We start from the raw sequence: 104,269 nt of genomic DNA on the forward strand, positions 1-104,269 counted from the left end.
CGTTGACATGGTATTGCTCATGACCGTCAACCCAGGGTTCGGGGGACAAGCGTTCATCGAATCGGTCGTACCGAAAATTTCAGCACTCAGTCAGCTCCGCCAAGACCGTCAGCTTGATTTTGAGATTGAAATCGATGGTGGTGTCAACGCGGAGACGGCAAAATATTGCATCGACGCAGGGGCTGATGTCCTTGTTGCGGGATCAGCCATCTACAATCAACCAGATTATAAAGCAGCCATCGATAGCATTCGTGGCGCATCTCGTGTATAATCGACGATAGAACAACAAGATAGAGTCGCAAGGGGTGTCACATGATGTGGCTGAGAGGCATACGCTAACCCTTTGAACCTGTTCCGTTCACACGGACGTAGGGATGTGGCGAAAATGCACGTTGCGAATCCAAGCAGCATGGCGTTTACGTCATGCTGCTTTTTGTCGTTCAACCAAATAAAGGAGGAAGAAAGATGAAATCACGTTTCAAATTACAAGCGCTCATTGAAATTTCATTGTTTGCAGCGCTCGGGCTCATTTTTGATTTGCTCATTCCATACCGTTTGCCACAAGGGGGATCCATCAGTTTAGCGATGCTCCCGATCTTTGTGATGGCATTCCGCCACGGATTAAAAGGGGGTCTCGCGACAGGTGCCCTCGTCGGGACACTTCAACTCTTGTTCGGTGCTTATATTTTCACGCCTGTACAATTCCTGCTCGACTATACGGTCGCTTATGGTCTCGTCGGAATGGCCGGAGTGTTCGCGGGGCGTGTGAAGCAAGCTGCGAGCAACGGGGCGACGAAGACGCTTGCCACTTATTTAGTACTCGGTGCGCTCCTTGGTTCGATGTTACGATACGCGGCGCACGTCATCTCGGGAATTGTCTTCTTTGCTGAATATGCTGAAGGTCCGGTCGTCGCCTATTCACTCGGCTATAATGCTACGTATATGGCACCATCCTTTGTCATCTCAGCCATCGTGTTAGTGCTCCTCTTCACGACAGCACCACGTTTCACGCGTGTGGCGACACGGGATCTCCGTCAATGAATATATTGATCGTCGCGGCGAGTCCGGAACCCATTCCGGACTTACCGCGTGATGCCGATTTTGTCATCGGTGTCGATGGTGGATATCAAAGATTATTAGATGAAGGGATCATGCCAGACGTCGTGGTCGGGGACTTTGATTCGTTCAAAGGATCACCGCCTGAGGAGGCGCTTCGCTATCCTTCGGAGAAAGACGTGACGGACTTAGAGATTGCACTAGCGTTCGCGAGAGAACGCGGGGCGACACGGATGGATGTATATGGTGGCTTAGGCGGACGCATCGATATGACCTTTGCGAACGTCGGCTTACTTGAAGCGTATCCGGAGATGATTCTTCACGGAGAAGGTCAAACGGTTTATCTCGTGAGAACAGGTAGCGAGGTCATTATGAAGCGAGACGGGCATTATCTTTCCTTCATGCCTTGGAAGACGGCCACGATCTCGATTGAAGGTGTCAAATATCCACTCGACCATCATGAGGTCAAGAGTGGGGAGGCATTGACGATTTCGAATGAATGGACCGAAGCGTCTGCCCGATTGACGGTCCATCAAGGAATGGTTCTCGTCATGATCATCAAAAAATAAGCAAAAAAAAATCCCATCGGCGAATGCCGCTGGGATTTATTCGTTCGTGTATAAGTATTATACGCGTTCAACGAGACCTGATTTAAGTGCGCGAGCTGAAACCCAAACGCGTTTCGGTTTACCGTCAACGAGAATACGAACTTTTTGTACGTTTACACCCCAAGTACGTTTTGTCTTGTTGAGTGCGTGCGAACGGTTGTTACCTGATTTAGGTGATTTACCTGTTACGTAGCATTTACGTGCCATGCGTTTCCCCTCCTTTTTTATGTGGGTTCGTCCTAATAGACACTCGTTTATATTAGCACGGCTTTTTTCCCGATGCAACTAGAAAATCATGCCATGACAAGAAAAAAACTTGACATTACTCTCAAGGATTTGAATAATGAATGAGGTTATCGCGTTAATTGACCGAGTTTCTGGAGCAGGTTCTTTTAATAACTAGGTACTTATTGTAGAATGTACATTAGGAATCATTCCGAATAAAGGAGGCTACTCCATATGGCAATTGAAATGAAGACAACATATGGCAATATTGACATCACAAGTGACGTCATCGCGACACTCGCAGGTGGTGCGGCGATGGAATGCTTCGGTGTGGTCGGCATGGCTTCACAAGCACAATTAAAAGACGGCATTGCTGAATTGTTAAAACGTGAAAATTACGCGCGTGGTGTCGTCGTACGTCAAGAAGACGAAGACGTACATATCGACATGCACATCATTGTAAGCTACGGAACGAAAGTATCTGAAGTTGCATACAACGTGCAGAGCCGAGTGAAGTATACGCTCGGAGAAACTTTAGGATTAAACGTTTCGTCGGTAAATATATTCGTTCAAGGCGTTCGTCTGACGAATGACTGACGAAAACGGAGGAGGATTTGGTGTGGGTTTAAAACGTTTAGATGGATTGGCGCTCTCAAACATGATCGCGAACGGAGCGGCCAACTTGAGCCAAAACGCAGATTATGTGGATTCGCTTAACGTCTTCCCGGTTCCAGACGGAGATACGGGAACGAACATGAACTTGACGATGACGTCGGGTGCGAAAGAAGTAGCAGCGATGAACTCATCAGATATCGCAGAGGTGTCATCGAAGTTTGCTCGTGGACTACTTATGGGAGCACGTGGAAACTCAGGCGTTATTTTAAGTCAGTTGTTCCGTGGATTCGGTAAAGCGGTTGAAGGCAAAGCGGAACTGACAACGGTTGATTTTGCAGAGGCTCTCAAGCGCGGTGTCGACACGGCATACAAGGCGGTTATGAAACCGGTTGAAGGAACGATTTTGACGGTTGCTCGTGAAGCGGCCGACGAAGCGCTTCTTGCGTCAGAGTCGACAAGTGATTTCACTGAATTTATGAAACGTGTCATCGTAGAAGCGAAAGCATCGTTAGACCGTACACCGGACTTGTTGCCGGTATTAAAAGAAGTCGGCGTTGTCGACTCAGGTGGTCAAGGTCTTCTCGTCATCTACGAAGGATTCCTTGCAAGCCTTGAAGGAAAAGAACTCGAAAAACCACATGCACCCGTCATGGATGCGTTGATTGAGGCAGAACATCATGCTCATGCAGCACAAGGGTTCATGTCAACAGAAGACATCGAATTCGGCTACTGCACGGAGATCATGGTTCGTTTCCAAGACGATAAGTTAAAGGATGCGCCGTTCAATGAAGACGCATTCCGTAACGAATTGTCAGAACTAGGAGATTCTCTCCTTGTCGTCGCGGACGAAGAACTCTTAAAAGTTCACGTTCACGTCGAGACTCCAGGTGAGGTCATCACGAAAGGTCAGCGTTTCGGTGAACTCGTTGCAGTCAAAATCGAGAACATGCGTCAACAGCACTCGACGATTCTCGAAGAAGAACACGGCGCAAATCAGCACGGTGTTCAACAGGCCGAGAAGCCAAAAGCACCATTTGCAATCGTAACGGTGGCAATGGGTGAAGGCGTCAGTGAATTGTTCCGTTCGCTCGGAGCGGCACATGTCATCGAAGGCGGTCAGACGATGAACCCATCGACAGAAGATATCGTCAAGGCGATTGAATCTGCACATGCGGAACATGTCTTTATCTTCCCGAACAATTCAAACATCATCATGGCTGCTGAGCAAGCAGCATCTGTCGCACCATGCGGCGTCTCTGTCATCCCAACGAAGACGGTCCCACAAGGTCTTGCGGCGGCAATCGCCTTCAACCCAGAGGCTGATGTCGAGATGAACGAACAAGCGATGAAAGCGGCTGCCGCGACTGTGAAGTCTGGTCAGGTCACTTACGCTGTTCGTGATACGAGCATCGATGGTGTGGAAATCAAGAAAGACGAGCATATGGCGATTGCAGAGAAGAAAATTGTTTCTTCATCGACGTCAAGCCTCGAAGCGGCTAAGAAGTTGGTCGATGCACTCGTCGAAGCAGATGACGAAATCATCACGATCTTAACTGGTGAAGGTTCATCTGAATCAGACGTGGAAGCATTGACGTCATATATCGAATCTGTAAATGATGAGATTGAGATTGAAGTACACGACGGCAAACAACCGCTTTACTCTTATATTTTTAGTGTGGAATAAGCTGTTTCAAGTCCCTACCTTCTGTATAATGAAGGTAGGGATTTTTGAAAGGGGGAAAATGAAGTGAAATATCGTAGTGTGTTTGACATTATTGGTCCTGTCATGGTCGGTCCATCAAGCTCACATACAGCCGGTGCCGCACGCATCGGGCTGATGGCAGGGAAGTTATTTGGGCGAACGCCCCGCACCGCGCGCATCACGTTTTACGGATCGTTTGCGGACACGTATCGGGGTCACGGTACGGATGTCGCGATCGTCGGTGGAATCATGGGATTCGATACGTTTGACTTGCGAATCCCACAGGCGTTAGACATCGCCCGTGAAAAAGGGATTGAGGTCATCTTTGAGACGAGTGACTTGTTGACGGATCATCCGAATACAGCACGTGTCTTACTCGAAGATGAGTTTGGCACATTTGAAATCGTCGGGATCTCAATCGGCGGGGGAACGATTGAGATTACGGAACTAAATGGGTTCCCGTTGAAATTGACAGGTGGGGGACCTGCGCTCGTCGTCTTGCATCATGACCGATTCGGCGCCATCGCTGCAGTGACCGGCGTCTTGGCGAATCATCAATTGAACATCGGGCATATGGAAGTGAGTCGTCACGAAAAAGGAATGCAAGCTTTGATGGCGATTGAGATTGATGAAACGATTCCTGCTGAAGTGATTGCAGAACTGGAACGGTTACCGCAAATCGAACGGATAGCTATTTTTGGGGAATAAGGAGAATGTGAGATGTTTAAATCAGTAGAAGAGTTAGTGACGATTGCCACAGAACGAGGCATCCCGATTTCTGAAGTCATGATCGAACAAGAGATGCACGTCAGACGCGCGAGCCGGGAGGACATCATCGGGATGATGGACCGAAACCTCGAGGTCATGGAAGAAGCGGTTGAACGCGCACTTCAAGGTGTTACATCAGTAACGGGATTGACGGGGAACGATGCCGTACTCATGCAAGAGTATATCCAATCAGGCAAATCACTTGCTGGAGACCTCATTTTAGATGCCGTGTCAAAAGCCATCGGGACGAACGAAGTGAATGCAGCGATGGGACGGATTTGTGCGACACCGACTGCGGGGAGTGCAGGTGTCGTACCTGGAACGTTATTCGCTGTGAAAGACCGTCTCGAGATGGACCGCGATGCGATGATTCGTTACTTGTTCACGTCAGGTGCTTTCGGTTTCGTGGTGGCGAACAACGCCTCGATCTCGGGAGCGGCAGGTGGTTGCCAGGCAGAAGTCGGTTCAGCGACCGGGATGGCTGCGGCCGCCATCGTCGAAGCGGCCGGCGGGACACCGGACCAGTCGGCGACGGCGTTTGCAATCGCCCTTAAGAACATGCTCGGTCTCGTCTGTGACCCCGTGGCAGGACTCGTTGAAGTCCCATGTGTAAAACGAAATGCCATGGGTGGTGCCAATGCCATTGTCGCAGCGGACATGGCCCTCGCGGGAATCACATCACGCATTCCTTGTGACGAAGTCATTTCAGCGATGCATGAAGTCGGTCAAATGATGCCGACCGCATTGAAAGAGACGGCGAAAGGTGGACTGGCGAATACGCCGACGGCTCGTCGCCTCGAACGAAATATATTTGGAGCGAAAGAAGATGCAAAACAATGAACGACTGACGACTCTGAAAGGAGTCGGGCCAGAGATGGCCAAAAAACTAGAAGTGATGGGACTTGTTCGAATCGAGGACGTGCTAGAGCACGTCCCGTTTCGTTATGAGAATTATAACAGTGGGACCGTAACGACTGCTGTTCACGGTGACCTGGTCAAGTGGAGTGGGACGGTTCAGGCAGAACCACTCGTTCGCTACTATAGTAAAGGCAAGAATCGACTTCAGTTCAGATTATTGTTAGAGGAACGTTATGCGGTCCAAGTGACGATGTTCAACCGTGCGTTTTATAAAGAGAAGTTAGCAATCGGCGAGACCGTCACGGTCAAAGGGAAATGGGACATGAATCGGATGACGATCAGCGCGACCGACCTCGAGTTCGGTGCTCCGTCAGGCGGACTTCAACCAATCTATTCATTACGAGCGGGACTGACGCAAAAGAACTTTAGTCGCATCGTCAAGTTAGCATTCGAACAAGTGAGTGAGCTTCCGGAGCGGGTGCCGCCGTCCATACGGGCCAGGTATCGACTTGAGGACCGAATGGACATGCTACGTGGCATGCATTTTCCAGATACTGTGGAAACGTATAAGCAGGCGAGACGGAGTTATGTCTATGAAGAATGTCTCATGTATCAATTGAAATTGCAGGCATTTCGTAAAATGGAGCGGTCAGGAAACGGTCGGGCCCTTCAACTCGATAAGCATCAATTGAACGAGTTCGTCAAACGACTCGCATTCCCGTTGACGGGAGCCCAAACACGGGTCATCCGTGAAATTGTATCCGATTTAGAGAAGCCAGAACGGATGAATCGATTGCTACAAGGGGATGTCGGGAGCGGGAAGACCGTCGTTGCCGCGATTGCCTTGTATGCGACCGTCATGGCTGGGTATCAAGGGGCATTGATGGTGCCGACCGAGATTTTAGCAGAACAACATGCGACATCTTTACAGGAATTGTTTGAACCGTACGGCATCACGATTGCCCTCTTGACGAGCTCAGTGAAAGGAAAGGCGCGAGAAGCACTTCTAACGGCAATCCAATCAGGGGACGTCGACATCATCGTGGGGACACATGCGCTCATTCAAGGACCCGTCGAGTTTTCGAACTTACATTTGGCAATCACGGACGAACAACATCGATTCGGTGTCGAACAACGGAAGAAACTTCGCGATAAAGCGGAATTTGCGGACGTCTTATATATGACCGCGACCCCGATTCCGAGGACACTTGCCATCAGCGCCTTCGGTGAGATGGACGTCTCGACAATCGATGAGATGCCAAAAGGTCGAAAACCGATTGAAACATATTGGGCGAAGCAAGACCAAATCGACCGTGTCCATTCGATGGTCGACCGTGAGCTGTCGCTCGGTCGTCAAGCATATGTGATCGCACCACTCATCGAGGAGTCGGATACGCTCGAGGTCGAAAGTGCGACAGCTTTATATGAACTGTTGAAAGAGCGGTTTCCGAACTATTCGGTAGGGCTGATGCACGGAAAGCTGTCGAGCGCAGAAAAGGACGACGTGATGAAATCATTTGCTGACAACGCGACGCAAATTCTCGTCTCGACAACGGTCGTCGAAGTCGGGGTGAACGTTCCGAACGCTTCACTCATTATCATCCATGACGCCGAGCGTTTTGGGCTCGCGCAACTCCATCAGTTACGTGGCCGTGTCGGTCGTGGTGCCCATCAATCGTTCTGTATCCTCGTCGGGGACCCGAAGTCAGATGTCGGGAAAGTTCGGCTGAAAACGATGACGGAAACGAATGATGGGTTCGTATTGGCGGAGAAAGATTTAGAGTTACGGGGTGCCGGTGATTTCTTTGGTACCGCGCAAAGCGGTCTTCCGAGCTTCCGGGTCGCAGATCCCGTTCTCGACTTGAAAGTGATGGAAGTGGCGATGCAAGATGCCGTAAAACTTCTAGGAAGCGACGCATTTTGGCATGATGCCCAATATGAAGGGTTACGTGGTTATTTGAAACAACTCGACCTTCTCGTTGGGGAAAGGTTAGAATAATACTTGAAAATGACGACTAAAGAATATATACTGCTATTAGTACCAGGTATTAAGTTCTTTAGTGATTAGTTTAGGAGGGAACTGAATGCGGGTACCTAAGAAAGAGCGGCAACGCTTGTTACAAGAAACGATTGAGCGCAACCCGTTCATCAAAGACGAAGAACTATCAAAACAGTTTTCCGTCAGCATCCAGACGATTCGGCTCGACCGGATGGAATTAAAAATTCCGGAAGTGAGGGAACGAATCAAACATGTGGCTTCCGAGCACCTCGATGAAGTCAAATCGCTTTCAATGAGCGAGGTCATCGGTGATATGATTGACTTGAAACTCGATGACTCTGCGATTTCTGTCCTCGATATAGAAAAAGAACACGTCTTTAGCCGCAATGAGATTGCACGTGGGCACGTCCTGTTCGCGCAAGCCAACTCGTTAGCGGTGGCGCTCATCAATGATGAATTGGCGTTGACCACTAAAGCGGAAATCCGGTTTAGTCGCCAGGTCCATCTTGGAGAGCGAGTCGTTGCCAAGGCTCGTGTGATGAAGCTAAGAGGGGACGGGAGAACAGACGTCACGGTCGAAAGTTATGTCGGTGAGGAACGCGTCTTTGAAGGCGACTTCACGATTTACCGACGTGGTGAGGAGGAACAAGCATGAAATTAGCAATTGATGCAATGGGTGGCGATCACGCACCGAAAGCGATCGTAGAAGGTGTGAAACGGTTCGTCGAACAATATCCGAATGAACCGATGGAGCTTTTTCTAGTCGGTGACGAGGTTAAAATTGCCTCTTATGGACTTGACGATCCTCGTGTGACGGTCGTTCCAGCAAGTGAAATCATTACAGGTGAGGATGAGCCTGTTCGTGCGGTCCGCCGCAAAAAGGACAGCTCGCTCGTCGTAGCGGCAAACCTTGTTAAAGAGGGGAAAGCGGATGCTCTCGTGTCTGCCGGGAACACCGGCGCCTTGATGGCAGCGTCTCTCTTCGTCATCGGACGGATCCCAGGAATCGAGCGTCCGGCATTATCTCCGACGTTCCCTACATATACAGGTAGCGGTGTCGTCGTGCTGGATGTCGGAGCGAATCCGGATGCGAAAGCCGAACATCTTGTGGATTATGCGATCATGGGTTCACTGTATGCAGAACATGTCCGTGGCATCAAAACACCGCGTGTCGCCCTTCTCAATATCGGGACGGAAGCCGGAAAAGGAAATGCGCTCACGAAAGAAGCGTTCCCCCTCCTTGAACAGGCCCCTGTCCACTTTGTCGGGAATGTCGAAGCGCGAGAAGCGATGTCAGGAGACGTGGACGTCATCGTGACAGAAGGATTTGCAGGAAACATCTTGTTAAAAGGTGTAGAAGGATCCTCAGCGATGCTCATGAAGATGATGAAAGAACAATTTACGAGCAACCTTGTATCAAAACTTGCCGCTCTCATCTTAAAACCGAAATTAAGACGATTGAAAGAAACGCTTGATTATCGTGAACATGGGGGAGCCGGATTATTCGGGATCAATGCGCCTGTCATCAAGGCACATGGATCGAGCGACGCACTTGCGATTGCGAGTGCATTGAAACAGGCGAAAATCATGGTAGACCACGATGTCGTCGATAAAATCAAGCGTGCCAAAGCGATAGACTAAGCGAAAGCAGGTGAGGACATGGGGAAAGTAGCATGGGTGTTCCCAGGACAAGGCTCTCAAGCCGTTGGAATGGGACAGACCTTTTTAGACCAACCTGAAGCCCTTCAGGCAATCGGGCGTCGACTCGGATTTGACCTTCTTGAAGTCATGTCTGCCGGGTCGAAAGAAGACCTACAAGAAACAGAAATCGCACAACCAGCAATCGTGGCACATGCCTCGTTGCTTGCACAAGCCTATGCGGCAAACGGTGCGACACCAGATGTCGTCATCGGACATAGCGTAGGGGAGTATGCGGCGCTCGTCTCAGCGGGGGTCATCGATTTAGAAGAGGCGACCGTGCTCGTTCGAGAACGTGGTAATTTGATGTCTTCTGTGAAAGATGGAACGATGGCGGCAGTCGTCGGAATGACCGATCTTCAAGAAGCGCTTCATATCACTGAAAAAATTAGTGCGAGTGGGGACTTGGTTCAAATCGCTAACTTGAATTGCCCTGGTCAGTTTGTCATTTCCGGGCATATCGATGCGGTCGAACAGGCGAGTGTAGAACTGAAGGCAGCCGGCGCGAAACGGGTATTACCGTTAAATGTCTCCGGTGCGTTCCACAGTTCATATATGATGCCGGTGGCGACACGTTTCCAAGATGTCCTCGCCTCATCGCCGTTCCAAGAAGCGTCTGTCGATTTCGTCTCGAACGTGGATACGGCTGTACACCGTGATCCGGAACATCTGAAAGCGTTGTTGACGAAACAACTGTATTCGTCGGTTCGTTTTGAAGAATGTGTTCGAAAAGCGATTGCAGACGGGGTGGATACGTTCATCGAATTCGGTCCATCGTCACCACTTTCAGGGTTGATTAAACGAATCGATTCGAATGTATCGATTCAAAAGGCGACCACGTTGGAAGAAGTCGCCTCGTTAGGAGGAGAAGTTCGTGCATGATCAAGTAGCGATCGTGACTGGCGCGTCCCGTGGAATCGGTGCGGCCATCGCGAAACGTTTAGGGGAAGACGGCTTCCGTGTCGTCGTGAATTACTCGGGTAGTGAAGAAAAAGCAAACGCTGTCGTGGCGGCCATCGTCGAAGCAGGTGGCGAAGCTACGGCCGTGAAGGCGGACGTCTCAAACGCTGACGACGTTAAAGCGCTCGTCAAGACGACGGTCGATACGTATGGACGCGTCGATTGTCTTGTGAACAACGCGGGCATTACACGTGACGGGTTACTTATGCGCATGAAAGAAGCGGACTTCAATGACGTCTTATCGACGAACTTGAAGGGCGCGTTCCTCACATCGCAAGCGGTCACACGTTCGTTGCTCAAATCAAAATCGGGGCGTATCATCAATATCGCCTCGGTCGTCGGGATTACAGGAAATGCCGGACAAGCAAACTATGCGGCGGCGAAAGCAGGGCTGATCGGATTGACGAAATCAGTGGCACGCGAACTCGCAAGTCGTCATGTGACGGTCAATGCCGTTTGTCCTGGTTTTATTCAAACCGATATGACCGATGCCTTGACAGATGAACAGCGGAACGCTACACTCGAGCAAATTCCGTTCAATCGTTTCGGTCAAGTCGAAGATGTGGCCAACCTCGTCTCATTCTTAGCATCTGAACAAGCCGCTTACGTGACAGGTCAGACGATTGCCGTCGATGGCGGCATGACGATGGCGTAAAAGAGAACTTTACCAATAGACAGACATTTAATATACTTACCTTTGGAGGGATTTTATCATGACAAAAGAACAAATTTTAGTAGACGTACAAGAAGCAGTAGCAGAGAAGCTCGGGAAAGACGTTTCTGAGATCACTGCAGAGAAATCGTTCAAGGACGACCTTGGCGCTGACTCGCTTGAAGTAATGGAAATGGTGATGGACCTCGAAGACAAATTCGACATCACGATTGAAGACGAAGACGCTGAGAAGCTCGCGACTGTTGGCGACGTAGTAGCGTATATCGAAACAAAAGTGTAATCAAGCCATCCCACCGCTCGGTTCCGAGCGGTGGGCTTGTGCTTATTCATGGAGGGAACTATGACAAAAGACAAACGACGGTTTGACCGTCAAGGGTCGGCGCAACGGCGCCGGCGTCAGGAAATGGAACGGGCACGCATCTTAGAATTATTCAAGTCATTAGAAGAGCGTTTAGACGTTCAGTTTTCGAATCACGACTTGCTCATGCAGGCGTTCACACACTCTTCATACGTGAATGAACAACGTGGATTACGAAAAGACAATGAACGCTTAGAATTTTTAGGGGATGCCGTGTTAGAATTGACCGTATCCCGCTTCCTATATGAGACTTATCCGGAGCGCTCCGAGGGGGAATTAACGAAATTACGGGCGGCGATCGTTTGCGAACCGTCACTCGTGAATTTTGCGGAGGCCTATGCTTTCTCTGACTTCATCTTACTTGGAAAAGGTGAAGAGTTGACCGGTGGACGAAAACGTCCGGCACTACTTGCCGATGTCTTCGAATCCTATATCGGTGCTCTTTATTTAGACCAAGGGATTGAGGCAGTCGAACGATTCCTCGCCGAAGCGGTTTTTCCGAAAGTCTTAGCGGGTGTATTTGAAGAACAGACCGATTTCAAGAGCCAGTTGCAGGAGAGTGTGCAACGGGAAGGCTTAGGTCCGGTCACGTATGAAATCATCGAGGAGCGAGGACCGGCGCACAGCCGTGAATTCGTTGCCCATGCACGGCTCAGCGACGACATCGTCGGGGAGGGAGTCGGGCGCTCTAAAAAAGAAGCCGAGCAGTTGGCTGCTAAAGAAGCGCTCATCGCGTTCAATCGACGTTACGCTGATCTATAAACAAAAAGGAGTGGACCATTCAAAATGGTTCCACTCCTTTTTCATGTCAATTGACCGAGTTCTTCGACAATCCCGTCGACTTCCGATAAAGAGAGGGAAGAACGTGTCATTACGTACTCGTAAATCTCTTTCACCGCTGATGGGTCAGCTGCATTATATTCTTCCGCCTTGATCGCACCGCGGTTAATAATGTTCATTTTGTCCAAAATCGCTTCAATCATCTGTTCATTCGTCATCTGTATTCCCCTTTCTACAGTTCTTTTAAGAATAGCATGATTCTGTCATTTTGACGAACTGTTAACTGTGGTAAAATATACAGATGAATGCTTACTGCGGATAGGATGGTCACGATGCACTTAAAACGAATCGAACTCGCTGGCTTTAAATCATTTGCCAAGCGAATTGAATTAGATTTCCGTCCCGGCGTCACGGCTGTAGTAGGGCCGAACGGAAGCGGGAAATCCAATATATCGGACGCTGTTCGCTGGGTACTTGGAGAACAGTCGGCCAAATCACTTCGCGGTGCCAAGATGGAAGACGTCATCTTCGCCGGAAGTGAAGGTGAGAATCACCGAAACGTCGCGGAGGTCACGCTCGTCCTCGATAATCGCGACGAACAGTTACGTCTCCCTTATGAAGAAGTGAGTGTGACCCGTCGCGTGACCAGAAGTGGGGACAGCGACTATTTTATGAATAAAAAACCATGTCGTCTTAAAGACGTCATTGACCTCTTTTTAGACACAGGTCTTTCCCGTGATGCGTTCGCGATCATCGGGCAAGGTCGAGTCGAACAAGTCATTTCCGGGAAGCCGGAAGACCGCCGTGCCGTCATCGAAGAGGCGGCGGGTGTCCTCAAGTATCGCCAGCGTAAAAAACAGGCTGAGCGTAAATTGCAAGACACCGAATTGAACTTGTCACGTGTCGACGACATTTTATTTGAATTGGCTGACCGGGTGGAACCACTTCGTGAGCAGGCGGCGCTCGCTCGGGAATATACAGTGGCAAAAGCCCGTCATGACGAGCTCGAGACGGGGATCATGGGTGCCGAAATTCAGTTGCTCCAACAAGAAATTGAACAAGTGACGGTACGTCATACAGAATCGATCAAGCAGTTATCGGATTGTGATCGTTCGGTACAACACCTCACGGAGGAACGTACTCAACTTGAGGCTACGCTATCGACCCTTCGTGAAGAGTTATCCGAGATGAACCAAAAAGAGCGCGAACAGTCGACGTATGTCGAACGCTTGACGGGTGACATCAAGCTCGCGAAAGCACAAGAAGAGCATGGAGCCGAGATGAAAGAGCGTCTCGTCCATCAACGTGAAGAAGTGAGCGCCGAGATGGCAGAGCTAGAGACTCGACTGACGGTCGTTCGTGACGAGTTGTCTAAAAAAGTAGATACGTTGCGACAAACGACCGAGGCGAGAGACGCGCTTCAACAACAATTGACTGCTGCCTCCCGTGATTTTAATGCAGAGATTGAAGCGTTACAAAGTGAGGCGTTCGAACTCGCGACAACGCGAGCGACAATCAGTAACCAACAAAAGCGGGAGCAACGGGATATCGATGTCGCCATCGAGTCGAAAGAACGTCTCCTTCGTGAGAACAAACATCGTCTTGATGATCGGTCTTCACAAGAAGCAACACTCGAAGCGACACGGGAACGATATGAAGAAGTGCAAGGTCGCTTCGAACTACTGAGTAAAAAAGAAGTGGAACTTCGCGACCAAGAGACGGCGATCCGTGAAAAGTTGACACGGGCAGAAACGTCTTACTATGACCTCGAACGTCGTCGTCAAAAGACGGAAGATCGGATTGAGATGCTCGAACGGATGAAGCAATCGTATGAAGGATATTTCCATGCGGTTAAGTTTGTATTGAAAGACCGTTCATCAGGTGTGCTTGGTGCCGTCGCTGAACTGATTCGTGTTCGTCCTTCGTATGAAGCCGCCATCGAGACGGCTCTCGGACAGACGCAACAACATGTCGTCGTCAAAGACGAGACAGTCGGACGTCATGAAATCGATCGATTGCGCAAAGCGAACGCAGGTCGCGCAACGTTCTTACCGATGACGACGATCAAACCAAGATTTGTACCGACTGAGGTGTTACATCGCCTCGAATCGATGACTGGATTTGTCGGGGTGGCATCTGATTTAGTCGAGACCGACGAGTCGTTCGAAACGTTGAAAAAATCACTTCTCGGTTCGGTGCTCGTCGCCGAGACGTTAGAAGTCGCGAACCGGATTGCGCAAATGACCGGATACCGTTTCCGCGTCGTCACGCTCGAAGGAGACATCGTGAACGTCGGTGGTTCGATGACCGGCGGGAGTCGTAAGCAAGGGGTGGCCTTGTTCACTCAATCGCGTGAGTTAGACGATTTGAAACAAGGATTGACACAAGGGCTCGCGATGCTTCATGAGCAAAAACAACGTCTTCAAGAATACACGGAAGCGTTGAAGACAATCACTGAAGCATTATCAACGCTACGAGACGAGAAACGTACCGTCGAAGGATCGCTTCGAGAGGTCGAGGCTACTTACCGTACCGCCGAACGCGCCTCGCTTGATGCCAAGTCACAACTTGAACTGTTCGATCATGAGATGCTGCGTTACGAGAAAACGATTGAGACGTCGACAGCCGAACTCGAACGTTTGACGAAAACGTTGGCAGATACGGATAAAGAGCAAGCGGACATTCGTGTTCGTCTAGAGTCGCTTCGTGCCGAACAGGCAAAAAGTGCCGAAAGTACGGGGCAACTTGAAGCGATGCTTCGTCAAAACGAGCTCGACCTACAACGGCATACGCTCGAAGAAGAACGGGTTCGCTATGAAGTGGAGCGCTTGACGACTGAACGGAAACGTCTACAGGACCGGACCGATCAGATGAATCGTGAACTTACGCGACTTGACAGTGGGGAAGTCGTCTCATCTGCCGAGTTAGAAGAGACGCTCGCTACGGCCAAGCTTGAATTCACCAACATTCAAGAGCGACTTCAAGACATGACGGCAACGCTCAAGTCAAATGAAGAGGCGTACCGCATCATGCGTCAACGTGTCGATCAAGCGACGGAAGCGCGGCGTCAAGCTGAAGCAGTCGTTCGAAAACTAGAGACGGCGAAACAAGAGTTCGAATTAAAACGACAGTGGAAGCTCGATGCGTTAGAGGAACACGGGCTCGTTGCAGAACTCTTACCGGCGCTTGAGATTCCTCTTGATGAGGCGAAAGAAGAGTTCAAATTACTCGTTCGTCAAATTGAGGAAATCGGACCGGTTAACTTGAATGCGATCGAGGAGTTCGATAGCGTTCATGAGCGCTTTACGTTCTTGTCTGAACAGCGGGATGACTTGGTCAGTGCGAAAGAAGATTTGTATGAGATCATCGCCGAGATGGACCGTGAAGTGACACGTCTTTTCAAAGAGACGTATACGAACGTGCGGGCACACTTCAAACAGACGTTCACCGAGTTATTCGGTGGGGGCGAAGCCGATTTGAAATTGGTTGATGAGTCCGACTTGTTGAATACAGGGATTGAAATCGTCGCCAAACCGCCTGGTAAAAAGCTACAGACGCTCAGTCTGTTGTCTGGAGGAGAGCGTGCACTCACGGCAATCGCTTTACTGTTTGCGATCTTGAAAACGCGTCCGGTACCATTCTGTGTCCTCGATGAAGTCGAAGCGGCGCTTGATGAGGCGAACGTACACCGGTTCGGGGAATATATTCGCACGCTCTCAATCGACACGCAATTTGTCATCATCACGCACCGAAAAGGTACAATGGAAGCGGCAGATACGCTTTATGGCGTCACGATGCAACAGAACGGGGTGTCCGAAGTATTATCGGTCGAACTATCTGAAGCAAAACGTGTCGTAGAAATGGATGAAGAGATGGAGGAATCACGTTGAGTTTTTTCAAGAAATTAAAAGAAAAATTAACGACATCTACCCAAGAGGTGTCACAGAAGTTTACAGACGGATTGACGAAAACGCGTGACGGATTTGCGAGTGCCGTCAACGACCTCGTTTATCGTTTTCGCGAGGTGGATGAGGACTTCTTCGATGAACTCGAAGATTTGCTCATCCAAGCGGATGTCGGCGTCACGACGACGATGGACCTTGTCGAAGACTTGAAAGAAGAAGTGAAACGACGCAACTTGAAAGACCCGGTCGCTGTTCGGGATGCTCTCGTTGAAGTGGTGGCGAAACGCCTTCAGGAAGACGAATCTGACCGTGAACTGAACATGCAAGACGGACTCACAGTCATCTTGTTTGTCGGTGTGAACGGTGTCGGAAAGACGACGACGATCGGAAAATTGGCGCATCAATTGAAGTCGGAAGGTCGTAACGTCATGCTCGCGGCAGGAGATACATTCCGTGCAGGAGCGATCGAGCAACTTCAAGTATGGGGCGAACGCGTCGGAGTACCGGTCATTCGTCAAACGGAAGGGTCTGACCCGGCTGCCGTCGTATACGATGCTGTTCAATCTGCGAAATCACGTAACATGGACGTTCTCATTTGTGACACGGCTGGACGCCTTCAAAATAAAGTGAACTTAATGAAAGAACTCGAAAAAGTGAAACGGGTCATCGAACGAGAAGTCCCGAACGGACCACATGAGGTCTTACTTGCATTAGATGCAACGACCGGACAAAACGCTATGATTCAAGCGAAAGCGTTCAAAGAAGCGACGAACGTGAGCGGAATCGTCTTGACGAAACTCGACGGTACAGCAAAAGGTGGGATTGTTCTCGCGATTCGAAATGAACTCGATATTCCGGTCAAATATGTCGGTCTCGGGGAGAAGATGGACGATTTGCAAGAGTTTGACCCAGAGCAGTTCGTCCTCGGGTTGTTTGGAGACGTTTTTGAGGATAAATCAGAAGAGGACTCGACTGAAAATGAGGACACAAACAAAGACCTCGCCTAAGTTTTACTGTTAAGAAAAAAACTTGACAAGTACTAGGCACGGCTGTACTATTGGTAGTTGTAAAGGGATTTCACTTAACATGTGGAGGTGAAAGGTTTGACGCTCGAAAAAACGAATCGCATGAACTATCTCATCGATTTCTATCAAGCGCTCCTCACACCGAAACAGCGCAACTATATGTCTCTTTATTACCTAGATGACTACTCGCTCGGAGAGATAGCGGAAGAGTTTGAAGTCAGCCGTCAAGCGGTCTACGATAACATAAAGCGTACAGAAACGATGCTTGAACAGTACGAGGAAAAGCTCGCTCTATTCGAAAAATTCGAACAGCGTCAGCAACTTCTTCAGACCCTCAAACGTCAAATCGAGCTCACGGATGACGTGCAGGCTACGATTTCTGCGCTTGAGAATTTAGAGTAGGGGGCTGGAGCATGGCATTTGAAGGATTATCAGAACGGTTGCAATCGACGCTTTCAAAGATGCGCGGTAAAGGGAAAATCTCTGAGGCTGATGTCAAAGAGATGATGCGTGAGGTTCGCCTCGCCTTACTAGAAGCCGACGTCAACTTTAAAGTGGTCAAGCAATTCGTCAATGACGTGAAAGAACGTGCGGTTGGTCAGGATGTCATGAAATCATTGACGCCAGGTCAACAAGTCGTCAAAATCGTTCACGAAGAGTTGACGAATTTGATGGGAAGCGATGTCGTCCCGATCTCATTCAGTCAGAAACCACCGACAGTCGTCATGATGGTCGGTCTGCAAGGGGCAGGTAAGACGACAACGACCGGGAAGCTAGCGAACTTGATTCGCAAAAAGCATAACCGCAGTCCACTTCTCGTCGCGGCGGATATTTATCGTCCGGCGGCAATCAAGCAGCTCGAGACACTCGGGAAACAACTCGATTTACCGGTCTTCTCACTTGGCGATCAAGTGAAACCGGAAGAGATTGTGACGAAAGCACTCGAGTACGCAAAAACAAATCATCACGATTTCGTGTTGATCGATACGGCGGGTCGCCTTCATATCGACGAGACGCTCATGGGTGAGCTCGAAAATGTGAAGACGATTGCCAAACCAAATGAAATCTTCCTTGTCGTCGACTCGATGACAGGTCAAGATGCGGTCAATGTGGCCGACAGTTTCAATGAGAAACTCGGAATCACCGGGGTCGTGCTCACAAAGCTCGACGGAGATACACGAGGCGGGGCAGCCCTTTCGATTAAGGCAGTCACGGGAGCGCCGATTAAATTCGTCGGTCTCGGCGAAAAGTTGGATGCCCTCGAACCATTCCATCCAGAACGCATGGCGTCACGGATCCTTGGAATGGGGGACGTGCTCTCGCTCATTGAAAAAGCCGAGACACAGATGGACCAAGACGCAGCGAGAGAGCTAGAAAGCAAAATTCGTGACGCGTCATTCACGTTCGATGATTTCATTGAACAGTTGGGTCAAGTGAAAAACATGGGCCCGATTGATGAATTACTTTCGATGTTACCTGGTGCAGGTAAGATGAAAGGGTTGAAAAACGTCCAAATCGACGAGAAACAACTCGATCACGTCGAAGCGATCATTCGCTCGATGACAAAACATGAGCGCGCCAACCCGGAAGTGCTCAATGCGAGTCGTCGGAAGCGGATCGCAAAAGGGAGCGGTCGCTCGATTCAAGAAGTGAACCGTCTCATCAAACAGTTCGATGACATGAAGAAGCTGATGAAGCAAATGTCAGGACAAATGAAAGGGAAGAAAAAGGGCTTAGGTCTTCCGTTCTTCTAACAAAAACTTTTGTCAGTCGGACAAAAAAGCTGTATACTATAAAAGTTGTCAATTCTTAAACACATGATGGAGGTATATTACCATGGCAGTTAAAATTCGTCTTAAGCGCATGGGCGCAAAAAAATCACCTTTCTACCGTATCGTTGTAGCAGACTCACGTTCACCACGTGACGGTCGCTTCATCGAGCAAGTTGGTCACTACAACCCGGTTGCAAAACCAGAAGCTGAAGTTCGCATCAACGAAGAACTCGCTCTCAAATGGTTGGCAGACGGCGCGAAGCCATCTGACACAGTACGTAACTTGTTCTCTAAAGCAGGGATCATGGAGAAATTCCACAACGCGAAAAACGCGAAGTAATGATGTGGCCGACCTTTTCTGAGGTCGGCCTATTTTGTTGAGGAGGGAACGCGAAATGGATTGGTTATACGTTGGGAAAATCGCCAACACGCACGGCCTTAAAGGGGAAGTAAAAATTTTGGCGGCGACAGATTTTCCGGAAGAACGATTTAAAAAAGGGAACACGTTGTTCCTTGACGTGGACGGAACGAAACAAGAGATGACGATCACGACGTATCGTCCGCATAAGCAGTTCCATCTCGTCACGTTCAAAGGGTTTGAGAATATCAACCTCATTGAGAAATATAAAGGCTTGAAGTTATATGTTCATGCCGAACACGTGCATGATCTCTCGGAGAACGAATATTACTATCATGAGATTATCGGTTGTGAGGCAATCGTTGATGGTGAGTCGATCGGTGTGATCGATGATATCTTTGAGACGGGTGCGAACGACGTATGGGTCATCAAACGCCCGAGTAAATCGGACGCCCTCATCCCTTATATCGAATCGGTCGTCAAAGAGATCGATGTCGAAGCGAAACGTGTCGTCATCACCCCGATTCCCGGAATGATTGACGATGAAGATTGATGTGTTGACGTTATTTCCGGACATGTTCAAGACGCTCGACCATTCCATCGTCGGCCGCGCGAAAGCGCTCGGGCAAGTAGATATGTCGTTCATCAATTTCCGGGATTTTTCAACGAACAAGCATCATAAAGTCGATGACTATCCGTACGGGGGAGGGGCGGGCATGTTGCTCACCCCACAACCGATCTTCGATGCATTTGACTCGATCGAGGCGAAGTCACCACGAGTCATCCTGACGACACCGACCGGAAAGCCGTTCAATCAGCAGATGGCGGAAGAGTGGGCACGGGAAGAACATCTGATCTTTTTGTGTGGGCATTATGAAGGGTTCGACCAGCGTATCCACGATGAACTGGCGACAGACGAAGTGTCCATCGGCGACTTCGTCTTGACGGGTGGCGAGCTCGCGACGATGGTGATGATCGATGCGACGGTGAGACTGCTCCCTGACGTCCTCGGCGATCAGGCGAGCCACGAGGATGATTCGTTCTCGACCGGTCTACTCGAATATCCGCACTATACACGACCTGCCGATTTTCGTGGGTTGAAGGTACCGGACGTCCTCCTCTCTGGCAATCACGCCCGCATCGAGACGTGGCGACGCGAACAATCACTCGAGCGAACGTATCGACGTCGACCAGATCTACTCGAACAACTCGAGCTGACAGAAGACGATAAAAAGTTTCTCCAATCGTTGCGCGATTGAGAAATATATGCTATGTTTGAGCATGTGGGTTAAACCCATCGATTACCGATGTTCCGCTATTGGATGCTTGGGCATATGAAGATATGAACATTGAAGAAAAAGGAGATATGATTCATGAACACACAAAAACTGTTCCGTGAAATCACAGAAGAACAATTCAAATCGGACGTACCTGCTTTCCGTCCTGGTGACACAGTACGTGTCCACGTTAAAGTTGTAGAGGGAACGCGTGAGCGTATCCAGATCTTCGAAGGTGTTGTAATCAAGCGTAAAGGTGGCGGCATCAGCGAAACATTCACAGTCCGTAAGATTTCTTACGGCGTAGGTGTTGAGCGTGCATTCCCGCTTCACTCACCACGCGTTGCACAAATCGAAGTCGTACGCTACGGTAAAGTTCGCCGTGCGAAACTTTACTACCTCCGTAACCTTCGCGGTAAAGCAGCACGTATTAAAGAAATCCGTCGTTAAGATGGGAATTAAGCTTGTCGCTTGCGACAAGCTTCTTTTTTTCTAGTACAATAAGTTCAAATGGATAGAGGAGTGAGTGAAGTTGAAAGAAGTGTTTAGTTGGCTCAAAGCCATCGTTGTCGCTCTTGTCATCGCGTTCGTCATCCGGACGTTCATCTTCGTTCCTGTCATCGTTGAAGGGGAGTCGATGATGCCGACACTCCACAATGCGGATCGAATGATCGTCAGTAAAATTTCGAACTATGTTGGTGAGCTAGACCGAGGTGATATCGTCGTATTCCATGCGACAGAATCAAAAGATTATATTAAACGTGTCATCGCCATTCCAGGCGACACGCTCGAATATCGAGATGACGTGCTCTATATTAACGGTGAAGCGGTAGAAGAACCGTATTTAGACGAGTTCCGCGCACAGATGAACGGGTTCCCGCTGACGGAGAACTTCACGCTTGAACAAGTGACAGGCGAGTCAGTCGTCCCTGAAGACTCATACTTCGTCATGGGAGACAACCGTCAAAACTCGAAGGACAGTCGTGAAATCGGATTTGTGTCGAAAGAGGAGATTGTCGGTAAGACGAACTTCATCTTCTGGCCGCTCGACGATGTTGGCACGGTAGAAGATTAAGGTGGTGCTTTTTTGGCAATTCAATGGTTTCCTGGCCACATGGCCAAAGCAAGAAGACAAGTAACTGAAAAATTAAAATTGATTGATGTCGTCATCGAGCTCGTGGATGCACGTGTGCCACAATCGAGCCGTAACCCGATGGTCGATGAGATCACGGCAGGCAAGCCGCGACTCATCGTCCTCAACAAAGCGGACATGGCCGACCCTGTCGTGACGGACGCGTGGTTACGTGCCCTGAAGCGAGAAGAGGTCGAAGTCGTCGCAGTTGATGCGAAGCATAGCAAAGGCTTGAAACAGCTCATCACAGGCGCGCAAAAGTTGATGCAAGAAAAACATGACCGCATGCGTGAAAAGGGACGTAACCCTGGTCCGATTCGTGCGCTCATCATCGGAATCCCGAACGTTGGGAAGTCGACGCTCATCAACCGTCTCGCAGGTCGTAACATTGCCATCACAGGCGATCGACCGGGTGTGACGAAGCGTCAACAGTGGATCAAGATGAAGGGTGGCGAGATGGAGCTCTTAGATACGCCGGGTATTCTCTGGCCGAAGTTTGAGGACCAACTCGTCGGATATCGTCTCGCCGCGACCGGCGCCATCAAAGACGAGATTCTCAATTTAGATGATATCGCCTTGTATACGGTTCGTGAGTTGCATGCTCGTTATCCGGAACAATTAAAGGAACGCTTCAAACTCGAAACGTTACCGGAGGACGGCGTGGAACTCCTTGAGATGATTGGGAAAAAACGTGGTCTCATCAGTGGCGGTTACGTCGATTTTGAGAAGGCGAGCGAACTACTTTTGAATGAACTACGGCATGAAAAAATCGGACGGATCTCGCTTGAGACACCGGCTGACCATGAAATGGCGTAAAGTCCTGTGTAAACAGGGCTTTTTTTGAATAGGAGGAAGAACGTGACGATTCAACAGATTAAACAACAACTAGCGGACATCCGATATGAAGAATGGGTACAAATCTACCCAACCTTGTCACAAGACCCCCGAGCAGGTGTGCAAACGTTGCTTCGGCAAAAAGAGCGCCAATTCGAGCGAGAACAAGCATTACAGGACGATTTTGAGCGTCGAATGTCATATGAACGTGAATGGAAGTCACAAGGATTCACTCGAATTGTCGGAGTCGATGAGGTCGGGCGTGGACCGCTCGCGGGACCGGTTGTGGCGGCTGGTTTTATATCGCGGGGTTGGACGATTCGAAGAAAATGTCGAAAACGGCGAGAGACACGGCATACGAACACATCATGGAAGTCGCGGAAGTCGGTGTCGGAATCGTCGATCCTGCGGTAATCGATGAGGTCAACATCTATGAGGCGACGAAACTTGCGATGATGGAGGCGATTCGTCAAGTCGGGGAGGTCGATGCTTTATTGATTGACGCCATGAAACTGGACCTCGACATTCCTCAGCAGTCCTTGATTAAAGGGGACACGCTCAGCGTCTCAATCGCTGCGGCGAGTGTTGTCGCTAAGGTCGTCCGGGACCGGATGATGGAAGAATACGACCGGACGTATCCCGGTTACGGGTTTGCCAATAACGCCGGGTATGGGACAGAGGCTCATTTAGAAGGATTGAGACGTTACGGGGTGACACCGATCCATCGTCGTACATTCGCCCCGATCAAGCATATGTGAAAGGAGTGATGGCGTTGCGCATCGATCATCAAGGAGTTTTACCATTCAAAGTGACCGAACAGACGTCGCGACCGCTTTTGCTCGGGAATACAATTGTCGGGAAGGTGCTACAACTTCTGCCCGGCAATGAGGCAGTCATGCAGTTGCCGCAAGGAATCTTTCGGGTAGGTATCAATGCGAACGTGAAAGAGAACGTGACGTATAAGATGGTCGTCACGGACGTCGAGCCGAAGCTCGTCTTGAAAGTCGTCCCACAAGCGACAGAAGCGCTCACGGCTTCAAAATCACCTCTCCAGACATTAGGGGAACAACTTGCCCGTTTCATTCGCGAACCGATTCCGACACCAGAATCGGTCAAGACAGCCGGGAAAACGATGTTAGAGAGCGGAGCGGGGTCTGATGTAAAGGCGCTCGTCAGCGAGCTGTTCAAAGCGAAAGGCGAGCCGAAGTTCGAGCAGTTCGTGCGAGCCCAGGAAGCGTTCAATGCGACCCAGAGCCCCCCGTTCGTCGCTCAAGCATTTCACATACCGCATTTAGGTCCGTTTGAACACGTTCAATTTCGTTTAGAAGCACCAAAACGAGAGGCGATTGATTCTGATCATGCTCGAATCGTCTTGTTGGCGAAACAGGAATCGATGTGTTGATTCAAAAACGGTATGTATCCGTTCGGGTATTTAATGAGACTCACGATTTAAGTCCATACGTTCGTACATACGAACCGCTTCTAAAAGAAGGGTTGAAACGTGTCGATTTCGATTTGTCTTCTTTTTCATACGAAGCAAAGCGTGAGCGTGTGCCAGAGACATTTGCGCCTCTCGGAAAGGTGGATCTCCAAATATGAACGATCCAAAGAAAGCAATCGCTCTGTCATATGAGCAATCAATGGATGCCCCGCACGTCGTGGCAAAAGGGACGGGGATTGTCGCTGAGAGGATGCTTGAGATTGCCCAAGCGAACGGAATTCCTGTTCATGAGGACCCGGCACTCCTCTCCTTACTCTCGGCATTAAACATCGAAGAGCAGATTCCGGAGGACGTTTATCAAGTCATTGCCGAACTTTTTGTCTTTCTTTATCAGATGGAACAAGATAAAATTTGATTTGTCTAGGGTTATATGTGAAAAAAAGATGAAAACTTAAAGCAAGAACGATAGACAGCGCTTTCAGTTTTTCGTTACAATAGACGTGCCGATATTAAAGGGGACTAAGGGGGAAAACATATGAATATCCATGAGTATCAGGCGAAAGAATTGCTAAGAGAGTTTGGGGTAGCCGTTCCGACGGGTTATCCAGCCTTTACTGTTGAAGAAGCTGTAGCAGCAGCTGCTAAGCTTGACGGTGAGTTGAAAGTTGTAAAAGCTCAAATCCACGCAGGTGGACGCGGTAAAGCAGGTGGCGTTAAACTTGCGAAGACAGATGAAGAAGTGAAGCAATACGCGACAGAGATTCTCGGAAAAACGCTCGTGACACACCAAACAGGTCCGGAAGGAAAAGTTGTCCAGCGCCTCTATATCGAAGAAGGTTCTGCGATTGACCAAGAATTTTACTTAGGACTCGTGCTTGACCGTTCGATCGGCCGAATTGTCATCATGGGTTCATCAGAAGGTGGTATGGACATCGAGGAAGTCGCTGAACATACACCTGAGAAGATTCATAAAGAGATCGTCGATCCGGTTGTGGGCTTGCGTCCATTCCAAGCACGTCGTCTCGCGTTCAAAATGGAAGTCCCGACGAAACTTGTGAACAAGTTCAGTGACATGGTCATGAAGTTGTACAAAGTATATGTCGAGACAGATTGCACAATCGCGGAAATCAACCCGCTCGTCACGACGAAAGACGGAAACGTCATCGCGCTCGATGCGAAGTTGAACTTCGATAGCAACGCACTTTATCGTCACTCCGATATCCTTTCGCTTCGTGATACGACGGAAGAAGATCCACGTGAAGTCGAGGCATCAAAACATGACCTCAGCTATATCGCACTTGATGGAAACATCGGTTGCCTTGTCAACGGTGCAGGCCTTGCGATGGCAACGATGGATATCATCAAACATTACGGCGCTGAACCCGCTAACTTCCTCGATGTAGGTGGCGGTGCGACGAAAGAAAAAGTTACAGAAGCGTTCAAATTGATTTTGTCTGATGACCAAGTCAAAGGAATCTTCGTTAACATTTTCGGTGGAATCATGAAGTGTGACATCATCGCAGAGGGGATTGTCGCAGCTACGAAAGAAATCGGACTCGACTTGCCACTCGTCGTTCGCTTAGAAGGAACGAACGTTGATGCCGGGAAGCGCATTCTCGATGAATCTGGACTTGCGATCACGACAGCTAGCTCGATGGCTGACGGTGCGGAAAAAATCGCAGCACTTGTTCGATAAGGGGGAAACGACATGAGTATTTGGGCGAATAAAGATACGAAAGTCATCATTCAAGGGATTACAGGGAAACAAGGTTTGTTCCACGGTGAACAGATGCTTGCTTATAACACGAAATTAGTCGGTGGGGTCACGCCAGGTAAAGGTGGTACGACCGTTCTCGATAACGTTCCGGTCTTCAACACAGTCTCTGAGGCGGTCGAAGCGACTGGTGCAAACGCATCAATCATCTACGTACCACCAGCTTTCGCAGCTGACTCGATCATGGAAGCAGCGGACAGTGGCATCGAACTCATCATCTGTATCACTGAAGGCATTCCTGTAGTAGATATGATCCAAGTGAAACGTTATCTCGAAGACAAGCCGGCTCGCTTGATCGGACCGAACTGTCCTGGAATCATCACGCCAGGAGAAGCAAAACTTGGAATCATGCCTGGCTATATTCATACGAAAGGGCATGTCGGAATCGTGTCACGTTCTGGAACGCTCACGTATGAGGCGGTTCATCAGTTGACGACGGCAGGGATCGGTCAATCGACAGCTGTCGGAATCGGGGGAGACCCAGTCAACGGAACAAACTTCATCGATACGCTCAAAGCGTTCAACGAAGATGAGGACACGAAAGCTGTCATCATGATCGGGGAAATCGGTGGAACAGCTGAAGAAGAGGCGGCTGAATGGGTGAAAGCGAACATGACGAAACCAGTCATCGGCTTCATCGGCGGACAGACGGCTCCTGAAGGCAAACGTATGGGACATGCCGGCGCAATCATCTCAGGTGGTAAAGGGACGGCTGCTGAAAAGATTAAGACGTTGAACGCGAATGGAATCGAAGTAGCTGAAACACCAGCTGTCATCGGTGAAACGTTGATTCGTGTCTTGAAAAATGAAGGTCTATACGAAGCGTGTGTCACGGGTCAACCGACGACATAAGAATCATGAGGGATGCTTGCATCCCTCATTTTTTTAAAGGAGAGATTGTGATGAATCAAACAATAGCTCGGTTTGCCGCTGCACGAATTCCGGTTGAGTTTGTGCATCATTATTTGAACGGAACGCTAGAAACACATCGCACTCATTTTTCTTCATATGTCTGGAAGCGAGCTCATTCTGCGCTCCGCTCGTCCGAATCGTATTCCCGCTTCGTCACTTGGGAAGATGAAACGTTCCCGAAACGGTTGCTCGAGATTCCTAACCCTCCGTACTGTTTGTTTTACGATGGAGATTTAGAGGTACTACAAGAAAGAACGACCGCGATGGTCGGAAGTCGTGAATTGAATCGAATTAGTCAATCGTTAGTGCAACACTATCACTCTTTAATAGAAGAAACTGTTTCCGTTTCAGGTGGAGCGCTTGGCATTGATGGTCTTGTCCACGCACACGCGTTAAATAAACATCGTCCGACCGTGGCGGTGCTCGGAGCCGGACTGAACAACCTCTATCCAGCAGCGAATCGACAGTTGCTCTTACGGATTCCGAAGCAAGGGATTCTCTTAAGTGAGTATGCCCCAAATACACCTGTTCAAAAATTTCAATTTTTGGAAAGAAATCGATTGGTGAGCGGTCTCGGTGACACGCTCGTTGTCTTACAAGCGAGACGAAAGAGCGGAACGATGAATACGGTCGGACACGCGCTAGAGCAGGGAAAGACGGTGTTCGCCGTACCCGGTTCACCGCTTGATCCATTAGCGGAAGGACCGAATCGATTGATTGAAGAAGGCGCGATTCCATTGACGAATTCCGATCAAATTATTCGAGATCTCAGGATTGTACGTTGACAAACCGGTGAGAACATGAATATTATGGTAGGGATTTAAATGACCTCTAAAAGGGGAGCAGATGTATGGCAAAATATTTGGTGATCGTTGAGTCACCTGCGAAAGCAAAAACAATTAAACGTTATTTAGGTCCGAATTATATGGTCAAAGCTTCGATGGGACACGTCATCGATTTACCGAAGAGTCAACTCGGTGTAGACGTCGAACACGACTTTGAACCGAAGTATATTACCATCCGTGGTAAAGGACCCGTATTGAAAGAATTGAAGACAGCGGCGAAAAAAGCCACAAAAATCTTTCTCGCAGCCGACCCCGACAGAGAAGGGGAAGCGATTGCCTGGCATTTGGCTCGCGCACTCGGCGTAGATGAAACGACTGAATGTCGTGTCGTCTTTAACGAAATCACAAAAGATGCAATCAAAGAATCATTTAAACATCCACGTAAAATCAATCACGACCTCGTCGATGCGCAACAAGCTCGACGGATTTTAGACCGTCTCGTCGGATACGGGATGAGTCCATTATTATGGAAGAAAGTCAAAAAAGGACTATCTGCCGGACGAGTTCAGTCGGTTGCCGTGAAGATGATCATCGACCGTGAACGCGAGATCAATGCGTTCGACCCAGAAGAATATTGGACGATCAAGCTCGACTTGAATCATGATGGGGAAACGTTCGAGACTTCATTTTACGGAAAAGATGGGAAAAAGATGGAATTGAAGTCGGAAGAAGACGCTCAAGCCGTCCTTGATGCCATCAACGACGAATTCAAAGTCATCGATGTGACGAAGAAAGAACGTAAACGCAACGCTTCGTTGCCGTTCACGACCAGTTCGTTGCAACAAGATGCGGCACGTAAATTGAATTTCCGTGCGAAGAAGACGATGATGCTCGCCCAACAATTATATGAAGGAATCGACCTCGGTAAGAAAGAGGGAACGGTCGGTTTGATTACGTATATGCGTACAGACTCGACACGAATCTCGGACTTGGCGAAGGGAGAGGCGAAAGAATACATCGAATCGACGTTCGGTGAAGAATACGTCGCCTCACAGAAGCAAAAGGAAAAGAAAGCGGCCAACGCACAAGATGCGCACGAAGCGATTCGACCGACTTCGGCACTCCGCGACCCCGCTTCTTTAAAACCTTATTTGTCTCGTGACCAGTTACGCCTTTATAAATTGATTTGGGAACGTTTGATTGCGAGTCAAATGGCACCTGCTGTACTCGATACCGTCAAGATCGATGTAGAGTCGAACGGGATGATCTTCCGTGCGAATGGCTCGACCGTCAAATTCCCAGGTTTCATGAAAGTATATATCGAATCGAAAGATGATGATATCGAGGACACGAACCAAGAGAAAGAAGGCTTGTTACCACCTCTTGAAGTCGAGGATACGGTCAGCTTTGAAGCGATTGAGCCGAAGCAACACTTCACGCAACCACCGCCGCGTTACACGGAAGCACGACTCGTCCGCGCGATGGAAGAGCTCGGTATCGGTCGCCCGTCAACGTATGCGCCGACACTTGATACGATTCAGCGTCGTGGTTATGTCGTCTTAGAAGAGAAGAAGTTCCTTCCGACAGAGCTCGGAGAACTCGTCATTGAAATGATTGATGAATATTTCAATGACTTCATCACCGTCCAGTTCACGGCCGATATGGAAACGCTCCTTGACTCGATTGAGCATAAAGAAGTGGAGTGGACAGAAGTCGTCGCCCCAATCTATCGTTCATTTGAGAAGCGTTTGAAGCGTGCCGAAGAAGAAATCGAAAAGATTGAAGTGAAAGATGAGCCTGCGGGAATCGATTGTGAAGTTTGTGGTTCACCGATGGTCATCAAGATGGGTCGATACGGTAAGTTTATGGCTTGCTCGAACTTCCCGAACTGTACGAACACGAAACCAGTTCAAGTTGAGATTGGTGTCCCTTGCCCAGACTGTAAGGACGGACAAATCGTGGAACGTCGTAGTAAAAAAGGTCGCCTCTTCTATGGCTGCTCGAACTATCCAGAATGTGAGTTCGTCTCATGGGATAAACCGGTTGCGAAACCGTGCCCAGTATGCGACAGTTTGATGGTCGAGAAGAAAATTAAAGACGGCGTGAAATATCAATGTACGAAATGTACCCATACCGAGGTACATCAGCAAGAGGAGGATTAATGTTGCAACAACGTGTAACTGTAATCGGAGCCGGTTTGGCCGGTTCCGAAGCGGCTTGGCAACTTGCTAAGCGCGGCATCCAAGTAGATTTGTATGAAATGAGACCGGTCCGTCAAACACCGGCGCACCACACGGATCAATTCGCGGAACTCGTTTGTTCGAACTCGCTTCGGGCGAACGGTCTTCAAAACGCGGTCGGCGTCTTGAAAGAAGAGATGCGTACACTTGACTCACTCATCTTGAAAGCGGCAGACACGGCAAGCGTCCCAGCTGGTGGCGCCCTTGCTGTCGATCGTCATGAGTTTGCTGGATTCATCACGGAGAAGTTGAAGAACCATGAAAACGTCACGGTTCATACCGAGGAATTAAAAGAAATTCCTGAAGGGATTGTCATCGTAGCGACAGGGCCATTGACGTCTCCGGATTTATCGGCATCGCTCAAAGCGTTCACAGGGGAAGATTATCTTTACTTCTACGATGCGGCCGCTCCGATTCTAGATGGCGATACGATCGATCGCGATAAAGTATACTTGAAGTCGCGCTACGATAAAGGTGAAGCCGCTTACTTGAACTGCCCGATGACAGAAGAAGAGTTTGACGTCTTTTACGAGGAATTGATCAAGGCGGAAGTCGTTCCGTTAAAAGAGTTCGAAAAAGAGATTTACTTCGAAGGTTGTATGCCGTTTGAAGTCATGGCTGAGCGTGGGAAGAAGACGCTTCTCTTCGGACCGATGAAGCCGGTCGGTCTAGAAGATCCGAAGACGGGTAAACGTCCGTATGCGGTCGTTCAACTTCGTCAGGACAACTCAGCAGGAACGCTTTATAACTTGGTCGGCTTCCAGACGCATTTGAAGTGGGGCGAACAGAAGCGTATCATCCGTCTCATCCCTGGACTCGAAAATGCAGATATCGTTCGTTACGGTGTCATGCACCGCAACACGTTCATCAATTCACCGAGCTTGTTGAAACCGACGTATCAGGCGCGCACGCGTGACACATTATTCTTTGCTGGTCAGATGACGGGTGTAGAAGGATACGTGGAGTCAGCAGCGTCAGGATTGTTGGCGGGAATCAATGCAGCGAAGATGATCGCAGGAGAAGAGCTCGTCGTCTTACCACGTGAAACGATGCTCGGTTCGATGGCGCACTACATCACGACGGCAGATGGGAAGCACTTCCAGCCGATGAATGCGAACTTTGGATTGGTCCCATCTTTAGAGGACGCTCCGAAGAAAATGAAAAAACAAGAACGGTACGAGCGTTACGCCAACCGTGCTTTAGAAACGATTCAACAATTTAAGGACCTTTGAACAGGAGAGCCAGTTTTTGGCTCTTTTGTTTTGAAATAAAGTTTCAATTGTGTATTTTGTTTCATACTTTGAAAATTTTCAGATTATTGAACGACTATCTATTGTCACCATACATTCTGTATGCTATGCTAATTTCGATTTGACGAGAACATGCGTTTTTACGTGTCATCGAGGAGGCGATAAAATGGGATTCTTAGAGGATCGACAATCATTTTTACGCTACTGCCAAATTGAACGTCGACTGTCTCCTCATACGAAACGCTCCTACGAGCAAACGCTCGACCAGTACGCCGCATATTGCCAATCGACGCATCAAGATCCCTATGATGCACAGACGGCGCGGCGTTATTTATATGTCCTTTATGAGAAACAATTGGCCGCGTCTACGGTGTCCCAGAAAGTATCTTGCCTCAAACAGTTCGGGAAATATATGGCGAGAGAGCATGGGGGAGAGCCCTTGTTCCACGACCTGACTTCACCGAAAAAGCGACAGTCCTTGCCGACGTTCGCCGTCCCATCCGAAGTCGAACGGTTGTTAGAGGCGGCTTCTATGCAAGACGACCCTTATTTACAGGCGAGAGACGTCGCCATCGTTGAGGTGTTGTACGGAACGGGCATTCGCGTCGCAGAGCTTTGTGGGATGAACCTGTCTTCCTTTGACGATGTCTTATCTTTCGTCCATGTGATGGGGAAAGGAAAGAAAGAACGGTACGTTCCAATCGGTCAATATGCCGTACAAGCATTGAAGCGCTATGTAGAAATACGGAAAGACGTCGGACTCCCGACGGAAAGCGCATTATTTTTGAGTCAAAAAGGGAATCGGATGACAACAGACCAAATTCGGTATGTCATGAAGCGTTTGAGAAAAGACAGTGGGGTACATAAGCCGTTGACCCCGCACTCGTTGCGACATAGCTTTGCAACGGACCTATTGGAGCGGGGAGCGGATTTGCGCGCTGTCCAAGAGTTGCTCGGTCACGAGTCCTTGTCGACGACCGGACGCTATACCCACGTATCGACTGAACGATTACGTTCGATTTATCAAGCGACACATCCAAGAAAGTAGGAGGTTACGATATGTTTCATGCAACAACGATTTTTGCAGTTCGACACAATGGCCAATGCGCGATGAGTGGAGATGGCCAAGTCACATTCGGGAATGCCGTCATCATGAAAAACAAAGCGAAGAAAGTCAGACGCTTATACGGCGGGAAAGTCGTTGCCGGTTTTGCAGGCAGTGTAGCCGATGCTTTCACATTGTTTGAAAAGTTTGAATCGAAACTTGAAATGTATAACGGTAACTTACCGCGTGCCGCGGTCGAGCTTGCCAAAGAGTGGCGCGGGGATAAAATCTTGCGGCAACTCGAGGCGCTATTGATTGTGATGGATGCTGACCATTTACTGCTCGTCTCTGGGAATGGAGAAGTGATTGAGCCGGATGACGGGATCCTTGCAATCGGTTCGGGTGGTAATTACGCACTCGCAGCAGGACGTGCACTCGTCCGCCATTCCGCTGAGAAGTCAGCGGAAGAAATCGCACGAGCCGCTCTCGAGATTGCCGGTGAGCTTTGCGTGTATACGAATGATCAAGTCATTGTAGAAACGATCGGAGGCGATGCTGAATGAATCGAGAGTTGACACCAAGACAAATCGTATCGGAACTGGACAAGTTCGTAATCGGTCAGAAGGACGCCAAACGGGCTGTCTCGATTGCATTGCGTAATCGTTATCGCCGTCAGAAATTAAGTGCAGACCTTCGTGATGAAGTCACACCGAAAAACATTTTGATGATCGGACCGACTGGGGTCGGGAAAACCGAAATCGCACGTCGTTTAGCGAAATTAGTCGGGGCACCGTTCGTCAAAGTGGAAGCGACGAAATTTACGGAAGTCGGTTACGTCGGTCGTGACGTCGAGTCGATGGTGCGAGATCTCGTCGAAGCATCTGTTCGTCTCGTGAAAGAAGAGAAGAAAGAAGACGTGAAAGAGCCGGCAGAGCGAGCAGCGACAGAACGATTGCTAGACGCCTTACAAGGAAAAGCGAAAGCCACACCGAGTGCGTCAAACCCGTTTGAGGCGTTGTTCGGTGGGCAGACACAACAGCCTGAATCCACAACGGATACGTCAAAGAATGACCGGGCACAGCTTCGCCGTCTTCTCGAGCTCGGAGAACTAGAAGACCGAGTCATCGAAGTTGAACTAGAAGAAAAGCAAACGATGGATTTGTTCCAAGGGCAAGGAATGGAAGGGTTATCGAACCTTCAAGATATGCTCGGACAAATCGTTCCGAAGAAACGGAAGCAACGGAAATTGACCGTCCGTGAAGCGAGACCGCTCCTCATAGCGGAAGAAGCTGAAAATCTTCTGGATTTGAACGAAGTACATGATGAAGCGGTGCAGCGTAGTGAACAGATGGGCATCATCTTCGTCGATGAAATCGATAAGATTGCAACGAAGTCGCAAGACCATGCTGGTGTCTCTCGTGAAGGCGTGCAGCGCGATATCCTTCCGATTGTCGAAGGGTCAACGGTCGTCACGAAGTACGGACCGGTCAAAACCGATCATGTTCTCTTCATCGCAGCTGGAGCGTTCCATATGGCCAAACCGTCTGATTTGATTCCAGAGTTGCAAGGACGCTTCCCGATTCGTGTCGAATTAAACAGCTTGACGGAAGAGGACTTCGTCAAAATCTTGACAGAACCATCTCAGGCGTTAATCAAACAATATACCGCATTATTGGAATCGGAAGAAATCACCGTCCGATTCACGCATGAAGCGATTGAAGAAATCGCAAAAATTGCGACACATGTCAATCGTGAGACCGATGACATCGGCGCGCGTCGCCTTTATACTATTATGGAGCGCGTGTTAGAAGATCTTTCATTTGAAGCGGCAGATATGCCGCAAACAAGCGTGGAGATCACTCCCGCTTATGTACAAGCTAAAGTTGGGTCGATCGCGGATGACCGAGACCTCAGCCAATATATTTTATAAGATTCTGTATGCACATACAGGGAGGAAATAGACATTATGAATTTACTAGACAAAACTCGCCAATTAAACACGATGCTTCAACAAGAAGCGAGTGCACATGTTGACTTTAAAGAAATGGCGGATAAAATGCGTGAAGTGCTTGAATCTAATACGTTTATCGTGAGCCGTCGTGGTCGCCTACTTGGCTTTGCGATTAAACAACAGATTGAGAACGACCGCATGAAGGCATTTCTCGTTGACCGACAGTTCCCAGAGCCATATGCATCAAACTTGTTCAATGTGAAAGAAACGACAGCGAACATTGATATTGATAGCGAATATACGGCGTTCCCTGTAGAGAACCACGATTTGTTCCTCAACTCGAAGACGACGATTGTCCCAATCATCGGTGGTGGTGAGCGTCTAGGGACGCTCGTGTTAGGTCGATTGGCTAACGAATTCACAGAAGATGACCTCGTCCTCGCAGAATATAGTGCGACGGTCGTAGGAATGGAGATTCTTCGTGAAAAAGCAGCAGAAGCTGAAACGTCAGCCCGTAAAAAAGCTGTCGTTCAAATGGCAATCAATTCACTGTCGTATTCAGAGCTAGAAGCGATCGAACACATTTTCGAAGAGCTTGGCGGAAACGAAGGGTTGTTAGTTGCTTCCAAAATTGCCGACCGTGTGGGAATCACACGTTCTGTCATCGTGAACGCGCTTCGGAAACTAGAAAGTGCGGGCGTCATTGAATCCCGTTCACTAGGAATGAAGGGAACGTATATCAAGATACTAAATGACAATTTCTTGTTTGAACTGCAAAAACTGAAATCAAACTGAAACACAACTTTAGATGTGCATTTACCATTGAAAACACTATAAAAAGGGACTTTGTTCCTAAAAAACCGCTTTCTTAATTGAGAAAGCGGTTTTTTTTAGTGCAAAAGTAATCATTTTCAGGATTTGTCGTTAATTCGACAAAAAGATGCGAAGCCATTTACCTATGTTTTAAAAAATATCTTTCAGAACTGTTACAGATTTGTTTCAATGAAATAGTAGAATTTCCAAATCAGGTATATATCAGTAATGAGTATATGAAAGCGAGTGAACGCCGTGAATTGGATTGGTAGTGACTATCAATTACTCAAGCAAGCCGTCAATCATGCAGTCCTCAATCAAAAAGTGATTAGTCATAATCTTTCGAATATCGATACGCCAAACTTCAAGGCAAAGCAAGCCGTGTTTGAACAGACGCTCCAAAGCGAGATGCGACTGAAACTCCAAGGTGGGCGCCCGAGTGATTCGACGCAGTCTACTGTCGTCGATCGTGCAGGAGGGGCGATGCGAAGTGATGGCAACAACGTCGACTTAGATTATGAGATGAGTGAACTGGCACGTAATCAACTCCAGTATGAGGCGATGATGGAGCAATTAAATCGCAGGCTAGGTGGGTTGAAATCTGTTATCCGAGGAGGTCGTTAATCGATGGGGATGTTTGATAGTTTTAATATTTCAGCTACTGCTTTAACGTCTCAACGTTTGCGGATGGATACCGTATCGGCGAACATTGCCAACGCTCAGACGACTCGAGGGAAACTTGTCGATGGGGAGTGGCAACCGTACACGAGAAAGATGACGGTATTACAGGAAGCACCTTTCCGTAAACAGTTAAATGCCGTCAATGGTGGGGTTCAGGTAGCTCAAATCATTGAGGACGATGCACCGTATAAGCTTGCTTACAATCCAAGTCATCCTGATGCAGACGAGCGGGGATATGTCCAAATGCCAAACGTTGATCTACTTAAAGAAATGGTCGACCTTATGGGTGCGACCCGCTCTTACGAAGCAAACATTGCCGCGATGAACGCATCAAAAGCGATGCTCGTCAAAGCGATGGAGATTGGAAAAGGATAAGGAGTGACGAAGGATGCAAATTAATCCAATTCAATTGATGAGCCCAGAAATCACGCCATCAATGAACAAAACGAACCCATCTCAATTTGGGTCATATTTAAATGAAGCGATGAATGCGTTGAACGAGACACAACAAGCAACGAGTCAAGCCCGTCAAGATTTAGCTGTCGGGAAAGCTGACCTTCATCAAGTCATGATCCAAAGTGAAGAGTCGTCGATTGCGATGCAACTTGCCATCGAGGTGAGGAACAAGGCTGTTGAAGCCTATCAAGAAATGATGCGAATGCAAGTTTAATTGTAGAGGATGACAAGTTGCGATGAATGAACAATTAAAAGAACGATTCAAATCGATGACCGATGGGCTGAAATCGATGCCAAAGAAGCGAAAACTCGTTTGGGGTATTTCCATCGCGGTCATTTTAATCGCGGCACTCTTACTCACTTTCTTCCTTGCACGACCAAATATGGCACCTTTGTACACGAACTTATCCGCACAAGAAGCGGGGGAAGTGACAGAGAAACTGACAGCGGACGGTGTGAAGTCGGAAATTAAAGCGACTTCGAACGGGGTCAGTGTATATGTGCCAAATGAAATGGTCGACCAATTGAAAGTGAGCCTTGCCGCGGCCGGGATTCCAAAATCCGGGTCGATTGACTATAGTTTCTTCAGTGAAAATGCTGGTTTCGGAACAACAGACCGAGAAATGGCGGTCATTGAACGAAGTGCGATGCAGACGGAACTCGAGCGGCTCATTACTCAAATCGAAGGAATCAATCAAGCGAAAGTCATCATCTCGCTTCCTGAGAAGTCAGTCTTTTTAGCGGAAGACCAAGGTGAGCCGACAGCCTCGATCGTGTTAAATATCGGAGCAGGAACGAATCTAGAACCAAACACGGTTAAAGGTCTTTACCATTTGATCAGTAAAAGTGTCCCGAACTTAAAACCTGAGAACATCTCAATCATGGACCAATACTTTACGTATTATGACCTTGATCAAACCGTTGTGGCTGGTGGCTCTTCCACTGATCCGTTGGCACTGAAACGTCAAGTTGAAAAAGACGTCCGTCAACAAATTCAGCAGATGTTATCTGTTCTTCTTGGTGAACGAAGCGTTCTTGTCTCTGTCACAGCAGATATTGATACGACCCAGACGGCCGAAGAACAAAATCTTGTCACGCCTGTCAACGAAGAAAACATGGAAGGCATCGTGACGTCGGCTGAACGGATTGCAGAGGCGTATACAGGCGGTACGGGAACGGCGACAGAAGCGACTGGGACCGGTGAGAATGACACGATCAATTTCCCTGCTGCTACAGGTGACAGCACAGAAGAAAGTGAAAAAAATCACGAAATCATCAACTATGAAGTGAATCGCATTACGAAACAGATTCAAAACGCACCGTACACCATCCGCGACCTTGGGGTGCAATTGATTGTGGAACCACCAGACGGTGCGACGAGTATTGACCCACAGCTTGAAGGTGACCTGGAGACGATGATGTACTCCATCATTCGAACATCACTAGCGAAAACGGATGAAGCCATTACAGATGCGGAGCTTGAACAAAAAGTAGTCGTTGTATCGAGACCGTTCGCTGAAGCAGAAGAGATGGCAACGACAGAGCAGCCTACACCATGGTGGATGTACGCGGCAGCAGCTGGAGCAGTCGTCCTACTTGCCCTGATCTTCTTCGCAATGCGTAGACGCAAACAAGAAGTAGTGGAAGAGACGAACGAGTGGGAAGTTCCTTATGAAGATGAAGTGCCTGACCTAGACCTCGAGGAACGAGGCGAAGGGGCTGTGAAGAAGAAACAGTTAGAAAAATTAGCTGAAAGTAATCCAGAAGAGTTTGCTAAACTGCTTCGTACTTGGATGTCTGAGGAGTGAGTAACGTGAACTACGCCAAACAATCGAATCGAGAAAAAGCAGCAATGCTCATGATCTCATTAGGTCCAGAAGTGGCAGCGAATGTTTATAAACATCTTTCGGAAGAAGAGATGGAACAGTTGACGCTTCAAATCTCAGCGCTCAAAAAGGTGTCTCCAGAAGAAAAAGAGAGCATTCTCGGTGAGTTCCACGAACTTGCGATGGCTCAGAGCTACATTACCCAGGGTGGGATTGGCTTTGCCAAAACAGTTCTTGAAAAAGCGGTCGGCGAAGAAAAAGCGATGGCATTGATTCATCGGTTGACGTCGACTTTACAAGTTCGGCCGTTCGAGTTTGCTCGAAAAGCCGACCCGAAACAGTTGCTGAACTTTATTCAAAACGAACATCCACAGACGATCGCTCTAATTTTAGCTCACTTGGAGCCGGTCAAATCAGGGCAGATCTTATCGGAACTTCCTCCTGAGATTCAATCGGAAGTTGCGAAACGGATTGCGACGATGGACCGACTCAATCCGGATGTTATTCATGAAGTCGAACAAATCCTTGAAAAGAACCTCTCACAGACGGATATGCAAGATTATGCCCAGTCGGGTGGAATCGAGGCGGTCGTCGAAGTGTTGAATGGTGTCGATCGCACGACCGAGCGTACCATTCTTGACGCTCTCGAGATTGAAGATCCTGAACTCGCAGAAGAAATCAAGAAGCGTATGTTTGTCTTCGAAGACATCGTCACACTCGATTCACGCGCGATTCAACGAATCATTCGCGAAGTGGCGAACGACGACCTGTTGCTAGCACTCAAAGTGTCGTCAGAAGAAGTGAAACAAATCATCTTCAAGAACATGTCTCAACGGATGGTCGAAACGTTCAAAGAAGATATGGAATTTATGGGACCTGTTCGATTGCGTGACGTCGAAGAAGCACAGAGCCGAATCGTCGGAATCATTCGTCGTCTAGAGGACGTCGGTGAGATCGTGATCAGTCGAGGTGGAGGAGATGACATCGTTGTCTAATGTAATCAAACGTCAACGCGCGACATCGCATATTCCACAGCGAATCGAATCAAAACGATTGGAAACATCCATTCCTGACCCGGCTGATGGCATCGACCATCATCAAGTCATCGAGTCGCGTTATGAGAAATTAAGACAGGATGAAGAAGCGTTCCAACAGTTTCAACAGACAGAAATCGAGCAACTCGAAAGATTCAAGCTAGAAGCGTATGAACAGGCTCGATTAGAAGGTTATGAAGCGGGTCTACTCCAAGGAAGACAAGATGGATATGCCGAGTTTGAAGACGTCACGACACGCCTGAACTCGGTCTCCACTGAACTCGAACAATTGTTCCAAGAAAAATGGAAACAGGCAGAAGTACAACTCATTGACCTCGCGATTGCAGTAAGTGCGCAAGTGACGACGGACCTTGTCCGAAAAGATGAGGCGTTGTTTGCGGCGATGATTCAAGAACAGATGGCGCAACTCATTGATGCGGAAGCGTTAACGATCTTCGTTCATCCCACTCGCCTTGCTTCGATTCAGCGATTTGAATCGATGTGGCGTGATGAAGAGACACCACCTTTGAAATATCGGGGAGACGGCGCTTTAGATGAAACGTCCGTGCGCATTGAGTCCCCACATCGAGGAAGTGAAATGGATTTATCCTACAGTTTCGAACGAATCCAAGCCAAAATCGAGGAGGTTTTAGCGGATGGCGCTTATTGAGCAGGTCATCAATACGATCAAACAGTCTACGGATGGCGAGTTCACTCGCAAAATCGGTCGAGTTTGTCGGGTCGTAGGATTGATGATCGAGTCAAATGGACCGAGTGCATTTGTCGGGGAGCGATGTTTCATCATGCTACCGTCAAATGAGTCGGTCGAAGCGGAAGTGGTGGGCTTTAATGAAGAGCGTGTCCTTCTTATGCCATACGGTGAAACGACACAGATTGCGCCGGGTTGTTTAGTTAAAGGGACCGGGAAGATGCTCCAAGTCCCCGTAGGTGAGGAACTGATTGGACAAGTACTCGATGGTCTAGGGCGTCCGCTCTCAGGAGAGCGACTGGTAACTGGAAAAAGATATGATGTCCAACGCAAACCTCCTAACCCGTTGAATCGTCCAAGAATTTTAGATGCCTTGTCGACTGGTGTTCGTATGATTGATGGGCTACTGACGGTAGGGAAAGGGCAACGTGTCGGATTGTTTGCCGGTTCTGGGGTCGGGAAGTCCACGTTACTCGGAATGATTGCCAAGCGCTCCTCTGCAGACATTAACGTGATTGCTTTAATTGGGGAACGTGGTCGGGAAGTGAAGGAATTCATCGAAAAAGAGCTCGGTCCAGAAGGAATGGCTCGGTCTGTCGTCATTGTGGCGACAAGCGACCAACCACCGCTCGTGCGATTGAAAGGGGCATACACGGCAACCGCAATCGCTGAATATTTTCGTGACCAAGGTAAAGAAGTGGTGCTTATGATGGACTCGGTGACACGTTTTGCAATGGCTCAACGAGAGATTGGACTTGCGACGGGGGAGCCACCGACATCAAAAGGATATACACCGTCTGTTTTTGCGATGCTCCCGCAATTGTTAGAGCGAAGCGGGACGGCAGCGACTGGATCGATCACAGCATTTTATACGGTCCTCGTCGATGGTGACGATATGAACGAACCGATTGCCGATGCGGTGCGTGGAATATTAGATGGACACTTTGTCATGGACCGCGCGCTTGCGAACCGTGGACAGTTTCCTGCCATCCATGTCTTGAAGTCAATCAGTCGGGTCATGAACCAAATCGCCTCGCCATCACATCGTGAAGCGGCACAAACGTTTCGGAGTTGGCTGGCGACATATATCGATGCCGAGGACTTGATTAACATCGGCGCATATAAAAAAGGGTCGAATCCGTCGATTGACACCGCAATCGAGAAGTATCCATACTTATTGACATTTTTGAAACAATCGATTGAAGAAGACGCCGCATTCCAACAAACGATGACTCATTTGTCACATATCGCGCGAGGTGAATCATGAACAGACTTATTCTAGAACGAATCATGCCAATTGCTGAACATGAGAAAGAAGATGCGGCTTCAGAAGTAAGAGTGCTGAAGACAAAACTCGAAACGGAAATGGAAGCGTTGTATGACCTTCTCCTCATGTATGAGTCATTGATTAAGCATCAAGATGAACAGCAAGGGCATATTGATTTACTCATGTCTCAGTATCGAGAAAAAACGCGTGAGCAAGTGAAGCGTCAAATCGAAACGCAACAGCTCGTCGTCCAACAAGCCCGCAATCGTTATCACGCATCGCAAGAAAGACTGCTTGGGAAAGTAGTGGAAGAAAAGAAATATGTGACGCTACATGAAAAGGTCAGTTTAGAAGAGATGACAGCGGCAAAACTCACAGAGCAACTAATGATGGACGAACTCGCTGTGATTCATCATGGGAAAGGGAAGTAGCATGGCAAAAGAGAACAATAAACGAGGCAAACAAATGATTGTTGCGTTGGTCCTCATTCCAGCAATCTTCATATTAGTAGGCGGAATGGTCGTCATGAATTATGCGATGGATCGTCCACTTCTATCTGTACCATTCCTACCAGTTAGCGAGGACGGAAAGACATCAGAAACGCCTGATTCGTCTGAGGCGAAAGTGAACGTGACGGGCATCGACAGTGACGCCACAAACCGGTTGAAAGCAGCAAACAGTGAGATTGAGAAACTTCGAAATGAAAATGTAGAACTGACAAATGAAGTGAAAGCAAGGCAAGAAGAGATCACCGACCTAATTCGAGAACGTGACCGACTCGTCTCCGAACTTGCAGCAGCCACAACGGAAGAGGAAAATACATCTGACATTTCGAGTGTGTATGAAGAGATGTCTGCCAAACAGGCGGCGGCCATCATGGGAGAACTAGAGAGTCCGCAAGTGGCCGAATTGCTAAAAGAATTATCACCAAAACAACAGGCGGATATTTTAGGGCGGATGAATGCACAACAGGCTGCGGTTGTGACGCAGCTTCTCCAATGAACATGAGAAGGGAGGACCCACATTGAATATTGCGTTACTAACTCAAGCCATTCAAGGTTCAACGACTCGTACCGGAGTAGCGGAAGGCGAATCACAGGGGGCAGGCGGGTTTTTAAGCCTCTTATCCGCCATGCTTGCCCCAATGCAAGGCTCCCGGGAGCAAGCAGGGCTTCCTCAATTTGAAGAAGGCGCATTATCTGAAGAACTGGTCGACCTCGAAAAAGTGGCGCAGGAACTTGAGACATGGTTTCAAAAACCTGAAACTTTGAAATGGCTCAAATCACTTCCGCAAGATGCATATCGGACGTTTATGGATGCATATGTAGGCGTACTCGGGCACTTGTCCATGCCGTCTAGCAATGCTGAGGATGCACCGCTTGTGCTTGCTCAGACAACTGGTTCAAGTAGTGGCATCGTTCAACAGGCAGATCCGTCTGCGAAAAGTCATATGACACATGCTGTCCCGAATCAAGAACTTGGGAAGCAGATCCAAACGATTCAACGGGTGATCGCACAGTTTGATGGACCAGCCGGCAATATGAAGGAAGTTCCCGTTCTACCACAAGTTGAAACCGTGAAAGTGGCGAAAACGCTCCCTCAACCAAGTAACGTGGATTGGTTACCGAAAGGCTTGAACTGGTCACGACCACAAATTGATGTTGAGACGGTCATGTATGCCTCAAAGGGCTCCTTACCTGAAAACTTACAGGCAAGGATTGAGGCGGCACTTCAAAAAGCACCATTTCAAAGTGGAGCGGATGGATCGAAAGTGTTTACGGTACGACTTTATCCAGAACAGCTAGGAGAACTCGTCGTCAAGCTAGAACGGCAGAACGGGGAACTTGTCGTGAAGTTGTTCGCAAGCAATCAAGAGGCGAAGCAACTGATTCAGTCACAAGTCCAGCAGTTGCAGCAAACGCTTATGCCTCATTCCCAAAACGTTCGTGTCGAGGTCAACTTGACACAACAAGCACTCGATGCGAAATCGACGATGCCAGACGGTTCCGAGCAACCGGAACAGGAGCAACCGCACGAACAACCAAAAGGAGGGTCTGAAGATGACGAGCATCCAACCGAAGACGAATGATTTTACATTGCCAGACCAGTCGCTTCCCAAAGCGACGAATCAATATGACAAGGACATGTTTATGAAGTTGCTGCTCGCTCAAATCGCGAACCAGGACCCGATGTCACCGATGGAAGACCGTGAGTTCATCGCTCAGATGGCGCAATTTTCTTCACTAGAACAAATGCAAACGATTTCGAAACAACTCGATTCGGTATTGGTTGACCGTCATATGGCCTCGATTTCTGAATTCAGTAGCATGATTGGTAAAACGATTGACTACAGTTCGGAATCGAGTGAAGAAACGACAAAAGGCTCAGGCCGTGTCGTCTCGATTTCACGATCTGATTTAACTGGATACATGGCCGACCTTGAAGACGGCACATCCGTTAGCGTGTACGATATCACTTCCATCAAATAAGCATAGGGGGAAATTATTATGTTAAGAGCAATGTACTCAGGGATCAGTGGACTGAAGAACTTTCAATCTAAGCTAGACGTCGTCGGGAACAACATCGCCAACGTCAACACGTTCGGTTACAAAAAGGGTCGTGTCACGTTTAAAGACCTCGTCAGTCAACAAGTCGGTAGTGCTTCAGGCGGGAACGGAGCGACGGCCGGAGGAATTAACCCGAAAGAGGTCGGTCTTGGTGGCACGATGGCAACGGTCGATAACGTTTACAACCAAGGAGCGATGCAAAATACGGGACGTGCGTTAGACGTCGGTATCTCCGGTGAGGGCTTCTTCGTCACAATCGTCAACGGACAAGCACAGTACACACGTGCTGGTAACTTTTATACGGACAATAACGGTGACTTGGTAACAGGTGAAGGAACGTACTTATTAGGAACGGGTGCAAAACCTGCTGCTAACCTACCTGCTCCTAACTTGACTGGGAATATTCCTGACGTCGTGGCAGGTTCGACGGCATACGGAAAAATTTCAATTCCGACAGATGCACGTTCATTGTCGATTGGAAAAGACGGTCAAGTCAGTTATGTCGATGCAGCCGGTGCACTTCAGACAGCAGGCTATATTGTGACGGCAAACTTTAGCAACAATGCTGGTTTATCGAAAGTCGGTGCCAACAACTTCTTACAATCTCAAAACTCAGGCGACCCACTCATCGGGGCAGCCGGTGATTTAGGACGAGGTAACCTCGTTTCAGGTGCTCTTGAAATGTCGAACGTCGACCTTTCAGAAGAGTTTACGGAAATGATTGTGGCACAACGTGGTTTCCAGGCGAACACACGAATTATTACAACGTCAGACGAGATCCTTCAAGAACTCGTCAACTTGAAACGCTGATGATTCGCGTCACGGCATTTCGGGGTGAGGAATTCGTGCTCAACGCTTTGCTCATCGAAACGGTGAAAGCAGAACCGGACACGATTATCCAATTGTTTAATGGCAAAACATATCTCGTGAAAGAAACGAAAGATCAAATCATTGAACGAACTGAAGCCTTTTACCGCTCAATCGGTTTAGTCGGAACGATGTTCACAAGAGGTGAAGAAGATGAGTGAAGAAGAGAAGAAAAAGGGTGGCGGCCTGAAGGTTGTCATCATCTTACTAGTCGTCCTACTCGTCATGGGCGGAGCCGGTTTCATGACATATAAATATGTGTTCGGAGATAACGTCACCGCTAAAACGAAACCGGTCACTGCCGAAGAATTGGCGGAACGAAGCTTCACGACCGATGACATGACGACGAACATTCAAGATGAGCGTTTCATCAACGTTCAATTCACAATTGTCACAGATTCTTTGGAAACAAGGGAGAATCTAGAGTTACGTAAATTCCAAGTACACAACGTCATTCTCGGGGACTTGGCTGGAATGACAAAAACACAGTTAGCGACAAAAGAAGATATGCAAAAGTTTGAACAGACACTACGAGAACAACTTAATGGACTGCTTGAAGAAGGTGAAGTCCAACGCGTCTATATGACGAAGAAAATTATTCAGTGAGGTGGCATCATGGGAGAAGTACTGTCTCAACAAGAAATTGATGCCTTACTATCTGCACTAAGCAGTGGGGATGTCGAAGCGGAATCCTTTCTTGCGCAAGAGGAAGAAAAGAAAGTTCGGCAATATGACTTCAAGCGAGCCGTCCGATTTTCAAAAGATCAGATTCGCAGTTTGACTCGAATTCACGAGCACTTCACTCGCATGTTAACGACGTTCTTCTCGGCCCAACTTCGCACATATGTTCAGTTTTCCGTCAACTCGGTCGAACAATTACCTTACGATGAATTCATTCATTCTATTCCGAGTATGACGATGATCAACTTGATTGAAGCGCCACCGTTAAACGGACGATTTATCATCGAGGTCAATCCGAACATTTCTTATGCGATGCTCGATCGTCTACTCGGCGGTCCGGGTGTCGAGATGGACAAAATTGAATCGTTCACAGAAATCGAGATGCGCATTCTGACGCAATTATATAAGCGTGCCTTCTCAACGTATGGAGACGCGTGGGAATCGATTGCGGAAATTAAGGCGGAAATGTCTGCAGTGGAAGTAAATCCGCAGTTTCTACAGCTTGTTTCACCAAACGAGACGGTCGTCCTCATCTCGATCGGGGTGACGATCGGCGAAGTGAGCGGAACGATCAACGTTTGTCTTCCATTCGTGACAATCGAACCGGTCTTGTCGAAGTTGTCGAGTCATTACTGGATGCAGGAGGCGAATCGTCGTAATGCGAGTGAGTCAAGCAAAGAACCACTCAAAGCCCAGTTGATGAACTCGACGGTCGAGGTCGTCTCGTTACTAGGCGAAACGACAATCACGTTTGGTGATCTGTTGCACCTTGAAGTTGGGGACTGTTTGGCACTTGATCAAGTGGCGAAAGAACCTCTATCTATCATGGTAGGGGAGAATAAAGTATTTAAAGGGCAAGTCGGTGTGAGCGGGAAGCGGATGGCGGTTCAGGTGCTTCACCGTGTGAAGGAGGAAGAGCAATGAGTGAAATGCTGTCACAAGATGAAATTGACGCGTTACTACGTGGGACAAGCGACAGTACGCCGACGCCAAAGGCGGAAAAAGAAGAGCACCTAGATTCGATGGAAAGCGATGCTCTTGGGGAAATCGGAAACATTTCGTTTGGAAACTCAGCAACGGCATTGTCGACGTTGCTACAACAAAAAGTAGAAATTACGACACCGGTTGTCAGTGAAGTGAGAATCGAAGAGTTGCGTGAGCGTTATCCGACGCCTCATGTGGCATTACGTGTCGGGTACACGGAAGGGATAAAGGGTGAAAATGTCCTCGTCTTGACTCGCGAAGATGCGGCTATCATCTCTGACCTCATGTTAGGTGGGACGGGAGAGAACGTCGATCCTGAAAGCCTTGATGAGATTCGTTTATCGGCCGTTCAAGAAGCGATGAACCAGATGATGGGTGCTGCCGCGACATCTTTATCGACAGTATTCTCGAAGAAGATTGACATTTCTCCACCACTTGTCGAAGTGTTTGATGCGACGAAAAATCAAACCATTATCGACCGCCTCGAACTTTGGGAGACGATGGTGCTCATTGAGTTCAATCTCAAAGTCGGTACATTGATTGACTCGACAATTGTTCAAATTGCACCAATTCAATTTGGAAAACAGTTGGTCGACGAATTGATGAAAGCGACCGGTGAGGCACAAACGGCAGTGGAGCCTGTAAAAGAACAGCCGAAAGCCGAGGCACCGAAACCTCAACCACAGGCGCAACCACAGGCACAACCACAACCGGAAAAGCAAAAATCGATGCCGGAGGTCGCGGTAAGCCAAGCAGAATTCATGCCGCTCCAATCACCGGCTCCGCAAGAGTCCGTGCCGGCGAACTTAGGATTACTGTATGACGTTCCGTTGAACGTGACCGTCGAACTAGGCAGAACGAAAAAATCTGTCCGGGAAGTACTCGAGCTATCACAAGGTTCAATCATCGAACTCGACAAGCTAGCAGGCGAACCTGTTGATATTTACGTCAACCAACAGCGGATTGCTAGAGGAGAAGTAGTCGTCATTGAAGAAAACTTTGGGGTACGTGTAACAGAAATTATTCAACCGCATGAGCGGATCGGAATCGTTTAAGGAGGAAATTAGAATGAGTGCAAAAGTATTAGTAGTAGACGACGCAGCGTTCATGCGTATGATGATCAAGGATATTTTGACAAAGAACGGATATGACGTAGTAGGTGAGGCAGAAAACGGAGCTGACGCGGTCGTAAAATATCGTGAGCTCACACCGGACCTCGTCACACTTGATATCACGATGCCAGAGATGGACGGACTTGCAGCATTAAAAGAGATTCGTAGTTTCGACTCGAACGCAAAAGTCATCATGTGTTCAGCGATGGGGCAACAAGCGATGGTCATCGATGCGATTCAAGCAGGTGCGAAAGACTTCATCGTCAAACCGTTCAACGCAGAGCGCGTCATCGAAGCGGTTTCTAAAACGGTCGCACAATGAAGAAATGGTGGTTGATTATTCTTCTCGTGGTCGGTCTTTATATTCCGACCACGGTTGAGGCCGCCACCGTAGACCAACAATTCGAGCAAAAACAGACAGAAGAATTGGAAAGTAACGTTCCAACGACAGCGTCAACGATTGGGAATGGCGTGAAAGTCGTGTTGAGTCTCGTAGTCGTGGTCGGCGGTTTCATCGTCTTGATGCGTTGGCTCGGTTCCAAAACACAAGGTGTGAAAGCGACTCAGCATATGAAACATCTCGGAGGAGTCCCACTCGGAAAAGACCGTTCCGTCCAACTCGTGAAGCTTGGAGATCAAGTCTATGTCCTCGGCGTCGGGGAATCGATTCAATTGATTGATCGACTCGATGCGGAAGCGGTGGACGAGGAGCAGTCGGAACCTTTATCACTCCGAACGGCGAATTCGAATGCATTTTTGGATACCTTTAAGAAACAACTTGCTCAACTAGAAGAAGTGAGGAAGAAGTCATGACAACGTTTGAGCAATTAATCAATTTAGAGACACCAGACAGTACATCCACATCGATCAAACTCTTGATTTTACTGACGTTATTGACACTTGCACCATCTTTTTTAATTTTGATGACGTGCTTCACACGTGTCGTCGTCGTCTTATCTTTCATTCGACCGGCGCTCGGTACACAGCAAACACCGCCAAACCAGTTGATTGTCGGATTAGCCTTGTTCATTACATTGTTCGTCATGTCTCCCGTTCTCTCTGATTTGAATGAGAACGCATTAAAACCTTATCTCGATGATCAAATCTCTCAAGATGAAGCGTTTGATGAAGCGAGCGGGACGATGAAAGAATTCATGTCGAAATATACAAGACAAGAAGATTTGCAACTCTTTTTGAAGTATGGGAACTACGAGCAGCCTGAATCACTTGACGACGTACCGCTTCTCGCGCTCGTTCCGGCATATGCGATTAGTGAGTTAAAAACGGCTTTCCAAATCGGATTCATGATTTTCTTGCCATTTTTAATTATCGATATGGTTGTTGCGAGTGTCCTCATGTCGATGGGGATGATGATGTTACCACCGGTCATGATTGCCTTACCGTTTAAATTATTGTTATTTGTATTGGTCGATGGCTGGCACTTGATTGTGGAATCATTGCTTAGAAGTATGTAGGGGGAACGGACATGACACAAGAAATGGTCATTTACTTGGCAACAGAGAGTGTGTGGACATTATTAAAAATTTCAATGCCATTGCTACTCATTTCACTGATTGTCGGTCTCGTGATCTCGATTTTACAGGCCACGACTCAAATTCAAGAACAGACGCTTTCGTTCGTCCCAAAAATCATCTCGGTCTTCATCGGTCTCGTCATCTTCGGACCCTGGATGCTCCAACAAATTGAAGGATTCACGCGACTGATTTTTGAGCTGATGGTCGAGGTTGCGTCGAAATGAATGCGGTCGACTTCATCAGTATGTACGGTCTTACGTTTGCGCGACTTTCTGGCTTCTTTGTCAGTGTCCCACTGTTCTCGACGAGGCAGTTACCGGTTATGCATCGCGTCGGATTCAGCGCGTTTTTAGCGTATTACGCAATGTTCACATTGACCGAGCCAATCGAGATGACGAATGCGTTCGTCCTGCAAGTCGTCTATGAGGTCATGATTGGACTGTTGCTTGGACTATTGATTAACATTCTCTTTTTTGCTCCGCAAATTGCCGGAGGGGTCATCGATCTTCAACTTGGATTGGCGATGGCTTCCGCATATGATCCGATGTTTGGCGGACAGTCTCCGCTCATTGGACGATTTTATTATATTTTTACCTTGTTCATCTTATTGACGAGTAATTTACATTTACTCCTGATTGACGGCATTTATTACAGTTTTCAAATCTATCCACCCGGTCAACCGATGATCAACTTCTCGGAAGCCTCACTCATGATGGCAGTGAAAGTTGTCACGATGACGATGATGGTCGCCTTGCAATTGGCTTTGCCGATGATGGCATCATTACTACTTGTCGATTTGGCACTTGGATTTTTAGCGAAATCGGCGCCACAGTTCAATATCTTTGCAATTGGTTTTTCGTTTAAACTCATTGCTGGATTTGCCGTCATGGTGTTGTTGATGGGATTGACATTGACGGGCATTAGTCAGTTCATTCCGCTATTACAAGAAGTCATGCACGACTTTATGCTCATACTAGGAGATGCCTCATGAAGAAGCCTCTATATCCTTTATCGGTCAATCTACAGTTTTTTGCAGGTGAAAAAACAGAAAAAGCGACACCGCGTAAACGAGAGGACTCACGAAAGAAAGGGCAAGTCGCGAAATCTGCTGATTTGACGGGAGCATTCGCGCTCTTTGCCATGTTTCTCATGCTGTCATTCTTCGGACCATTGATTGGGCAACAACTGCTTTCATTAGTCGGTGATTTACTTAGCCCACAATATTTACTGTTCAATATATCTGAGGGCATGTCAGGAATGGTCCTCGACTTGATGCTTCGAGTCGGACTGATTTTGGCTCCATTCTTCATCGTCGCTGTCGTGTTTGGGATTCTCATCAACTATTTACAAGTTGGAACGTTGTTTTCTTTGGAAGCAATCCAGCCAAAGCTCGAACGGATCGACCCGATCAAAGGGGTAAAACGGATCGTCAGCATGAAAGCGGTCGTCGAATTTTTAAAGTCCTTATTCAAATTTTTGATTATCCTGACAACCGCTGTTGCTGTCCTTTGGCAAAACCAAAAAGAATTGTCCCGGATGGCCGTCGAACAGATTCGAGAATCGATTGTCGCGCTCGCAGGGATCACGATTGAGCTTGGGCTCTGGGTGAGTGTCGCCTTGCTCGCACTCGCATTACTCGACTTTTTTTACCAACGATTTGATTTCGAAAAATCGATTCGAATGTCAAAGCAAGACATTAAGGACGAGTATAAAAACTCGGAGGGTGACCCACTCATCAAATCCAAGATTAAGCAGCAACAACGGGAAATGGCGATGCGACGGATGATGCAAGAAATTCCGAATGCCGACGTCGTCATCACAAACCCGACCCATTACGCGGTCGTCATCCGCTACGATGACACGAAAGATTTTGCGCCGCTCGTTGTCGCAAAAGGGGTCGACCGAGTCGCCTTTCATATTCGAGATGTCGCAAAAGAGCACGATGTGGCGATTGTCGAGAACAAGCCGCTCGCACGTGCGCTCTACGCACAAATCGATATTGGAGAAGTGGTGGACGAATCATTCTACCAAGCAATCGCGGAAGTGCTCGCGTTCGTCTATCAAATGAAGCAACCGTCTTGAGGAGGAGTATGTGTTGGCAGTAAAAGCAAAAGACTTTGCAGTTTTGATTGGTGTCTTGATGATTGTCATCATGCTGATCATCCCGTTACCGGGCTTTTTATTAGACTTTTTAATCATCGTAAATATTTTAATCGCCATCATGATCTTACTTGTGGCGATGAATGCCAGAGAAGCGCTTGACTTCTCCGTATTTCCTTCTCTCTTATTGATCGTGACGTTGTTTCGTCTCGGATTGAACGTATCGACGACCCGCTCGATTCTCTCGAACGGGTATGGAGGGGAAGTCATTGCGACGTTTGGTGACTTCGTCATCGGAGGAAATGTCCTTGTCGGATTCGTTGTTTTCCTGATCCTCGTCATCATTCAGTTCGTCGTCATCACAAAAGGTGCCGAGCGTGTATCTGAGGTATCCGCCCGCTTCACACTCGATGCGATGCCAGGGAAACAGATGGCCATCGATGCTGACTTGAACTCCGGATTGATTGATGACAAGGAAGCGCAGATGCGTCGCCGTAAAATTCAAAGCGAAGCCGACTTTTATGGTTCGATGGATGGGGCATCCAAGTTCGTCAAAGGAGATGCCATCGCCGGGATCATCATCGTGACGATTAACTTGATCTTCGGAATCATTATCGGCGTCGTTCAAATGGGACTACCGGTCGGGGAGGCATTCCAAACGTTCTCGCTTATGACGATCGGGGACGGACTCGTCAGTCAAATCCCGGCACTCTTGATTTCAACGGCGACCGGGATCATCGTGACCCGTGCCGTCTCAGACGGCAATTTAGGGGAGGATGTCATCGACCAGCTCGGTCAAAACCCATCGCTTCTCTATATCGCAGGAGGCATCGTCTTCTTGCTCGGTTTCGTGTCACCTCCACTTATTCCGGTGACGATGATCATCGCAGGTACAGCGTTCTTCGGAGCGTATACGATGCGACGAAACATCCGGCAGGCAACGGAGGAACCGATTATGGAAGAAGAACCTTCGATGGCTCCGACAGAATCTGTCGTCTCGCTCTTACAAATCGATTCGATTGAATTCGAGTTCGGTTACGGCTTGATTCCCCTTGCGGATGAGTCACAAGGCGGTGACTTGTTAGATCGTGTCGTCATGATTCGTCGTCAGCTTGCACTCGAACTCGGTTTTATCTTGCCGACGGTTCGTATTCGCGACCACCTACAACTCTCGCCGAACGCGTATCGCATCAAGGTGAAAGGAAACGTCGTCGCAGAAGGGGAGTTGTTACTCGACCATTACTTGGCGATGAGCCCAGGGATTGAAGACCCAGAAGTATATGGAATTGAAACGACGGAACCGGCATTCGGACTTCCTGCCCTTTGGATTGATGAGGAGACACGGACACGAGCTGAAATGAGTGGGTACACTGTCGTAGACCCACCATCCGTCGTCGCGACACATTTGACCGAAACGCTGAAAAAGCATGCCGCTGATTTACTCGGTCGTGAAGAAACGAAACAACTTGTCGAGCACTTGAAGGAAACTCATCCGGTTCTTGTAGACGATGTGACGCCTTCAGTCCTCTCGATCGGTGAAATTCAAAAAGTACTACGTCACTTATTACAAGAGAACGTATCGATTCGAAACTTGCCTCTCTTGTTCGAGACGATGGCAGACTACGGAAAGGTGACGAAAGATGCAGAAATCCTCGGGGAATATTGTCGCCAAGGATTGTCACGTCAGCTGACCGACCAAGTCAAGCCACCAGAAGGTCCATTGTATGTGGTCACGTTAGGTGGTCAGACGGAACAGACCGTTCAAGATGCCGTACAGAAGACCGAGTTTGGGAACTATTTGGCGCTCGACCCGGAGCAAGCACGTGAGATCATCGAACGTACGGGTGAACAATTGTCGATGTTCGAACGCTACGGTGCATCGGCGGTGATTTTATGTTCACCAACGATTCGATTGTTCGTCCGACAGTTGCTCGAACGATACTATCCAGATGTGCCTGTTTTGGCCTATAACGAGTTACTCAGTTCCGTCGAAGTGAAAAGTATTGGGGTGATTTAAATGCAAATTAAAAAATTTACAGCAAAAACGATGGCTGAGGCGATGACGAAAGTGAAGCAAGAGCTAGGTGATGAAGCGGTCATCCTCAATTCGCGGCAAGTGAAGACCGGATGGTTTGGTTTATTCGCTTCGAAACAAGTGGAAGTCATCGCCGCACTCGAAAAAGAGAAGGCGGTCACGAAGCCAAGGCGAACAGAATCGGTTCGACCAGAGCAGACAACAGCACCTGCACCAACGCCATCACCTCAAGTACCGTCAACACCTCGTATGGTAAGAGGGGCAGCACCAAGGCTGCACTCGTCACTACAGCACATCGACGCGTTACTTTCGACGGAGTCGTTCGCAGAAGAGTCATGGGAAGAGACGTTAAATGAGCTTTACTATACGACGAAGTCTGTGGAAGTAGCCGAACGATTCGTGTATGAGCAAGTTAAATCGACTTTCGTCGAGCCGCCTGAAGCGAAGCGCTATGTCATGCTCGTCGGACCGACGGGTGTCGGAAAAACGACGACGCTTGCCAAACTAGCTGCACATTTCAAATTGACAGAAGGCAAAACGGTCGGGCTGATTACGACAGATACGTATCGAATCGCGGCCATCGAACAGTTGAAGACGTACGCTGAAATTATGAGTATCCCCGTCGAAGTGGCATATGACTTTCATGACTTTAAGCGTGCGAAGCAATTATTTGCGCGAAAAGATATTGTATTGATTGATACGGCAGGTCGAAACTTCCGAGACCCAGCCTACGTGGAACAATTTCACGAACATCATGACTTCACGGAGACGAGTCTATCGCTTGTATTGAGTTTGACTTCCAAAATGAAAGATATGGATATGATTTATTCCCAGTTCGAATCCCTCCCCCTCAGTTCGCTCATCTTCACCAAAGCGGATGAGACGAGTGACATCCACGCGATGTATCGAATGGTAAAAAAGAGCGGCTTGCCTGTCGCATGGATGACAGACGGTCAAGAAGTGCCAGATGATTTGATTCGAGGAGATGCGGAGGCATTGACGAAACGACTGTTTGAGAAAGAAGGTTGGGCCAGATGGACCAAGCAAGGCGTTTAAGAGCAATCAATGATGTCCATCCGACGACCATCGCTTTTGCGAGCGGGAAAGGCGGCGTTGGAAAGACGAACGTTTGCGTCAACACGGCCATTGCCCTTTCGGAGCTCGGAAAACGGGTGTTGATCGTTGACTTTGATATTGGCATGGCCAACGTTCACATCTTGATGAACGCAATGAAGTCGAGAACGATGATCGAGTCCGTAAAAGCTCGTATTCCATTGGCTGCAGCTGTTCAGAAAAATGTGCATGGTGTCGATATATTACATGGAGGGAGTGGACAAGACCAACTCGTCCATCTCTCAGATGATGACATGCAATTTCTCATGCGAGAACTCGAAGTACTGACCGCATATGATTACGTCCTCTTCGATATGGGCGCCGGGGCGACGGACACCTCCCTGCAATTTATTGCGGGGTGTGACGAAATGTTTTTGATTTTAACACCGGAACCGACTTCGCTCATGGACGGGTACGCATATACAAAACTAGTGCATCATCAATATCCCGACTTACCACTCGGCGTCATCGTAAACCGAGCTCAGTCTGGAGAGGAAGCACTGCAATGTTTCGAACGGATGGAAGTCGCATGCAAGCAGTTCTTAAATAAGACGATTCGATTCCTCGGATTTTTACCGGATGACCCTTCAGTCAGAAAGGCAGTCATCGCACAAGTCCCGTTTTATCAATACAATCGAAAAAGTGATATTAGCTGGCGGCTCGAACGAATTTTGACAACGCTTACGGGAACGCCTCCAAAACCACGTCACTTGATGGACCGTTTGATGGGGAACTTACGGAAACAATGGAACCGAGTATAACGACAGGGAGGCAATAAAGATGGACGTGAACGAATACTTAGGGTTGTTTTTAGATGAATCCCAAGAACATATCCAATCGATCAACACACAGTTACTTAAGTTAGAGCAGTCGGGTGGGGCGGATGTCGTTCAAGAGATTTTCCGGTCTGCACATACGTTAAAAGGGATGTCTTCGACGATGGGGTACGAACGCGTCGCCAATTTAACGCATGAGATGGAAAGTGCACTCGACCTCGTTCGTGGTGGTAAAAAAGAAAGCAACCAACTCTTGTTGGACACGATGTTCATCGCTATGGAACAAATGGAAGACATGATCGCCGACATCGAGAACGGGGGACAAGGAGCAAACGTGGATGTTTCTGAAACGGTCGCTGCCTTCCAATCGTTTATCGGTGGAAAAGAGGTCGTGGTCACTGAAGCGAAAGAGTCGAGTACTTTCGAAGTCGACCTTTACACAAACTCGGTCATCGACCAGGCGAAACAAACTGGGTTTGAAGCGTATCAAATCACTGTGAAACTATCAGACGCTGTCGTCTTAAAAGCAGCTCGAGCGTACATGGTGTTTGATCGCCTTCAGGAACTCGGTGAAGTGGTACGGACACATCCGGAGACAGAAGAGATTGAACAAGAGCAATTCGACTTGTCGTTTGACGTCTTGTTCCTCTCACAAGAGACTGCGGAAGTCATCGAACACGCCATCGCCCAAGTATCGGAAGTGGAACGTGTCGAAGTCAATGTGTTCACAGGAGCGCCAGAAAGCGAACCAGAAGTCGCAGTGACAGCTGAAACGGTAGTTCCGGAACCAGTAGTGCAGACAGCTTCAGACCAAGAAGAAAAAGATACGAAAGAACAAGTTGCGGCCCAGGCTCAGGCGAAGACGATTCGCGTCAACTTGGAACGAATTGATCGTCTCATGAACTTGTTTGAAGAATTTATCATCGATCGTGGACGTTTGGAACGACTTGCTGACGAGGTAGGACAACCAGAATTGAATGAAACGGTTGAAAAAATCAAGCGAGGTACAAATGAACTACAATCTCTTGTTTTGACACTTCGCATGATGCCAATCGAGCAAGTGTTCAATCGTTTCCCACGTATGGTGCGTTCAGTCGCAAAAGATATTCATAAGAAAGTTCAATTGAATATTTCAGGTGCCGAGACAGAACTTGATCGGACAGTCATCGATGAGATTGGCGACCCACTTGTTCACTTGATTCGGAATGCAATCGACCATGGAATCGAACGTCCAGAAGTTCGCGTACAAGCTGGAAAGCCGGAACAAGGCATGCTCGCCCTTCGTGCTTATCACGGCGGGAACCGTGTCTTTATCGAAATTGAAGATGATGGCGCAGGGATCAATGTCGACAAAGTTCGTGCTAAAGCGTTGGAGCGTGGTGTCATTTCAGATGAAGAGGCGACCATGATGACTGAGAATGAGTTGGCGATGTTGATCTTTGCCCCAGGGTTCTCGACAGCAGATGTGGTGACGGACCTTTCAGGTCGTGGTGTCGGCCTCGATGTCGTCAAAAATAAAATTGAGTCGCTCGGTGGTGTCGTTTCGTTAGAGACGGTAGCGGGACAAGGGACGAAATTCCAAGTCAGCTTGCCACTCACCCTCTCCATCATCTCGGCCATGCTCGTACAAGTCGGCGAGGAATCGTATGCGATTCCGTTGTCATCGATTCTTGAGACGACCTTACTTGATGAGGCGGACATCTTGACGGCGCATCGTGAGCGTGTGTTTGATTTCCGTGGTCAATTGGTTCCACTCGTCTACTTAAAAGAAATGTTCGGAATCGAATCGGAAACGAAGTCCCAATTCCCGGTCGTCGTCGTTCGAAAAGGTAACAAACTCGTTGGTGTCGTCGTCAACGATTTGATTGGCCAACAAGAAATTGTCATGAAACCGCTCGGTACGTATCTTGAAGGGATTCCTGCTATCTCAGGTGCGACCATTCTCGGTGACGGTCGCGTCGCCCTTATCGTAGATAGTAACGATCTCTTTTAAGGAGGAATATAGATGGAACAGAAATGGGTAGTCTTTTCACTTGAAGAAAATACGTACGGAATCGATGTGCAATCGGTCCGCTCAATCGAGCGACTTCAGCCAATCACACGCGTCCCGAACGCCCCGTCACACGTGAAAGGGGTCATTAATCTTCGAGGTGTCGTCACACCGGTCATCGATCTTCGTTTACGCCTCGGTTATGAAGAAATCGAACCGACGGATGAGACACGTATTTTAATCGCATCATTGAATCAAGGGGACGCGGGCTTTATCGTTGACCGGGCAAATGAAGTTGTCGAGAGTGATGAAGTGCGGATTGAACCGATTCCGGAGTCGAGTCGCGACATGATTTCAGCACACTTGACAGCAATCGCTAAAGGGGAAGACAAGCTCTTCTCGCTTCTCGATGCGAATGCGTTGTTTGAGGAACAATATGCTGAGTGAGTTTGAGCAAGATCTGTTAAAGGAACTGGGAAATATAGGGTCTGGACATGCGGCAACTGCTTTATCCGCCATGTTAGCCAAACCGGTGAACATCACGGTCTCTTCGGCCGAGATGGAGCCAATCTCCTATTTACCAGATCGGGTTGGTGGTCCGGAGCGACATGTCGCTTCGGTGCTACTCGAGTTAGACGGTGAGATTCGTGGTATGATACTTATTTTATTTGCCGTTGAAGACGCCGAACAGATGGTCTCGACACTGATCGGCATGCCGTTTTCATTCCAATCTGGTGATGAACTCGGACAATCGGCCTGGGAAGAAGTCGGGAATATTATGAGCGGTGCGTATGCACGGGCACTTGGTGATTGGTTGCAGACTCCAATCATGATCCAAGTACCGGCAACCGCAATCGATATGGCGGGATCAATCGTCGAGTTTGTCGTCACATCGGTTCAACCTGAGGAAGACGCCGCACTGTATATCGATACGACCTTTATGATTGATCAAAAAGTAAGTGCAGGACATGTGTTGTTCCTACCAACACATGGTTCACTCAAACGCATTCAAGAACGGTTGATTGGTCATGGCTGACGTTTTAAAAATTGGCATCGCCGAATGGAAGCAAACGACGGCACCGAATCGGTTACGGACAGCCGGACTTGGTTCGTGTGTAGGTGTCATCTTATATGACACTCGCCTCCAATTGGCGGCAATGGCGCATGTCATGTTACCCGACTCGACCATTGCGAGGAAGAATCAAGCGATTGAAGTAGGAAAATATGCGGACACAGCCATCGATACGCTCGTCCGTTCTCTTAAACGAGAGGGAGCGACACGGTTACAAGCAAAAATGGCTGGTGGGGCACAAATGTTTCAATTCAAATATGAGAATGAAGCGATGCGAATCGGCGAACGGAACGCCGAGGCGATTCGTCAAGCATTAAAGGTTCATCGGATTCCGCTCGTGGCCGAAGATTGTGGCGGTCATAACGGACGGACGATTGAATTCGATGTTGCGACATCGGTCTTATCGATTCGGACGGTGAGCGTAGGTACGAAAGAACTATAAGGGGGGATCGACATGACGACTCATCTTACACAGTTGTGGGATCGCTGGAATACGGACCGTGATATGGATACAGCAAACGAATTACTAGCACATTACGAGTTTCTCATCCACTACCACGTACAACGGATGATCGTGACGCTTCCAAAGAGCGTCGAACGCGACGAATTGAAAAGTTTGGGTTACATGGGATTGTACGATGCCCTTATGAAATATGATCCAGAGCATAATAATAAATTTGATACGTACGCTGCATTTCGAATTCGAGGAGCCATCATCGATGGGTTGCGAAAAGTAGACTGGTTGCCTCGATCGGTTCGTGAGAAAGTGAAAAAAATCGATCAGGCGGCAGAACAACTTGAACAGTCACTTCATCGCGCTCCGACGAAGAATGAGTTGGCGCTTGCTTGTGATCTTCCTGTTTCAGAAATCGAACGAACGATGGCAGAAGGGTATTTTGCTAATATGTTATCGATCGACGAGACCGTGACGTTACAAGAGGAAGGCAAAGTCATGTCAGTCACGTACTTCGACCCGGACTCCGAAAAACCGGAAGACACACTCCTTCAACGAGAGTTGATTGATGTGCTCGCGACAGAAGTAGACCATCTATCGGAAAAAGAACGGCTCGTCGTATCGTTATTTTATTTTGATGAATTGACATTGACTGAGATTGGGGAAGTGCTCGAATTATCGACTTCCCGCATTTCTCAAATCCATTCAAAAGCGTTGAAGACGTTAAAGCAGGCACTCGGACGGTCGTATTTAGAAGAAAAGACGTCGTAAGGAGATGAACAAGTGTATATTGTATATGTGATCACGGCTTGTTTGGTTGCTTACGGTTTTTTATTCGGATACCGTCAAGTCCAGACGTTACGAGAACGGATCGAACGACTCGAACGGGAGAAGCATGAAACGGAGACGTTGCTTCTCTCGTTCATGGAGTCGATGAACGACCTTGTCACGAAGGAACCGGTAGAGCGTAAAGCGGACGTTCGTCAGGAAGACTCGATACTTGTTGAAGCAAACGTTGAGTCCTTGTCCGATGAGTTGAATGAAGAGAACTCAACAACGTCGGTTGACGTAGACGATGTGTTACTGCGCCACTCGGTTCGAGACGCGGCCCGCATCCTCGGAAAAGGGGAAGGTGAACTCGCGCTATATGCGAAACTTCGTAAAAAGTGAGAGTTGCCGGATTTCGTGACATATGCTATAGTAGTTCTCGGTGTTAAACACATCACACACGTCTCGGGATGATATTCCTCGGTGCCGAAAGGTCGGAATACAACAATGAACGAGGCGGAGGACTTTTTTAAACCACAAGGAGGAAATTTATCATGGCAGTAATTTCAATGAAGCAATTGCTTGAAGCTGGTGTACACTTCGGTCACCAAACACGCCGTTGGAACCCAAAAATGGCGAAATACATCTTCACAGAGCGTAACGGGATCTACATCATCGACCTTCAAAAAACGGTCAAAAAAGTAGACGAAGCTTACAACTTTGTTCGTGAACTCGCGGCAGAAGGCGGAAACGTCCTCTTCGTTGGTACGAAAAAACAAGCTCAAGATACAATCAAAGAAGAAGCAATCCGTTCTGGTATGTTCTTCATTAACGAGCGTTGGTTGGGTGGAACACTCACTAATTTCTCAACAATCAAAAAGCGTATTAACCGCTTGAAGCAACTCGAAAAAATGGAAGAAGACGGCACGTTCGAAGTACTTCCTAAGAAAGAAGTCATCATCTTGAAAAAAGAAATGACTCGTCTTGAGAAGTTCCTCGGCGGAATCAAGGATATGCCTGGTGTGCCTGACGCCCTCTTCATCGTTGACCCACGTAAAGAGCGTATCGCAATCGCGGAAGCTCACAAATTGAACATCCCAATCGTTGCGATTGTCGACACAAACTGTGACCCAGATGAAATCGACTACGTTATCCCAGCGAACGACGATGCAATTCGTGCAGTTAAATTGCTCACTTCGAAAATGGCAGATGCGATCATCGAAGCGAAGCAAGGTGAAGAAGAAGTTGCTGAAGAAGCTGTAGCGACAGAAGCTGAAGCTACAGAAGCTGAGTAATCAGTGAGACAATAGGTGATAAAGGGAAAGCCTTTTATCACCTTTTTTTAGGACAAGTATTCAAAAAGCCTCGTGCTTTTTCTTAAAATTCGTAAGTTTTACAAGGAGGAATTTCCGATGGCAGTTACAGCAGCAATGGTAAAAGAACTTCGTGAAAAAACAGGAGCAGGAATGCTCGATTGCAAAAAAGCACTCGTTGAAACAGACGGTGACATGCAAGCAGCAATTGACTTCCTTCGCGAAAAAGGAATCGCTAAAGCAGCAGCAAAAGGTGATCGTATCGCCGCTGAAGGTTTGACAGCAGTAGCAGTTGAAGGCAACAAAGCTGTGCTCGTCGAAATCAACTCAGAAACAGACTTCGTTGCGAAGAACGAGAAGTTCCAAACACTCGTCAACAACGTAGCAAAAGCAGTACTCGCTTCAGGCGCAACAACTGCAGAAGCAGCACTCGCAGCTGATTACGAAGCAGGCAAAACGCTTGAAACGTACATTCAAGAAGAAGCTTCTACAATCGGAGAGAAAATCTCACTCCGCCGTGTAGCTGTTCTTGAAAAAGCTGACGACGCTGTATTCGGTACGTACCTCCACATGGGTGGTCGCATCGGTTCTGTAGTCGTAATCGACGGCACGTCTGACGAAACAGTTGCAAAAGACGTTGCAATGCACGTTGCAGCAGCACGTCCACTTTACGCGACACGCGATGAAGTATCAGCTGAAGAAATCGACCGTGAGAAGAAAGTCTTGACTGAGCAAGCTCTTAACGAAGGCAAACCTGCTAACATCGTTGAGAAGATGATTGCTGGTCGCATGAACAAGTACTTCGAGGAAATCTGCCTCGTAGACCAAACGTTCGTAAAAGACGGCGACTTCAAAGTTGGTAAGTATGTAGAATCTAAAGGCGGGAAAGTCAACTCATTCGTACGCTTCGAAGTAGGAGAAGGTATGGAGAAACGTGAAGAGAACTTTGCTGAAGAAGTTATGAACCAACTTAAAAAATAATCTGCGTCATCGTATATGATGCATTCAAAATTGGGAACACGTCTTTATAACCTTGAGTTAGTTCGTTAAGGGAGCGTGTTCCCTTTTTTCAAGCAAGAGGAGGCAAAGTTATGGAACCGAAATATAAACGAATTGTGTTAAAATTGAGTGGAGAAGCGCTCGCTGGAGATCAAGGTTATGGGATTGACCCTAACATTGTAAACTCAATCTCAAATCAAATTAAAGAATTGATCGAGATGGGTGTAGAAGTGGCCGTGGTTGTTGGTGCCGGAAACATTTGGCGTGGAAAGACGGGTAGTGAACTTGGAATGGACCGGGCAAACGCAGACTACATGGGAATGCTCGCCACTGTCTTAAACTCACTTGCCCTTCAAGACAGCCTTGAAACGTACGGTGTCCAAACGCGTGTCCAAACATCAATTGAAATGCGACAAGTTGCTGAGCCATACATTCGTCGCCGGGCAATGCGTCACCTTGAAAAAGGTCGCGTCGTCATCTTTGCAGCGGGTACAGGAAACCCATATTTCTCAACGGATACGACAGCTGCGCTTCGCGCTGCTGAAATCGAAGCCGATGTCATTTTAATGGGTAAAAACAATGTGGACGGCGTCTACTCTGCTGATCCGAAATTGGATGCCACTGCAGTGAAATATGAGTCGTTGTCATACCTTGATGTCTTAAAAGACGGGCTTCAAGTCATGGACTCAACGGCAACATCACTTTGTATGGACAATCACATTCCATTGATTGTATTCTCATTGCTTGAAGAAGGTAATATTAAACGTGTCGTACTCGGGGAACATATCGGGACGGTAGTAGGAGGAGTCAATTCATGAGTGTCAAAGAAGTATTGCAAACAGCTGAAGAAAAAATGGAAAAAGCGCACACGTCACTGAAACGTGATTTTGGTACGCTTCGCACTGGCCGTGCCAGCGCATCGATTTTGGATCCTGTTCAAGTTGATTACTATGGTGTTCCGACACCACTCAATCAAGTAGCAAACATCAATACACCAGAAGCGCGCTTGCTCTTGATTCAACCATGGGATAAATCAATGGTTTCAGAAGTAGAAAAAGCGATTCAAAAGGCAGACCTCGGCTTGTCTCCATCTTCTGACGGAACAGTCATCCGTTTGGCGATTCCTGCCTTGACGGAAGAACGTCGTAAAGAATTGGTTAAAATCACGAAGAAATATGCGGAAGAGGCGAAAGTCGCTGTCCGTAACGTTCGCCGTGATGCCAACGAAAACTTGAAAAAACTCGAAAAAGATGGCGAGTTAACAGAAGACGATCTCCGCGGATATGCAGATGACGTTCAAACGTTGACGGATTCGTATATCAAGAAGATTGATGAATCTGCAGCAACGAAAGAAAAAGAAATCATGGAAGTGTAATCACGGAAGTGGTATACCAAAAAGCTGTGTGGGGACCCTTTTTCTGAGAGGGTCCTTCTTTCATACAATCAGGAGGATAACAGAATGTTTAAATGGGTGAATCCTAAAACAAAAATCGAGGCAGAATTAAGTGTTCCTGAGCACGTAGCCATCATCATGGATGGAAATGGACGTTGGGCCAAAAAACGTGGTCTCCCTCGCATCATGGGTCACCGAGAAGGGATGAAGTCAATCCGTGAAGCGGTTCGGACAGCGCAAGAACTCGGGATTCAATCACTGACGCTTTACGCGTTCTCTACGGAGAACTGGACTCGTCCGGAAGAGGAAGTCTCATTCTTGATGAAGTTGCCGAAACAGTTTTTAGAGACCGATTTGAAGGAACTTCATGAACAGAACGTCCAGGTGCTTGTCGCTGGGGACACGACGAAGCTTCCACGCGAGACGCGGGAGGCTGTCGATCAGGCGAGAGAACGGACTGCTACAAATACAGGCTTGAAACTCGTCTTCGCACTCAACTACGGTGGTCGGGATGAGCTCGTCCAAGCGATGCGTAGCATTGCCGAGGATGTACAGTCTGGTATGCTAATGTCAGACGCCGTGGATGATCAGTTAATCGGTGAACGTCTCATGACTCACGTTCAAGATGTGGACCTCATCATACGTACAAGCGGTGAACAACGACTCTCAAACTTTTTACTTTGGCAAAGCGCATATGCTGAACTCCACTTTACAGAGGTATTGTGGCCGGAATTTAAGCGTGAGCATTTTGTAGAAGCGATTGAATCTTACAACGCGCGCACGCGACGTTTTGGTGGGGTGTAACATGAAGACACGAATTATTACAGGACTTTGGGCGGGCGCAATTTTTATTACCGTCATTGCACTCGGTGGTAACGCCTTTGTTTCTTTAATGGGGATTCTCGCCCTCATTGGATTGAGCGAGTTTACGTTGATGCGAAAACATAAACTGTTGGCATTCCCATTTTTAGTGACATCGCTCCTCGTTGCTTTCCCGTTCGTCTTGTTGTTACTGGAAACGCGAATCGTCACGGATGAGATGCCGTTCACGATTGAACAGTGGCTCGTATTAGGGCTTGTGTTATTACTGTTTTGGACGGTTGTCACAAAAAATCGATTCACATATGAAGATGCAGGATTCTATTTTGTATCCGCTGTCTACTTGGTCGTCGGTTTCTCAAGTTTCGCGCTCGTACGTCTATCTGACGATGGGTTGTCAAAAGTGTTGCTCATTTTGTTCATGATTTGGGCGACGGATTCTGGAGCCTATTTCACTGGAAAAGCGTTCGGGAAGGCAAAATTATGGCCCTCAATCAGCCCGAATAAGACGATCGAAGGGGCAATCGGTGGAATTGTATCAGCCATTGTACTCGGTATCATCTTCGTCTGGATCGATCCAATCTTACCAGTATTAGAAGTGATTATTTTAGCCATTGTCGTTGCTGTCGTCGGACAGCTCGGTGATTTGGTACAATCCGCTTATAAACGTCAGTTCGGAGTAAAAGATTCGGGTCATCTCTTACCTGGGCATGGAGGAATCCTTGACCGGTTCGACAGTATGATTGCGGTCTTTACCGTCATTTGGGTGTTTAATCTGCTATAAGAAGGAGTGTCGAGATGAAGCGAATTAGCTTAATTGGGGCGACAGGTTCGATTGGCGTGCAGACATGTGACGTCATCGAACAGCACCCCGACCTGTTTGAATTAGAGGCGTATGCGTTCGGCACGAACGTCGATGTCGCCACGGAATGGATCAATCGACTTAGACCAAAATATGTGTCGGCGACAAGTATCGAAGTACTCGAACAATTGAAGCCGCGCCTTACATATGAACCTCTATATTTCATCGGTCCTGAAGGTCTCAAAGAGTGTGCGACGGCAGAACGCGCGGATATCGTCGTGACAGCAGTCGTGGGAGCGGTCGGTCTCGAGCCGACGCTTGCTGCGATTCAAGCAGGAAAAGATATTGCACTCGCCAACAAAGAAACACTCGTTACGGCAGGGCATCTCGTCAAGGCGGCCGTGAAAGAACATGGGGTTAAACTTTTACCGGTCGATAGCGAGCATTCTGCCATCTATCAATGTTTGAACGGGGAACGAAGAGAAGATGTTTCAAAAATTATTTTAACAGCGTCTGGTGGAAGTTTCCGTGACCGTTCACGGGAAGAACTAGCCGACGTGACGGTTGAAGATGCATTGAATCATCCGAACTGGTCGATGGGGGCGAAGATCACAATCGACTCTGCGACGATGTTTAATAAAGGGCTCGAGGTGATCGAGGCACACTGGCTGTTCGATATCGACTATAATGATATTGAAGTCATCTTGCATCGGGAATCGATTATTCACTCGATGGTCGAATTTAAAGATGCGGCCGTGATGGCACAACTCGGAAACCCGGATATGCGGGGACCGATTCTCTATGCGCTTTCGGAACCGAAGCGGCTTGAAATTGAGGGGAATAAGCGGTTAAACTTGAAAGAAATCGGTAAGCTACATTTTCAAGAGGCTGATTTCAACCGTTATCCGGCACTTCGGTTAGCGTTTGAAGCAGGAAGAATCGGCGGCTCGATGCCGACAGTCCTGAATGCGGCCAATGAAATGGCAGTGGACCTGTTCCTAAATGGTCAGATCACGTTCTTAGAAATTGAACGACTCGTTGAAGAGGCGATGGCTCAACATGAAGTGATTGCCGAACCGACGCTCGAACAAATTCTAGAAGTGGACCAAGCAGTACGTCAACAGATTCAGCAAGGAATTGAAGGTGGGGAATAAATCATGACGACTTTTATCGCCATCGTCCTGATGTTCGGGGTTCTCATTTCTGTACACGAGTGGGGACACCTCGTCATGGCGAAACGGGCAGGCATTCTCTGTCACGAGTTTGCAATCGGATTCGGTCCGAAAATTGTTTCATTCCGCAAAAATGAAACGCTCTATACCATCCGTCTCTTACCAATCGGTGGCTATGTCAAAATGGCTGGGGAAGATTTCGAACCGATTGAAGTACGTGCAGGGCAACACGTTGGACTTCGTTTAACCGAACAAGGCACAGTAGATCGGGTTTATTTTCAGCCGGACACCGCTACGGATGTTCAAGTCGTCGGGACCGTCGATAAATTTGATGCGACGCATGAATTAAAAGTACAGCTCCTCATCGACGAGGAAGTGCGTGTCTATTCGTTAGAACGGGATACACTTCTTGTCGACCAAGGGATGGAAATTCAAATCGCACCGTATGATCGCACGTTCGGTGCCCAATCGGTATGGAAACGGGTCTTGGCGATTGCAGCCGGTCCAGCGATGAATTTCGTGTTAGCGTTCATCTTGCTCATTATCGTGGGTCTCGTTCAAGGAACGCCGACGAACGATGGTCAAATCGGTACCGTTCAACCTGATTCAGCCGCTGATGAGGCAGGGTTGATGAGTGGAGATGAAATTGTTTCGATTGAAGGCGAACCAGTCACGGATTGGCTCGACTTGCGCACGGCTCTAGCTGACCGCGCCGATACGCCAACAGACGTCACGTACGTCCGCGATGGTGAAGAGGCGACCGTCACCGTCACACCACAAGCGGTTGAACAAAATGGCGAAACGGTCGGGATTCTAGGTGTCACGAACGCATTAGAGCGTTCACCGGTCAAAGCCGTGACGACAGGTGCTGAGACGACGTGGACGATGTCCACCCTCATCTTCTCAGCCGTCGGTGATTTGGTGACAGGACAAGTTGGTGTCGATCAATTGGCAGGACCTGTAGGAATCGTACGGATGACAGACGAAGTGGCAGCGAGCGGTTTGATTATGCTGTTGAACTGGACAGCGCTCCTTTCTGTCAACCTTGCGATCTTCAACTTGCTCCCACTTCCGGCTTTGGATGGAGGACGATTGATCTTCCTCTTATTCGAAGCGGTGCGAGGGCGTCCGATTGATCCGAAAAAGGAAGGATTCGTCCACTTTATCGGGTTTGCCTTATTGATGATCTTAATGTTGATTGTCACTTGGAACGACATTCAATCATTCTTTAAATAAGCTGTTTGTAGAGAAGGGAAACGTTGAACTGTATGAAACAATCTAGATTGCTCATGCCTACATTGAGAGAAGTACCGGCTGACGCGGAAGCGGTCAGCCACCAACTTCTCGTCCGTGGAGGATTCATCCGTCAAAATGCGGCAGGAATCTATTCTTATCTTCCACTCGGACATAAAGTGTTACACAACATCCAAACAATCATCCGTGAAGAGATGAATCGTGCGGGTGCACAAGAGTTATTGATGCCGGCCATCCAACCGGCAGAACTTTGGGAAGAGACAGGACGTTGGGGCATTTATGGTCCTGAGTTGATGCGCTTGACTGACCGCCATGACCGTCGCTTCGCACTCGGTGCGACACACGAAGAATTGATCACATCAATCGTCCGAGACGAGCTCAACTCGTATAAAAAACTTCCGATGAACTTGTATCAGATTCAAACGAAGTATCGCGATGAACGTCGTCCGCGCTTTGGATTGCTTCGAGGACGTGAGTTCTTGATGAAGGATGCATACTCATTCCACGCGACACAAGAAGACTTAGACGAAGAATATACAAACATGTATAACGCGTACTCACGCATCTTTGACCGCACAGGTCTTAAGTATCGTCCGGTCGTCGCAGACTCTGGAGCAATCGGCGGGAAAGATACGCACGAATTCCAAGCGCTCGCTGATATCGGTGAAGACACGATTGTTTATACCGATTCATCGAACTATGCGGCGAACATTGAAATGGCAGAAACACTCGACCGTTATGAGATGCAACAAGCTGACGTACGTCCTCTCGAAAAAGTGGACACGGAAGAAAATCGCACGATTGAAGATGTGGCAAAATTCTTGAACGTCGATCCAAAGACGACCATCAAATCTGTCCTATTCAATGTGGATGGAGAGACGGTGATGGCAATCGTCCGTGGCGACCACGAAGCGAACGAGGTCAAAGTGAAGAACGCACTCGGTGGACTCGATATTCAACTCGAAGATGAGGCAAGAATCGTCGAGTTGTTCAAGTGTGCACCAGGTACGCTCGGACCAATCCATGCGCCAGTTAAAGTCGTTGCCGACTATGCGGTCAAGTATCTCGTGGACGCTGTTTGTGGAGCGAACGAAGCAAACACGCACTACACAGGCGTAAATGCTGAGCGTGACTTAGGAGAATTGACTTATCATGATTTACGTTTCGTCGTCGAAGGCGATTTAGCACCTGACGAGTCGGGTCCTGTTCGTTTCGCTCGCGGAATCGAAGTCGGACAAGTCTTCAAACTTGGGACACGTTATTCAGAGGCGATGGGAGCGACATTCTTAAACGAAGAAGGTCGTGCTGAACCACTCATCATGGGTTGCTATGGAATCGGTGTGTCACGGACACTTTCTGCCATCGTCGAACAACATCATGACGATCGTGGAATCATCTGGCCACGAAACGTGGCGCCGTTCGATCTTCATTTGATTGCAATCAACACGAAAGATGAGGCGCAAGTTGAACTTGCAAATCGTCTTTATGAAGAGCTCGGCCAAACGTACGATGTCTTGTTCGATGATCGAAAAGAACGAGCGGGCGTCAAATTTGCCGATGCAGACTTGATCGGTCTTCCGATTCGCGTCAACGTCGGGAAAAAAGCCGGTGAAGGAATCGTTGAAGTAAAAGTACGTGCCACAGGCGAAGTGATTGAAACTTCAATCGACGAATTGAAACAAGTCATCACTTCAAAATTTAGCGAAGTTCATTAATTAATGGATGAAGGTGACAGCGTAAGCGGTCACCTTCATTTGTCGAATTGGCATAAAGGGGGAAAGACGGACCCGTGGAAGCAAATCAAAAGATGCAACTATTATTAAGTGATCTTGGGATCACGACTGAGACAGACTTGTTCGACGAAGCGGAACTCTCACGACTCGTCGTCAATAAAAAACGACGCACGTGGACGTTTTATTTTACATTTCCTACAGTCTTACCGTACGAGGTCCATCAATTGTTCATGAGTCGGTTAGAAAATCGGTACGCGACGTTCGCTGATGAAGTGTACGCGCGGTTCTCGACAGCAAAAGGTGGGAGCGAGCAGGACTATATCGACTACTGGCCACGAATCGTTAGTGAATTGAGTCAAGTGTCCGGAGCGATGCGAAGCTATTTCGGATCGGTCTCACCGCGATTTGAACAGAATAAATTGTTGATCCCGGTACGCTCTGGACCTGAGGCGAGCTATGTGGACAAAGAGCTCTGTCAAGAAGTCCAAGCGCTCTATAGCGCTTATGGGTTCACGAAAAAACCGTGTCAGGCACACTTTTCTGAAGACGCCGAAGCCAGTCAGGCTTTACGTGAACAAGTGGTACAAGAAGATATCGAGCAAGCGAAAATGGCGCTTGCGGCACAATTCGCTAAAGCGACGGAAACGAATGACGAGCCAATCACAGAGATTCGGATGGGTGCGCTCATTAAAGATGAGATTGTCCCAATCAAGACGATCATCGAAGAAGAGCGCCGCGTCGCGATTCGTGGTCTCGTCTTCTCTGCGGAGCGAAAAGAGCTGAAGAGTGGGAAAAAGCTATTCACTTTCAAAATGACCGACTACACCGATTCGCTCATCGTGAAAGTGTTTGCGCGCGATGACGATGACGATCGGATGCTCAGTGCCGTCAAGAAGGGCATGTGGATTCAAACGGCAGGACGAGTCGAGGATGATTCGTTCATGCGTGAACTATGCATGATGGCGTCGCAACTCCAAGAAGTGAAAGTCGAGCCACCCCGAGATGAGTGGGAAGGTGAGAAACGGGTCGAACTCCACGCACATACACAGATGAGTCAAATGGACGCAGTCACGAACGTGTCCGCTCTCGTCGCGCGTGCCGCTAAGTGGGGACATCGTGCGATTGCCATCACCGACCATGCTGGTGTCCAAGCGTTCCCGGAAGCGTATTATGCCGGGAAGAAAAACGACATCAAAGTGTTGTACGGAGTCGAGGCGAACGTCGTCAATGATGGCGTCCCGGTCGCATATCATCCAAGTGATGTGTCATTAGATGATGCAACATACGTCGTCTTTGACGTCGAGACGACGGGACTTTCTGCCGTCTACAATAAAATCATCGAGCTCGCAGGTGTCAAAATCAAGGACGGAGAGATTATCGACCGCTTTGAGGCGTTCGCTGACCCGAAACATGCGTTGTCGGCGACGACAATCGAGTTGACGGGAATCACGGATGACATGGTGCAAGGACAACCTGACCCAGAAGTCATCACGAAACAGTTCGTCGAATGGTGTGGTGACAGTATCCTCGTCGCCCATAACGCATCGTTCGACATGGGCTTCCTCGAGGCGACACTTCGGAGCGGAGGTCATGAACCGGATGATTATCCGGTCATCGATACACTCGAGCTGGCTCGTACGTTGATGCCGACCTTGAAGAATCACCGACTAAACACGCTTGCGAAGCGATTCGATATCGAATTGACTCAGCATCACCGTGCGATTTATGACGCGGAAGCGACAGCGTATTTATTGATGAAACTTCTCGACCTCGCCAAACAGATGTTTGAGATGACGACGCATCGCTCGTTGAACGCCAAAGTCGGGAGTGACGTGTCGAAGATTCGTCCGTTCCATGCGACGATTTATGCGAAAAATAAAAAGCCGGGACTTCGTCACCTATATGAACTCATTTCACTCTCTCATATCGATTATTTGTATCGGATGGCACGGATGCCGCGGTCAGAGCTCGTGAAGCGTCGTGAAGGACTATTGATTGGTTCGGCTTGTGACAATGGTGAGATTTTTGACGCTGCTTTGAACAAGTCGGATGATGAGCTCGAGAAGATGATGTCGTTTTCTATCACCATTTGATTGATAAAGAGATTGTCGCGAATGAGATGGAGCTCCGTGAGATCATCAAACGAATCATCCGTGTCGCGGAGAAAGCCGAGTTGCCGGTATGTGCGACAGGAAATGTGCACTATCTGGACCGGTCCGACCGTTCGTATCGTGAGATCTTGATTCGTACCCAAGGTGGGGCGAACTTCATCAATACACGTAAAGAGTTGCCACATGCCCACTTCCGGACGACAAAGGAAATGATGGAAGAATTCAAGTTTCTAGGTGACGACTTGGCACGTGAAATCGTCATCACGAACCCGAATGCGATTGCCGATCAAATCGAATCAATCCAAATCATCCCGGATGACTTATATACGCCCAAAATTGAAGGCGCGGATGACGAGGTTCGGAATATGAGCTACGATATGGCCCGTTCGATTTATGGAGATGAGCTTCCTGAGATCGTTGAGGCACGTCTAGAAAAAGAATTGAAATCGATCATCGGCCATGGATTCGCGGTCATCTACTTGATCTCACATAAACTCGTTAAGAAATCTCTAGACGATGGGTACTTGGTCGGGTCGCGTGGGTCGGTCGGGTCGAGTCTCGTCGCTACGATGACAGAGATCACCGAGGTCAACCCGCTACCGCCGCACTACGTCTGTCCAAACTGTCAACATTCGCACTTCTTCAACGACGGGTCTGTCGGTTCGGGATATGACTTACCGGACAAAGAGTGTCCGGAATGTGGCACATGGTATACAAAAGATGGACATGATATTCCGTTCGAAACGTTCCTTGGATTCAAAGGGGACAAAGTACCAGATATCGATTTGAACTTCTCGGGTGAATATCAACCACATGCCCACGCTTATACAAAGGTATTGTTCGGAGAAGAATATGTATATCGTGCCGGTACGATCGGAACGATTGCCGATAAGACGGCATATGGGTACGTGAAAGGATATGCGACCGAGAACGACAAGATTTATCGAAACGCGGAGGTCGATCGTCTCGTCTCCGGGGTCACCGGCGTGAAACGGACGACGGGGCAGCACCCGGGTGGAATCATCGTTGTCCCTGACTATATGGACATCGCGGACATCTCACCGATTCAATATCCCGCGGATGACAATTCGTCTGAATGGAAGACGACACACTTCGACTTCCATTCCATCCATGACAACTTATTGAAGCTCGATATTCTCGGGCACGATGACCCGACCGTCATTCGGATGCTCCAAGACTTATCCGGGATCGATCCGAAAACGATTCCGACAGATGATCCGACCGTCATGAAAATTTTCTCCTCGCCAGAAGTACTCGGAGTGACACCGGAACAGATTGAGTCGAAAACCGGCACACTCGGGATTCCTGAGTTTGGGACGAAGTTCGTCCGTCAGATGCTTGAAGAGACGAAACCGTCCACGTTCTCGGAGCTCGTTCAGATTTCAGGTCTGTCTCACGGGACGGATGTGTGGCTTGGAAACGCGAACGAACTGATTTATAACGGGACGTGTGAACTGAAAGACGTTATCGGTTGTCGTGATGACATCATGGTCTACTTGATTTACGCAGGGCTCGAACCATCGTTCGCCTTCAAAATCATGGAGTCCGTCCGTAAAGGAAAAGGTCTCACAGACGAGATGGAGTCAGAGATGCGAGAGAACGACGTGCCGGAATGGTATATTTCTTCTTGTAAGAAGATCAAATACATGTTCCCGAAAGCGCACGCGACGGCATACGTCTTGATGGCCGTCCGGATCGCGTATTTCAAAGTGCATCATCCTATCCTGTACTATGCGACCTACTTCACCGTGCGCGCCGGAGACTTTGACTTATCTGCAATGATCAAAGGCCCTCAAGCCGTCCGTAAAGCGATGTCGGATATTCGGGAAAAAGGCTTCGATGCGACAGCGAAAGATAAAGGACTGCATACGGTCCTCGAACTTGCCCTTGAGATGCTTGAGCGGGGCATGAAGTTCCAAAACATCGACTTGTATCGTTCAAGCGCGACAGAGTTCTTGATTGAGGACAATACGTTGATTCCTCCATTCAATGCGGTCGATGGGCTCGGGACGAATGCGGCAAAAGCGATTGTCGAAGCGAGGGAGGAAGGACAGTTCCTTTCGAAAGAAGATTTACGCAAACGAGCGAAGTTGTCGAAAACGGTCATCGAGACACTTGATACGATGAAATGTCTTGAAGGCTTGCCTGATGAGAACCAACTCTCATTCTTTGATTTTGGGGTGTAAGTTGCGATTTGTCGGGAAAATATGATATATTGGTATCGAACAAAGTTGGATACTACGACGGAAAGGAGTAGGGAACCCTACTCCTTTCTTGTATGTAAAAGCCAGAAGGAGGGATGAGAGTGTCCAAAATAACAGAAGTCGTTGAATCGATTGCGTTGCCAATCGTCGAACGAGAAAACATGGAATTGGTCGATGTGGAATTCGTAAAAGAAGGTCCAGACTGGTTCTTGCGCGTTTATATCGATAAACCAGGGGGCGTCGATTTAGACGATTGCGTCAATATCAATGAACAACTCTCGGAAAAACTGAACGAAACCGATCCGATTGAACAGGCTTATTATCTTGATGTCTCGAGTCCTGGTGCGGAGCGTCCGCTGAAAAAGCCGAGTGATTTCGAACGTGCTGTAGGCAAAAACGTCTACATGAAAACGTTCGCTCCGATCGATGGTGCCAAAGAGTTTGAAGGAATTTTGACGGCATATGATGGGGAAACGGTCGTGATCGAGACACGCATCAAGACGAGAAAAAAAGCGGTATCGCTACCGGTAGACAAAATTGCACAAGCCCGCTTAGCGGTCACGTTTAGTTAAGGAGAGGGAAGAAGATGGGTCCACAATTACTCACTACAATCGATCAGATTGCCAAAGAAAAAGGAATTGACAAAAATATTATTATCGACGCTCTCGAACAAGCGCTCATTTCTGCATATCGCCGAAACGTCGCGAACCCGAACGAGCATGTGAAAGTCGAATTCGACCAGGTGACAGGAGACATTCGTGTCTACGCACTTTTAGAAGTCGTCGAACGTCTCACACAACCAGACCAACAGCTCTCGCTTGAGGAAGCACATGAAATCGACCCGAACTATGAGCTCGGTGATTTCCATAAAGAAGAAGTCACACCAAGTGATTTCGGACGTGTCGCAGCGATGACGGCGAAACAAGTCGTGACGCAGAAGATGCGTGAAGCGGAGCGTGAACGCATCTACAACCACTTCGCAGATAAAGAAGACGAGATCATGACAGGGATTGTGGAGCGTTTTGACCCGCGCAACTTGTATATCGGTCTTGAGAACAATATCGAAGCAGTCCTCACTCCGAACGAACAAATGCCGAACGAGTCGTATCAGATTCACGACCGAATCAAGGTATACGTGACGAAAGTTGATTCGACGACAAAAGGTTCAGGTGCTGCGATTCAAGTGTCGCGTACGCATCCGGGACTTTTGCGCCGTTTGTTCGAGCTTGAAGTACCTGAGATTTCAAACGGAACAGTCGATGTCATGTCTGTATCGCGTGAAGCAGGTGACCGTTCGAAAATTGCTGTGCACTCGGATATCGTTGACCCGGTCGGCGCATGTGTTGGACCGAAAGGACAACGTGTCCAAACAATCGTCGACGAGTTAAACGGTGAGAAAATCGATATCGTTCGCTGGTCTGAAGACCCGAAAGAGTTCGTTCGAAACGCACTCAGCCCGGCGCAAGTCGTTGCCGTCTATGTCAATGAGCCTGCGAAGTCGACGACAGTCGTCGTACCGGACTACCAATTGTCACTCGCGATTGGAAAACGTGGTCAAAACGCTCGTCTCGCAGCGAAATTGACTGGTTGGAAAATCGACATTAAGAGCGAGACAGATGCGGAAGCACTCGATTTGTTCGATACGTTCGCTGAAAAAGTTGAATCAGAACCAGAAATTGTTCAAAATGAAGTTGAACAAGACTTATCAGATGCTTCAGTTGAAACAGCTGTGGTGAAAGAAGAGGAATGACCATGAAGCAAAAGAAACTTCCTTTGCGTAAGTGTGTGGTCACACAAGAAATGCTCCCAAAGAAAGAATTGATTCGTGTCGTTCGAACGCCTGAAGGTGACGTGGTCATCGATCAGACGGGTAAAGTGAACGGTCGCGGTGCCTACTTATCAAAAGATATCGATGTTGTTCGTCAAGCAGAGAAAAAACGGACGCTCGATCATCATTTGAAAGTGAAAACGAGCGATGACTTGTATGAGCAGTTGAAAGCTGCCGCAGGTGACGAATCATGAGTCAGTGGGAATCATTGTTAGGCCTTGCCGCTCGAGCAAGGAAAGTAACGATGGGAGAAGAGTTTGTATTAAAGGATGTGCGAGCGGGTCGTGCCAAGCTGGTTATTCTAGCCGGAGATGCAGGTGCCTCGACGAAAAAACGAGTCACCGACAAGTGTGCATCTTATCAAGTGCCGCTGATTGAAGTGAGCGATCGCTATACAATCGGTGCTGCACTCGGTAAAGATATGCGTGTCGTCGTATCGGTGACAGAATCCGGATTTGCGAACAAGCTTAAGCAACTTCTCTCTTAACTATTAACGGAGGTGGATGCTTTGGGAAAACGCGTCTATGAATTTGCAAAAGAACAGAATGTAACGAGTAAGCAAGTCATTACTCAACTAGAAAAATTGAACAAACCGGTGAAAAACCACATGGCCGTCCTCGATGATGAGACAGTCAAACAGTTGGACCGTGTGTTCAATCCAGAAAAATATCGTGCTGAGAAGCAAGCTGAAGCGAAAGCGACTTCAACTTCGAACGAGCCGAAACAAGAGAAAAAAGAACAGTCACGTCCGCAAACGACGCAACAAAACCGTGGCGGTCAAAACAACCGCGGTGGTCAAAATCGTAACGACAACCGCAACAACGATCCACGCAATAAAAAACGTGGAAAAGGGAAAGGTAAAGGCAAGCCGGTAAAAGCGGCTGTGCCACAAGAAGCCGATCCAAATTCGAAGACAAGTCAGCGTAAAGCGGCTCGTCTCGCTCAAGAAGCAGAGATGGGGAACGTCATCAAGTATGAGGATGTGCTCAGTGTCTCTGACCTCGCAGAGAAAATGAACAAAAAACCAAACGAAATCATCATGAAGTTGATGGGTCTTGGTGTGATGGCGACAATCAACCAGACACTCGATGACGAAACAATCGAGTTGCTCGCTTCAGAGTTTGGTTTTGAAGTAGAAAAGGAAGTCGTCGTCGATGAGACAGACTTCGAAACAGTTGAGATTGACTTCTCACAATATGATCTTGAAGAGCGCCCAGCGGTCGTTACAATCATGGGTCACGTCGACCACGGTAAAACGACACTCCTTGACTCGATTCGTAACACGAAAGTCGTTGCAGGAGAAGCGGGTGGGATCACGCAGCATATCGGTGCGTACCAAGTGTCTGTAAACGACAAGAAAATCACATTCCTCGATACGCCAGGTCACGCGGCGTTCACAACGATGCGTGCACGTGGTGCGGAAGTGACAGATATCGCCATCATCGTCGTTGCGGCTGACGATGGCGTCATGCCACAAACAGAGGAAGCGATCTCGCACGCGAAAGCAGCGAACGTTCCAATCATCGTTGCGGTCAACAAAATGGACAAAGAAGGGGCAAACCCTGACCGTGTCAAACAAGAGTTGACAGAGTTCGGTCTCATTCCGGAAGAGTGGGGCGGCGAAACGATTTTCGTTCCGATCTCTGCGATTAAAGGTGAAGGAATCGATGAGTTGCTCGAGATGATTCTTCTCGTATCTGAAGTCGAAGAATACAAGTCGACGCCAGACATGCCAGCTCGTGGATCAGTCATCGAAGCAAAACTCGACAAAGGTCGTGGACCTGTTGCAACGCTTCTCGTTCAACACGGTACGCTTCGTATCGGTGACCCAATCGTTGTCGGTAGCACGTTCGGTCGCGTCCGTGCAATGGTCAACGACATCGGTCGTCGTGTGAAACAAGTCGGTCCATCTACACCGATTGAAATCACAGGTTTGAACGATGTCCCACAAGCCGGTGATCAGTTCATCGTGTTTGAAGATGAGAAGAAAGCACGTGCAATCGGGGAAAAACGTTACCAACGTTATCTCGAGTCACAACGCCGTGAATCAGCGAAAGTCAGCCTTGACGATTTGTTCAGCCGTATTCAAGAAGGTGAAGTGAAAGACTTGAACGTCATCATTAAAGCAGACGTACAAGGTTCAGCTGAAGCATTGGCTGGTTCACTTCGCAAGATTGATGTCGAAGGCGTCAAAGTTAACATCGTTCACCAAGGTGTCGGTGCCATCACAGAAGGTGACGTCATTCTCGCATCAGCTGCGAACGCCGTCATCATCGGTTTCAACGTACGTCCTGACGGTAACGCCCGTTCGATGGCTGAACAGGAAAATGTTGAGATGCGTCTCCACCGCATCATCTACAACGCGATCGAAGAAATCGAGAGCGCGATGAAAGGGATGCTTGACCCTGAGTTCGTCGAAGAAATCACTGGTCAAGTCGAAGTCCGTGACGTCTTCAAAGTATCGAAAGTCGGTACGATTGCAGGTTGTTATGTGACTGAAGGTAAAATCACACGTGACGCTGGTGTCCGTGTCATTCGTAACGGAATCGTCGTATATGAAGGCAAGCTCGATACGCTTCGCCGCTTCAAAGATGACGTAAAAGAAGTTGCGACTGGTTATGAGTGTGGGATTAAAGTAGAGAAATTTGATGACATCAAAGTAGAAGATGTTATTGAAGCGTTCGTCATGAAAGAAGTCGAACGGAAATAATGTGAGGAGGGATCACGTATGAAAATTCGTGCCCAACGTGTTGCCGAGCAAATGCGTAAAGAGATTACAGATGTCTTGTTACGGGAAGTGAGTGACCCACGTACAAAGAACGCTACAATTACGAGCGTTGATGTGACAGGGGACTTACAACAAGCAACGGTCTACTATACGGTGCTCGGTGATGAGGAAGATGTGAAAGCAGAAACGCAAGCAGGTCTCGACAAAGCGAAAGGATTTATCCGTCGCGAAATCGGGAACCGCATCCGTCTTCGTAAAACACCAGAAATCTCGTTTGAATACGATTCTTCGGTCGCATATGGTAGCCATATCGATTCATTGATTCGTGATTTGAACAAAGACCAATAATTTGAAAGGGGAGACATCGTTCTCCCTTTTTTGTATGGAGGGATGAAGTTGGAACCGAACGGAGTGCTTGTACTCGATAAGGACCGAGGCATGACGAGTCATGACTGCGTGTTCAAGTTACGAAAGTTGTTTCAAACGAAAAAAGTGGGTCATACGGGCACGCTTGACCCGGAAGTGACAGGCGTATTACCAATCTGTTTAGGACGTGCCACAAAGTTATCTCGTTTTATCACGGATGAGGGCAAGCGTTACGTGGCCGAGGTGACAATCGGGACGGCCACTATGACCGAGGACGCTCATGGCGAGGTCGTAGAACAGAAGACAGTCACACCGAATGAGTTGGACGAGTCACAGATTGATGAAGCGATGCAGCAATTGATCGGAACGATTGAACAGATTCCACCTTATTATTCAGCGGTCAAGGTCAATGGGAAGAAACTGTATGAGTACGCCCGCAAAGGTCAAACCGTGGAACGCCCCCGTCGGATGGTCGAGATTCACCGTCTGGAGCGGACGAGCGAGTTAACGTTTGAAGAAGGAGTATGTCGTTTCCAAATGGAAATCGATTGCGGAAAAGGGACGTACATTCGTACGCTCGCCGTACAAATCGGGGAGAAACTCGGTTACCCTGCTCATATGAGCGAGCTGAGACGCACGAGTTCCGGCTCATTCGAAGAAGCGAACGCTGTATCCCTCGAACAGTTACAGGCATTAGAGACGGTCGAAGAACGATTGGCGCATGTCATCCCACTCGAAGAGGTCATCAAACGTTGGCCAGCCATCACGATTCCAAAGAATCGAGAACGGTATATTCGGAATGGTGGCAAGCTGAACGGCGTTTCGCTCGAATTTGAGTTATTTACTGTCTATAATGAAGAAGGAATCCCTCTTGCTTTATATCGAAGACAAGATGGAACGACAGACGCTACAGTCGAGGTCATGCTGGCCATCGACTAAGGGGGAAATTGACAGTATGGAAACAAGACATCTCACCTATCCAGAAACGCCTGACCTGTATCCATCGGTCATGGTACTCGGTTTTTTTGACGGTGTTCATAAAGGGCATCAAGCCGTGATCAATCATGCGAAGCGTGTTGCGGCGGAGCATAACCTTCCGGTGACGGTCGTCACGTTCGACCCACACCCGAAACAAGTACTCTCAAACAAACCCGACGCGGTCCGTTATATCACACCGCTATCCCGAAAATTGAAACGAATCGAAGCGCTCGGGGTCGAGCGATGTCTCGTCTTGACCTTTACGAAAGAGTTGGCTGGATTATCTCCTCAACAGTTTGTCGACGATTATTTGATTGCTGCTGGAGCCGTACACGTGACGGCAGGATTTGATTACTCGTACGGCAAGTTCGGTGAAGGGACGATGGAGACACTCCCATACCATTCTCGCGATCAGTTCACGACGTCCATTGTTACAGAACAGACGATGGATGGAGAGAAGGTTTCATCGACGCGAATTCGTAAATTATTGGCTGAAGGCCACGTTGACGCGGCTCAAGAGTTACTCGGTGCCCCTTATGTCATCTGCGGTGAAGTCATTCACGGAGATGCGAGAGGGCGTACAATCGGGTTCCCGACAGCAAACGTGTTGATGGACGCCTCATACGTCATGCCACGACTCGGCGTGTATGCGACACGTGTCACGCTCCCTGATGGTCGGACGTTCGAGGCGATGACCAACGTTGGGCGTCGTCCGACGTTTTATGAGACGGGAGCAGTCTCTGTCGAAAGCCACCTCTTTGACTTTTCGGAGGATTTGTACGGGCAAGTGATCGAAATCGAGTGGGTTCAGTATATTCGTAACGAGCGAGCGTTCGATGGGTTAGATGCATTGGTCGCTCAACTGAAACAGGATGAGGTATCGGCACGCTCAATCCTATCTTGACTTTCGGTTGCGGTTACGCTATCCTTGTCAAGTACGCAAAGTACACCGTTTCGCTTGGCTGGTCGATTCACCAACGCCGGCTCGGCAACGCGGCAATTTTTAATTAAATGGAGGTGGAGAGGCAATGGCACTCTCAAAAGAACGTAAAAACGAAATTATCGCGGAATACGCGACTAAACAAGGTGACACTGGTTCACCGGAAGTACAAGTGGCAGTGTTGACTGAACAAATCAACACATTGAACGCTCACCTTCGTACACACAAGAAAGACCACCACTCACGTCGCGGTCTCTTGAAAATGGTTGGACGTCGTCGTAACTTGCTTACGTACCTTCGTAACAAGGACGTTACGCGCTACCGTGAATTGATTCAACGCCTCGGTCTCCGTCGTTAATCGATCGAGACTGTTTAACGGGCTGGGACAACGTCCTAGTCCGTTTCTTGTTTGTTAAGAGGAAAATGATTAGACATTCGTAAGATAGAGTTACATAATAAACTAGATAAGGTTTGAGAGGAGAATGTACATGTTAGGTACGAAACAAGTATTCTCTACAGAGTGGGGCGGACGCCCATTGTCTGTAGAGGTCGGTCAACTTGCGAAGCAAGCAAATGGCTCGGCGCTCGTTCGCTATGGTGACACGGTCGTCCTTGCGACAGTAACGGCTTCAAAAGCACCAAAAGATTTAGACTTTTTCCCATTGACGGTCAACTATGAGGAGAAACTTTACTCGGTAGGTAAAATTCCAGGAGGATTCCTTCGCCGTGAAGGACGTCCGGGGGAAAATGCGATTTTGACATCACGTCTCATCGACCGTCCAATTCGTCCACTCTTCCCAGATGGATTCCGTCATGACATTCAAGTCATGATTTATGTCATGTCGAACGATCCAGATTGCTCGGCGGAGATGGCGGGAATGCTCGGAACGTCAATCGCACTTTCGATCTCAGATGTACCGTTCGATGGTCCAATCGCAGGTGTGACGGTCGGACGTGTTGATGGCGAATTCGTCGTCAACCCAACGACAGCTCAAATGGAGAAAACGGATCTTGAGCTTCAAGTTGCAGGTACATCGACTGCCATCAACATGGTTGAAGCTGGCGCGAACGAAGTACCAGAAGATGTCATGCTTGAGTCGATCTTGTTTGGACATGAAGAGATCAAGCGTTTGATTGCGTTCCAACAAGAGATTGTTGATGCAGTCGGCAAACCGAAGTTTGAATATACGGTCTCGAAATACGATGAGGCACTCACAGCAGAGCTTGAAGCAGCTCGTCCTGAAATCGTTGAAGCGGTTCAAGTGGAAGAAAAACATGCCCGCGATGAAGCAATCAACGAAGTGATTGCGAAATACGTGGCGATGTATGAAGAGCGCCTTGCTGATGAGCCGTCGAAACTTGGTGAAGTTTCGGGCATCTTGAACAAATTCGTCAAAGATGAAGTCCGTCGCTTGATCACGGTCGACAAAGTCCGTCCAGACGGTCGTCGCCCAGATGTCATCCGTCCGCTCGCATCAGAAGTCGGATTGCTTCCACGCGCACACGGTGTCGGTCTCTTCACACGTGGTCAAACACAAGTCATGTCGGTCGCAACACTCGGTGTCATCGGCGATGCGCAAATCATCGACGGAATCGGCTTAGAAGAGAACAAGCGCTTCATGCACCACTACAACTTTCCACCGTTCTCGGTCGGAGAAGCACGTCCAGTCCGTGCACCAGGTCGTCGTGAGATTGGTCACGGGGCACTTGGTGAGCGCGCACTCTTGCCAATCATTCCAAAAGAAGCAGACTTCCCGTATACGATTCGTCTCGTCTCGGAAGTACTTGAATCAAACGGTTCAAGTTCACAAGCTTCAATCTGTGGCTCGACGCTTGCCTTGATGGATGCAGGTGTACCAATCAAAGCGCCGGTCGCTGGGATTGCCATGGGCCTCATCATGGAAGGGGAGCACTACACGGTCTTGACAGATATTCAAGGTCTCGAAGACCACCTCGGCGACATGGACTTCAAAGTTGCCGGAACGAAAGATGGGATTACAGCCCTTCAAATGGATATCAAGATTGCTGGAATCACGCGTGAAATCTTAGAAGAAGCGCTTGAGCAGGCACGTGTCGGTCGTCTACACATCCTTGACCATATGCTTGAAACATTAGACACACCACGTACACAATTGTCGAAATATGCACCGAAAATTGTGACGATGACAATCAATCCGGATAAGATCCGTGATGTGATTGGACCAGGTGGTAAGATGATCAACAGCATCATCGACCAAACAGGCGTCAAGATTGACATCGAACAAGATGGTACGGTGTTCATCGCCTCGACAGACCAAGAAGGCATTGATCTTGCCATGAAGATGATCGGGGACATCGTTCGCGAAGTCGTCGTCGGCGAAGTATTTGATGCAACGGTACGCCGCATCGAGAAGTTCGGCGCGTTCGTCGAACTCTTCAAAGGAAAAGATGCACTCGTACACGTTTCTGAATTCAGTCTCGAGCGTGTCGCAAACGTTGAAGACGTTGTGAAGCTCGGTGATACGATTCAAGTCAAAGTCACGGAAATCGATGATAAAGGTCGTGTCAACGCGTCGCATAAAGCGCTCATCTTAGAAGGCTTATCTCCTGAAGAGCGTGAAGCGTATGAAGCGAAACGGAAGGCTGCACGTGAAAGCCGTCCACCTCGTGAAGGCCGTCCGCCACGTCGTGACGGGGACCGTCGTCCACCGCGCTCGACAAATTAATTATTCTGGCCATCGTCTTGGTGCGATGGCCTTTTTCATAGGAGTGAGAATATGGAATGGATGACACTACAAAATGGTATCCGCGTCATCATCGAACCGATTGAAGGTTCTCGCAGTACGTCAACAGGTGTCTTTATTAAAGCTGGGACACGAACAGAGTCATTTGAAAACATCGGAATCAGTCATTTGATTGAACATATGTTATTTAAAGGAACATCGACGAAAAACGCGAAAGAAATCGCTTCCTTTTTCGATGAACTTGGTGGAAGCGTCAACGCCTTCACCTCAAAAGACCATACTTGTTTTTACGTGAAGACGCTCGACGAGCATGCGGTCATGGCGCTCGACGTCTTGACGGACATGTTGTTTGATTCGGTACTCGATGAGACAGAACTCGAAAAAGAGAAACGTGTCGTCGTGGAAGAAATCAAAATGTATGAGGATACACCTGAAGATCTCGTACATGAGCTATTGGCAGTTGCGGCATATCGTGACGATATCCTCGCACAACCAATCCTTGGAACGGAGGAGAGCGTCAATCGATTGACACGCGACCAACTCGTCGATTATTTACAAGAACGGTACGTGGCAGAAGAAATCGTCGTCTCCATCGCAGGACATGTCTCTGAAGAGTTGATGGAGGCAGTGAAGCGTAGGTTTGCCAACATCCCTTCTAGGGAATCGTCGAAAGAACTCAATCAACCAGAACTGTTCCATGATACGTTGACGAAACGTAAGGAGACAGAGCAAGCACATCTCTGTTGGAACTATGAAGCCATCTCGGCAACGGATGATCGTTTACCACATTTGGCACTCATGAATAATGCCATCGGTGCAACGATGTCCTCACGACTGTTTCAATCAATTCGTGAAGAAGAGGGTCTGGCCTATTCGATTTATTCGTACTATACGACGTTCGCCGATCACGGGACGTTCACGATCTATGTCGGAACATCACCAGACACGTTAAACCAAGTCGAGGTCATTCTAGAAAGAGAATTGAAGCGTTTGTTCGAAGAAGGATTGACGGATGAGGAAGTCGATAAAGGGAAACGCCAATTGAAAGGTTCGCTCGTTCTCGGGAATGAAAGCTCGAGCGCACGGATGAATCGGAACGGTCGGAACTTATTACTACTTGATGAAGTAGAGCCGATTGAACAAGTGATTCAAAAAGTGGAGAAAATCAAGCGTGATGAGGTCAATGCGTTGATTCGTGAAGTGTTGACACATCAGCCAGCGAAGTCATATGTCCTCCCAAACGAAGCGTGACTTGAAACCGAATTGTAAGTTCTCTACACTGATTAAGAGGTATTCTTTAGTTTGGATAGGATACAGGTGAAAGAAGGGAAAGACTTGAACTTAACGGACTTAGTGAAGACGATACAACTCATTAACCAACCAAATCTTGAAGGCATCGTGGTGACTCACGTGACAACCGATTCTCGGGAAGTTGTCCCGGGGACGTTGTTTGTCGCCATCAAAGGCTATACGGTCGATGGACATGAATATGCGGCTCAAGCAGTGGAACGAGGGGCCGTAGCGGTTGTCAGTGAACGACCGCTCGAACTATCGGTTCCGAACTTGATTGTGCGCGATAGTTCTCGTTCAATCGGTCTTTTGGCTTCGGCGTTTTATGCGTATCCTTCTGAACAGATGCGACTGTTTGGAATCACTGGAACGAATGGTAAAACGACGACGACCACGATTTTACGGGATGTCCTAGACGTCCTCGGACACTCGACTGGCCTGATTGGCACCGTCGAGGTACGAATCAATGACAAGGTCGTACCGAGCAAGAATACGACACCCCAAAGCTCAGAATTACAACAACTATTGGCACAAATGCGTGATGAAGGTGTGACGGACGTCATGATGGAAGTCTCTTCACACGGTCTTGAACTCGGTCGTGTCATCGGTACGGATTTTGATATTGTCGGATTTACGAATTTGACGCACGATCATCTCGATTTCCATGGAACGTTCGAAAACTATGCACGCGCAAAGGGATTGTTGTTCGCTCAACTCGGTCAAATGGCATCACGCGGGAAGGTAGCCGTCTTGAATGCGGATGATGCACAGAGCGCTCTCTATGAGACGATGACAGGTGCTAAAGTGTTGACATACGGAATCGACACAACGGCCGATTTGATGGCGTCAGAGATTGAACAGACGTTGTCTCAAACGAGCTTTGTGTTGAACTATCAAGGCACACGCCTACCGGTGACCGTACAGTTTATCGGTCGATTTAACGTGTATAATTTATTGCTTGCGACAGGTTGCCTCCTCGCAGCAGGATACTCATTAGAACAAATCGCTAGAGCGCTTGAAATGATTCATCCAGCCAAAGGACGCATGCAGCGCCTAGACGTGCCTGGGTACAACGTATACGCAGACTATGCCCATACACCCGACGGCATCGAACAATGTTTGAAATCGCTCGTCGGTGTACCGAAAGAGAAGATTGTGTTTTTAATCGGTACGGGCGGAAACCGTGACGTGACAAAACGTCCGGCAATGGGTGAGATGGCATCGACTTACGCTGGGACAGTCATTATTACAACGGACGACCCGCGTTTCGAAGCATATGAATCGATTACAAAAGGAATTGCGGCCGGAATGACACATGACAACTATGTGGAAATCGGCGACCGGGAAGAAGCAGTCCGTTACGCGGCAAGTTTAGCCAAACCAGATAATATCATCGTGTTAGCAGGAAAAGGGCATGAAAAATATCAAATTATCGGAAACGAGAAATTGCCACTCGACGAAGAGGCGATTGCCCGAGCGACCATTTTGAATACGGAGGAAGCATGATTTATGGCAGTACAACCAGTTACGTTGACAGAAAAAGAACATGACGACTTCGTCAAAGCACATGATCGTGGTGATTTATTACAACTATCAAGTTGGGGAGATGTAAAACGACAGAACGGATGGACGTCTGAGCGCGTTGCGGTTGCCCGTGACGGTTTAACGACCGGTGCGGCGTTACTGTTATTTAAGCGCGTGCCGAAATTACCGTATACGTTATGTTATGCCCCACGCGGATTTGTAGTGGATTATGATGACGTGGCGTCTCTCCAGGCACTTGTAAAAGAAACGAAGCGAGTCGCTGCAAATCACAAGGCGATTGTCGTCAAAATCGATCCAAACATCGACCGCGATGAGATCCCGGGCCTCTTAACGGAAATGGAAGCCGTCGGATTTCATCATAAAGGGTACGGGGGTGGCTTTGACTATGCGCAACCTCGTTTCACGATGGAGACAGATTTACGACCGAGTGAAAAAGAAATCTTTGCGAAATTCCATCATAAATTCCGTTATAACGTCCGGTTAGCGGAGAAGAAAGGTATCGTCTGTAAAGAAGTCGGGCGAGACGGATTAAAAACGTTTGCCGACCTCATGAAAGTGACGGGAGAACGTGATGGGTTTGCCATTCGAGGTCTCGATTATTTTGAAAATCTGTATGATTGTCTCCAACCGAACGATGCACGACTCTTTTTGACAAAGCTCGAACCGAAAATTGCGCTCGATCAGCAACAAGCAGCGCTTGAAAAAGCAAAAAAAGAGTTGGAAAAGATTGAACGTGGTTTAGAGAAGGAGACGGTCGAAAAGAAACGGACAAGCCTTCTTAACCGTAAAGAACAGACGGTGGCTCAAATTCAAAAAGCCGAGCAGGCGTTACCTGAGCTCATCGAACTGAACAAGACTTATCCGGATGGACTCGTGTTGTCAGGTGGGCTATTGACACTTGCGGGACGACGTTCTTATTACTTATATGGTGCCTCATCGAATGAGTTCCGTGAATTCATGCCGAACCATTTGATGCAGTGGACGATGATGCAAGCGGCGAAAGAGAGCGGAGCCGAACGATATGACTTCGGCGGTGTCTCAGGCAGCACAGACCCAGATGATGAATACGCGGGTCTCTATGCCTTCAAGTCCGGATGGGGGAGTGACATGATTGAGAAAGTCGGAGAGTTCGACCTCGTCTTGAATCGTCCACTCTATATCGCACTTGAAAAAGGATTGCCAATCCTAAAAGGGCTGCGTAAACGGTTAAGAAGATGAGGTGGACCGGCGTATTATCACTCGCGATGGTCGCCTTCTTGATTGGGATTGTGCTGGCTTACTTTTATATGCAACCTCAACCTGTACCATGGGTGGATGAGCCGACGTTTGAAGCGGACATGTGTGTGCGGGACCTTGAGGCAGAAAGTACAATTTTGGCAAGAACCAATATTGATTTCGACCGCCTTCATCCGCAAGTTGCGGAACGGGGAGCGACCTTTGTGCGATTGGCTCATTCTTGTCTCGGTCTCGAAGTACGATTGACATCAGGATACCGTTCAGCAAAAGAACAGAACGCATTATATGCGCAAGGTCGGTCTAAACCTGGACAAGTCGTGACGAACGCAAAAGCTGGTCAGAGCTATCATAATTATGGACTTGCAGTCGACTTTGTCATCATCCATGACAACAAAACGGACTACGAGTTAAGTACGGACCGTAATCGTAACGATGTACCAGATTGGCAAGAGCTCGGAGAATTAGGGAAGGCGCTTGGTTTTGAATGGGGTGGGGACTGGAACTCATTCCCTGACTATCCGCACCTCCAGATGGACTTTGGCTTGTCCATCCGACAACTCGTCGAAGGGAAACGCCCGGACAAAGAAGCGGTCGCACCGCTTGCCGATACACTAAAACCTCTACTAGATTGAACGGAAATGTTGGCAATGAAGCCGTTTTCCGATACAATATTCAGTAGCGATAAGGGACGAAACAGAATATGAAACATTTAGGAGGTTTTTGTTAGTGTCAAAAAAGAAGACAGAGAATATTAGCGTCTTTGCGCTTGGAGGCGTAGGCGAAATCGGAAAGAACATGTACGTCGTGGAGCTAGACGACGACATCTTCGTCATCGATGCCGGTCTCATGTTTCCAGGCGATGAGATGCTCGGGATTGATATCGTCATCCCAGACATCACTTATTTAAAAGAAAACAAGGATCGCGTTCGAGCGATTTTCATCACACACGGTCACGAAGACCATATTGGTGGACTCAGCTACGTCCTACGCGATTTAAAACACGTTCCGGTATACGGGACAAAATTGACTCTTGGGTTAATTGAACTGAAATTAAAAGAGGCCGGTTTATTGAAAGAAGTCGACCTTCGCATGATTGATGCCAAAACGAAATTGACTATCGCTGATCATCTCGTCACGTTCTTCCGCGTCAATCACTCGATTCCCGACTGTGTCGGTGTTTGTATTCAAACATCTCAAGGTGCGATCGTCCATACCGGAGACTTCAAGTTTGATTATACGCCAGTCGACGGGAAACAATCCGACTTCAACAAGTTGGCTGCGATTGGACAGCGCGGTGTACTCGCGTTACTTTCTGATTCGACAAACGCAGAGCGTCCAGGTCAAACTGGTTCAGAATCGATTGTCGGCGCTGAGTTGAACGATGTGATCTATCAAGCCGAAGGTCGTGTCATTGTGGCGTCATTCGCGTCGAACGTTCATCGTTTACAGCAAGTCTTTGCAGCCGCAGAAGCGAATGACCGTAAAGTCGCGGTCGTTGGTCGCAGTATGGTCAACATCGTCGAAGTCGCACAAAAATTAAACTACTTACGTTTCAAAGCGAAGACACTTGTCGAGTTGTCGCAAGTAAATCGTCTTCCTGATAACAAAGTCGTTATCTTGACGACGGGATCTCAAGGAGAGCCGATGGCTGCGTTGACGCGTATGGCACGTAACGCGCATAAGCAAGTGAATATTCGCTTAAACGATACAGTCGTCATTGCGGCGACACCGATTCCAGGTAATGAAAAGTCGGTTTCGAAAACGATTGACTTATTGTTCCGTTCTGGGGCAAACGTCATTTACAACCAACGTAAAGTTCACGTATCCGGACACGGTTCGGCAGAAGAGTTGAAGTTGATGCTCAACCTCGTCAAACCGAAATACTTCTTACCGATTCACGGGGAATACCGGATGCAAATGGCACACTCGAAGCTCGCTGAACAAGTAGGTGTCAAACCGAACAACATCTTCATCGTCGAAAAAGGAGATGTCGTCGAGTTCACGGGTCGAAAAGCCCGGATGAGCCGAAAAGTTCCTGCGGGTAACGTATTGATTGATGGGATTGGCGTCGGTGACGTCGGGAACATCGTCTTACGAGACCGTCGTTTGTTGTCACAAGATGGGGTCGTGCTTTGCGTGGTCACATTGAATCGGAAACAGAAGAAATTGATTTCAGGACCTGAACTCATCTCACGTGGATTTGTGTATATGCGCGAGTCGGAAGAAATGATTTCAGAGGCAAACCGTATTGTCACGAAACAGATTGAAAAGAGTCTGCAAGCTGGCAGTGATTGGACCGAATTGAAATCAAATATCCGCGAGCGACTTAGCGTCTTCTTATTCGAGCAGACGAAACGTCGTCCGATGATCTTGCCGATCATCATGGAGATTTAATGGAATGAGAGTGAGGCAAAAGTCATCTGACTTTTGCCTTCTTTTTTTAGGAGGAACTAAAAGTGGCTCAAAAAACGAGAAAAACACCCGTGAAGCGGAAGCGACCAACAACGCGCAACACGAGAAAACGGAAAAAACAGCCGATTGCGCCACGTACATATGGATGGGGAATTTTCGTTCTTTCCATCGTCGCATTCGTATTTGCCTTGTTCGATTTTGGATGGATTGGTCGGCAACTATCTGATTTGTCCGAATACCTGTTTGGTGGCTGGGGTGCGCTCACATATTTGATGATTGCCATCTTGTTATGGATTGTATTAAAACCGATGAAGCCGATGGAGCGAGCTGGACTGCTCAGTATGACCGCCTCATTTCTACTGTTTGGAGATTTACTTTGGGGAGATGAGCGCGGTGGGGTCAACGGTGCACTTTATGGGTTAAACCAATACTTATTTTCTGATTTTGGTCTCATCTTTTTAGGCGTCGTCTGTTTTATCCTCGGTGTTTCCCTCTATGTCCCAACGATTTGGGGAACCATCTATCATCGCCTAGAGGAATCCGTAATGGCCGTGAAAAAAGAATGGCAATCGAGACCGAAAACAGAAAAAAAACAAGACAACAAGCAAAATCAAGAACCGAAGCGGTCGCGAAAACCATCGCCTGAGCCGATGCTCGCAGAAGCCGATTTAGAGGTGGAGTCAGAATCAGATGTGGTCACGATGAATGACATCCCAATCGTCGGATTCAGTGAGAAAGTTGTCGCGGAGAAAAAAGAGGAGCCTAAAAAGGAGTCGTCTACGGAAACGGATGAATCAATCTCGACCGAGGAGATGATGATGACCGCGGCGCAAGACGTCTCAGACACGTATGAGCTCCCGCCTTTCACGAATCTGAAGGAACCGGTGATCACCGATTTATCCGGAGAAAATGCGCGTTTAAAAGAGAATGCCGCTAAATTGGTGAAAACATTAAAGTCGTTTGGTGTAGGGGTGAAAGTATTGAAAATTCACCTTGGTCCGACGGTCACGAAGTATGAGTTACAGCCGGACATCGGTGTGAAGGTCAGTCGAATCACGTCGCTTAGCGATGATCTCGCACTTGCGCTTGCCGCGAAAGATATTCGAATCGAAGCACCAATTCCAGGAAAGGCTGCGATTGGTATCGAGGTACCGAACCAGGAAGTCGCTCCAGTCAGTCTTCGTGAAGTGCTTGAGGCAGACCCAGTGAAACAAGACGATTCAAAACTGCTCGTTGCACTCGGACGAAGCATTAGTGGCGAGACTGTTGGCATCTCACTAAACAAAATGCCACACTTACTCGTGGCAGGGTCGACAGGTTCCGGTAAATCAGTCTGTATCAACGGGATGATTGTATCCATCTTGATGCGTTCTCGCCCGGATGAGGTCCGTCTCATGATGATTGACCCGAAAATGGTCGAACTCAATGTTTATAATGGTGTGCCGCATTTGTTGACGCCTGTTGTCACAGATCCGAAAAAGGCAGCCCAGGCATTGAAACAAGTCGTTGCCGAGATGGAAAGACGATATGAGCTGTTCAGTCGATATGGTGTCCGTAACATTGAAGGATACAATGAGCTCGTCGATAAGTCCGATGATGAGGATGCAAAACGTCTACCCTTCATCGTCGTCATTGTCGATGAGTTGGCAGATTTGATGATGGTCGCTTCAAATGATGTTGAGGACGCTATCATGCGACTCGCTCAAATGGCACGGGCAGCCGGGATTCATATGGTACTGGCGACACAACGTCCGTCGGTTGACGTCATTACAGGGGTCATCAAAGCAAACATCCCGTCTCGCATCGCATTTGCGGTCTCCTCACAAACCGATTCCCGTACAATCTTGGACGGAGGAGGAGCAGAAAAACTGCTTGGGCGTGGCGACATGCTCATGCTTGCTAATGGGATGAACAAGCCGGTGCGTGTCCAAGGAGCGTTCGTCTCCGATCAAGAAGTCGAAACGGTCGTTAATCACGTCATCGCACAGCAACGTGCGCAGTACGTAGAAGCGATGATGCCGAAAGAAGAAGAAGTGACGACGATTGACTCGGACGATTCATTGTTCGGAGAAGTCATTCAATTCATCGTTACCCAGGAAACGGCTTCGACCTCGATGATTCAACGAAGATTTCGAATCGGGTATAATCGGGCAGCGCGTTTGATTGACTCGCTTGAAGAGGCGGGATACGTAGGTCCGTCAGAAGGTTCGAAACCACGGAAAGTATTAATTCATGAACAAGATGAATAAATTCAAAAAACGAACGATTGTATACATTGATATACAATCGTTCGTTTTTTATTCCTTTTTCTACGATATGGAAATATTCGCGCAAATCAGAGAGGTTCGCTATAATATAAATGTAATATAGCACATATGTCCTATAACGTTTATTAGTACATACTTTTAAAAACGACTGAAACGCTTACATTTTTTTAATAACGTTTACATTTTACAAAAGTTTTTCAAACTGAATCGAAATGGGTAAAATGGACTCAGAGGTACGGTTGGAGATGGTTTTTTAAAATATTTCCTTGATTCCGAACAAAAACTATTGCGTTCTAATTCTCGAATCCCTATACTTAATATTGGCAAGGACATTCATACGTCAGATGTCTGAGCACTGGTAAGTAAATTAAAGGTGGTGAGGCCAATGTCGATTAAGCTCGATCATCGATTGCTCTATCTTCGAGTGATTGAGAAAATTAAGCAAGATATCGACGCTGGTGTCTATCGTGAAGGTGAGAAATTACCTTCAGAGTTCGAGCTTTCAAAGCAACTCGGAGTAAGTCGAGCGACACTTCGTGAAGCGCTAAGAATTCTCGAAGATGAGAAATTTGTCGTGCGAAAACATGGAGTAGGGACATTTATTAGTTCTAAACCGCCATTCACGTCAGGAATTGAAGAGTTGTTCAGTGTCACTGATATGATCACACGCGCAAAAATGACACCAGGAACGAAAGTATTGGTGGCCGAGAAAGTGTTGGCAACAGAGAGAGAAGCCGAGCGTCTCAAGATTGAGCCGAACTCACCGATTTATCGGATTGTTCGAATTCGATATGCGGATGACACACCGGTCGTTTATTGTGTCGACAAAGTGCCGGCCCATCTCGTCTCAAATCCTGAGGCATTGACTGAAGGAAAGTCTTTGTTTGACTCTCTCGAAAAAGAGGTAGGACGTCGAGTCGCATACGCGATCACGCACATCGAACCGAGTGTCAGCTCTGAAATTTCGTCACAACTTCAGACGGACCAACCGTTACTCGCTTTAAAACAATTGCATTACGATGAGAGTGATTTACCATTGCTCGATTCGGCCAACTTTTTCCGAGCAGATCGATTCGACTTCCACGTTGTACGTAAACGAGTGTAACCGAACAGTTTTTGACGGAAGAGTTATTTTTGGGGAACAGCGTGAAAGCGCTTTCTTATACCGGTGTAAAGACTACTGATAACATGACAACAAAATTTGTTATGAACCGAAAGGGGAAACACGACGATGATGAACAAAAAGAAAACGATTCTCTCAGCTTTAGCAGCAGGACTCACACTCTCTACAGTACTCGCAGCATGCGGTGGAGATGACAACGAAGGCGGCTCATCTTCAAACGGCGAAGGCGGCGAGGGCGGCGACTTCAAAGTAGCAATGGTTACAGATACTGGCGGTGTTGATGACAAATCATTCAACCAATCTGCTTGGGAAGGTCTCACGAAATTCGGTGCAGACAACAACTTGACTGAAAACGAAGGATACAAATACCTTCAATCAGCTAAACAAGCGGACTACCAGCCAAACTTGCAACAATTGGCTCGTGACAACTTCAACTTGATCTACGGTATCGGCTTCTTGATGGCTGAAGACGTACAAAAAGTTGCTGAGCAGTTCCCGGACAACAACTTCGCAATCGTTGATATGGTTGTTGACGCTCCGAACGTTGCTTCAATCACGTTCAAAGAGCAAGAAGGTTCATTCCTCGTTGGTGTCATTGCCGGTCTCACAACGACAACTGATAAAGTTGGTTTCATCGGTGGAGTAGAGTCAGACTTGATCAAGAAGTTTGAAAATGGATTTAAAGCGGGTGTCATGGCTGTTAACCCAGAAGCAACAATCGACGTGAAGTATGCAGAAGACTTCAACTCGGCTGAAAAAGGAACAGCAATCGCTTCAGGTATGTACGGTTCTGGATCGGACATCATCTATCACGCAGCTGGTGGTACAGGTGTAGGGGTATTCACAGAAGCGAAAAACCGTAAGAAGAACGGCGAAGAAGTTTGGGTAATCGGTGTTGACCGTGACCAGTACGAAGAAGGTCTTCCAGAAGACGTTACGTTGACTTCAATGGTCAAACGTGTAGATACAGCTACTTATGATGTATCGAAACAGACGATGGACGGAGAATTCCCAGGCGGCGAAATCATCGAGTTCGGTTTGAAAGATGACGGCGTCGGCATCGCTGAAACTTCTGACAAACACGTTTCACAAGAGATTCTCGATAAAGTTGAAGAATACCGTACACAATTGGTTGACGGAGAACTCACTGCACCAGCAACTGACGCTGAGTTCGAAGAGTTCATGAAAAACGTAAAATAATTCATTTGAGTGAAGGGGGGACCCATGTGGTCTCCCTTTACTTAAAGTTAGGGGTGAACTTCCTTGGAATATGTAATTGAAATGCTAAATATTCGCAAAGAGTTCGGTACGTTCGTTGCGAACGACAATATCACACTCCAATTGCGCAAAGGAGAAATCCATGCACTTCTCGGAGAGAACGGAGCGGGGAAGTCGACGCTCATGAACGTGTTATTCGGTCTCTATCAGCCTGAAGGCGGGGAGATTCGTGTGCACGGAAAGAAAGTAGATATTGAAAACCCGAACATCGCCAACGAACTTGGGATCGGGATGGTCCACCAGCACTTTATGCTAGTTGAAAAGTTCACGGTCACAGAGAACATCATCCTTGGACTTGAGCCAAAGAGTGGTGTGACGATTGACCGTGCGACAGCCCGTAAAAAGGTAATGGATATTTCAGAACAGTATGGACTTAAGATTGATCCAGACGCGAAGATTGAAGATATTTCAGTCGGCATGCAACAGCGTGTAGAAATCTTGAAGACGCTCTATCGTGGGGCGGATATTTTGATCTTCGATGAACCGACGGCAGTGTTGACACCACAAGAGATTCAAGAACTTATCCAAATTATGAAACGTCTGATTGCTGAAGGTAAGTCGATCATCTTGATCACGCACAAGCTGAAGGAAATTATGCAAGTCGCAGACCGTTGCACGGTCATTCGCCGCGGACGTTATATCGGTACCGTTGAAGTGGATGAGACAGTTAACGAAGATAGTCTTGCTGAAATGATGGTCGGACGAGAAGTCAATTTTGATGCAGAGTATTCGAAAGCCGACCCGCAACAAGTCGTTCTCGACGTTCAAGGACTTGTCGTTAAAGACAGTCGTGGTTTGAAAGTCGTCGAAGGATTAGACCTTCAGATTCGTGCTGGAGAAGTACTCGGGATTGCCGGAATCGACGGCAACGGTCAGACAGAACTGATTGAAGCGATCTCTGGGCTCAAAAAACCGGAGTCGGGTAAAGTTTTGCTCAACGGAAAAGACGTGACGGGTCATACACCGCGTAAAATGACGGAAGCTGGCATCGGACACATTCCACAGGACCGTCATAAACATGGTCTCGTCCTTGACTACTCGATTCGTGACAACATGGTTCTTCAAACGTACTACAAAGAACCGTTCTCGAAACGAGGACTCATGAATTATAAAGCAGTGGCAGAGAAAGCGAAGGCGTTGATTGAGAAGTTTGACGTCCGAACTCCATCCATCGACGTTCCTGCGCGTGCCCTTTCTGGTGGTAACCAACAGAAAGCAATCATTGCCCGTGAGGTCGATCGTTCACCTGATTTACTCATCGCAGCACAGCCGACGCGTGGTCTTGATGTCGGTGCGATTGAATTCATTCACGAACAACTCGTCAAAGAACGTGAAAAAGGCCGTGCCGTCTTGCTTATTTCGTTCGAGCTTGATGAGATTTTGCACGTATCCGACCGGATCGCCGTTCTTTATGAAGGAAAAATCGTAGGAATTCGTGATCCGAAAGAGACGACGGAACAAGAGCTTGGCTTCTTGATGGCCGGCGGTCAGAGAGGGGACGACAAAGAATGAAAAAATTAAGTTTAAATCAACTTCTCATTCCATTCCTATCCATCATTTTAGGACTTCTCGTCGGAGCCATCGTCATGTTGATTGGTGGATACGACCCGATTCAAGGCTTTATCTCCTTGTTTGAAGGGATGTTTGGAAGCCCATATGCCGTCGGAGAAACGTTACGAGCAGCAGCACCACTTATCTTCTCAGGTCTCGCGGTTGCCTTCGCATTCCGGACCGGGCTATTCAACATCGGGGTAGAAGGTCAAGTATTGATCGGATGGGTAGCAGCCGTGTATGTAGGGATCAATTTCGATTTGCCGATGTTCATCCATTTACCGCTTGCACTTCTCGCGGCGATGGTCGCGGCAGCACTCTGGGCGTTCGTTCCTGGATTCTTAAAAGCGAAGTTTTACGTTCACGAAGTCATCACATCCATCATGATGAACTATATCGCGCTTTACACGACGAATGCGATTTTGCGTAGCGTCATCGGCGTAACGAACGAACGTACTGACTCAATCAATGAATCGGCATCGCTTGCGTCACCTTGGTTGCAAGAGTTGACGACGTACTCACGTCTTCACTGGGGTGTCCTCGTTGCAGTACTCGCGGCGATTGTGTACTACTACATTCTTCAGCGTACGACACTCGGTTATGAGTTGCGTGCGGTCGGTTTCAACAAACATGCCTCTCAATATGCAGGGATGAGCGTTGACCGTAACATCGTCCTTTCGTTTGTCATCTCAGGGATGTTCGCAGGTCTCGCCGGTGCGATGGAAGGTCTCGGGACGTTCGGTAGTATGACGCTCTCTGCATCGTTCACAGGTGTCGGTTTTGACGGGATCGCAGTAGCCCTTCTTGGTGCCAACACAGCGATCGGTGTCATTCTCGCAGCGATTCTATTTGCTGGATTGAACATCGGTGGATTGGCGATGCAGCTCGGTGCGAACGTACCGTCTGAACTTGTTAAAGTCATCATCGCAGCAATCGTCATCTTTGTGGCATCTGGTTATGCCATCAACTATGTCGTTGAGAAACTTAAAGGAAATCGTAAGAAAGGAGTGGAGAAAAAATGAGCTTCTTAGAAGTCCTCTATATCGTCGTACCGGTTGCACTTGCCTATGCGACTCCACTCATTATCGCAGCACTCGGTGGGATTTTCAGTGAGCGCTCTGGTGTCGTCAACATTGCCCTTGAAGGGATTATGATCATCGGTGCTGCAACAGGGATCATCACGACGCTCACGTTAACAGACTTAGGAGCCGGTGTATTTAGCCCATGGATCTCCTTGCTCGTTGCGATGGTAGTCGGTGCGCTCTTCTCGCTCTTCTTGGCTGTCCCTGCCATCCTATGGCGTGCAGACCAAACGGTTCTTGGAGTAGCGATCAACATGCTTGCGATCGGTCTCGCCATCTTCGTTGTGCGTGTGCTTTACAACAAAGGTCAAACTGACTTTATTGAGTACCGTATTGCGAAGGAGAACGTACCATTTTTATCAGATATTCCTGTATTAAAAATGTTCTTCATTAACGTGCAATACACGTCATTCGTTGCCATCGCTTTAGCGTTTGTCGTCTGGTTCGTTATCTTCAAGACGCCGTTCGGACTACGTCTTCGCTCAGTCGGGGAACACCCGATGGCCGCTGACACGATGGGGATCAACGTCACAAAAATGCGCTTCATGGGCGTCACCGATGGCCGCTGACACGATGGGGATCAACGTCACAAAAATGCGCTTCATGGGCGTCATGCTTTCTGGTGCGTTTGGTGGTCTTGCCGGAGCGGTATACGCCGTCACGGTTACGACGAACTTCAGTGGAACGACAATCGTCGGTCAAGGATTCTTGGCGATTGCCGCAATGATCTTCGGGAAGTGGAATCCACTCGGAGCGCTCGGCGCTGGATTATTCTTTGGGTTCGCCCAAGCGCTATCGATTATCGGAAGCAACTTGCCTGTCATCAATAACGTGCCGCAACTATTACTTTTGATTGCACCTTATGCCCTCACGATTCTAGCGCTCGCTGGACTCGTCGGTCGTGCGGATGCACCGAAGTCGGTCGGTATTCCATATATTAAAGGAAAACGTTAATCCGGAATAGGACATATGTCCATTATGAAAAGGTTGTTTGGTGCTTAAGCCGAACAACCTTTTTTGTTATACTTGGCTAGAGCTGTCATGATTAGAATGGAACGGAGAAGCGGATCAAAAAAAGACATATCGGTCATTTGACCAATATGTCTTTCCAAGTTTATTCGTACTTCAATGCATCGCCATCGAACGATTCGTCTGCCACTTTGATTGAATCGGTCGGGCACCCTTCGAATGCATCCATCATGTCTTCGTACAACTCGTCAGGGATTTCCACAGTACCTGTGTTGTCATCCATCAAGTTGAATGCGAGACCTTCATCATCGTAATCGTAAATATCTGGTGCTGCTGCGCCACAAGCTCCGCATGCGATACATGTATCTTTATCGACGATAGTAAATTTTGCCATGATAATAACCCTCCAAACGGTTCGTTTCTCTTAGAAATCAATCTACTGTCTACGAGTAATTGTAGTCTACATACCCAATTATTTCAATGAGGAAACGAGTGTCTTTTTGGTAGGATAATGATTTTTTTAAGGATGTGACGACTTGGTTCATTTAGCAGATGGAGTTTTACTGCTGGCCATTAAGCGATTAAACGGGGAACGGAGTGAACGTAGCCTGTTCCATGTCTTGAACGGAAAGCGCTCGGCCACGACGTTACAAGACGCGTTCTTTTATGAGCTAGAGCCTGTTTTTGGTCAATTTCCTCAAACGACGTACTCATATGAGTCTTTATTAAAAGGATTTGAAAAGCGGGGATGGTTGGACCGCAAACAATTTAAACTGACAGAAGCGGGAAACCTATTGTCTTCACCTGAAACGGTTAAAGATTTATTCAATCGTTTAGGGGGAGAGCGCCGTGATTATAATGCGACGACGTGGAAACGTTTGAGTCTCTTTGTCCAGACATTCATGTCTAGGGAACATGAGAGGGCCTTTTATCCCGTTCAAGCCGATCGACCCGCGGAACAGTGGGTCAAACAGTTGTTACAGATTGATCGAGATTGGAAAATCCTTATGCAAACATTCCATCATGAGATTGAGGCAGCGCTTGACACCATTGGAGATCCATATGCGACAGCGGTCGTCTATCGATTCACGGGAGCCTTTGAGACCGGTCTGACCTATGAACAAATCGCCAGTCTTCTTGATGTCGACGCGGAGACGGCTCGCCTCTATTTTTTAGCAGGATGGAATGAACTGTTAACTGTGTTACCGAAAGAGGCGAAGCTTCGGGGCTTCACGTATGGGTTGTCGACTGAGCGAATGACCTTTTCGGCACGTGAATCGTATGATCTCTTTCTCAAAGGCTATTCGTTTCAACAAGTTCAGTCTCGCCGACGACTACGAACGAGTACGATCGAGGATCATGTGGTGGAGATGGCAATGTATTTAGACACCTTTCCCCTCGATCAATTTGTGCCGAGCGACGATATCGTCACCATCGAGAAGCTGCGAGACCCAGAGAGCTGGGCTTTGAAACCTATCTTCGAAAAGATGGGCAACGTGAGTTACTTTCAAATACGCCTTGTGTTCGCAAGGTTGAAACGAGGTGAGACATTTGTATGAATCGACATTGAAACGCGTGTTCGGATATGATTCATTTCGTCCTGGACAGCATGAAATCATCCATTCCGTTGTAGAAGGGCAAGATGTATTAGCCGTCATGCCGACAGGGGCAGGGAAATCGTTGACGTTTCAACTCCCTTCGTACATCAAAAATGGGGGATTGACCGTCATCGTCTCACCTCTCCTCTCTTTGATAGAAGACCAAATGCTTCATATCCGAGAGCGGGGAGAACGTGGTGTCGCACGTTTGACGTCGATGGAGTCTTCTGAAGAAAAACAAGAAATCATCAATCACTTGAAACGTTATCGATTTTTATATCTCTCCCCCGAACAGTTGGCCGTTCCGTACGTTACACGCGCACTCTCAAATGTGAAGATTCAAATGCTCGTCATTGACGAGGCGCACTGTATCTCACAATGGGGTCATGAGTTTAGACCAGAATATGCGCGCTTAGGCGAACTACGCAAACAAATCGGGAGTCCTCAATGCATGGCCGTCACAGCGACGGCTCCTGAGAGCGTGAAGCAAGATATCATTGAGAAGTTGGCACTCTTTTCACCGGAGCAGTTCGTGCATTCCGCGAATCGACCAGAAATTCGCTTGATGGTCGAACGACTTGAAAAAGAGAAGAAACTTGAACGGCTAAAAGAATTGGTGAGAGACGTTCCAAAACCGGCAGTCGTCTATACGGCGACACGTCGAGAAGCGGAAGCGTTGGCATTTGAACTAGACGACGCGTTATTTTATCACGGCGGCATGTCAACGGAAGACCGACGACTTGTCCAATCTCAATTTTTACGGAATGAAGTGTCGGTCATGGTGTGTACGAGTGCATTCGGGATGGGCGTGAACAAAGACAACGTTCGTTCTGTCATTCACTATCAAATCCCTGCAACGGTGGAAGCGTATATGCAGGAGATTGGACGAGCGGGTCGTGATGGAGAGCCGGCGTTTGCTGTCCTCCTCTATGCGGATGGAGATGAACGCATTCAACAATTTTTGATTGATGGTCAATATCCAAAAGACGAAGAGATTCGCCTAGCATACTTTGAGTGTGAAAATGGCACGACACTTTCGCAATTACCCCGCTTATTGAGGATGAACGAAGAAGACCCGAAATTCCTTCTTTTAAAGCAGATGCTGTCTGAACGCTCGCTTCAAGATGCGCTCGATTGGGTAAAAGAAAGAAAACGTGATCGCTATCGTCAACTCGGACAGATGATGGATTATGCACTTATCCGAACGTGCCGACGTGATTATTTACTCCGTTATTTTTCGGAGCCGACAATCGACCAAGAGGAATGTTGTGATGTGTGTGGGACAATTGAGTTCCCTGAGACACCGCAAATCGTTCGAAAAAATGTGACAGAATGGAAAATACGGTTGACGCAAATCTTTTCCTTTGAATAATATCATAGTAAAATGATAAAAAAGGTAAAGGAGGGCATACGTTGCGACATCGGAATCAGGCAGATTCTTTACGCGAGCAGTTGGCGGACACGCTGCCGTCTCGATCGGAGAGGCAAGAGCATGAACGGAAGAGGAAGTTGAATGATAACTTGATGAAGCGCCCGTTGGCGATGACTCTAACCTTCGCCATGTTAGCGATTATTCTCATTTTCATATATATCGGGCGAGATGCCATTTTTTAAGAAGGGTGCGGACATGGTCCGTGCCTTTTTTTATTTTTGGAAAATACTCGATTGCACAATAAAAGGGGTAAACCTTTTCAATTGAGGATATACTTATATCATAGAACGAATAGGAGAGGAGGGCGGAGATGCCGAAATACTCCATTAAAACCGTGGCGACGTTGACCGGTGTCAATCCAACGACCATTCGGGCTTGGGAACGGCGATATCAATTTATCGTACCGAGCCGGACCGAATCAGGTCACCGCCTGTATTCAGATCAAGATGTCGAGAAAATTAAATGGGTGGTAGACAAGCAAAAAGAAGGGTTGACGGTCTCACAAGCAATCCAACAACTCCACCAAGCTCCTGAACCAGAACCGACGTCTGCGAAGCTTTACGATGAAGAGTTAAAGGATGCTCTGCTTCAGGCATTGCTTTCTTTTGATGAGCGGACCGCGCATGATTTAATCAATCGTGCGTTCAATACGTTCAGTTTTGAAAAGGTCACAAAAGATATCATTGGACCGTTACTGATGGATATCGGTTCAAAGTGGGAGCAAGGAACGATTACGATTGCCCATGAGCACTTCGCCACGGCGTTTTTACGGGCACGTCTCTCTACGTTGTCACTTCAAATGCCGATGAACCCGTTTCTTCCACGAGTCACTTGTGTCTGTGCACCGGGTGAGATGCATGAAATCGGATTGTTGTTTGTCACACTTTATTTGCGCCAACATGGGTACGACGTCATCTTTTTAGGAGCGGGCTTCCCGAAAGAAGATTTAAGCAAGGCGCTGCACGACATCGACACATCTTGCCTTATTTTCGCATGCACGTTAACGGACCATATCCCGAACTTGTTAGAGGCGATGCACTATATTCAAGAAGAGCACCCTACATTAAAGATTGGGGCGGGTGGATACGCGGTCAGCCTCGAACGGAGTCGGTTCGATGATGCATTTCTTGGTGATACGCCAGAAGAGTGGACGAAATGGTTATCAACTATTTGACACGGGATTAAAACGGGAGTAGCTTATTAGTAGGATTGAATATTCACTGGAGGTTTTCGATTGAGATTTGAAAAACAAACAAAAGAACATCTTCGTGTATATGTGACTGCGAATGAGCTTTCGTTACGTGGGATCGCTATCGATACGATCGTGGGGGAAAACGGTCAACAGCTGTGGAAAGAGTTACTTGAAACAGCAGAGAGTGAATACGGATTCTCTCCACAAGGAGCGGTCGATTTGAATGTGACGATGTTTCCTCGTGATGGTCTCGTCATCGATGTTCAAAAAGGTGAGGCCATAGCAGAGCTTGATGTCGAGCAAGTTGAGATTCGACTCACAATTGATGTCATTCATCATTTGATTTATCAGTTTTATGATATCGAAGATGTGATCAACGCGTCGATTCAATTGTTTCCACATATACATGAAACTGAGCAGGGTGGAGCACTTTATCACTATGAGGGACGGTACTATCTCCACTTCGTGGAAGTGCTCCCTGAGAAAGTGGAAGAACGTCTCGCTGCCATTTTGTCCGAATATGGTAAAACGACTACGGTCAGTCCGTACGTCATGATGGAATATGGAAAAACGATTCAAACTGAACAGGCCGTGAAAGAGCTGTACGATGCATTCGCATAAGTACGGCTTTTTTACTTTTCTGTTTCTATTGTTTTTGACATGTCCGTGTTATGATTAGACATGAATTTTCAGTAGTTAGTTGAAGGAGAGATTGGAATGAAGGTCGCTGTATTGTATGGTGGAGTGTCAGGAGAACGTGAGGTATCCCTCACAAGTGGACAAGGAATGATTGAGGCATTGACGGAGCGTGGCCATGAGGTCACGGCAATCGATTTTCATCCAGAACGCGCGAACGAGTTATTGACGTTAGATGTCGATGTCGTCGTCAGCGCATTACACGGGAAGTATGGTGAAGATGGTCGCGTCCAATCGTTGCTAGAAATGGCGGGAATCCCGTACACAGGGTCAGGTGTCTTGGCATCTGCTCTTGCGATGGATAAGGCGCGAGCGAAAATCATCTTCGCAGCATCAGGCATCCGTGTGGCACGCGACGTGTTAATTGAATCTGTGGATTCGATTGATGCAAAAGTAGCTGAGTGGGGAAATGAGTTTCCATGTGTTGTCAAGCCTGCACAAGAAGGTTCTTCGAACGGTTTGACGATTGCGATGGACGAGTCGATGTTACGTGCAGGAATTGACCGAGCATTTGCATGTGATTCAGCGGTACTTGTTGAACAGTACATTAAAGGAAAAGAATTGACGGTACCGGTCATCGGAAACTTCGGGAAAGAGGAAGCACTTCCTGTCATTGAAATCATTCCAAAAAATGAGTTTTACGACTATGAGTCGAAGTATACAGAAGGTGGTTCGATTCACGTATGTCCAGCCGAAATCTCGGATGAGTTGACGACGGAAGTGCAACAAGCGGCAGTCATGGCTCACCGTGCGCTCGGTTGCTCAGGGTATTCACGTTCTGATTTCCTTGTATCGGAAACGGGAGAAGCGTATATTTTAGAAACGAACACGTTGCCTGGAATGACGCCGTTGAGCCTCTTCCCGGACAGTGCAAAAACAGTCGGGATCTCGTACGGTGAGCTTTTAGAACGCTTTATGGAGCTAGCACTCGAACGTGAGTCGAAGTAAGACATCTGGATCATTCCATACTTCAAGAAAACGCTTTCATTATTTTTGTAAAACCCTTTCAAATTGAGCGCGTATCAGCTATACTTTTAAACGAATACGAGGTTAATTCTTGGGGGAGAATTGACAATTTAGGGGAGGAAACCTTCATGATTACGGATCAAGAAAAAGGTCATCAAAAACGAAAAAACATCTTGGAATCGACACAAGAGGTGATTCACGAAGCTTTAGATAAACTCGGCTATCCAGATGAGATGTACGAGTTGTTAAAAGAACCGCTTCGCATGCTGACCGTTCGGATCCCAGTTCGCATGGATGATGGCTCGACGAAAATTTTTACGGGTTATCGCGCTCAACATAACGATGCGGTCGGACCGACAAAAGGGGGAATTCGGTTCCACCCGAGCGTAACTGAGGTAGAAGTCAAAGCATTATCTGTATGGATGAGTTTAAAGGCGGGGATTGTCGACTTGCCATACGGTGGGGGGAAAGGCGGAATCGTCTGTGACCCACGTGAAATGAGTTTCCGTGAAATCGAACGATTGAGCCGTGGTTATGTGCGTGCCATTAGCCAAATCGTAGGACCGACAAAAGATATCCCTGCTCCGGACGTGTTCACGAACTCACAAATCATGGCCTGGATGATGGATGAGTATAGCCGAATCGATGAATTCAACTCACCAGGTTTTATTACAGGTAAACCGCTTGTACTTGGAGGTTCGCACGGTCGTGAAACTGCGACTGCGAAAGGTGTAGCTATCATGATTCGAGAGGCGGCACTCCGCCGTGGCATCGAATTGAAAGGTGCCCGTGTCGTTGTTCAAGGATTCGGGAACGCGGGTAGCTTCCTTTCGAAATTCATGTACGATGCAGGAGCAAAAGTGATTGCGGTCAGTGACGCGTATGGCGCGATCCATGACGAGAATGGCTTAGATATCCCTTACCTGTTAGACCGTCGTGATTCATTCGGTACGATTTCGACGCTCTTCAAAAACACAATCTCGAATAAAGAGATGTTAGAACTCGACTGTGACATTCTCGTGCCAGCTGCTATCGAGAATCAAATCACGGAAGATAATGCCGATGCCATTAAAGCTTCCATCGTAGTGGAAGCGGCGAACGGACCGACGACGAACGAAGCGACGAAAATCTTGACAGAGCGCGGGATTCTCCTCGTTCCGGACGTATTGGCATCAAGCGGCGGGGTCACGGTCTCTTACTTCGAATGGGTACAAAACAACCAAGGTTATTACTGGACGGAAGAAGAAGTCGAGGAAAAACTTGAAAAAGTACTCGTTCATTCGTTCAACACGGTTTACAACACATCTTCAGCCCGCAAAGTCGATATGCGTCTCGCTGCCTATATGGTCGGCGTACGTAAGATGGCGGAAGCGTCACGTTTCCGCGGTTGGGTTTAAATAAAAAAGT

General features: G+C 48.0%; 105 protein-coding genes, 3 pseudogenes and 1 riboswitch. Of the genes and pseudogenes, 105 read left to right on the forward strand and 3 right to left on the reverse strand.

Going from position 1 to position 104,269, the window contains the following annotated elements:
* The 3 genes from ON063_RS00005 to ON063_RS00015 form a co-directional block, all read left to right on the forward strand.
* The coding region (locus ON063_RS00005; RefSeq protein WP_446719111.1) for a ribulose-phosphate 3-epimerase at positions 1-271 on the forward strand (271 nt) is incomplete at its 5' end.
* Positions 272-291: 20 nt separating this feature from the next.
* A riboswitch (TPP riboswitch) is annotated at positions 292-392 on the forward strand.
* Between the two features lie 73 nt (positions 393-465).
* Positions 466-1,041, forward strand: a complete 576-nt coding sequence (thiT, locus tag ON063_RS00010; protein ID WP_074034820.1) for an energy-coupled thiamine transporter ThiT — start codon at positions 466-468, stop codon at positions 1,039-1,041.
* Positions 1,038-1,625, forward strand: a complete 588-nt coding sequence (locus ON063_RS00015) for a thiamine diphosphokinase (RefSeq protein WP_274663844.1) — start codon at positions 1,038-1,040, stop codon at positions 1,623-1,625. Before thiT ends, ON063_RS00015 begins: the two co-directional genes overlap by 4 nt.
* Before the next feature lie 57 nt (positions 1,626-1,682).
* On the opposite strand, the gene rpmB is transcribed toward ON063_RS00015, so the two are convergent.
* Positions 1,683-1,871 (reverse strand): 50S ribosomal protein L28, encoded by a 189-nt coding sequence (rpmB, locus tag ON063_RS00020; RefSeq protein ID WP_015881349.1) that lies wholly within the window; start codon positions 1,869-1,871, stop codon positions 1,683-1,685.
* A 252-nt stretch (positions 1,872-2,123) separates the two neighbouring features.
* On the opposite strand from rpmB, the gene ON063_RS00025 reads away from it, so the two are divergent.
* The 11 genes from ON063_RS00025 to rnc all read left to right on the forward strand — a co-directional run bounded on the left by ON063_RS00025 (position 2,124) and on the right by rnc (position 12,282).
* On the forward strand, positions 2,124-2,486 hold the full coding sequence (locus tag ON063_RS00025) for an Asp23/Gls24 family envelope stress response protein (RefSeq protein ID WP_015881350.1): 363 nt from the start codon (positions 2,124-2,126) through the stop codon (positions 2,484-2,486).
* A 22-nt stretch (positions 2,487-2,508) separates the two neighbouring features.
* On the forward strand, positions 2,509-4,188 hold the full coding sequence (locus ON063_RS00030; RefSeq protein WP_214875409.1) for a DAK2 domain-containing protein: 1,680 nt from the start codon (positions 2,509-2,511) through the stop codon (positions 4,186-4,188).
* Positions 4,189-4,251: 63 nt separating this feature from the next.
* Entirely contained in the window at positions 4,252-4,914 is a 663-nt protein-coding gene (gene sdaAB / locus ON063_RS00035; protein WP_074034808.1) for an L-serine ammonia-lyase, iron-sulfur-dependent subunit beta, read from the forward strand.
* 12 nt (positions 4,915-4,926) lie between these two features.
* Positions 4,927-5,814 (forward strand): L-serine ammonia-lyase, iron-sulfur-dependent, subunit alpha, encoded by an 888-nt coding sequence (sdaAA, locus tag ON063_RS00040; RefSeq protein ID WP_214875413.1) that lies wholly within the window; start codon positions 4,927-4,929, stop codon positions 5,812-5,814.
* Positions 5,801-7,831 carry an ATP-dependent DNA helicase RecG gene (gene recG / locus ON063_RS00045; protein WP_274663845.1) on the forward strand — a complete coding sequence of 677 codons (2,031 nt, stop codon included), beginning with the start codon at positions 5,801-5,803 and terminating at the stop codon, positions 7,829-7,831. Before sdaAA ends, recG begins: the two co-directional genes overlap by 14 nt.
* Positions 7,832-7,916: 85 nt before the next feature.
* Positions 7,917-8,486 carry a transcription factor FapR gene (gene fapR, locus ON063_RS00050; RefSeq protein WP_074034802.1) on the forward strand — a complete coding sequence of 190 codons (570 nt, stop codon included), beginning with the start codon at positions 7,917-7,919 and terminating at the stop codon, positions 8,484-8,486.
* Complete coding sequence (gene plsX / locus ON063_RS00055) at positions 8,483-9,472, forward strand: phosphate acyltransferase PlsX (protein ID WP_214875424.1); 990 nt, start codon at positions 8,483-8,485, stop codon at positions 9,470-9,472. Before fapR ends, plsX begins: the two co-directional genes overlap by 4 nt.
* A gap of 18 nt (positions 9,473-9,490) precedes the next feature.
* A complete protein-coding gene (fabD, locus tag ON063_RS00060; protein ID WP_274663846.1) occupies positions 9,491-10,411 on the forward strand; it encodes an ACP S-malonyltransferase in 921 nt (306 codons plus the stop codon).
* On the forward strand, positions 10,404-11,144 hold the full coding sequence (gene fabG / locus ON063_RS00065) for a 3-oxoacyl-[acyl-carrier-protein] reductase (RefSeq protein WP_274663847.1): 741 nt from the start codon (positions 10,404-10,406) through the stop codon (positions 11,142-11,144). The genes fabD and fabG overlap by 8 nt, the downstream gene beginning before the upstream one ends.
* 58 nt (positions 11,145-11,202) lie before the next feature.
* Positions 11,203-11,442, forward strand: a complete 240-nt coding sequence (gene acpP, locus ON063_RS00070; protein ID WP_214788883.1) for an acyl carrier protein — start codon at positions 11,203-11,205, stop codon at positions 11,440-11,442.
* 123 nt (positions 11,443-11,565) lie between these two features.
* On the forward strand, positions 11,566-12,282 hold the full coding sequence (rnc, locus tag ON063_RS00075) for a ribonuclease III (RefSeq protein WP_214693956.1): 717 nt from the start codon (positions 11,566-11,568) through the stop codon (positions 12,280-12,282).
* A 41-nt stretch (positions 12,283-12,323) separates the two neighbouring features.
* On the opposite strand, the gene ON063_RS00080 is transcribed toward rnc, so the two are convergent.
* The gene (locus ON063_RS00080) at positions 12,324-12,518 is read right to left on the reverse strand and encodes a DUF1128 family protein (protein WP_015881361.1); all 195 of its coding nucleotides are present in this window, start codon (positions 12,516-12,518) and stop codon (positions 12,324-12,326) included.
* Between the two features lie 114 nt (positions 12,519-12,632).
* Here ON063_RS00080 and smc point away from each other — a divergent pair, with 114 nt between their 5' ends.
* From smc to ON063_RS00500, 84 genes and pseudogenes are all read left to right on the forward strand, one after another.
* Positions 12,633-16,190 carry a chromosome segregation protein SMC gene (gene smc, locus ON063_RS00085; RefSeq protein ID WP_274663848.1) on the forward strand — a complete coding sequence of 1,186 codons (3,558 nt, stop codon included), beginning with the start codon at positions 12,633-12,635 and terminating at the stop codon, positions 16,188-16,190.
* Positions 16,187-17,212, forward strand: a complete 1,026-nt coding sequence (ftsY, locus tag ON063_RS00090) for a signal recognition particle-docking protein FtsY (protein ID WP_074034782.1) — start codon at positions 16,187-16,189, stop codon at positions 17,210-17,212. The genes smc and ftsY overlap by 4 nt, the downstream gene beginning before the upstream one ends.
* A 120-nt stretch (positions 17,213-17,332) precedes the next feature.
* The gene (locus tag ON063_RS00095; protein ID WP_446719113.1) at positions 17,333-17,632 is read left to right on the forward strand and encodes a putative DNA-binding protein; all 300 of its coding nucleotides are present in this window, start codon (positions 17,333-17,335) and stop codon (positions 17,630-17,632) included.
* A gap of 11 nt (positions 17,633-17,643) precedes the next feature.
* The gene (ffh, locus tag ON063_RS00100) at positions 17,644-18,984 is read left to right on the forward strand and encodes a signal recognition particle protein (RefSeq protein ID WP_074034778.1); all 1,341 of its coding nucleotides are present in this window, start codon (positions 17,644-17,646) and stop codon (positions 18,982-18,984) included.
* 82 nt (positions 18,985-19,066) lie between these two features.
* Entirely contained in the window at positions 19,067-19,342 is a 276-nt protein-coding gene (rpsP, locus tag ON063_RS00105) for a 30S ribosomal protein S16 (protein WP_015881366.1), read from the forward strand.
* Between the two features lie 55 nt (positions 19,343-19,397).
* Positions 19,398-19,913: a ribosome maturation factor RimM gene (rimM, locus tag ON063_RS00110; protein ID WP_274663850.1), complete on the forward strand. Its 516-nt coding sequence runs from the start codon at positions 19,398-19,400 to the stop codon at positions 19,911-19,913.
* Positions 19,903-20,619, forward strand: a complete 717-nt coding sequence (gene trmD / locus ON063_RS00115; protein WP_214875438.1) for a tRNA (guanosine(37)-N1)-methyltransferase TrmD — start codon at positions 19,903-19,905, stop codon at positions 20,617-20,619. The genes rimM and trmD overlap by 11 nt, the downstream gene beginning before the upstream one ends.
* Before the next feature lie 114 nt (positions 20,620-20,733).
* A complete protein-coding gene (rplS, locus tag ON063_RS00120) occupies positions 20,734-21,087 on the forward strand; it encodes a 50S ribosomal protein L19 (protein ID WP_015881369.1) in 354 nt (117 codons plus the stop codon).
* A gap of 82 nt (positions 21,088-21,169) precedes the next feature.
* On the forward strand, positions 21,170-21,712 hold the full coding sequence (gene lepB / locus ON063_RS00125) for a signal peptidase I (protein WP_074034770.1): 543 nt from the start codon (positions 21,170-21,172) through the stop codon (positions 21,710-21,712).
* A gap of 12 nt (positions 21,713-21,724) precedes the next feature.
* Entirely contained in the window at positions 21,725-22,585 is an 861-nt protein-coding gene (gene ylqF / locus ON063_RS00130; protein WP_214745483.1) for a ribosome biogenesis GTPase YlqF, read from the forward strand.
* Between the two features lie 42 nt (positions 22,586-22,627).
* Positions 22,628-23,361 (forward strand): annotated as a pseudogene (locus ON063_RS00135) (ribonuclease HII).
* Between the two features lie 14 nt (positions 23,362-23,375).
* Positions 23,376-24,005, forward strand: coding sequence for a hypothetical protein (locus tag ON063_RS00140; protein WP_274663851.1), 630 nt, complete (start codon positions 23,376-23,378; stop codon positions 24,003-24,005).
* A 193-nt stretch (positions 24,006-24,198) separates the two neighbouring features.
* A complete protein-coding gene (locus ON063_RS00145) occupies positions 24,199-24,459 on the forward strand; it encodes an EscU/YscU/HrcU family type III secretion system export apparatus switch protein (RefSeq protein WP_074034763.1) in 261 nt (86 codons plus the stop codon).
* A 120-nt stretch (positions 24,460-24,579) separates the two neighbouring features.
* Positions 24,580-25,740 (forward strand): ADP-forming succinate--CoA ligase subunit beta, encoded by a 1,161-nt coding sequence (sucC, locus tag ON063_RS00150; RefSeq protein ID WP_074034761.1) that lies wholly within the window; start codon positions 24,580-24,582, stop codon positions 25,738-25,740.
* Positions 25,741-25,752: 12 nt separating this feature from the next.
* Complete coding sequence (gene sucD, locus ON063_RS00155) at positions 25,753-26,670, forward strand: succinate--CoA ligase subunit alpha (protein WP_026826262.1); 918 nt, start codon at positions 25,753-25,755, stop codon at positions 26,668-26,670.
* Between the two features lie 50 nt (positions 26,671-26,720).
* On the forward strand, positions 26,721-27,515 hold the full coding sequence (dprA, locus tag ON063_RS00160; RefSeq protein WP_274663852.1) for a DNA-processing protein DprA: 795 nt from the start codon (positions 26,721-26,723) through the stop codon (positions 27,513-27,515).
* A gap of 65 nt (positions 27,516-27,580) precedes the next feature.
* On the forward strand, positions 27,581-29,677 hold the full coding sequence (gene topA, locus ON063_RS00165; RefSeq protein WP_214745468.1) for a type I DNA topoisomerase: 2,097 nt from the start codon (positions 27,581-27,583) through the stop codon (positions 29,675-29,677).
* The gene (trmFO, locus tag ON063_RS00170; RefSeq protein WP_214691808.1) at positions 29,677-30,987 is read left to right on the forward strand and encodes an FADH(2)-oxidizing methylenetetrahydrofolate--tRNA-(uracil(54)-C(5))-methyltransferase TrmFO; all 1,311 of its coding nucleotides are present in this window, start codon (positions 29,677-29,679) and stop codon (positions 30,985-30,987) included. Before topA ends, trmFO begins: the two co-directional genes overlap by 1 nt.
* A 184-nt stretch (positions 30,988-31,171) precedes the next feature.
* Positions 31,172-32,053 (forward strand): tyrosine-type recombinase/integrase, encoded by an 882-nt coding sequence (locus ON063_RS00175; RefSeq protein ID WP_274663853.1) that lies wholly within the window; start codon positions 31,172-31,174, stop codon positions 32,051-32,053.
* Between the two features lie 11 nt (positions 32,054-32,064).
* A complete protein-coding gene (gene hslV, locus ON063_RS00180; RefSeq protein WP_074034743.1) occupies positions 32,065-32,613 on the forward strand; it encodes an ATP-dependent protease subunit HslV in 549 nt (182 codons plus the stop codon).
* Positions 32,610-33,980, forward strand: coding sequence for an ATP-dependent protease ATPase subunit HslU (hslU, locus tag ON063_RS00185; protein WP_214745463.1), 1,371 nt, complete (start codon positions 32,610-32,612; stop codon positions 33,978-33,980). The genes hslV and hslU overlap by 4 nt, the downstream gene beginning before the upstream one ends.
* Positions 33,981-34,016: 36 nt before the next feature.
* The gene (gene codY, locus ON063_RS00190) at positions 34,017-34,796 is read left to right on the forward strand and encodes a GTP-sensing pleiotropic transcriptional regulator CodY (protein WP_214691812.1); all 780 of its coding nucleotides are present in this window, start codon (positions 34,017-34,019) and stop codon (positions 34,794-34,796) included.
* A gap of 273 nt (positions 34,797-35,069) precedes the next feature.
* On the forward strand, positions 35,070-35,438 hold the full coding sequence (gene flgB, locus ON063_RS00195; RefSeq protein WP_214875453.1) for a flagellar basal body rod protein FlgB: 369 nt from the start codon (positions 35,070-35,072) through the stop codon (positions 35,436-35,438).
* A gap of 3 nt (positions 35,439-35,441) precedes the next feature.
* The gene (gene flgC, locus ON063_RS00200) at positions 35,442-35,870 is read left to right on the forward strand and encodes a flagellar basal body rod protein FlgC (RefSeq protein ID WP_274663854.1); all 429 of its coding nucleotides are present in this window, start codon (positions 35,442-35,444) and stop codon (positions 35,868-35,870) included.
* 13 nt (positions 35,871-35,883) lie between these two features.
* Positions 35,884-36,165: a flagellar hook-basal body complex protein FliE gene (fliE, locus tag ON063_RS00205; RefSeq protein ID WP_214760359.1), complete on the forward strand. Its 282-nt coding sequence runs from the start codon at positions 35,884-35,886 to the stop codon at positions 36,163-36,165.
* 22 nt (positions 36,166-36,187) lie between these two features.
* The gene (fliF, locus tag ON063_RS00210) at positions 36,188-37,759 is read left to right on the forward strand and encodes a flagellar basal-body MS-ring/collar protein FliF (protein ID WP_274663855.1); all 1,572 of its coding nucleotides are present in this window, start codon (positions 36,188-36,190) and stop codon (positions 37,757-37,759) included.
* A gap of 5 nt (positions 37,760-37,764) precedes the next feature.
* Entirely contained in the window at positions 37,765-38,772 is a 1,008-nt protein-coding gene (gene fliG, locus ON063_RS00215; protein WP_074034724.1) for a flagellar motor switch protein FliG, read from the forward strand.
* Positions 38,756-39,481 carry a FliH/SctL family protein gene (locus tag ON063_RS00220; RefSeq protein WP_274663856.1) on the forward strand — a complete coding sequence of 242 codons (726 nt, stop codon included), beginning with the start codon at positions 38,756-38,758 and terminating at the stop codon, positions 39,479-39,481. Before fliG ends, ON063_RS00220 begins: the two co-directional genes overlap by 17 nt.
* Positions 39,468-40,787 carry a flagellar protein export ATPase FliI gene (gene fliI, locus ON063_RS00225; RefSeq protein ID WP_274663857.1) on the forward strand — a complete coding sequence of 440 codons (1,320 nt, stop codon included), beginning with the start codon at positions 39,468-39,470 and terminating at the stop codon, positions 40,785-40,787. Before ON063_RS00220 ends, fliI begins: the two co-directional genes overlap by 14 nt.
* Positions 40,784-41,218: a flagellar FliJ family protein gene (locus tag ON063_RS00230; RefSeq protein WP_274663858.1), complete on the forward strand. Its 435-nt coding sequence runs from the start codon at positions 40,784-40,786 to the stop codon at positions 41,216-41,218. Before fliI ends, ON063_RS00230 begins: the two co-directional genes overlap by 4 nt.
* Position 41,219: 1 nt before the next feature.
* Positions 41,220-41,789 (forward strand): MotE family protein, encoded by a 570-nt coding sequence (locus tag ON063_RS00235; protein ID WP_274663859.1) that lies wholly within the window; start codon positions 41,220-41,222, stop codon positions 41,787-41,789.
* Between the two features lie 22 nt (positions 41,790-41,811).
* Entirely contained in the window at positions 41,812-42,876 is a 1,065-nt protein-coding gene (locus ON063_RS00240) for a flagellar hook-length control protein FliK (protein ID WP_274663860.1), read from the forward strand.
* Positions 42,848-43,276: a flagellar hook capping FlgD N-terminal domain-containing protein gene (locus ON063_RS00245; RefSeq protein ID WP_214691822.1), complete on the forward strand. Its 429-nt coding sequence runs from the start codon at positions 42,848-42,850 to the stop codon at positions 43,274-43,276. The genes ON063_RS00240 and ON063_RS00245 overlap by 29 nt, the downstream gene beginning before the upstream one ends.
* 18 nt (positions 43,277-43,294) lie before the next feature.
* The gene (gene flgG, locus ON063_RS00250; RefSeq protein ID WP_074034702.1) at positions 43,295-44,164 is read left to right on the forward strand and encodes a flagellar basal body rod protein FlgG; all 870 of its coding nucleotides are present in this window, start codon (positions 43,295-43,297) and stop codon (positions 44,162-44,164) included.
* A complete protein-coding gene (locus ON063_RS00255; RefSeq protein WP_031421671.1) occupies positions 44,164-44,382 on the forward strand; it encodes a flagellar FlbD family protein in 219 nt (72 codons plus the stop codon). The genes flgG and ON063_RS00255 overlap by 1 nt, the downstream gene beginning before the upstream one ends.
* A complete protein-coding gene (locus ON063_RS00260) occupies positions 44,375-44,827 on the forward strand; it encodes a flagellar basal body-associated FliL family protein (RefSeq protein ID WP_214691824.1) in 453 nt (150 codons plus the stop codon). The genes ON063_RS00255 and ON063_RS00260 overlap by 8 nt, the downstream gene beginning before the upstream one ends.
* A 9-nt stretch (positions 44,828-44,836) precedes the next feature.
* Positions 44,837-45,826: a flagellar motor switch protein FliM gene (fliM, locus tag ON063_RS00265; RefSeq protein ID WP_274663861.1), complete on the forward strand. Its 990-nt coding sequence runs from the start codon at positions 44,837-44,839 to the stop codon at positions 45,824-45,826.
* On the forward strand, positions 45,823-46,941 hold the full coding sequence (gene fliY, locus ON063_RS00270; protein ID WP_274663862.1) for a flagellar motor switch phosphatase FliY: 1,119 nt from the start codon (positions 45,823-45,825) through the stop codon (positions 46,939-46,941). The genes fliM and fliY overlap by 4 nt, the downstream gene beginning before the upstream one ends.
* A 13-nt stretch (positions 46,942-46,954) precedes the next feature.
* The gene (locus tag ON063_RS00275) at positions 46,955-47,320 is read left to right on the forward strand and encodes a response regulator (protein ID WP_074034690.1); all 366 of its coding nucleotides are present in this window, start codon (positions 46,955-46,957) and stop codon (positions 47,318-47,320) included.
* On the forward strand, positions 47,317-47,811 hold the full coding sequence (locus tag ON063_RS00280; RefSeq protein WP_274663863.1) for a flagellar biosynthetic protein FliO: 495 nt from the start codon (positions 47,317-47,319) through the stop codon (positions 47,809-47,811). The genes ON063_RS00275 and ON063_RS00280 overlap by 4 nt, the downstream gene beginning before the upstream one ends.
* On the forward strand, positions 47,808-48,473 hold the full coding sequence (gene fliP, locus ON063_RS00285) for a flagellar type III secretion system pore protein FliP (protein WP_214783754.1): 666 nt from the start codon (positions 47,808-47,810) through the stop codon (positions 48,471-48,473). The genes ON063_RS00280 and fliP overlap by 4 nt, the downstream gene beginning before the upstream one ends.
* 11 nt (positions 48,474-48,484) lie before the next feature.
* Positions 48,485-48,757, forward strand: coding sequence for a flagellar biosynthesis protein FliQ (gene fliQ / locus ON063_RS00290; RefSeq protein ID WP_015881403.1), 273 nt, complete (start codon positions 48,485-48,487; stop codon positions 48,755-48,757).
* Positions 48,754-49,524, forward strand: coding sequence for a flagellar biosynthetic protein FliR (fliR, locus tag ON063_RS00295; protein ID WP_214783751.1), 771 nt, complete (start codon positions 48,754-48,756; stop codon positions 49,522-49,524). The genes fliQ and fliR overlap by 4 nt, the downstream gene beginning before the upstream one ends.
* Entirely contained in the window at positions 49,521-50,615 is a 1,095-nt protein-coding gene (gene flhB, locus ON063_RS00300; RefSeq protein WP_274663864.1) for a flagellar biosynthesis protein FlhB, read from the forward strand. The genes fliR and flhB overlap by 4 nt, the downstream gene beginning before the upstream one ends.
* 13 nt (positions 50,616-50,628) lie before the next feature.
* Positions 50,629-52,650, forward strand: a complete 2,022-nt coding sequence (gene flhA / locus ON063_RS00305; protein WP_446719112.1) for a flagellar biosynthesis protein FlhA — start codon at positions 50,629-50,631, stop codon at positions 52,648-52,650.
* Positions 52,651-53,724, forward strand: a complete 1,074-nt coding sequence (locus tag ON063_RS00310) for a flagellar biosynthesis protein FlhF (protein WP_274663866.1) — start codon at positions 52,651-52,653, stop codon at positions 53,722-53,724. It begins immediately after the preceding gene.
* Positions 53,703-54,542 carry a MinD/ParA family protein gene (locus ON063_RS00315; protein WP_214875479.1) on the forward strand — a complete coding sequence of 280 codons (840 nt, stop codon included), beginning with the start codon at positions 53,703-53,705 and terminating at the stop codon, positions 54,540-54,542. Before ON063_RS00310 ends, ON063_RS00315 begins: the two co-directional genes overlap by 22 nt.
* 19 nt (positions 54,543-54,561) lie before the next feature.
* On the forward strand, positions 54,562-56,550 hold the full coding sequence (locus ON063_RS00320) for a chemotaxis protein CheA (RefSeq protein WP_274663867.1): 1,989 nt from the start codon (positions 54,562-54,564) through the stop codon (positions 56,548-56,550).
* A gap of 12 nt (positions 56,551-56,562) precedes the next feature.
* Positions 56,563-56,994 (forward strand): chemotaxis protein CheW, encoded by a 432-nt coding sequence (locus ON063_RS00325; protein ID WP_074034681.1) that lies wholly within the window; start codon positions 56,563-56,565, stop codon positions 56,992-56,994.
* A complete protein-coding gene (locus ON063_RS00330; RefSeq protein WP_214691834.1) occupies positions 56,984-57,583 on the forward strand; it encodes a chemotaxis protein CheC in 600 nt (199 codons plus the stop codon). Before ON063_RS00325 ends, ON063_RS00330 begins: the two co-directional genes overlap by 11 nt.
* Positions 57,576-58,061, forward strand: coding sequence for a chemotaxis protein CheD (locus tag ON063_RS00335; protein WP_074034679.1), 486 nt, complete (start codon positions 57,576-57,578; stop codon positions 58,059-58,061). The genes ON063_RS00330 and ON063_RS00335 overlap by 8 nt, the downstream gene beginning before the upstream one ends.
* Positions 58,062-58,073: 12 nt before the next feature.
* Positions 58,074-58,844 carry a FliA/WhiG family RNA polymerase sigma factor gene (locus ON063_RS00340; RefSeq protein WP_274663868.1) on the forward strand — a complete coding sequence of 257 codons (771 nt, stop codon included), beginning with the start codon at positions 58,074-58,076 and terminating at the stop codon, positions 58,842-58,844.
* A gap of 12 nt (positions 58,845-58,856) precedes the next feature.
* Complete coding sequence (locus tag ON063_RS00345) at positions 58,857-59,243, forward strand: hypothetical protein (RefSeq protein ID WP_274663869.1); 387 nt, start codon at positions 58,857-58,859, stop codon at positions 59,241-59,243.
* Positions 59,244-59,395: 152 nt separating this feature from the next.
* Entirely contained in the window at positions 59,396-60,136 is a 741-nt protein-coding gene (gene rpsB / locus ON063_RS00350) for a 30S ribosomal protein S2 (RefSeq protein WP_015881415.1), read from the forward strand.
* 117 nt (positions 60,137-60,253) lie between these two features.
* Complete coding sequence (tsf, locus tag ON063_RS00355) at positions 60,254-61,135, forward strand: translation elongation factor Ts (protein ID WP_074034676.1); 882 nt, start codon at positions 60,254-60,256, stop codon at positions 61,133-61,135.
* 110 nt (positions 61,136-61,245) lie between these two features.
* Positions 61,246-61,971 carry a UMP kinase gene (gene pyrH, locus ON063_RS00360; protein WP_074034675.1) on the forward strand — a complete coding sequence of 242 codons (726 nt, stop codon included), beginning with the start codon at positions 61,246-61,248 and terminating at the stop codon, positions 61,969-61,971.
* Positions 61,968-62,528 carry a ribosome recycling factor gene (gene frr / locus ON063_RS00365; RefSeq protein WP_074034674.1) on the forward strand — a complete coding sequence of 187 codons (561 nt, stop codon included), beginning with the start codon at positions 61,968-61,970 and terminating at the stop codon, positions 62,526-62,528. Before pyrH ends, frr begins: the two co-directional genes overlap by 4 nt.
* Positions 62,529-62,612: 84 nt before the next feature.
* A complete protein-coding gene (locus tag ON063_RS00370) occupies positions 62,613-63,350 on the forward strand; it encodes an isoprenyl transferase (protein WP_214745435.1) in 738 nt (245 codons plus the stop codon).
* A gap of 1 nt (position 63,351) precedes the next feature.
* The gene (locus ON063_RS00375; protein WP_214745433.1) at positions 63,352-64,149 is read left to right on the forward strand and encodes a phosphatidate cytidylyltransferase; all 798 of its coding nucleotides are present in this window, start codon (positions 63,352-63,354) and stop codon (positions 64,147-64,149) included.
* Between the two features lie 14 nt (positions 64,150-64,163).
* Entirely contained in the window at positions 64,164-65,321 is a 1,158-nt protein-coding gene (gene dxr / locus ON063_RS00380; RefSeq protein WP_274663870.1) for a 1-deoxy-D-xylulose-5-phosphate reductoisomerase, read from the forward strand.
* A gap of 3 nt (positions 65,322-65,324) precedes the next feature.
* On the forward strand, positions 65,325-66,575 hold the full coding sequence (rseP, locus tag ON063_RS00385; RefSeq protein WP_214691840.1) for an RIP metalloprotease RseP: 1,251 nt from the start codon (positions 65,325-65,327) through the stop codon (positions 66,573-66,575).
* A gap of 32 nt (positions 66,576-66,607) precedes the next feature.
* Complete coding sequence (locus ON063_RS00390) at positions 66,608-68,308, forward strand: proline--tRNA ligase (RefSeq protein WP_274663883.1); 1,701 nt, start codon at positions 66,608-66,610, stop codon at positions 68,306-68,308.
* Between the two features lie 74 nt (positions 68,309-68,382).
* Positions 68,383-72,644 (forward strand): annotated as a pseudogene (locus ON063_RS00395) (PolC-type DNA polymerase III).
* Between the two features lie 113 nt (positions 72,645-72,757).
* A complete protein-coding gene (rimP, locus tag ON063_RS00400) occupies positions 72,758-73,234 on the forward strand; it encodes a ribosome maturation factor RimP (RefSeq protein ID WP_193343250.1) in 477 nt (158 codons plus the stop codon).
* Between the two features lie 14 nt (positions 73,235-73,248).
* A complete protein-coding gene (gene nusA / locus ON063_RS00405) occupies positions 73,249-74,412 on the forward strand; it encodes a transcription termination factor NusA (protein ID WP_214691843.1) in 1,164 nt (387 codons plus the stop codon).
* On the forward strand, positions 74,409-74,684 hold the full coding sequence (gene rnpM / locus ON063_RS00410; RefSeq protein WP_214875499.1) for an RNase P modulator RnpM: 276 nt from the start codon (positions 74,409-74,411) through the stop codon (positions 74,682-74,684). Before nusA ends, rnpM begins: the two co-directional genes overlap by 4 nt.
* The gene (locus ON063_RS00415) at positions 74,681-74,977 is read left to right on the forward strand and encodes a YlxQ family RNA-binding protein (protein WP_015881428.1); all 297 of its coding nucleotides are present in this window, start codon (positions 74,681-74,683) and stop codon (positions 74,975-74,977) included. Before rnpM ends, ON063_RS00415 begins: the two co-directional genes overlap by 4 nt.
* Positions 74,978-74,998: 21 nt before the next feature.
* A complete protein-coding gene (gene infB, locus ON063_RS00420; RefSeq protein WP_274663871.1) occupies positions 74,999-77,200 on the forward strand; it encodes a translation initiation factor IF-2 in 2,202 nt (733 codons plus the stop codon).
* An 18-nt stretch (positions 77,201-77,218) separates the two neighbouring features.
* Positions 77,219-77,566, forward strand: coding sequence for a 30S ribosome-binding factor RbfA (gene rbfA / locus ON063_RS00425; RefSeq protein ID WP_015881430.1), 348 nt, complete (start codon positions 77,219-77,221; stop codon positions 77,564-77,566).
* Positions 77,567-77,608: 42 nt separating this feature from the next.
* Positions 77,609-78,523, forward strand: coding sequence for a tRNA pseudouridine(55) synthase TruB (gene truB, locus ON063_RS00430; RefSeq protein WP_274663872.1), 915 nt, complete (start codon positions 77,609-77,611; stop codon positions 78,521-78,523).
* Between the two features lie 16 nt (positions 78,524-78,539).
* Entirely contained in the window at positions 78,540-79,466 is a 927-nt protein-coding gene (locus tag ON063_RS00435; RefSeq protein ID WP_274663873.1) for a bifunctional riboflavin kinase/FAD synthetase, read from the forward strand.
* 124 nt (positions 79,467-79,590) lie between these two features.
* Entirely contained in the window at positions 79,591-79,860 is a 270-nt protein-coding gene (gene rpsO, locus ON063_RS00440) for a 30S ribosomal protein S15 (protein ID WP_074034662.1), read from the forward strand.
* A gap of 130 nt (positions 79,861-79,990) precedes the next feature.
* A complete protein-coding gene (gene pnp / locus ON063_RS00445) occupies positions 79,991-82,207 on the forward strand; it encodes a polyribonucleotide nucleotidyltransferase (protein ID WP_214691847.1) in 2,217 nt (738 codons plus the stop codon).
* Positions 82,208-82,258: 51 nt separating this feature from the next.
* Positions 82,259-83,476, forward strand: a complete 1,218-nt coding sequence (locus ON063_RS00450) for a M16 family metallopeptidase (protein ID WP_274663874.1) — start codon at positions 82,259-82,261, stop codon at positions 83,474-83,476.
* A gap of 84 nt (positions 83,477-83,560) precedes the next feature.
* Positions 83,561-85,021 (forward strand): UDP-N-acetylmuramoyl-L-alanyl-D-glutamate--2,6-diaminopimelate ligase, encoded by a 1,461-nt coding sequence (locus ON063_RS00455; RefSeq protein WP_274663875.1) that lies wholly within the window; start codon positions 83,561-83,563, stop codon positions 85,019-85,021.
* A 3-nt stretch (positions 85,022-85,024) separates the two neighbouring features.
* Complete coding sequence (locus ON063_RS00460; protein WP_274663876.1) at positions 85,025-86,278, forward strand: lipid II:glycine glycyltransferase FemX; 1,254 nt, start codon at positions 85,025-85,027, stop codon at positions 86,276-86,278.
* Entirely contained in the window at positions 86,275-86,928 is a 654-nt protein-coding gene (locus ON063_RS00465; RefSeq protein WP_274663877.1) for a M15 family metallopeptidase, read from the forward strand. Before ON063_RS00460 ends, ON063_RS00465 begins: the two co-directional genes overlap by 4 nt.
* Before the next feature lie 94 nt (positions 86,929-87,022).
* Positions 87,023-88,690, forward strand: a complete 1,668-nt coding sequence (locus ON063_RS00470) for a ribonuclease J (protein ID WP_074034657.1) — start codon at positions 87,023-87,025, stop codon at positions 88,688-88,690.
* Between the two features lie 62 nt (positions 88,691-88,752).
* A complete protein-coding gene (locus tag ON063_RS00475) occupies positions 88,753-90,957 on the forward strand; it encodes an FtsK/SpoIIIE family DNA translocase (protein WP_274663878.1) in 2,205 nt (734 codons plus the stop codon).
* Positions 90,958-91,360: 403 nt separating this feature from the next.
* Positions 91,361-92,080: a GntR family transcriptional regulator gene (locus tag ON063_RS00480; RefSeq protein ID WP_074034655.1), complete on the forward strand. Its 720-nt coding sequence runs from the start codon at positions 91,361-91,363 to the stop codon at positions 92,078-92,080.
* A 129-nt stretch (positions 92,081-92,209) separates the two neighbouring features.
* Positions 92,210-93,298 (forward strand): BMP family lipoprotein, encoded by a 1,089-nt coding sequence (locus ON063_RS00485; RefSeq protein ID WP_271305269.1) that lies wholly within the window; start codon positions 92,210-92,212, stop codon positions 93,296-93,298.
* Between the two features lie 63 nt (positions 93,299-93,361).
* Complete coding sequence (locus ON063_RS00490; RefSeq protein WP_214745406.1) at positions 93,362-94,888, forward strand: ABC transporter ATP-binding protein; 1,527 nt, start codon at positions 93,362-93,364, stop codon at positions 94,886-94,888.
* Positions 94,885-95,949: an ABC transporter permease gene (locus tag ON063_RS00495; RefSeq protein ID WP_274663879.1), complete on the forward strand. Its 1,065-nt coding sequence runs from the start codon at positions 94,885-94,887 to the stop codon at positions 95,947-95,949. Before ON063_RS00490 ends, ON063_RS00495 begins: the two co-directional genes overlap by 4 nt.
* A pseudogene (locus tag ON063_RS00500) lies at positions 95,946-96,963 on the forward strand (ABC transporter permease). Before ON063_RS00495 ends, ON063_RS00500 begins: the two are co-directional and overlap by 4 nt.
* A gap of 160 nt (positions 96,964-97,123) precedes the next feature.
* Here ON063_RS00500 and ON063_RS00505 read toward each other — a convergent pair.
* The gene (locus tag ON063_RS00505) at positions 97,124-97,372 is read right to left on the reverse strand and encodes a ferredoxin (protein ID WP_074034651.1); all 249 of its coding nucleotides are present in this window, start codon (positions 97,370-97,372) and stop codon (positions 97,124-97,126) included.
* A gap of 142 nt (positions 97,373-97,514) precedes the next feature.
* Here ON063_RS00505 and ON063_RS00510 point away from each other — a divergent pair, with 142 nt between their 5' ends.
* From ON063_RS00510 to ON063_RS00540, 7 genes are all read left to right on the forward strand, one after another.
* Positions 97,515-98,537: a helix-turn-helix domain-containing protein gene (locus tag ON063_RS00510; protein ID WP_274663880.1), complete on the forward strand. Its 1,023-nt coding sequence runs from the start codon at positions 97,515-97,517 to the stop codon at positions 98,535-98,537.
* Positions 98,521-99,948: a RecQ family ATP-dependent DNA helicase gene (locus ON063_RS00515; protein WP_274663881.1), complete on the forward strand. Its 1,428-nt coding sequence runs from the start codon at positions 98,521-98,523 to the stop codon at positions 99,946-99,948. The genes ON063_RS00510 and ON063_RS00515 overlap by 17 nt, the downstream gene beginning before the upstream one ends.
* Before the next feature lie 41 nt (positions 99,949-99,989).
* Positions 99,990-100,190: a hypothetical protein gene (locus tag ON063_RS00520; RefSeq protein WP_074034648.1), complete on the forward strand. Its 201-nt coding sequence runs from the start codon at positions 99,990-99,992 to the stop codon at positions 100,188-100,190.
* 128 nt (positions 100,191-100,318) lie between these two features.
* Complete coding sequence (locus ON063_RS00525; RefSeq protein ID WP_214745396.1) at positions 100,319-101,182, forward strand: MerR family transcriptional regulator; 864 nt, start codon at positions 100,319-100,321, stop codon at positions 101,180-101,182.
* A 60-nt stretch (positions 101,183-101,242) separates the two neighbouring features.
* Positions 101,243-101,821 carry an adaptor protein MecA gene (locus ON063_RS00530; RefSeq protein ID WP_274663882.1) on the forward strand — a complete coding sequence of 193 codons (579 nt, stop codon included), beginning with the start codon at positions 101,243-101,245 and terminating at the stop codon, positions 101,819-101,821.
* A gap of 96 nt (positions 101,822-101,917) precedes the next feature.
* A complete protein-coding gene (locus ON063_RS00535) occupies positions 101,918-102,844 on the forward strand; it encodes a D-alanine--D-alanine ligase (RefSeq protein ID WP_214783688.1) in 927 nt (308 codons plus the stop codon).
* Positions 102,845-102,990: 146 nt separating this feature from the next.
* On the forward strand, positions 102,991-104,259 hold the full coding sequence (locus ON063_RS00540) for a Glu/Leu/Phe/Val family dehydrogenase (RefSeq protein ID WP_015881453.1): 1,269 nt from the start codon (positions 102,991-102,993) through the stop codon (positions 104,257-104,259).
* Positions 104,260-104,269: the final 10 nt, after the last annotated feature.

The sequence above is a fragment of the Exiguobacterium sp. B2(2022) genome (assembly GCF_028823655.1).
In the GTDB taxonomy this organism is placed as follows: domain Bacteria; phylum Bacillota; class Bacilli; order Exiguobacteriales; family Exiguobacteriaceae; genus Exiguobacterium; species Exiguobacterium aestuarii_A.

Coding starts and splice junctions, on each gene's coding strand:
- ON063_RS00310 (WP_274663866.1), top strand. CDS start 52,651: ATGCAAATTAAAAAATTTACAGCAAAAACGATGGCTGAGGCGATGACG.
- ON063_RS00315 (WP_214875479.1), top strand. CDS start 53,703: ATGGACCAAGCAAGGCGTTTAAGAGCAATCAATGATGTCCATCCGACG.
- ON063_RS00280 (WP_274663863.1), top strand. CDS start 47,317: ATGAAGAAATGGTGGTTGATTATTCTTCTCGTGGTCGGTCTTTATATT.
- rbfA (WP_015881430.1), top strand. CDS start 77,219: ATGAAAATTCGTGCCCAACGTGTTGCCGAGCAAATGCGTAAAGAGATT.
- codY (WP_214691812.1), top strand. CDS start 34,017: ATGAATTTACTAGACAAAACTCGCCAATTAAACACGATGCTTCAACAA.
- truB (WP_274663872.1), top strand. CDS start 77,609: ATGAAGTTGGAACCGAACGGAGTGCTTGTACTCGATAAGGACCGAGGC.
- ON063_RS00260 (WP_214691824.1), top strand. CDS start 44,375: ATGAGTGAAGAAGAGAAGAAAAAGGGTGGCGGCCTGAAGGTTGTCATC.
- pyrH (WP_074034675.1), top strand. CDS start 61,246: ATGGAACCGAAATATAAACGAATTGTGTTAAAATTGAGTGGAGAAGCG.
- fliE (WP_214760359.1), top strand. CDS start 35,884: ATGCAAATTAATCCAATTCAATTGATGAGCCCAGAAATCACGCCATCA.
- ON063_RS00450 (WP_274663874.1), top strand. CDS start 82,259: ATGGAATGGATGACACTACAAAATGGTATCCGCGTCATCATCGAACCG.
- ON063_RS00335 (WP_074034679.1), top strand. CDS start 57,576: ATGGCTGACGTTTTAAAAATTGGCATCGCCGAATGGAAGCAAACGACG.
- flgG (WP_074034702.1), top strand. CDS start 43,295: ATGTTAAGAGCAATGTACTCAGGGATCAGTGGACTGAAGAACTTTCAA.
- ON063_RS00015 (WP_274663844.1), top strand. CDS start 1,038: ATGAATATATTGATCGTCGCGGCGAGTCCGGAACCCATTCCGGACTTA.
- fliM (WP_274663861.1), top strand. CDS start 44,837: ATGGGAGAAGTACTGTCTCAACAAGAAATTGATGCCTTACTATCTGCA.
- trmD (WP_214875438.1), top strand. CDS start 19,903: ATGAAGATTGATGTGTTGACGTTATTTCCGGACATGTTCAAGACGCTC.
- flhB (WP_274663864.1), top strand. CDS start 49,521: ATGAAGAAGCCTCTATATCCTTTATCGGTCAATCTACAGTTTTTTGCA.
- rpsP (WP_015881366.1), top strand. CDS start 19,067: ATGGCAGTTAAAATTCGTCTTAAGCGCATGGGCGCAAAAAAATCACCT.
- frr (WP_074034674.1), top strand. CDS start 61,968: ATGAGTGTCAAAGAAGTATTGCAAACAGCTGAAGAAAAAATGGAAAAA.
- ffh (WP_074034778.1), top strand. CDS start 17,644: ATGGCATTTGAAGGATTATCAGAACGGTTGCAATCGACGCTTTCAAAG.
- ON063_RS00235 (WP_274663859.1), top strand. CDS start 41,220: ATGGCAAAAGAGAACAATAAACGAGGCAAACAAATGATTGTTGCGTTG.
- ON063_RS00415 (WP_015881428.1), top strand. CDS start 74,681: ATGAGTCAGTGGGAATCATTGTTAGGCCTTGCCGCTCGAGCAAGGAAA.
- fliP (WP_214783754.1), top strand. CDS start 47,808: ATGACAACGTTTGAGCAATTAATCAATTTAGAGACACCAGACAGTACA.
- tsf (WP_074034676.1), top strand. CDS start 60,254: ATGGCAGTTACAGCAGCAATGGTAAAAGAACTTCGTGAAAAAACAGGA.
- ON063_RS00540 (WP_015881453.1), top strand. CDS start 102,991: ATGATTACGGATCAAGAAAAAGGTCATCAAAAACGAAAAAACATCTTG.
- fliQ (WP_015881403.1), top strand. CDS start 48,485: ATGACACAAGAAATGGTCATTTACTTGGCAACAGAGAGTGTGTGGACA.
- fapR (WP_074034802.1), top strand. CDS start 7,917: ATGCGGGTACCTAAGAAAGAGCGGCAACGCTTGTTACAAGAAACGATT.
- thiT (WP_074034820.1), top strand. CDS start 466: ATGAAATCACGTTTCAAATTACAAGCGCTCATTGAAATTTCATTGTTT.
- smc (WP_274663848.1), top strand. CDS start 12,633: ATGCACTTAAAACGAATCGAACTCGCTGGCTTTAAATCATTTGCCAAG.
- ON063_RS00320 (WP_274663867.1), top strand. CDS start 54,562: ATGGACGTGAACGAATACTTAGGGTTGTTTTTAGATGAATCCCAAGAA.
- ON063_RS00460 (WP_274663876.1), top strand. CDS start 85,025: ATGGCAGTACAACCAGTTACGTTGACAGAAAAAGAACATGACGACTTC.
- ON063_RS00525 (WP_214745396.1), top strand. CDS start 100,319: ATGCCGAAATACTCCATTAAAACCGTGGCGACGTTGACCGGTGTCAAT.
- hslV (WP_074034743.1), top strand. CDS start 32,065: ATGTTTCATGCAACAACGATTTTTGCAGTTCGACACAATGGCCAATGC.
- ON063_RS00485 (WP_271305269.1), top strand. CDS start 92,210: ATGAACAAAAAGAAAACGATTCTCTCAGCTTTAGCAGCAGGACTCACA.
- topA (WP_214745468.1), top strand. CDS start 27,581: ATGGCAAAATATTTGGTGATCGTTGAGTCACCTGCGAAAGCAAAAACA.
- rimM (WP_274663850.1), top strand. CDS start 19,398: ATGGATTGGTTATACGTTGGGAAAATCGCCAACACGCACGGCCTTAAA.
- ON063_RS00505 (WP_074034651.1), bottom strand. CDS start 97,372: ATGGCAAAATTTACTATCGTCGATAAAGATACATGTATCGCATGCGGA.
- ON063_RS00095 (WP_446719113.1), top strand. CDS start 17,333: ATGAACTATCTCATCGATTTCTATCAAGCGCTCCTCACACCGAAACAG.
- ON063_RS00220 (WP_274663856.1), top strand. CDS start 38,756: ATGACATCGTTGTCTAATGTAATCAAACGTCAACGCGCGACATCGCAT.
- ON063_RS00255 (WP_031421671.1), top strand. CDS start 44,164: ATGATTCGCGTCACGGCATTTCGGGGTGAGGAATTCGTGCTCAACGCT.
- rseP (WP_214691840.1), top strand. CDS start 65,325: ATGACGACTTTTATCGCCATCGTCCTGATGTTCGGGGTTCTCATTTCT.
- fliI (WP_274663857.1), top strand. CDS start 39,468: ATGGCGCTTATTGAGCAGGTCATCAATACGATCAAACAGTCTACGGAT.
- ON063_RS00480 (WP_074034655.1), top strand. CDS start 91,361: ATGTCGATTAAGCTCGATCATCGATTGCTCTATCTTCGAGTGATTGAG.
- fabD (WP_274663846.1), top strand. CDS start 9,491: ATGGGGAAAGTAGCATGGGTGTTCCCAGGACAAGGCTCTCAAGCCGTT.
- hslU (WP_214745463.1), top strand. CDS start 32,610: ATGAATCGAGAGTTGACACCAAGACAAATCGTATCGGAACTGGACAAG.
- ON063_RS00145 (WP_074034763.1), top strand. CDS start 24,199: ATGAACGATCCAAAGAAAGCAATCGCTCTGTCATATGAGCAATCAATG.
- dxr (WP_274663870.1), top strand. CDS start 64,164: ATGAAGCGAATTAGCTTAATTGGGGCGACAGGTTCGATTGGCGTGCAG.
- sucD (WP_026826262.1), top strand. CDS start 25,753: ATGAGTATTTGGGCGAATAAAGATACGAAAGTCATCATTCAAGGGATT.
- rpsO (WP_074034662.1), top strand. CDS start 79,591: ATGGCACTCTCAAAAGAACGTAAAAACGAAATTATCGCGGAATACGCG.
- fliF (WP_274663855.1), top strand. CDS start 36,188: ATGAATGAACAATTAAAAGAACGATTCAAATCGATGACCGATGGGCTG.
- ON063_RS00325 (WP_074034681.1), top strand. CDS start 56,563: ATGGAACAGAAATGGGTAGTCTTTTCACTTGAAGAAAATACGTACGGA.
- ON063_RS00330 (WP_214691834.1), top strand. CDS start 56,984: ATGCTGAGTGAGTTTGAGCAAGATCTGTTAAAGGAACTGGGAAATATA.
- ON063_RS00080 (WP_015881361.1), bottom strand. CDS start 12,518: ATGACGAATGAACAGATGATTGAAGCGATTTTGGACAAAATGAACATT.
- rpmB (WP_015881349.1), bottom strand. CDS start 1,871: ATGGCACGTAAATGCTACGTAACAGGTAAATCACCTAAATCAGGTAAC.
- pnp (WP_214691847.1), top strand. CDS start 79,991: ATGTTAGGTACGAAACAAGTATTCTCTACAGAGTGGGGCGGACGCCCA.
- rpsB (WP_015881415.1), top strand. CDS start 59,396: ATGGCAGTAATTTCAATGAAGCAATTGCTTGAAGCTGGTGTACACTTC.
- rnpM (WP_214875499.1), top strand. CDS start 74,409: ATGACCATGAAGCAAAAGAAACTTCCTTTGCGTAAGTGTGTGGTCACA.
- fliY (WP_274663862.1), top strand. CDS start 45,823: ATGAGTGAAATGCTGTCACAAGATGAAATTGACGCGTTACTACGTGGG.
- ON063_RS00390 (WP_274663883.1), top strand. CDS start 66,608: ATGAAACAATCTAGATTGCTCATGCCTACATTGAGAGAAGTACCGGCT.
- rplS (WP_015881369.1), top strand. CDS start 20,734: ATGAACACACAAAAACTGTTCCGTGAAATCACAGAAGAACAATTCAAA.
- rnc (WP_214693956.1), top strand. CDS start 11,566: ATGGAACGGGCACGCATCTTAGAATTATTCAAGTCATTAGAAGAGCGT.
- sdaAA (WP_214875413.1), top strand. CDS start 4,927: ATGTTTAAATCAGTAGAAGAGTTAGTGACGATTGCCACAGAACGAGGC.
- ON063_RS00275 (WP_074034690.1), top strand. CDS start 46,955: ATGAGTGCAAAAGTATTAGTAGTAGACGACGCAGCGTTCATGCGTATG.
- plsX (WP_214875424.1), top strand. CDS start 8,483: ATGAAATTAGCAATTGATGCAATGGGTGGCGATCACGCACCGAAAGCG.
- sucC (WP_074034761.1), top strand. CDS start 24,580: ATGAATATCCATGAGTATCAGGCGAAAGAATTGCTAAGAGAGTTTGGG.
- ON063_RS00370 (WP_214745435.1), top strand. CDS start 62,613: ATGTTTAAATGGGTGAATCCTAAAACAAAAATCGAGGCAGAATTAAGT.
- nusA (WP_214691843.1), top strand. CDS start 73,249: ATGGGTCCACAATTACTCACTACAATCGATCAGATTGCCAAAGAAAAA.
- recG (WP_274663845.1), top strand. CDS start 5,801: ATGCAAAACAATGAACGACTGACGACTCTGAAAGGAGTCGGGCCAGAG.
- ON063_RS00025 (WP_015881350.1), top strand. CDS start 2,124: ATGGCAATTGAAATGAAGACAACATATGGCAATATTGACATCACAAGT.
- fliR (WP_214783751.1), top strand. CDS start 48,754: ATGAATGCGGTCGACTTCATCAGTATGTACGGTCTTACGTTTGCGCGA.
- ON063_RS00465 (WP_274663877.1), top strand. CDS start 86,275: ATGAGGTGGACCGGCGTATTATCACTCGCGATGGTCGCCTTCTTGATT.
- ON063_RS00245 (WP_214691822.1), top strand. CDS start 42,848: ATGACGAGCATCCAACCGAAGACGAATGATTTTACATTGCCAGACCAG.
- ON063_RS00340 (WP_274663868.1), top strand. CDS start 58,074: ATGACGACTCATCTTACACAGTTGTGGGATCGCTGGAATACGGACCGT.
- flgC (WP_274663854.1), top strand. CDS start 35,442: ATGGGGATGTTTGATAGTTTTAATATTTCAGCTACTGCTTTAACGTCT.
- dprA (WP_274663852.1), top strand. CDS start 26,721: ATGAATCAAACAATAGCTCGGTTTGCCGCTGCACGAATTCCGGTTGAG.
- rimP (WP_193343250.1), top strand. CDS start 72,758: ATGAGAGTGTCCAAAATAACAGAAGTCGTTGAATCGATTGCGTTGCCA.
- ON063_RS00230 (WP_274663858.1), top strand. CDS start 40,784: ATGAACAGACTTATTCTAGAACGAATCATGCCAATTGCTGAACATGAG.
- ON063_RS00435 (WP_274663873.1), top strand. CDS start 78,540: ATGGAAACAAGACATCTCACCTATCCAGAAACGCCTGACCTGTATCCA.
- ON063_RS00495 (WP_274663879.1), top strand. CDS start 94,885: ATGAAAAAATTAAGTTTAAATCAACTTCTCATTCCATTCCTATCCATC.
- acpP (WP_214788883.1), top strand. CDS start 11,203: ATGACAAAAGAACAAATTTTAGTAGACGTACAAGAAGCAGTAGCAGAG.
- ON063_RS00535 (WP_214783688.1), top strand. CDS start 101,918: ATGAAGGTCGCTGTATTGTATGGTGGAGTGTCAGGAGAACGTGAGGTA.
- ON063_RS00375 (WP_214745433.1), top strand. CDS start 63,352: ATGAAGACACGAATTATTACAGGACTTTGGGCGGGCGCAATTTTTATT.
- ON063_RS00175 (WP_274663853.1), top strand. CDS start 31,172: ATGGGATTCTTAGAGGATCGACAATCATTTTTACGCTACTGCCAAATT.
- trmFO (WP_214691808.1), top strand. CDS start 29,677: ATGTTGCAACAACGTGTAACTGTAATCGGAGCCGGTTTGGCCGGTTCC.